This is a genomic window from Streptomyces sp. NBC_00154, assembly GCF_026342835.1.
In the GTDB taxonomy this organism is placed as follows: Bacteria; Actinomycetota; Actinomycetes; order Streptomycetales; family Streptomycetaceae; genus Streptomyces.
Window position 1 is genome coordinate 2096389 of the sequence record NZ_JAPEMI010000001.1, and the last position, 112933, is coordinate 2209321.

The window sequence follows — 112933 nt, forward strand, 5'->3', positions numbered from 1 at the left end:
ACACGGGCCACATCGCTCGGGTCGGAGGCGGCGTAGTACGAGTTCGGCCGCTTCGTCTCGTCGAGCTTGGTGAACGTGCCGTTGGCCACGAGCTCCCCGCACAGGCGCTCGTACTCGGCCTCGGAGCCGTCGCACCAGACCACACGGTCCGGCTGGGTGAGGGCTGCGATCTCGTTCACCCAGGTGACAAGCTCCTGGTGACGGGTGGGAACAGTGAGGGGAGCCGCGATGTCGCGCGCCACGATCGCTCCTTGTTGAGGGTGTCTTCTTGGTAGGTGCCCCGTGGGGGCCGCGACCCGGATGCTTCGTAGCCGCTCATCCGGTGCCGACCGCACTCATTTGATCATCCGACCGATTCGCCCATATGTCCAGGGGGCCGCCCACGTGAGCATCGCCACTCGAGTTCGCAACCTACGGTGGCGTAGGTAGCATGCCGACATGACTGCTGCCGCCGCGCCCGAACCAGCCGAGGCCGAACCCGAGGTCGCACCAGCCGGGCTCGACCCGGCCGAGGCGGCGCCGTTCCCGGTGAAGCCACACCTGCGCGGCTGGCTGCACGCCGGAATGTTCCCCGCGGTGCTGATCGCGGGAATCGTGCTGATCGCGCTCACGGACAGCACCCGCGGCCGGATCGCCTGCGGCATCTACATCGTGACCGCATGCCTGCTCTTCGGAGTGAGCGCGGTCTACCACCGCGGCACATGGGGTCCACGCGGCGAGGCGGTGCTGCGCCGGCTCGACCACGCCAACATCTTCCTGATCATCGCGGGCACCTACACACCACTGACCCTGCTGCTGCTCCCGGAGTCGACCGGGCGCCCGCTGCTGTGGGCGGTCTGGGCGGCGGCCGTGGCCGGCATCGCCTTCCGGGTGTTCTGGGTCGGCGCCCCCCGCTGGCTCTACACGCCCTGCTACATAGCGATGGGATGGGCGGCGGTCTTCTTCCTGCCCGACTTCATGCGCACCGGCGGGATCGCGGTGCTCGTCCTGGTGATCGTCGGCGGGCTGCTCTACAGCGCCGGCGGCGTCATCTACGGAATCAAACGGCCCAACCCGTCACCCCGATGGTTCGGCTTCCACGAGGTCTTCCACTCGCTGACCCTGGCGGCGTTCGTCGTGCACTACGTCGGCATCTCGCTCGTGGCGTACAACCACAGCTGAGCGCCCTTCCCCTCCTGCCCCTCAGTGGCCGCGGCCCGAAAGCCGCGGCCACTTTGCATGCCACCGCTCCGGCCCGGACCGGTGGACGCCCGCATGGCCCCGGAACCCGTCGATGCCCGACAATGGCGATCATGGCCGCCACCTCCCGTACCTCGCCTCCCACCTCCGTCGAGGCGCAGCCCCGGCCGGGGCTGCGCGAACGGAAGAAGCTCAAGACCAGGACGGCGATCCGACGCTCGACGTACCGGCTGATAGCCGAGCAGGGGTACGACGCGACCACGATCGAGCAGATCGCGGAGGCGGCCGAGGTGTCGCCGAGCACCGTCTTCCGGTACTTCGCGACCAAGGAGGACATCGTCCTCACCGACGAGTACGACCCCCTCATGGAAGCGGAGCTGCGCAACCGCCCCGCGGACGAACCGCCGCTGCAGTCACTGCGGTTCGTCGTGACGGAGGCACTGGCGGCGCTCCTCACCACCGAGGAGGAGGAACTTCGCCGGCGCACCCGGCTGATGGTGGAGGTGCCCGCGATCCGGGCGCGGATGTCGCAGACCATGTCGGACACCGCGAAGGCCCTGGCCCGGGTACTCGCCGACCGCAGCGGCCGCAGCGCCGACGACCTGCAGGTCCGGGTGTTCATCGCGGCGGTGCTGGGGGCGCTGCGCGAGGTGACGCTGTACTGGGGCGAGCACGGTCAGGAAGGTGACCTGATCGCGATGGTCGACCAGGCCCTGGACACGCTCGAGGGCGGCCTGAAACTCTGACGCCTCCGGCGCGGTCGACCCGGGTGACCGAGCCCGGTTCACTCCCCGAGCTTCCGCGCCAGCTCCTGCGCATCCGTCGTCGGCGCATCGCACACAAAGTGCCGGCAGACGTATGCGGTCGGCGCTCCGTCCACCATCGGCCGGTCCGCCAGCAGCGGAAACTCCGTACCGCCCGCCGCACCCGCCGCGACCACCGCCCCCGGTGCCCGCCCCAGCAGCGCCGTGCGGTGCAGTTCGCCGCCGACCGGACCGGCGACCGCCACCTCGCGCGGACCGTCGAGCAACGCCTCCGCGACCGCGAGTCCCCACCCGATGAACCGCGGCACCCGCGGCCCGAGCGCCTTCACCACCCCCAGCGCACCCTCCGCGGCGGTGCGATGGGCCTCCGAGCCGGTGTGTGCCGCGTAGGAGAGCAGCGCCCCGGCCGCCGCCGTCCAGCCCGCCGGGGTCGCACTGTCGGTGGGGTCCTGCGGGCGGCGGATCAGCTGTTCCGCGTCGTCCGCCGTGTCGTACAGCTGCCCGCCCTCGCCGGTGAAGTGCTGGAGCACGATGTCGAGCAGGAAGCCGGCGAACTCCAGCCAGACACCCTCGCCGGTGACGGCGGCCAGCGCGAGGAAACCCTCCGCGACATCGCCGTAGTCCTCCAGCACCCCGGCGTTGTCTCCCGTCCGGCCGTCCTTGGACGTCCGGGCCAGCCGGGCGACGTCACCCATATGGACCCGGACCAGCAGGTCGGCCGCCTCGGTGGCGCGCTCGATCAGATCGGGACGGTCGAAGTACGCCCCGGCCTCGGCGAGCGCGGCGATCGCCAGACCGTTCCAGGCCGCCACCACCTTGTCGTCCCGTCCGGGACGCGCCCGCCCCTCGCGGGCCGCGAGCAGCCGGGCCCGTACATCGGCGGCCCGGTCCGCATCCACCGCCAGGTCGGTACGCGGCAGTTGCAGCACGGAGGCGCCCTCCTCGAAAGTGCCCTCCTCCGTCACCCCGAAGTGTTCGGCGGCGAACGCGGCGTCCTCCTCACCCAGCACCTCGCGCAGCTGCGCGGGCGTCCACACGTAGTACGCGCCCTCGACGTGCCTGCCGCCGCTGTCCTCGCTGTCCGCGTCGAGCGCGGAGGCGAACCCCCCCTCCGCGGTCCGCAGCTCCCGCACCATGAAGTCGGCGGTCTCCAGCGCGACCCGACGGGCCAGCTCGGACCCCGTCGCCCGCCACAGATGGGCGTACACCCGGCAGAGCAGCGCGTTGTCATACAGCATCTTTTCGAAGTGCGGCACGACCCATTCCCGGTCCACCGAGTACCGGGCGAACCCGCCGGCGAGCTGGTCGTACATCCCGCCCCTGGCCATCGCCTCACAGGTGTCGGCGGCCATCTGGAGGGCGCCCTCGGCGCCGGTGCGCGCGTGGTGGCGCAGCAGGAACTCGATCGTCATGGACGGCGGGAACTTCGGGGCGCCACCGAAGCCGCCGTGCTTCTCGTCGTACTCACGGCTCAGCCCGAGCAACGCCTGCGCCGGCTCCGACTCGCCCGGCAGCCCCTCCCCGCCGTGCGCCAGCGAGCGGCCTCCCAGTTCGCGGACGATGCGCCCGGCGACCTCGTTGACCTCGTCGGGGCGGTCGGTCCAGGCGGAGACGACACCTTCGAGCACCTGGCGGAAGGACGGCATACCGTGGCGGGGCTCGGGCGGGAAGTACGTACCGAAGTAGAAGGGCTCGGCGTCGGCGGTCAGGAAGACGGTCATCGGCCAGCCGCCCTGACCGGTCGCGGCCTGCACGGCCTCCATGTACACGGCGTCGACGTCGGGCCGCTCCTCGCGGTCGACCTTCACCGGGACGAAGTGCGCGTTCAGATACGCGGCGACCTCCTCGTCCTCGAAAGACTCGTGCGCCATGACATGGCACCAATGACAGCTCGCATAGCCGACGCTCAGCAGCACCGGCACGTTCCGATTGCGCGCCTCCTGGAACGCCTCGGGCGACCACGGCCACCAGTCGACCGGATTGTCCGCGTGCTGAAGGAGATACGGCGAGGTGACCTGCGCGAGTCGATTGGACATACCCCCATCCTTGCGCACCGGGCGAAGCTGCTGCGGCACGCCACGGGCCAGGGCCGTGACTCGCACCCCGGGCCGTCACGGCCGGTCCCCTCGCTCTCTCGCGCTCAGCCGCCCCACACAGGACACTTGTCCCGAACCGAAGCTCTCGGAGGGGGACGAACATGCGGGACAGCCACCGGGCCGAAGCCGAACGGCTGTTGGTACGCGCCGTGGAGGAAGAGGTACGCCGATCGGGCGGCCGGACCGACGCCGCGACGCTGATGGCGCGCGGGCGGGCCGCCCTCGATTCCCTGGTGGCCGACGCGGGCGAGGAGTACGCCTCGTACGTCCAGGCACTCGACGCGATGGAGGCCGGGCAGCAGCCCCTGTCGCAGCGATTCAGTAAAACGACGATGGGAACTCCCCTGCTGGTGACGGGAGTTGCTGCAGCTGCCGCATTCTGCGCGGATGTCGCGCTCGGCACTGCGGCCGGGCCGGCGCTCGGCGCGGGCGCCGTCGTCGCCGTCGCGGGCGCCGCGACCACCGTCGCCAAGGTGACCGCCTCGCACTGGCCCGCCGCCCATCGGAAGGCGGGTGCGCTGGGTCAGCCCGGCGGCCCCGAGCAGCTGCGGCTGCAGTGGCTGGCGGCGCTGGAGGTGCGGGGCATACGCCCGTTCCTGGACCAGCAGCGGATCCTGACCGCGTCGTCCCGTGCGCCGAAGAAGAAGGCCGCCACCGTCGTGCCGCAGCTGCGCGGCGGGGACCGCAGTGCGGCGGCGCGCACCCGGTCGTTGCTCGGCCAGTCCTTCAGTCATCTGCCCGCCCCCGACGGGCCGTTCGCGGGTCGCCGGCCCGAGCTGGCGCAGATCGCCCGGTGGGTGCACGCGGCCCGGGCCTCGACGGAGACGAAGCCGACCGTCGTCGTGCTGCACGGCGAGCCCGGTTCCGGCCGCACCACCCTCGCCGTACGGGCGGCACACGAACTGAAGGACCAGTTCCGGGGCGCCTGCGTGGTGGATCTGCGCTCTGACGTCACCGGCGAGAACCCGCTGCCGACCCGTGACGCACTGCTGCATCTGCTGAACCGCCTGGGCGCGCCCCGCGAGCAGCTGCTGTTCCGGGACGGGGTCTCCCCCGGTCGAGAGGGGTCGAAAGCCTGGGGTAGGTCCTCCGGGGAGCAGCAGGTGCGACGGCTCGGCGAGCTGTACCACCAGCATCTGACCGGTACGCCGGTGACGGTCGTCCTCGACGACGCCGGCGACCCGGCGCAGGTCCGCACGCTCATCCCCGAGCGCTCCGACAGCCTGGTCCTGGTCACCGCCCGCGCGCCCCTGGACCTGCCCGCCGACATCCCGGCCTGGGTGCACCAGCTGCCGGTGGGGCCTCTGGACGCGGCGGGCGCGGAGGAGTTGCTGCGCGCGTCGGCCGAGGAGCAGGAGCTGGGGCCGTACGACTCCCAGTCGACCGACACCATCACCGAGCTGTGCGGCGGCCTGCCGCTGGCGCTGCGCGTCGCGGGGTCCTCGCTCGGGGCGCGTACCCGCAGCTCGCTGGCCACCGATCTCGCCGCGTACGGTCCGGTCGCCCCCGTCGAGCGGACCCTGTGGCTGCGCTACACCGACCAGTCCGAGCAGGCGCGGCGGCTGCTGCGCCGGCTCGCGCTGGCCGGGCGTGCCAGCCTGGGCGCGGCGGCGGCCGCGGCGCTGCTGTCCGCCGAGGAGCAGGAGGCGCAGCGGCTGCTGACGGTCCTGTGCCGGGCCGGGCTCCTCGATCATGTGCGGGGCTCGCGTTACCGGTTGCACGATCTGGTACGGGGCTTCGCCCTGGCCCGGCTGCTCGACGAGGAGGGGGCGGCGGACCGTACGGCCGCGCAGGAGCGGCTGATCCACAACTATGCGGAGCTCGCCGGTGCGGTGATCCGGATGGTGGACGGCAAGATGTCGACCCGGGCGGGGCAGTTCGGCTCGCACGGCTTCGCCTCGCTGGACGCGGCGCTGCGCTGGCTGGACGACGAGTCGAGCTTCATCACCTCCGCGCTGCGGCATGCGGAGGGCGTCGACCAGGGGGCCGTGCTGGATCTGCTGGGCGCGCTGTGCGACTACTGCCTGCTGCGCGGCGACCTCTACCGGCTGGGCGAGATCAGTGAGTTGACGCAGGCCGTCGACCAGGGGCTGCTCGAGCGGTCGGTCCAGTGGCGTACCGGTATCGCGGCCCGGCAGCTCGGTGAGCTGGACAAGGCCCGTACCACCCTGTCCTCGGTCGTCGGCCTCTACCGTGAGGCGCAGAACGAGGCGGGCACCGCGCTGGCGCTGTGCTCGCTCGGCATCACCCTGCACCACCAGGGCAATCTGACCGAGGCGGCGGTGCGGCTGCGCGAGGCGATCGGGCTGCAGTCCTCGGACGAGCAGGCCGCGGACCGGGCGTGGTCGCTGCATGCGCTGGCCGCCGTCGAGCGTGACCGCGGTCGTCTCGCCGAGGCTTTGGCCCTCCTCGACACGGCGCTGATCCTCCACCGCGAGGGCGAGTCGCTGCACGGCGAGGCGTGGGCGCGGTTCCAGCTGGGTCAGACCCTGCTGCGGATGGGCGATGTGGCGGGGGCCGACGAGGCGCTGCGCACGGCACTGGATCTGTACGGCCGCACCCGTGACGAGCGCGGCGAGGCCTGGGCGCTGACCCAGCTGGCGCGTGCCCGGCTGCTCGACGGGGACGCGGCCCCGGCGGTCGACGAGCTGCGCCGGGCGCTGTCCCTGCACCGGGACAGCGAGGACGCGCGGGGCGAGGCGTGGACGCTGTACTACCTGGGGCAGGCCCTGGAGGAGACCGGCGACACCGATCAGGCGGTTCGGGAGCTGGAGCGGGCGCGCACGATGTTCTCCCGGATGCGGGATGTGTACGGGCTGGCGTGTGCCCGGCACCACTCGGGCCGGGTCACCCGCGACCAGCGGGCCGCCCAGACCGGCAATCTGCGTAACTCCGGCTTCGCCCGGCAGCTGTTGGTCGACGCCCGGGCCGACTTCCGGCGGATCGGTGTCGCCCACGGCGAGGCGTGGACGTGTCTCGAGCTGGTTCTGATCGACGCGGGTAACAACCGCGCGCCGCAGGCGCTGGCCCTGTGCGACGAGGCGGCGCAGTTGTTCGACTCGTACGGCGACACGCGGGGCGCCGACTGGGCCCGTTTCCTGCGCTGCACACTGCTGCCGTACGCGTCGGCCGGTGGCACGGAGGTGGGCACGGTGGTGGCTCAGCAGGAACTCGCCGACCTGCTCGGGGCCGGCCGTCCGACCCGCGACAGCAAGCTGGAGGACTGCGCGGAGGCGTTCACGGTGGTCCTGAACCGCGGGGTCGACCTGGAGGACGGCTGGCAGGCCTGGCGCCTGGGCATGACGCCGACCCGCCACGCCCGCGAAATCATGGGCGTACCGGTGGGGGCGAGGTCGTAGGACGGGGCCGAGGCCTCTTGCCGGGCACTCGTATGTGCCGGACGGGCGGTGGATCAAGCCCGTCCGGCGGGTGGGGACAGAGCGCTACCGGGCGCGCCCGGCCCCGGTTCCCGGTGTCCCGGCGTCGGCGGACACCGCGTCGGGATCCGGTGCCTCCTCGAAGTTCACCTTGCCCATGTGCCGGTTCATGGACTTCATCAGCAGCCACACGCCCACCGCGAGCGCCGCGAAGACGATGAAGCCGAGGACGCCGGGTGTCACCTTGTTCTTGTCGAATTCCTCGGCGAGAGGAATGACGTGGGTCAGTGCCTGGGTCGCGTACATATCAGGCATTGTCGCGGATGCCCGCGAAGAGGTCGCTCTCGGGGAGGGACGTATCGACGAGAGACTTCGCCAGCTCGTACTCCTCGGTCGGCCAGACCTCCCGCTGGATGTCCATCGGAACCCGGAACCAGCCGCCGTCGGGGTCGATCTGGGTGGCGTGCGCGATCAGCGCCTTGTCCCGGATCTCGAAGAACTCGGCGCACGGAACGTGCGTGGTCAGCGTCCGCTCGACGCGCTCGAACTCCTTCCAGCGCTCCAGCCACTCGCCGTACGGCGACTCCAGGCCGCGGGCGAGCAGCGCCTCGTGCAGCGCCACCGTGCGCGGACGGTTGAAGCCCTGGTTGTAGTAGAGCTTCTGCGGCTGCCAGGCCGGGCCGAACTCCACCTCGGGGAACGTCTCGGTGTCCGCGGCGCCGTCGAACGCGATCACCGAGATCTTGTGGGTCATGATGTGGTCGGGGTGGGGGTACCCGCCGTTCTCGTCGTACGTGGTGACGACGTGCGGACGGAACGCGCGGATGCTCCGGACGAGACGCGCCGCCGCCTTCTCGTCGTCCTCCAGTGCGAAGCAGCCCTCGGGCAGCGGCGGCAGCGGGTCGCCCTCGGGCAGTCCGGAGTCGACGAAGCCGAGCCACTCCTGCTTGACGCCCAGGATCTCCCGGGCCTCGTCCATCTCCTTCTTGCGCACCTCGTGGATGTGCTCCTCGATGTACGCGTCGCCCTGGAGTTTCGGGTTGAGGATGGAGCCGCGCTCGCCGCCCGTGCAGGTCACGACCAGCACGTCCACCCCCTCGGACACATACTTGGCCATGGTGGCCGCGCCCTTGCTCGACTCGTCGTCGGGGTGGGCGTGTACGGCCATCAGTCGAAGCTGCTCAGTCAAGACTCGATCCTCAGTGATTGGTCGCCATTGAGTGGTGCCGTCCCGTAGGGACGTCGGTGCGGGGTGGCGGTCGGGCTGCGGGTGGCAGACTTCTATAGTGACCGAAGCCGGGGGTGGAAAATTCCGCGATCCCCCGGTACGGAAGGAACAATCATGACTGCGGTGCGTGAAGCACTTCCGGAGGGCCGCTACGGGCGCTCCGCGGACGAGCGCGCGGACCGCAAGCTCAGAATCATCGGCTCGGTGCTGGGCGTCGCGCTGCTCGGCGTGGTCGGCTGGATCGGTTACGGCTACGTGGCGGGTCAGGAGATCAGCGCCGAGGTGATCAAGTTCAAGATCGCCTCGGACGACCGGGTCGACGTCCACCTGGAGGTTCGCAAGGACCGGGACGCGAAGGGCTACTGCACGCTCCGCTCGCAGCGCGTGGACGGCGACGACGTGGCCCGCAAGGACATCCGGTTCGACGACCGCTCCGACCGGATCGACCGGATCGTCTCGTTGCGTACGACGTCGCGGGCGACCAGCGTGGAGCTGCTGGGCTGCACCGCCGACGGCGGGGCGTCGCGTTGACCGCCACGGACCGGCTCCGACCTGCGGTTATCGTCCCTGACCTGCGTTGACGCGGTCGTAGCGGTTTACCTTCTCCCCCTTTTCCTGCGGAATTGTTAGGCTCGTGGTTTCGCCCACCCGTGGAGGCACATGCTTCTGGGTAGGGCGATGCTTTGTATTCCCAGTACCGACGCTTTGTATTTCCAGTACCGACTAGGAGCACCTGTGACCCAGACCAGCGAAAACGTCACCTGGCTCACGCAGGAGGCGTACAACCAGCTCAAGGCCGAGCTGGAGTACCTGTCTGGTCCCGCGCGCACGGAGATCGCCGTAAAGATCGCGGCGGCCCGTGAGGAGGGTGACCTCCGGGAGAACGGCGGGTACCACGCGGCCAAGGAGGAGCAGGGCAAGATGGAGTTGCGGGTGCGCCAGCTCACCCAGCTCCTGGAGCATGCGAAGGTCGGCGAGGCCCCCGCCGACGACGGCGTGGTCGAGCCCGGCATGGTCGTCACCATCGCGTTCGACGGCGATCTCGACGACACCATGACGTTCCTGCTCGCCTCCCGCGAGTACGCGAGCGCGGACATCGAGACGTACTCCCCGCAGTCCCCGCTCGGTTCCGGCGTGAACGGCAAGAAGATGGGCGAGGACGCCGAGTACGAGCTGCCGAACGGCAAGAAGGCCTCGGTGAAGATCCTCGAGGCGAAGCCGTACACGGGCTGACCCGCCACACCTGTAGGCAGCAAGGAGCCCCGGCCGCGGGACGGCCGGGGCTCCTTGCTGCCCTCAGGCGGCCGCCGAGCGGTACTTGCGGACCGCCAGCGTCCGGAAGACCGCGATGATCAGCACGGACCAGATCAGCGAGGCCCAGACGGGATGTTCCATCGGCCAGGCGTCGGACGGTGAGACGCCCGGGTTCCCGAAGAGCTCGCGGCAGGCCTGCACGGTCGCGCTGAACGGGTTCCATTCGGCGATCGGCTGGAGCCAGCTCGCCATGTTCTCGGTGGGCACGAAGGCGTTCGAGATGAACGTGACCGGGAAGAGCCAGATGAGGCCGCCCGAGGTGGCCGCTTCGGGGGTGCGGACCGAGAGACCGATCAGTGCCCCGATCCAGGAGAAGGCGTAGCCCAGCAGGAGCAGCAGCGCGAAGCCGCCGAGCACCTTGCCGGCGTTCTCCTCGGTGCGCCAGCCGACCAGCAGGGCGACGACCGCGAGGACGACCAGGGTGAGCGTCGTCTGGACGAGGTCGGCGAGCGTACGGCCGGTGAGCACCGCACCGCGCGCCATGGGCAGCGAGCGGAACCGGTCGATGAGGCCCTTGTGCATGTCGTCCGCGATACCGGCGCCGGCGCCGGCGGTGGCGAAGGTCACGGTCTGGGCGAAGATGCCCGCCATCAGGAAGTTGCGGTAGTCGGCGGGGCTGGTGGAACCGCCGATCATCATCGAGCCGCCGAAGACGTAGCTGAACAGCACCACGAACATGATCGGCTGGATCAGCCCGAAGATGACCATCTCGGGGATCCGGGTCATCCTGATCAGGTTGCGCCGGGCGACGACGAGGGAGTCGCGCACCGACCGGCCCAGGGAGCCGCCCGGGCGGGGGGCAGCGATGTGCAGCGTTTCCGTCGTGGCAGTCATTTCGCGGCCTCCTGTCCGGCCTTCCGGCCGGTCTGCGCCCCGCGTCCGCGGGGGACGGTCCCGTTGTCGTCGGTCTCCGTCAGCTCGGCCACATGACCGGTGAGCGAGAGGAACACGTCGTCGAGGGTCGGGCGGCGCAGACCGATGTCGTCGATCTCGACCCCTCGGGAGTCGAGGTCCCGGATGATCTCGGCGAGCAGTTTGGCGCCGCCGGAGACCGGGACGGTCAGTTTGCGGGTGTGCTGGGTGAGGGTGACCTCGCCCTTGCCCAGGTGGGCGAGGACAGCCCGGGCCGGGTCGATCTGGTCGGGCTGGTGGACGACGACCTCGACGCGCTCACCGCCGGTCTGGGCCTTGAGCTGGTCGGAGGTGCCGCGGGCGATGACGAGGCCGTGGTCGATGACGCAGATGTCGTGCGCCAGGCGGTCGGCCTCCTCCAGGTACTGGGTGGTCAGCAGGAGCGTCGTGCCGCCTGCGACGAGTTCCTCGATGACCTCCCACAGCTGCTGCCGGTTGCGCGGGTCGAGGCCGGTCGTCGGCTCGTCCATGAACATCACCGGCGGGGAGACGACGAGCGCCGCCGCCAGGTCGAGGCGGCGGCGCATGCCTCCGGAGTACGTCTTCGTCGGCCGGTCGGCCGCGTCGGCGAGGTTGAACCGTTCCAGCAGCTGCCCCGCCCGGGCCTTCGCGTCGCGCCGGCTCATCTGGTAGAGCTGACCGACCATCTGCAGGTTCTCGCGGCCGGTCAGATACTCGTCGACCGCGGCGAACTGGCCGGAGAGCCCGATCGAGCGTCGGACGTCGTCGGGTCTCTTCAGTACGTCGATGCCCGCCACGACCGCCCTGCCGCTGTCCGGCCGGAGCAGAGTCGTCAGGACACGTACGGCGGTCGTCTTGCCGGCCCCGTTGGGGCCGAGGAGGCCCAGGACCGTGCCTTCCGGCACGTCGAGATCAACACCGCCGAGTGCTCGTACATCGCCGAAGGTCTTCACCAGGCCTTCGGCATGGATGGCGCCTGGCATACGGATTCCCCCAGAGCGTTCGGGTGACTTCCCTCACAGATCCTAGGATTGTGCGCCTTGCGCCGCCGGGTGAACGCGCACACCGAGGGGCCCGCGTGTCAGCCCGTCACCTCGTACCCCGCCTGCCGCAGCGCCGCGGTGACCTCCTCGCAGTGGGCCGGCCCCTTGGTCTCCAGGTGCAGCTCGACCTCCACCTCGGTGAGACCGAGCCGCGGATCGGTCCGTACATGGCCGATGTCGAGGACGTTGGCGTCCGCGACGGACAGCGAGGCGAGCAGGGCAGCCAGCGCGCCCGGGCGGTCCGTGAGCCGCACCCGCAGGCTCAGGTAGCGGCCGGCCGACGCCATGCCGTGGGTCAGGATGCGCTGCATCAGCAGCGGGTCCACATTGCCGCCCGACAGCAGCGCGACCACCGGCCCCCGGAACGACCGGGGGTCGCTCAGCAGCGCCGCGACGGGGCTCGCCCCGGCCGGTTCCACCACGAGTTTCGCCCGCTCCAGGCAGAGCAGCAGCGCGCTGGACAGCTCGGCCTCGGAGACCGTACGGACCTCGTCGACCAGCTCCTGGACGAGCCCGAACGGCACGTCGCCCGGGCGCCCCACCTTGATGCCGTCCGCCATCGTCTGCAGCCCGTCGATCGCCACCGGGTGGCCGGCCGCCAGGGAGGGCGGGTAGCAGGCCGCGCCCGCCGCCTGGACGCCGACGATCCGCACGTCGGGCCGGACGGCCTTCACCGCCACGGCGATGCCCGCGGCGAGACCGCCGCCGCCGATCCCGACGACGATCGTGCGGACCTCGGGGCACTGTTCGAGGATCTCCAGGCCGACGGTGCCCTGACCGGCAATGATGTCCGGGTGGTCGAAGGGGTGGATGAAGACCGCACCGGTCTCCTGGGCGTACTCCTGGGCGGCGGCGAGCGTCTCGTCGACGACCTGGCCGTGCAGCCTGACCTGCGCGCCGTACTCGCGGGTCGCGGCGACCTTCGGCAGCGGCGCCCCGATCGGCATGAAGACCGTTGCCCGTACGCCCAGCAGCGCAGAGGCGAGTGCGACACCCTGCGCATGGTTTCCGGCGCTCGCGGCGACGACCCCGGCAGCCCGCTCCACCGGGGACAGTCCGGCGATCCTTACGTACGCGCCGCGCAGCTTGAACGAACCGGTCCGCTGCAGGTTCTCGCATTTGAAGTGGACCGGCGCGCCGACCAGCTCCGACAGATGGCGGCTGCCCTCCATCGCGGTCACCCGGGCCACGCCGGAGAGCATCTTCTGCGCGCCCCGGACATCGTCGAGGATCACTGGGGGAAACGGATGGGGCGTACGGAAGTTCATGACTGCAAGTCTTGCAGCTGGGCGCCCTGCGGGACGCCGCCGCGGCGCCGTCCTGCGTCGTTGTCCACAGGTTTGTGCGGCACTGGTACGCGTTGCCCCGGGGCCGCGTACTCTGTCCCCCACCCATCCGACACCGCACGAAGAGAGCCCCCGGCCATGCCCCCTCAGGACATGACGACAGCTGCGTCTCCTTCCGGGGGCGCCACCCCCGATTCCCCGGGTCCCGACCACCTTCTCGATGCTCTGCAGCACCAGGTGGCCGTGTTCGCCCGCCGTGCCGAGCAGACCCGCCTCGGCGGTGTCGGCCAGGTCCGCAATTCCATGGACCGGGCCGCATATCTGCTGCTCAACCGGTTGGACCGGGAAGGCCCGATGGGCGTCAAGGCGCTGGCCGCGGGGATGGGGATCGACTCCTCGACCGTGACCCGCCAGGTCGCGCCGCTCGTCGACACCGGTCTGGTCAAGCGCACGTCGCACCCGGAGGACGGCCGCGCGGTCGTGCTCCAGCTGTCGCCGCGCGGACAGGCCCGGCTCGACGAGGTGCGGGCATCACGGCGGGAGCTGATGTCGCAGGTGACGCAGGACTGGACGGCGGAGGAACGGGACGCGTTCTGCACGCTGCTGACGCGGTTCAACGCGGCGCTGGCCGCGCGGCAGACGCATCAGCCGACGACCGACTGAGCCGGGCGGCGCGGCGGGCGGAGCCTCGGGGGTGGTATTCGCTCCGTCCGACCCCTTGACCAGGAGTGGTCGGCGGCGCTGCCATGTGGGGGTGCGAGAGCGGCAAGCGGGTCCTCAGCGGCGCCGCGCCCAGGAGTTCGAGGCCTTCGTGGCGGGCGCGGCCGGCCGCCTGCTGCACACTGCCACGCTGCTCACCGCCGAACCCTCGCAGCCGCCCGGGAGCAACGAACGGGCGCTGCGTCTGCTGACCGCCGCGCTGGCCCGTACATACGCGGACTGGGACCGGCTGCACGGCGAGGATCCGTACAACCGCACCCGGCAGGAGCTGGCCTCCCGGTTCGCCCGGGAGGCATGGCGGCACCACCGGCCGCGCGGCGGCCTGCTGGACCCGCTGACCCCGAAAGCACGGCTGGTCCTCGTACTGCGCCTGTACGAGGGTGTCGCGGAGGAGCAGACCGCCGCGCTGCTGGGGCTTCCGGTGGACCGGGTCCGGGCGATCTGCAACCGCTCGGTGGCCACCATGGGCGACCCGCGGGGGCCCACCCCTCGGCGCCGGACCGGGCGATGGACCCCGGGGCCGCTGGGGGCCGCGCCGTGAAGCGCCCCGGCCGCAGGGAGGACCACGTCCGGCAGATGCTGGACGGGCCGCATCCGCAGGTCCCCGCCGGTCTGGCGGACCGGGCGGCGGAGCGCGGCGGCCGCATGCTGCGCCGCCACCGGGCGGCCCGCGCGCTGGCGCTGACGGTGCTGTTCGTGGCGGTGGCCGCGTTCATGGTGTGGGCGGTGGTCACCCAGCCGTGGCAGGTGCCGCCCGCCGAGACGACACCACCCCTGGAAGGCTGGTGAGCCCGGAGCTGCGGCAACAGCTCCGTGAGTCGATGGAGGACGAGAAGGTCAACGCCTGACCAGGCGGATCACCTGGCGATGCGCCGGGCGGGCAGCGAGTCCGCCCGCCCGGCGCTTCGGGGTCCACACCGTCCCAGGACGGACACGTTCTAGCCGAGCGCCTGCTTCAGGTCGGCCAGCAGGTCGTCCGCGGACTCGATGCCGACGGACAGCCGGACCAGGTCGGCCGGCACCTCCAGCGCCGAGCCGGCCACCGAGGCGTGCGTCATCCGGCCCGGGTGCTCCACCAGGGACTCGACGCCGCCGAGGGACTCGCCGAGCGTGAACAGCTTCGTCCGGTTGCAGACCTCGACCGCCGCCTCCTCGCCGCCCTCGACGCGGAACGACACCATGCCGCCGAACGCCTTCATCTGCTTGGCGGCGATCTCGTGCCCCGGGTGCTCCGGCAGCCCCGGGTAGAGGACCTGGGTCACCTTGGGGTGCCGCGTCAGCAGCTCGGCGACCTTGGCGGCATTCTCGCTGTGCCGGTCCATCCGGACCGGCAGCGTCTTGATGCCGCGCAGCACCAGCCAGGAGTCGAACGGTCCGGCGACCGCGCCCATCGCGTTCTGGTGGTACGCCAGTTCCTCGCCGAGCCCCGCGTCCGCGGCGATCAGCGCGCCGCCGACGACGTCCGAGTGGCCGCCCATGTACTTGGTCAGCGAGTGCACGACGACGTCCGCGCCGAGCGCGATCGGCTGCTGCAGATAGGGGCTGGCGAAGGTGTTGTCGACGACCAGCCGGGCACCCGCGGTGCGGGCCACGTCCGCGACGGCCGCGATGTCGGTGATGCCGAGCAGCGGGTTGGACGGCGTCTCCACCCAGATGACCTTCGTACGGTCGTTGACCGCGGCCCGGACCGCCGCCGGGTCGGAGGTGTCCGCGACGGAGAAGTCGACGCCCCACCGCTTGACCACCTTGGCGAAGAGCCGGAAGGTGCCGCCGTACGCGTCGTTCGGGATGACGACATGGGCGCCGGGGTACAGCAGCGTACGCAGCAGGCAGTCCTCCGCCGCGAGCCCGGACGCGAAGGCGAGACCGCGGCGGCCGCCCTCGATGGCCGCAAGGTTCTCCTCCAGTGCGGTGCGCGTCGGGTTGGCGCTGCGGCTGTACTCGTAGCCGCCGCGGAGCCCGCCGACGCCGTCCTGCTTGTACGTGGACACCTGATAGATGGGCGGAACAACGGCGCCGGTGAGGGGATCGGCGGTGTTTCCCGCGTGGATCGCGAGGGTCTCGAAGCTGTGCTGGTCGCTCATGGGGCCCGAGCGTAGTTCGTCACAGGGGTGATCCACGTCCACTGCGCCGTCCGGTGACAATGGGCGTATGGAGATTCTCTGGTTCCTCATCGCGCTGTGCATGCTCGCCGCGGTGATCGGCCCCTTCGCGCTGCGCCGCAGGTCCGGCATCCACCAGGTCGCGCCCGGTTCCCCGGACGCCGCCGACCCTGACACGTACGGCTTCGTCCGCCAGGAGGAGCTGGACGTCCGGATGCCGGGCCCCGATCAGGATCTCCTCGATGTTCTCGATGTCGTGCAGCGCACCCAGGACTGGCGCGCGGCCTCTCAGTTGCTGGCCGGGACGCCGAAGGAGAGCGAGGTGCGGTGGCAGCGGGTGCAGGCGTTCGCCGGCGCCGCGTCGCTCGAACTGATGCAGGCCCCGGGTGTCGGTGGTGCGTGGCTGCGGTCGTGGCGGGCCGAGTCGCCGAAGGACGCGGGCGGTGCGGCCGTGCATGCCGAGTTCCTGGTCCAGCAGGCGTGGCGGTCCTCCACCGCGGGGACGGACGACTTCCGGATCATTCTGGAGGAGGCCCGTACGGTCTGCGGCGAGGCGACCCTGCTGGCGCCCGGTGACCCGGTCCCGTACATCGTCGAACTGGCCGTCGCCCGCGGACTCGGCTACTCCCACGAGGAGTTCGACCGGCTCTGGCTGAAGATCATCGACCGGGCCCCGACGCACATGGGCGCACACATCGCGGCGCTGCACTTCTGGTGCGAGAAGTGGCACGGCTCCCGCGAGGAGGCCGACCAATTCGCCGTTTCGGCGGCCGCCCGCGCCCCGCAGGGCTCGCTGCTGGCCGCGTTGCCGCTGTTCGCGGTGTACGAGCATCTGCCCGAGGTCAATCTCGTCAGCGGCTTCTACGAGAGCCTGGTGGTGACGAAGGCGGTCGAGGGCGCGCTGTTCGCGGTGCACGCCGCGCGTCCCGACGATCCGATGCTCGCCCACGTCCGGCATCTGCTGGTGCTGTTCCTGGTGCGGATGGAGCGCTGGTCGGAGGCGATGAACCAACTCGTCCACATCGACGGGCATGTGGGCGCGCTGCCGTGGACGCAGAACTCCGACCCGGCCGCCGAGTACACGGTGTACCGGGCGCTCGCGGTCGCCGGGTACGAGGCGAACGGCGGCAGTCCGGCGACGCTGCCGAGGTAGCGCGGGGCGGCTCCGTGCCTGTTCAGCCCCTGTGCGGTGATTGTTCCGCCGCTGGTTTCGGGCTGCTCACGGACCACGTTGCCGCGCCGACCTGCGGTAGGTCATACTCCGGTTCCCCCCACACCGCCCTTGCCGTACCGCTGTCACCAGCCCAGTTCCTGTGGGGGATCTGCCCGATGGGCCCAACTCTGCGCGCCGCCCGCGCTCTTGTCCTGCTTGCCGGCTTCTATCTGCTGAGTCTCGTCCTGCTCGCCGCCCTCGGCGCCCTGGACTGGGCCGCGTTCACGTGGACGACGGGCAGCGTCGCCGCGAAACTGTTCATCCTCAGCGTCGTGCTGGCGATCCCGATCGTGCGGGGCATGTTCATGCTGCGTACGCCGAAGGACGACGGCCCGGCCGGGCTGCCGGTCGACGACACCCAGGAGCCCCGGCTCTGGGCCGCCGTCCGCGACATCGCCCAGCAGGTCGGCACCCGCGCCCCCGACGAGATCGTGCTCAACGGCGATGTGAACGCCGCGGTCAGCGAGGACGCCAGGTTCCTCGGCCTGGTCGGCGGCAGGCGCCGGCTCTACCTCGGCCTGCCGCTGATGGCCGGACTGTCCGAAGCCCAGCTGCGCTCCGTGCTCGCCCATGAGATGGGCCATTACGGCAACTCCGACACCCGCCTTTCCGCGATCACCGCACGCGGTCGCATCCAGGTGGTCCGCACCATCGCCCACTTCCAGGAGCGGGCGGGCCGGACCGTCGCCAAGGAGCAGGCGCGCCAGGAGAAGAAGGCGGCGAAGGCCGTCGCCAAGGGCAAGAAGGCCAAGGAGATCGACACCGGCGGTGCGGGTCTCTCGTACCGCGCGATGGCGGCGGTCTACACGGCGTACGCGAAGTTCTACATCCGCGCCACGCTCTCCGGAGCCCGCCGCGAGGAGCTCGCCGCCGATGTCGCCGCGGCCGGGATCGCGGGCCGGGACGCGACCGCGTCCGCGCTGCGCGAGCTCCCGGCGCTCGACGCCGCCCACGGCTTCTACATGAACGCGTACGCCACGCTCGGCGTCGATGCCGGGATGCTGCCGCCGCCCGGCCAGGTCTTCGGCGGCGTACGGCACCTGCTGGCCGCCCGCAAGGACGAGCTGGACGAGATGCGCGGCTCCCTGCCGTCCGAGCCGTCCTCCCCTTACGACTCGCACCCGCCGACCGCGGAGCGCGTCGCCCGGATCGAGGCACTGCCGGACGACGGGCGCGCTTCGGAGCCCGTGGAGCCGTCGCTGGGCCTGCTCGCCGACGCCGAGCGGACGCTCGCAGCCGTCGAGGAGTCGGTGCTGACCCCGGAGGCACTGCGGCTGCGCCGGGTCGACTGGCCGGAGCTCGTGCACGAGTCGATGACGGTGTACGCCGAGCAGTCGGCGCAGGGGTTCAGCGCGGCGGTCGGCGAGGTGACCGACAGCGACGGCTCGCTGACTGCCACACTCGACGCGATCGACGCGGGTGCGCTGTGGCAGATCGCCGACCGTCTCCCCAAGTCCGACGAGGCCCGCGCCGCGACCGGCCGCGCGGCCCGCGAGTTCGCCAGGCCCCGGCTGCGCGCCGGGCTGCTGCAGCTGACCGGCGGCGACTTCGTACGGCAGGGGCGGGCCCGCTGGCAGCTGTCCTGGACCGACTCCGCGACACTGAAGCTGCCCGAAGGGTACGAGGAGACGCTCCCGGCGGCGCTGGACGCGGCGGTGGCGGACGTGCCGGACACCGAACCGCTGCGCAAACTGCTCGCCCCCTAGCCCGCCTCCGCCTCCACCTCCCACCCTCTATCCCTCCCCGAGCTCACCTTTCTGGATTGGACCGGAACCCCCGTGGCACGACTGATACCCCTGCTGGCGATCGCTCTCGGCGTGTACTTCTGGCTGAAGGCGCGGAAGAAGACGACGGAGTTCGTGGAAGGCGCATCCGGCGCCGCCCCCTCGGCGCCCCGCACGCGCCGCAACCGGAAGTCCGGCCCGGCGAAGGCCGCCGCGGAGCTCGGCCTCGTACCGGCCGACGAGCTCGACACCGCGCATGCTGCCGCCCCCGACCCGCGCGACGAGGAGATACGCGCCACCGTCCGGTCCGGGAACTGGCAGGCGGGCGCCGACTTCCTCGCCGACGCGGGCCGGGACTGGCAGGAGCGCTACCGGCGTGCCGGCGTCCTCCAGGACGAGGCCGCGGCCGACGACACCTGGCTGCTGGCCTGGCGCACCGCACAGCCCAAGGACGCGGGAGCGGCCTTCGTGCACGCCGGCGCGCTGATCAGCGTCGCCGCGGACATCCGTGGCGCGAAGCAGGCGAAGTACACCACGCAGGAGCAGTTCGCCGGCTTCCACCGGATGATGGCCCTGGCCCGGGAGGCCTGCCACGAGGCCCAGGAGCTGGCCGGCGACGACCCGGGCCCGTTCATCGCCGAGATCTCCTGCGCTCTCGGCCTCGGCTACGGGCATGACGACTTCCGCGCGCTGTGGGCCGAGGTCGAGAAGCGCGACGCCCACCACCTCGCGGCTCATACTTCGGCGCTCCAGTACTGGTGCCGCAAGTGGCGCGGCTCGCACGAGCTCGCCGAGCGTTTCGCGCGCGAGGCTGCGCAGAGGGGCAGCCCCGGCCGGCTGCTCTCCCTCCTCCCGCTCTACGCCGCCTTCGAGCAGGAGTCGGCGGAGCAGGATCTGGACCCGGACGTGTTCTACAAGAGCCCCGAGCTGATCGCCGCGGTCGACGCCTGCCTGATCGACGTGGCCGCCGCCGCGGCCGCCGACCCCGAGGACCGGCGGATCGTCCGGGTCCGCCATCTGCTCGCCTGGCTGCTGTACTGGCAGGACCGGTACGAAGCGGCGCTGGAGCAGTACCGCGCGATCGACGGCTACATCGACAGCGCCCCGTGGACGTACTCCGGGGACCCGAAGGCGCGCTACGTCCAGTCCCGCGACTTCTGCGCCGCGCAGGTCCTGGCCGCGGGCGGGAACTGACCGGTACGGACACTGTGGGGGCGCCGGAATCCCCGGCGCCCCCACAGTGTCCCGCCGCCGGCACCCTCTTCGTCCACGGCGGGGCACAAGCACGGCCCAGCCTCAGAACTTCCGCCCGGTCGGCCTGCCCGACGCCGGGCCGCCTCTCGCGGTCAGCCCTCCGCGCGGGCGGGCAGCCGCCATCCCGGACGCGGGAAATGGCAGGTGTAACCCTCCGGGTAACGCTCCAGGTAGTCCTGGTGCTCGAGCTCGGCCTCCCAGAAGGGGCCGACCGGCTCGACCTCGGTGACGACCTTGCCCGGCCACAGTCCGGAGGCGTCCACATCCGCGATCGTGTCCTCGGCGATCCGCTTCTGCTCGTCATCCACGTAGTAGATCGCCGAGCGGTAGCTGAGGCCGATGTCGTTGCCCTGACGGTTCTTGGTGCTCGGGTCGTGGATCTGGAAGAACAACTCCAGGATCGCGCGGAAGTCGGTCGTATCGGGGTCGAAAAGGATCTCAATGGCCTCCGCGTGCGTGCCATGGTTACGGTACGTCGCGTTCGGCACGTCACCGCCGGTGTATCCGACCCGAGTCGCCGTCACGCCCGGCTGCCGGCGGATCAGGTCCTGCATCCCCCAGAAGCATCCGCCCGCCAGCACGGCCCTCTGCGTCTGCGCCGCCATTGCAGTCCTCCAATTTGTGTCACTCACTCGGGCTGCTCGGTTCACACACCACCGGCATCCCATGTCCACTTGCTCCAACGCGCGAGGGTTCCAAGCGATTCCGTGCCCGTCCGACCCACCCGACGGGACGGGCAGAGCCCCTGCCACGGCGCTACGCGCCGACGGCCTGCTGACGTCTGCTGCCGCAGGTGGCCAGGCTGCACCACCTTCGCCGACCGCCCTGGTCGAGGAACAGCCAGCCGCAGTCCTCGCTGGAGCAGGTGCGGATCGTGAGGCGTCGCGGATCAGCGAGCAGTTCCGCGGCGCTGCGGGCCGTGGCGAGGACGGGCAGCCGCAAGCCGGCGGCCGGGGACAGGCGCCAATGTGCCAGGCCGTCCTCGCCCCGCGTGAACACGGATGTCCTGGCGGCGTCCTGCGCGAGGCCTGCCACCGCCTTGAAGGCGCGGACGTCCTCCGGATCGGTCAGGCAGGCGTACAGGTTCGTACGGAACCCACGGGCCTCGTCCAGGGCGGCGGTGGCCTCGTCGGGGTGCTGTTGCGCCTGCTTGAGCAGCCGGGCGACGAGATGGTCCTCCGCCAGGTCCATGTGACCGGCCCACACGGCGAGCGTGGAGTAACTGCGCAGCCAGTCCGAGCCGGGCAGACCGGGGCCGCCCCAGCCTGCGTAGGTGTTGCAGAATTCCAGCGCCGGATGCCCGCTCGTGCTCCACGGCAGCCACTCCTCGCCGACCCGCACCGCGTACAGGGGCGCGGCCGGCCGGTCTTAGCCGGGGGTCACCCTGCAGGATCCGGTCGTGCAGCGTCATCAGCTCGGTGCCCGGTTCGATGCCCAGCTCGGTCACCAGCACCTGACGCGTATGCCGGTAGAGCTGGAGGGCATCGGCCTGGCGGCCGCTGCGGTACAGGGCGGTCATCTGGGCGACGACGAGCCGTTCACGCCCCGGAAGTTCCTGGGCCAGTGGCGTCAGATCCGCCACGACCCGTTCGTGCAGACCCATGGTGAGCTGGGCCTCGGCCCGCTGCTCCAGAGCGGACAGGCGCAGCTCACCCAGCCGGCCGCCGAGCCGGTCGCGCAGCTCGTCGTCGACCACGTCGGCGAGCAGCGGGCCACGCCAGAGCCCCAGCGCCTGGTCGTAGCGGCGCACCCGCTCCCCGGGATCGCCGGTGACGGCGGCCTGCCGGACGAGGGTGAGGAACTCCTGCGCGTCGATCACCGACACCGGCGCCTTCTACGACGCGGACGTCAGCGGCCGGGCCATTGTCGAATACCGCACCGACGGTTCCCAGTTCTGGTCCGTGCGCGGCCCCGTGCTGGTGGGCTTCGGGGAGAACGGGGGCACCTTGCCGCGCGGCCTCTACGCCATCGACGGTGTGTACACCATGAACATCAGCGCCACCGGCTACAAGACCGTGACCATGGCGCACGGCACGAGTGACGACCTCTGCGCCCGCATCGGCTGAACTCGCCCCCTGTTGCCCGGCGGACCGGTGCGCGCTCGGTCCGCAGTTCCGGCCGCGACGGCCGGGCGACCTCGGCCAAGGCGGGCCGGTACGCTCGCGGACGTGGACGCCGAGGGGGCACCGATGCGCAAGTACCGCACGGACGACAGGGAGATCCCTGCTCTGACCGGGCGCCCCTGGTGGGCGGCCAACGAAGTCCTGGCGTTCGTAGTGGAGTTGGCGGCGCTGGCCTGTCTGTCCTGGTGGGGCTTCCACGCCGGTGGCGGCAACCTGGCCCGGCAACTGCTGCTGGCCTTCGCAATCCCCGCGCTCGCCATCGCCCTGTGGGGTCTGTTCGCCGCGCCACGCGCCCGGATCCGGCTGCCGCTGGCGGGCGTCCTCTCGGTCAAAGCCGTGGTGCTGGGCGGCGGCGCCTTCGGGCTGTATCGGGTCGGCCACCCGGCGGCCGCGGTGGCGCTCGCCGTCGTGATGGTCGCGAACACCGGCCTGGCGGAAACCTTTCGGCACAAGCCGGCGCCCGGGAAGCCGCACCACCCCCGGCCTCGGGCGGATGATGCGGCAGAACACGACGGATGAGCGGGTAGGTGTCACGCTTCGCGCGGGGGCCGAGCTGCGGACCGTACGGGCTCCGGGCCGGCCGTCGTCAGCCGATGACCGGCGGGGCCGCCGCCCGCATCGCGGCCGCGGTCGCCGACGCGTCGTACTCCGGTCCGACACCCTCGACGAGCACCACGTCGCCCGCCATGTTCCGCGTCCGCAGCGGCAGCAGCTCCTGGTAGGCGGCCGACTCGTACCAGCCGCGGGCGGCCGCCAGGTCGGGGAAGCCGATGATGACGAGCGCGCCCGGCCAGTCGCCCTCGACGACCTCGACCTGGGTGCCATGGACGAGGAACCGGCCGCCGAACGGGTCCATGGTCGACTGGATGCGTTCGATGTACGTGAGAACCTCCTCGCCGGGGTGGGCGGCGGGGTGCAGGTGGCCCATGGCGTATGCGGTCATGGTGTCGCCCTCCGGATCTGCGTGCTGCGGTGGTTCCGTCAGCCGGTGTGCCCCATGCTGCCCGCGGGCGTAGGGACCGTCGATTACCTGAGAGGTAGGGGGCTCAGTCGTTGATGCCCAGGTCCTCCCGCATCAGTCTCCGCATGGTGTCGAGGTGCGGGTCCGCCGCCTTGAGTTTCTCCAGGACCCTTTCGACGCTCTCGCCGTCGCGGGCCAGGCCGCGGTCGAGGCGTTTGATGGCCGCGTCACTGTTCGCGAGGACCCGGTTGAGGTCGCGGGACGCCTGCAGGATGCGCTCGGGGACGATCATCTGCGCCTCGGCGTAGCGGTCGCGGTGGTCGAGGCGGGCCTCTTCGAGCTGGGCGCGTTCCTGCTCGGTGTAGACGCGGTCCCTGATCCGGTGGAGGGCGTCCTTGAGGAGGGTGTGGAACTGCCGGGAGGCCCGGTTCATGGCCGTGTACTGGGCGCGGCGCTCCTCGAACCTCCGCCGCTTGTCGGCAAGTTCGGCCTCGTCGGCGCGCTGCCGCGCGGTCAGCCGCTGGGCGAGCATCGGGGCGAACAGGGTGCCCAGCACGCCGACGACTGCGGTGATCATGGCGGTGATGGCAGCGGTCATGGGTGTGAGATTAGTGCGATGAACGAACGGGGCGCGGGGCGGCGGCTACGGAGTCGACTCCGTAGCCGCCGCCCCGCGCAGGGGAGGCCGATGGGGCCTGCGTCAGGCCGCCGCGTTCTCCGTGACCGTGACGCGGCCCTTGCGGATGGTCGCCAGCCGCGGCGCCCTGCGGGCGATCGCGCTGTCGTGGGTGACCATGACGAAGGTCAGCCCGTGCTCCTTCCACATCGTCTCCAGCACCTCCATGACCTCGTCGCGCATGGACTCGTCGAGGTTGCCGGTCGGCTCGTCGGCGAGCAGCACCTTGGGCCGCTTGACCAGGGCCCGTGCGATCGCCACGCGCTGCTGCTGGCCACCGGACATCTCGCCGGGGAGGTGTCCGAGCCGCTCACCGAGTCCGACGGACTCCAGTGCCTCCGCAGCCCGCCTGCGACGCTCCGACGCCTTGCCGCCGAGCGGGACGAGCGCCGTTTCGACGTTCTCCTGCGCAGTCAGCGTCGGGATGAGGTTGAAGCTCTGGAAGACGAAGCCGATGTTCTGCGCGCGCACCTTGGTGAGCTTGGCCTCGCTGAGCTTCGCGAGGTCCACACCGTCGAGTTCGACGCTGCCGCTCGTGGGCCGGTCGAGGCCGCCGAGCATCTGCAGCAGTGTGGACTTGCCGCCGCCGGTGGGGCCCTGGATGACGAGCCGGCCGCCGTCCTCGATGGTCAGATCGACACCGGCGAGCGCATTGACGGTGGACTTGCCGCGGGTATAGCGCTTGGTGACGTCTCTGAGGGTGTACATGGGTCAACTCCTGCTGGAACAGAGGGGGTGGGACGCCCGGGCGGGCTATTCGACGCGGCGCAGCGCATCCGCGGGACGCAGCCGGGAGGCCCGCCAGCCGCCGAAGGCACCCGCGATCAGCCCGCCCGCCACGGCCAGCGCGACGGCGGTCAGGATGATGGAGAGGGAGACCGGTGCGGTCAGCGCGATGTCGATGGACTTGGCCGCGGCCTGCCGGCCGGGTCCTGCCATGCCGCCGCCGAGCATGCCGCCACCACCGCCGCCGCCCGAGCCTCCGAGCTGTGCGGTGAGCGTGGGGCTGATCGCGGTCACGACGTACGCACCGGCGAGACCGACCGCGATACCGAGGACACCGCCCATCAGACCGTTGACGAGGGCCTCGCCGACGACCTGGCGGGTGACCCGGCCGCTCTTCCAGCCGAGCGCCTTCAGCGTGCCGAACTCCCGCACCCGGCGGCTGACCGCGGAGGAGGTGAGCAGCCCGGCCACCAGGAAGGCGGCGATGAGGACGGCGATCGACAGCCACTTGCCGACGCTGGAGGCCAGGTCGGACGCGGTGGAAAGGGAGCCGGAGACCGTGTCGGCGAGGTCCGCGGAGGTGGTGACCGTCGTGCCCGAGATGTTCTTCTGGATGGCGGACTTGACGTGGTCGATCTGCTGCGAGTCCGCGGCCTTGACGTAGACCGTGGTGACCTTGTTCTTGGAGTCGGCGAGGGTCTGCGCCTGCTTCAGCGGGATGTAGAGGTTGGCGGCCGCGTCGCCGCTGTCCGCCGTCGAGACGCCGACGATCTTGTACTTGGTCCCCGAGACGGTCACGGTCTTGCCGACCGCGAGCTTCTTCTCCTTGGCGTACGCGGCGTCGACGACCGCGACCTTCGCGTCGGTCTCGGTGGCCTTGAACGCACGGCCCTTGGTGATCTTCGACGAGGTCAACGGGCCGAGGTCCTGCTTGGTGACGTCGGTGCCGTACACGGTGTACGAGTTGACGTCGAACGAGGCGCCACCGCCCCTGACTTCACCCTGCGGCTGCGTGCTGCCGCCCCGGCCGCCGGGGCCGGCCGTGCCACCGGTCCCGTTCTGCTTGAACTCGCCGCGCTTGAACTGGCCGTCCACCTTCAGGACGGTCAGGCTGAGTCCGCCGACGGCGTCCGCGACGCCGTCCTGCGTGCCGACCTTGTCGACGGTGGTGGCGGACAGCGTCTGGAAGCCCTGGACCATGACCCGGTCCGAACTCTGCTTCGCGTCGTCGTCGTTGTCCTTGGCGTCGAACTCGAACCGGGGCCGCTGGGTGCCGGAGCCCGATGCGGCGGCGGCCTTGGTGACCGTCATGTCCGTGCCGAGGCCGTACAGCGATTCCAGGACCTTGTCCTGGGCCTTGCTCATGCCGGAGGAGACCGAACTGACGATGATGACCAGCGCAATACCGAGGGCGAGCCCCGAGGCGACGACCAGCGCCGCCTTTCTGCGGCGGCGCAGCTCGCGCCGGAGATAGGTGAAGAACATGGCGCGAGGCTATGAACCGGTCGTGATGGCGAGTTAAGGCCCGCATGAGATCCCGATGAGAACGGCTACGAACGCCACAGGGCGGTGGCACCGGGGGATCCGGGTGCCGCCGCCCTGTGTACGTAAGGGACTTCGGGGTGATGAAGTTGCTGCGTGAACCTCCCGCGGGGTCAGACCGCGGAGTCCGCCTGCCATTCGGCCCAGCTCATGTTCCAGCCGTTGAGGCCGTTGTCGGGCGTGATGGTCTTGTCGGGGGAGTTCTTGACGATGACCACGTCGCCGACCATGGAGTTGTTGTAGAACCAGGCGGCGGGCTGCTTGTCGTCGCCCGCACCCTTCACATCGGCGAGGCCGACACAGCCGTGGCTGGTGTTGGCGCTGCCGAAGACCGACGGCGCACCCCAGTAGTTGCCGTGGATGAAGGTGCCCGACTGGGACAGCCGCATGGCGTGCGGCACGTCCTTGATGTCGTACTCACCCTTGCCGTCGTCGTCGGTGAAGCCGACCGTCGCACCGTTCATCCGGGTCTCCTTGAACTTCTCGGAGATGACCATCTGACCGTTGTACGTCGGGTTGTCGGGGGAACCGGCAGAGATCGGGATCGTCTTGATCGTCTTGCCGTCCTGGGTGACGGTCATGGTGTGCGTCGACGCGTCGACCGTCGAGACCTGGTTGCGGCCGACCTTGAAGGTGACCGTCTTCTGCTGCACGCCGTAGACGCCGTCCGCGCCCTCGACGCCGTCGAGCGCCAGCTTCAGCGTGACGGTGGAGCCGCCCGTCCAGTACTGCTCGGGTCGCAGGTCGAGACGCTGCGAGTTGAACCAGTGACCGACGACCTGCTGGCCGCTGCTGGACGTCACGGTGATTCCGGCCTGGACGGCCTTCCGGTCCGTGATCGGCTTGTTGAAGTTGATCGAGACCGGCATGCCGACACCGACCGTGGAGCCGTCCTCGGGGGTGAAGTTCCCGATGAAGCTGTTGGCGGGCGACACGGTGGTGAACGACGCGTTCTCGTGCGCCTCGCGGCCCTTGGTGTCCTCGGCCGTCGCGTTGATCTTGTACGTGGTCGAGCGCTCGAGCTGCGCGTTCGGCTGCCAGCTGGTGCCGTCGGCGGCCAGGGTGCCGGGGACGCTCGCGCCGGCCGACGTGGTCATGGTGACCTGGGTCAGCTTGCCCTTGGTGACGGTGACCTTCGCGGCGTTGTTGATGCTGGCGTTGGTCGCGCCGTTCTTCGGCGAGATCGCTATCTGAGCCTGAGACGCGTCCTCGGCCGCTGCCTTGTCGACTGCCGCCGCCTGAGACTTCTTCGAGCTCTCGTCGCTGCCCGAGCCCGTACCTTCGCTGCAGGCAGTGAGCACGAGCACGCCGCCGAGCAGGGCGGACGCGGCCATCAGGCCCTTGCGCCGCTTGCTGTCCGTCATCACACGCTTCTCCATCGTTGCCGAATCCCCCATAACCCCGAGCGGAACCGTCGTGAGACGGATCCCCATCAATGTTCCAAGAACACCTGACGAGGGCCCTCCGTTCCACATCCGCCTCAGATGTGGGGAACACCACTCATCGACGCAGCCGTGGCACCTGTGGTTCCTGGGACCGGCACACACCGGCCCCGGGCCGCCGGAAACGGGCCGGGGCCGGTGCCTTCCTCACCCGCTACGGCGCAACGTCGTCGTCCCCCTCGTCGCCCTCACCCTCGTCGTCGAGGTCCCAGTCGCCCGGGTCCTCGGGGTCGTAGTCGACGATCTCGCTGCTCCAGGATGCCTGGGCCAGCTCGACCCCCGGCACCTCGCCGACGAGATCGAACGGGTCCACGAGGGAGGCGAGGGCCTCCGCCCCGTCTTCCCGTACCGCGGACTCGGCCAGCATGCGTTCCTCGGCGGACTCGCCGTCCGGCTCGCCGTACTCGGCCGCGATGCTCTCCAGCGCGGTGCCGCTGAGGGCCCCCGCGTCGGTGATCTCCAGCACCATGTCGACGCGAAGGCGAACAAACCGTGATGTCTCAGAAGTGCTCATACGCCGGAGCGTAGAGCTACCTGCAGTCACGACTTTCCTGCGACCCGCTGCTTTCATTAGCATCGGCGCACACGGCTAACTCATGGCTGTCACAAGGGGGATCGAATCCGTGGCCATAGCTCGTCGCCCACTCCTGACCGCCACCGCCGCGGGCACACTGCTGTGCGCCCTCTGGTTCGTCCCCTCGGCGAACGCGACGGACGACGCGACCGGCGGCGCGCCGAGCAGACCTGCCGCCGCGAGTACCGAGGACGAGGCGGCCGGGCCGGCACTGGCCGAAACCGGCACCGGGGTCGACACCACTGCGTATCTGATCGGTGGCACCGCGTTCCTGGGAATCGGCGCGGGCTTCGTCGCGTACTCCACACGCCGCACCACCGCGTTGTCCTCGATCGCCGGACGGGTTTGAAATCCCGGCCCGTCCGGCGATGGGGGACGAAGCGCGCAGCAGGCCGCGCCACCCCTCCTGGGGCCTCTCGTTCGGATCATGCTGGGCTCGCGGGGTCCGGCCTGATCCAAACGAAAGACCCTAGGCCAGCGCTCCGGTCACCGGCTCCACGGCCGCGACCAGCTTCCCGCCCCGCACGAACGCCTCCGCCGCAGCCAGATCGGGCGACAGGAAGCGGTCCGGTCCCGGTCCCTCGACGCCCGCCGCCCGCAGCGCCTCGATGGCGGCCAGGGACGCGGGCGCCGGGGTGAGCCCCTCGGCGGCGCGCAGTTCGATGGCGCGGGTCGCCGCGTACAGCTCGACGGCGACGATCCGGCCGAGGTTCTCGACGGCGGTACGGAGCTTGCGCGCCGCCGACCAGCCCATGGAGACGTGGTCCTCCTGCATGGCGGAGGACGGGATCGAGTCCGCCGAGGCCGGGACCGCGAGCCGCTTCATCTCGCTGACCAGGGCGGCCTGCGTGTACTGGGCGATCATCAGACCCGAGTCGACACCGGCGTCGTCGGCGAGGAACGGCGGCAGACCGTGCGAACGGTTCTTGTCCAGCAGCCGGTCCGTGCGGCGCTCGGTGATCGAGCCGAGGTCGGCGGCGACGATCGCCAGGAAGTCGAGCACGTACGCCACCGGGGCGCCGTGGAAGTTGCCGTTGGACTCGACCCGGCCGTCCGGGAGGACGACGGGGTTGTCGACGGCTGAGGCCAGCTCACGGTCGGCGACGATCCCGGCGTACGCGAGGGTGTCACGCCCGGCACCGTTGACCTGGGGCGCGCAGCGCACGGAGTAGGCGTCCTGGACGCGCGGCGCGTCGTCCTGGTGGTGGCCGGTGAGGCCGGAACCGGCAAGCACCCGCAGCATGTTGTCGGCGCTTGCGCCCTGACCCGGGTGCGGCCGTATGGCGTGCAGCTCCGGGGCGAGGACCTTGTCCGTACCGAGCAGCGCCTCCAGGCTGAGCGCGGCGGTGATGTCGGCGGAGGTGTAGAGGCTGCGCAGGTCGGCGAGGGCCATCACGAGCATGCCGAGCATGCCGTCCGTGCCGTTGAGGAGGGCGAGGCCCTCCTTCTCGCGGAGTTCGACGGGGGTGATGCCGTGCGCGGCGAGCAGCTCGCCGGCCGGGCGCACGATGCCGTCGGGGCCTTCCGCGTCACCCTCGCCCATCAGCGTCAGGGCGCAGTGCGAGAGCGGCGCCAGGTCGCCCGAGCAGCCGAGCGAGCCGTACTCGTGCACGACGGGGGTGATGCCGGCGTTCAGTACGTCGGCCATGGTCTGCGCGACCTCGGGGCGTACGCCGGTGCGGCCCGAGCAGACCGTCTTCAGGCGCAGGAACATCAGCGCCCGTACGACCTCGCGCTCGACGTGCGGGCCCATGCCGGCCGCGTGCGAGCGGACGATGTTGCGCTGGAGCTGGGCCCGCAGCTCGGGGCTGATGTGGCGGGTGGCGAGTGCGCCGAAGCCGGTCGAGACGCCGTAGACCGGTTCGGGCTTGGCGGCCAGCGCGTCCACGATCTCGCGGGCGGCGGCAAGCGCGCTCACGGCGGCTGCGGAGAGCTCGACGCGGGCGCCCGCGCGGGCCACGGCGATGACGTCCTCTGCGGTGGTACCGGACGTCCCCACCACGACTGTGTGCATATCCATATTCAGAAGCGTACGGATTGAATCCCTTCATGTCACTAGTGGTCGTGCGGTTGACCCCTTACCGGCCCGTTCACGGATTCCGCCGGACGGCCCTCAGGGCCGGCTCCCGCGCAGCCGGCGGCGGTCGTGGGCGGACTTCGGCGGCGAGTCGGCCAGCCGGATGACCTCGCCGTCGCGCCCCGCCACCACCGGTTTCGCGGAGCGGGCCGCCTTCGCCCGGTACTGGGCCGCGTCCGCCAGACGGAACAGCCGCCGGGCCGAGGTCACCGGCCCGATCGGGTCACCGGTCGAGGCAATCCCGCAGGCGACCCCGTCGCCCTGCTCCAACTCGGCCGCCCGGTCACAGAGTTCGGTGGCCACCTCGATCACCTCGTCCGCGCCGGGACCCACCGCCAGCAGGCAGAACTCATCACCGCCCAGCCGGGCGGCGAGGGCGCCGGGGAGCATCGCACCGCACCGGGACAGCACCGAGCCGAAACGTTCCAGCAGCCGGTCGCCGACCGCGTGGCCCAGGGAGTCGTTGACCCCCTTCAGACCGTTCAGATCGCAGACGACCAGGCTGACCACCGTGCCGTCGGCGCGGTGCAGCTCCACCGCCTCGTCGAGCCGCGCGTCGACGGCCCGGCGGTTGGCCAGCCCGGTCAGCGGGTCGGTGAAGGCGAGCTTGCGGACCTCTTCGAGGCGCTCCGTCTGGGAGATGCCGGCGGCGACGACGGCGGCCAGCACGGTCGCGAAGTCCGCGTCCTCCCGCCCGAACACCGGCTCCCCCACCGGGCGCGCCACATAGAGCTCGCCCCAGGCCCGCCCGTGCAGGACGATCGGCGCGACCACACAGCAGCCGCGCCGTCGCCGTCGCAGGGCCGCCACGCGCTGATGGCGGTAGACGCGCCCGTACCCGTGCGCACCCGCCACCGCCGAATCGGCTTCGCCGTCCCCGGCGTCGTCGACCGGCCCGTCGGCGGTCTCCACCCAGGCGTCCGGCTCGCCGCCCCCCGCCCACCGTTCATGCAGGAACTCGGTGATCTCCGGGAACTGATGCACCGGATACGTCTCGTCGTCGGGGAACTCCTCCTCCCCCTCGGCCCGTTCACCCGCGTTCACCAGCACCCGCAGCCGCCCCGGCCCCCGCTCCCACACGGAGAGCGCGGCGAAGGTGCCGCCCAACGCCTGGCACGCCCCCAGCGCGGCCGCGCGCCAGGACTCCGGCGGGGTGTGCGCCGCCGCCATTGCCTGTGCAAGCGAAACCACGGCCCGCAGCCGCGCATCATCACCACCCATCGCTACATCTTATGTAGATTTGCGAATTCTTGATCAGTTTGAGGCAATGAAAGGTGCGTACTGCGCGTCGGAGCGGTAACGCACCGTTACTCTCCGGGCCAGTTCGGCTTCCGCTTCTCGTTGAACGCGGCCACGCCCTCCGCCCGGTCCCCGGAGAAGGCCACCGACCGCCAGGCCGCGTCCTCCACCTCCAGACCGGCCCGCAGATCGAGCCCGTGCCCGAGCCGCAGCGCACGCTTCGCGGCGCGCAGGCCCACCGGCGAGTTGGCGGCGATCCGCCCGGCGAGCGCCAGCGCCTGCACCCGGTCCTGCCCCGCCTCCACCAGTTCGTCGACCAGACCCAACTCCCGCGCCTCGGCCGCCTCCACCCGCCGGGCGGTGAAGACCAGCTCGGCAGCGCGTGCCGCACCGATCCGGCGCGGCAGCAACTGCGTACCGCCGCCGCCCGGGATGACACCGACCGAGACCTCGGGCAGGCCCACCACGGCCGTACGGTCGGCGACGATCAGATCGCAGGACAGCGCCAGCTCGAAGCCGCCGCCGAGTGCGAACCCGTGCACGGCGGCCACCGTCGGCATCGGCAGGTCGAGCACGCCGGTGTAGGCGGCGCGGGCGGTGGGCCGCTGGCGGACCAGCTCGGCGTCGGTGAACGAGTTCCGCTCCTTGAGGTCCGCGCCCACGCAGAAGGCGCGCTCGTGGCTGGAGGTGAGGACGGTGACCCGTACGCCCTGGTCGGCGGCGAGCGCGGCGCAGGCGGCGCCGATCGATCGGGCCATGTCCGTGGACACGGCGTTCATGGCCTTGGGCCGGTCCAGGACCAGTTCGGCAACGTGCTCCTGGCCCTCATGGACCCGTACGACGACGAACTCCCCGAACCGCTGCTCGGACGTGACGGTCATGGCTGCACCCCTCCGGTTAACGAGCGTTACCGGAGGATCCTAGGCCGCGCCCCGGACGGGAACAGGCGTCAGGAGGTGCCTCGTCGTGCCAGCAGCCACGGTTCCACCACGCCGAGTCCGCGCACCGGCCGCTGCCACATCGGCTGCAGCCCGTACCGGTACTTCGGCACGGCCAGCGGCTCCACACCCTCCGCGCGCTCCTTCTCGGCCGCCGCGGCCTCCTCCGCCGCCTGCGCCTCGGAGGCCGGGGCGTCGCCCGTACGCGTCAGCTCCTCGGCCAAAGCGCCGTCCACCAGTACGGCGTCCTTCGGCGCTATCGACGTGAGCCGGCTGGCGAGGTTCACCGTCGTACCGAAGACATCGCCCATCCGGGTCGTGACGGTGCCGAACGCGATACCGACCCGCAACGCCGGCATCGTCTCGTCCTGGGTCATCGCCTCTATCAGGCGAAGCGCGATCTCGGCCGCCGTGCCCGCGTCGTCGGCGGCGAAGAGAACCTCGTCGCCGAGGGTCTTGATGAGCCGGCCGCCGTGCGCGGCGACCAGGTCGGCGGAGGTCGTCTCGAACGCCTCGACGAGCTCGCCGAGCTCCTCCTCCTCCAGCCGGCGGGTGAGCCGGGTGAAACCGACCAGGTCCGCGAAGCCGACGGCGAGCCTGCGGTCGACCATCTCGTCGTCGTCCGCGGCCTGCACGACGCGGCCGGTCGCGGCGGCGAGCTGGCGCCGCCAGACGTAGATGAGGAACTCCTCCAGCTCGGGCAGGAGCAGCTCGACCAGCGGGTACGTGACCTCGGTGCGGGTCATGCCGGGCTCGGGCGGCTCGGTCAGACCCTCCAGGAAGGAATCGATCTGCCACTCCGCCAGCCGGGCGGTGGTCTGCCCGGTGGACCGGGCGACCTGCACCGCCATCGGCTCGCTGAGCAGCCCGGCCTCGACGAGGCCCGCGAGCCGCCGAAGCGCCAGCACGTCCGCCTCGGTGAGCGCCTTGGCCTGCCCGATGTCGGCGAACCCCATGGCGCGCCAGAACCGGGATGCCAGGTCCATCGAGACTCCGGCGGTACGGGCCGCCTGGAACGCGGTATAGCGACGCTCGGCGCCCAGGATCAGCTGTTCCAGCCGGATCGCGAGGGGATCGTCGGTCGGTTCGGCCGTGTGGTCGACTTCGTGATGCGGTGTCGCGTGGACCGAGGGTTCCGGTGGGGGCTCCGCGCCCGCGCCGGAGGTCGTGTCGTCGACGGTCACCAGCCGCCTCCTGCCCGTTCCCTGCGCACTGCCCTGCCGATCTGTCGGTGGATCGCCTCAACGATACGGCAGATGTGCGCTACCTCACGTCCTTAGGGCACCCCGGTACGGGGTCGGCCGGGGGCAGGGGCCGTGGGGGGTGCTCTTCGGTGGGTGGTTTCCACGGGGTGAAGGGCCGAGAGCACCCGGGGAACAGCCGGGTACGGGCCCGGTACGCGGGGCACAGGGCCTGTGGGGGGCATTCACGGGACGGGGACGAGCAACCCGGGGAAACGGCCGGGGCGCGGGCCCGGTACGCGGGGCACAGGGCCGTGGGGGCTTCCACGGGGCGGGCACCTGAGTGCCAGGGGAACAGCCGGGTACGGGCCCGGTACGCGGGGCGCAGGGCCTGTGGGGGGCTTCCGCGGGGCAGAGACCTGAGCACCCGGGGAAGCCGGGGCGCGGGCCCGGCACGCGGGCGCAGGGCCCGTGGGGGGCTTCCACGGGGCGGGGATCCGAGTGCCCGGGGAACAGCCGGGGCGCGGGCCGGGTACACGGGGCGTACGCCCCTGGGGGTTTCCGCGGGTGCTGGGCTGAGCGCACCCGGGAAACGTTCAGTGGCGAGGCGGGCGCCCGGGCGTGGTTCTTAGGTGAGGCCGCCTTCCGCGTCCCGTAGATGCACGATGTCGCCCGCCGACACCTCCTGCAGGCCGTCGGCGGTGGACAGGATCAGGCGGCCGTCACCGTCGATCGCCACCGCCTCGCCGACGAGTGAACGGTCGCCGGGCAACTGGGCCCGTACCGTCCTGCCCAGCGTCGCGCAACCCGCCGCGTACGCCGCCTGCAGACCGCTCTGCGCCGCGTCCCCGCCGGCCGCGCGCCACTCGACGTACCAGTGGTCCAGCGAGCGCAGTACGCCGCGCAGCAGCGTCTCCCGGTCGGTGGAGACCGCACCGGCCAGGGCGAGCGAGGCCGCCGTCGGGGCGGGCAGTTCGGTCGCGCGGAGGGTGACGTTGAGGCCGATGCCGATGACGACGCCGTCCCCGGCTCGCTCGGCGAGGATGCCGCCCGTCTTGCGTTCCTCGCCCTCCACGGTGACCAGCAGGTCGTTGGGCCACTTCAGTGCCGTGTCGACGCCCGCGGCCCGCGCCAGCCCGGTCGCGGTCGCGACCCCGGCGAGCAGCGGCAGCCAGCCCCACCGGTGGACCGGCACGTCGTCGCCGGGGGTCAGATAGACGGAGAAGAACAGGCCCGAGCGGGCGGGCGCAGTCCAGGTCCGGTCGAGGCGGCCGCGGCCCGCAGTCTGTTCCTCGGCGACCAGAACCGTGCCCTCGGTCAGCTCCGCCGCCCGCGCCGCGAGGTCCGTGTTGGTGGACCCGGTGACGTTCACGACGTCGAGCGAGGTCCACAGCCCGCCCGGCCGCAGCAGCCCGCGGCGCAGCGCGGGGACGTTCAGGGGCGGCCGGTCCAGGTCCGACCAGCGGTTCGGTGACGCATCCGAAGGTGTCATGCAAGCCACCCTAGGTGTGGCAAACGACGCACTGCCGAACGGTATCCGCGCCGATACGCTACGGATCAGTAGCCATTCAGAACCTGATCGGCAGCTGCCGGACCGGTCGTCGTCGCGCACGCGGCCTCGCACGCAGCCGTAGAACCCACCAGTCAGCCGTCCCCGTGACCAGGCAGGGAGCCGCCACCCGATGTCCGAGCCGGAAGAGATCGACATCCACACCACCGCGGGCAAGATCGCGGACCTGCAGCGCCGTATCGACGAGGCCACGCACGCCGGTTCCGCACGCGCAGTCGAAAAGCAGCACGCCAAGGGCAAGTTGACCGCCCGAGAGCGGGTCGATCTCCTGCTCGACGAGGGTTCCTTCGTGGAGCTCGACGAGTTCGCCCGGCACCGTTCCACCAACTTCGGCATCGAGAAGAACCGCCCGTACGGAGACGGTGTCGTCACCGGCTACGGGACGGTCGACGGCCGCCCCGTCTGCGTGTACTCGCAGGACTTCACCATCTTCGGCGGCTCGCTCGGCGAGGTCTACGGTGAGAAAATCGTCAAGGTGATGGACTTCGCGCTGAAGACCGGCTGCCCGGTCATCGGCATCAACGACGGCGGCGGCGCCCGCATCCAGGAGGGTGTGGCGGCGCTCGGACTGTTCGCCGAGATCTTCCGCCGCAATGTGCACGCCTCGGGTGTCGTCCCGCAGATCTCGCTGATCGTCGGACCGTGCGCAGGCGGCGCGGTCTACTCCCCCGCGATCACCGACTTCACGGTCATGGTCGACCAGACCTCGCACATGTTCATCACGGGCCCGGACGTCATCAAGACCGTCACCGGGGAGGACGTCGGCTTCGAGGAGCTGGGCGGAGCCCGCACGCACAACACCACTTCAGGTGTGGCGCATCACATGGCGGGCGACGAGAAGGACGCCATCGAGTACGTCAAGTCGCTGCTGTCGTACCTCCCGTCGAACAACCTCTCCGAGGCGCCCGCCTTCCCGGAGGAGGCGGATCTCGCGACGACCGACGAGGACCGTGAGCTCGACACCCTCATCCCGGACTCGGCGAACCAGCCGTACGACATGCACACCGCGATCGAGCATGTGCTCGACGACGGCGAGTTCCTGGAGACGCAGGCCCTGTTCGCGCCGAACATCATCACCGGCTTCGGGCGTGTCGAGGGCTACCCCGTCGGCATCGTCGCCAACCAGCCGATGCAGTTCGCGGGCTGTCTGGACATCAACGCCAGCGAGAAGGCCGCACGCTTCGTCCGCACCTGCGACGCCTTCAACGTGCCGGTGCTGACCTTCGTCGACGTACCCGGCTTCCTGCCCGGCGTCGACCAGGAGTACGGCGGCATCATCCGCCGCGGCGCCAAGCTGATCTACGCGTACGCGGAGGCGACCGTCCCGCTGATCACGGTGATCACCCGCAAGGCGTTCGGCGGCGCGTACGACGTCATGGGCTCCAAACACCTGGGCGCGGACATCAATGTCGCCTGGCCGACCGCCCAGATCGCCGTGATGGGCGCGCAGGGTGCGGTGAACATCCTGCACCGCCGCACCATCGCGGCCGTCACGGACCCCGACGAGGCAGAGGCGACCCGCGCCGAGCTGATCGCCGACTACGAGGACACGCTGCTCAACCCGTACGTGGCGGCCGAGCGCGGCTACGTCGACGCGGTCATCATGCCGTCCGACACCCGGGCGCACGTGGTGAAGGGCCTGCGTCAGCTGCGCACGAAGCGGGAATCACTGCCGCCGAAGAAGCACGGCAACATCCCCCTCTAGAAAGGGTCCTGGCCATGATCAAGGTCGTACGGGGCAACCCGACCCCGGAGGAGCTGGCTGCCGCGCTGGCGGTGGTCCAGGCGCGCGCCGCGGCGGCGGCCGCTGTGTCGTCCGGCGCGCCGGCGTTGCCCGAGCAGTGGTCCGACCCGGGCCGAATCGCCCGGCGGGACCGGCCTCGACCGGGCCCACGGGCCTGGGCACGGACGTACTGGCCCGTATAGCGCCCGGCGGCCCGGCCGTCCGTTCGCACGGCGTCCTCGGAGGCCCGGACCCCCTGGCGGGTCCGGGCCTCCGCCGTGCCGCCGCACAGCGGCCCGGTCCGTACGCATCAGAGCGGCTGAGTACCCGTACTCAGGCGCCGTGGCGGCGGCCGCAGCAGGATCGGGACCATGCTGTGGTCCGATCCCGAGAACAAGCCCCCCAAAGAGCTGCGCGACGCCCAGGACATGATGCGGCGCGTGTGGCTGGTGCTTGCGCTCGCCATGGTGGTCGCGATGCTCGTGCTGGGCACACGCTGAGGCGCTCCCCGGCACCCGCCCGTGCTGCGGACGCGTGGTCCCCCGGCGCGCCGGGCCCTTCTACGATGGCCGGTATGACTGATCAGCGCCGTCTCGTACTCGCCTCCGCCTCACCCGCCCGCCTCAGCCTGCTGCGCCAAGCCGGGTTCGCGCCGGAGGCGATCGTCAGCGGTGTGGACGAGGACGCGCTGTCCGCCCCCACACCGGCCGAGCTGGCGCTGGTGCTCGCCGAGGCCAAGGCCGCCGTCGTGGCCGTCCGCCCCGCGGTCGCGGGTGCCCTGGTCATCGGATGCGACTCGGTCCTGGAACTCGACGGCGAGGCGCTCGGCAAGCCGGCCGACAGCGAGGAGGCCACCGCCCGCTGGAAGTCCATGCGCGGCCGGGCCGGCATCCTGCAGACCGGCCACAGCCTGATCGACACCGTGACCGGGCGCACGGCCTCCGCGACCGCGTCCACCGTCGTCCGTTTCGGCGAACCGACGGACGCCGAGATCGCCGCCTACGTCGCCTCGGGCGAGCCCCTCCATGTCGCGGGCGCCTTCACCCTGGACGGCCGCTCGGCCCCGTTCGTCGACTCCATCGAGGGCGACCACGGAAACGTCATAGGGCTCTCGCTGCCGCTCCTGCGCCGGCTCCTCGGCGAACTGGGATTCTCCGTCACCGACTTGTGGGTCTGATTCCCACGAACGGGTTACGCGGGCGCCGGAGCACTCTCTTCGCCACCGCCACCCTTCTCGTTCGGGCTACTGGTTCCGCTCCCGTTGCCGTACGCGACCAGCGTGAGCACGATCAGTCCGAGCACGACCATCATGAACACGAACGCGGCCCAGCCGATCAGGCCCACCGTCAGCGCGCCCAGCACCCCGTGCACCACGGCGCAGCTGATCAGGGCGGCCCGGCCGACACGCCCGGGAGCCCGGTCGCGGATGCCGGTCAGCAGCAGGACCAGGCCGCACAGCACCAGGTACAGCCCGGCGACACCGCCCATCACCCACGCCCCGGCGGACATGGCGGCCGGATCCAGCCCGGCGAGTGACATCTCCTGGTTGTCCACGACCGTGGCCAGGATGCCGTTGACGAGCACCATGCCCGCGGCCTCCCCGAACAGCACGATCGCGGCCACGAACGCCACCGGTCTGCGCACCACGGCGCTCACCCCTTGTTACCTGTAGTAAGTGCGGTAGCGCGGACCCTACTAACGGGTAATCATTCGGACAAGGGTTCCGACCACGTTCACTCGTCCCACTCGCCCCCATGCCCTCCGCACGCAGTGTTTACGCACCGCGCTTGTCACGCCCCTCGTGCGTCGGGCAAAGAAACACGCGCTCGTTAGTAGGTACTCCACAAAGAAACGCCGGGAGCCACCCCTCGATCGAACAGAGACCTGGACCACACCTCGTGGCTACTGTGCGGTCATGAATCCCGGCGTACCGTGGTGCCACAAGGGATTTCGCGCCTCGAGCAAGCCTCGAATCACGCTCCGTGTGGGCAAGCTCACCAATGGGGACGGGTCGTAAGGCCGTGTCGGTAGTCCCTAAACTCAGCTTGTTTCAAGGAGGGAGCCATCGTGCGCAAGGTGCTCATCGCCAACCGTGGCGAAATTGCTGTCCGTGTTGCTCGGGCGTGCCGGGATGCCGGGATCGGGAGCGTGGCCGTCTACGCGGACCCGGACCGGGACGCTCTGCATGTGCGTGCGGCCGACGAGGCATTCGCTCTGGGCGGTGACACCCCGGCCGCCAGTTATCTGGACATGGCGAAGGTGCTGCAGGCGGCCAAGGACTCGGGGGCCGACGCGATCCACCCGGGTTACGGGTTCCTGTCGGAGAACGCCGAGTTCGCCCAGGCGGTGCTGGACGCGGGACTGACGTGGATCGGTCCGCCGCCGCAGGCGATCCGCGATCTGGGTGACAAGGTGGCCGCGCGGCACATCGCGCAGCGCGCCGGTGCCCCGCTGGTCGCCGGGACCCCGGACCCGGTGTCGGGTTCGGCGGAGGTCGTGGAGTTCGCGAAGGAGCACGGGCTGCCGATCGCGATCAAGGCCGCGTTCGGTGGTGGCGGTCGCGGGCTGAAGGTCGCGCGGACGCTGGAGGAGATCCCGGAGCTGTACGACTCCGCGGTCCGTGAGGCCGTCGCGGCGTTCGGCCGCGGGGAGTGCTTCGTGGAGCGCTACCTCGACAAGCCGCGGCATGTGGAGACACAGTGCCTGGCCGACTCCCACGGCAACGTGGTGGTCGTCTCCACCCGTGACTGCTCGCTGCAGCGCCGCCACCAGAAGCTGGTCGAGGAGGCCCCTGCGCCGTTCCTGTCGGAGGCGCAGAACGCGGAGCTGTACGCGGCGTCGAAGGCCATCCTGAAGGAGGCCGGATACGTCGGTGCGGGCACCGTGGAGTTCCTGGTCGGTGTGGACGGCACGATCTCGTTCCTGGAGGTCAACACCCGTCTGCAGGTCGAGCACCCGGTGACCGAGGAGGTCACGGGCCTCGACCTGGTCCGTGAGATGTTCCGGATCGCGGACGGCGAGAAGCTCGGTTACGACGACCCGGCGGTACGCGGGCACTCGTTCGAGTTCCGGATCAACGGTGAGGACCCGGGCCGCGGGTTCCTGCCCGCCCCGGGCACGGTGACCGTGTTCGCCCCGCCGACCGGCCCCGGTGTCCGCCTCGACGCGGGCGTCGAGTCAGGTTCGGTGATCGGCCCGGCGTGGGACTCGCTGCTGGCGAAGCTCATCGTGACCGGTGCGACCCGTGAGCAGGCGTTGCAGCGGGCGGCGCGTGCGCTGGCCGAGTTCAACGTCGAGGGCATGGCCACCGCGATCCCGTTCCACCGTGCGGTCGTCGCCGACCCGGCGTTCACCAGCGACCCGTTCCGCATCCACACCCGCTGGATCGAGACCGAGTTCGTCAACGAGATCAAGCCCTTCGCCGCCCCCGCCGACGTGGAGGCCGAGGAAGAGACCGGCCGTGAGACGGTCGTCGTCGAGGTCGGCGGAAAGCGTCTCGAGGTCTCCCTGCCGTCGTCGCTGGGCATGAGCCTGGCCCGTACCGGACTCGCGGCGGGCGCCAAGCCCAAGCGGCGCGCGGCGAAGAAGACCGGCTCCGCGGTCTCCGGCGACACCCTCGCGTCCCCGATGCAGGGCACGATCGTCAAGATCGCCGTCGAGGAGGGCCAGGAGGTCCAGGAAGGCGACCTGATCGTCGTCCTGGAGGCCATGAAGATGGAACAGCCTCTCAACGCACACCGCGCCGGCACGGTGAAGGGACTCGCCGCCGAGGTCGGCAGCTCGATCTCGTCGGGCGCCGTCATCTGCGAGATCAAGGACTGATCGCGCACGAAGTGTTCCGGCGAGGCCCCTGCGGAGTCGTACCACCGACTCCGCAGGGGCCTCGGCCGTTCGGCGGCCCGGCAGGAGGCGAGGTCCTCCGGTTGCGCGATGGCATCCTGGACCCGGGGGCGGAAAAAGGAGGACTGCGCAATGGCGATGAGCACGGCACAGACGCCGGGCCGGCCCATGCGCGCCGACGCGCGCCGCAACTACGACCGGCTGCTCGGCGAAGCCCGTACGGCGTTCGCGGAACACGGTACGGACGCGTCGCTGGAGGACATCGCGCGCCGGGCGGGCGTGGGGATCGGCACGCTGTACCGGCACTTCCCGAACCGGCACGCGCTGATGAGCGCGGTCTTCCAGGAGGCCCTGGGCTCACTCCTCACCCGCTCCCACGAGTTGGCGGAGGCGGAGAATCCGTGCGGCGGTCTGGTGGAGTGGCTGGGTGCGATCATCACTCATGCGGGTGAGTACCGGGGGCTGGCGCAGGCGCTCATGTCGACGTCGCGGGACGAGACTTCGGCGCTGTCCGACTGCAATGTGCCGCTGCGCGAGGCAGGGGCACGGCTGCTGGCCCGGGCGCAGGCGAGTGGCACGGTGCGGGCGGATGTGTCGATCGGTGACTTGATGCAGCTGACGAATGCGATTGCGTTGGCGGCGGAGCAGGCGCCGGAGGACCCGGCGTTGGCGGGCCGCCTGCTGACGCTGACGCTGCAGGGGCTGAAGGGACCGCGGGCGACCGGAGGCTGAGGCGGGCCGAAGCCGGGGGCTGCGCCCCCGGACCCTCGAAGACCCAAGGGCTGTCCCGTAATCCCTGGCGGGCGCACGACGACGGCCACCGCACCTACGGGACAACCCTCAGCGGCGGCGCAGGTCCGCCACGCGGGCGCGGTCGCCCGGGGGCTGGTCCGTCAAGGACGCGGCCGCACTGCGCAGTTGCGGACCGGGTCCGCCGTGCGTGCGACGCTGCCCGGGAAGCGGCATGTCCCGGCGCGCCGGACGACCCGGAGACAGGGAGTCCGCCCCGGCGGGGCCGGTCCCCCCACCGGCCACCGCGATCTGCACACCCTGATCCGCCAAGGCCTGTAGTTCGGTGGCGGCCCGATCGTCATGGCCCGCGGGTTCGTCCGTCACCAGGCGGGTGATCAGGTCCGTCGGCACCGTCTGGAACATGGTGTCGGAGCCGAGTTTGGTGTGGTCCGCGAGGACCACCACCTCCGCGGCGGCCTGCACCAACGCCCGGTCCACGCTCGCCGAGAGCATGTTGGACGTGGACAGCCCTCGCTCTGCGGTGAGCCCGCTCCCGGACAGGAACGCGCGCGACACCCGCAGGCCCTGGAGCGACTGTTCCGCACCACTGCCCACCAGGGCGTAGTTGGAGCCGCGCAGGGTGCCACCGGTCATCACCACTTCCACCCGGTTGGCATGGGCCAACGCCTGGGCGACCAGCAGTGAGTTGGTGACGACGGTCAGGCCGGGGATCCGCGCGAGCCGACGGGCCAGCTCCTGCGTGGTCGTGCCGGCACCGACGACGATGGCCTCGCCCTCTTCGACCAGGCCCGCGGCCAGGTCGGCGATGGCCGTCTTCTCGGCGGTGGCGAGATGGGATTTCTGCGGAAAGCCGGACTCCCGCGTAAAACCGCCCGGCAGTACCGCACCGCCATGCCGGCGGTCGAGGAGTCCTTCTGCCTCCAGTGCCCGCACGTCCCGCCGTACGGTCACTTCGGAGGTCTGGACGACGCGGGCGAGCTCGCGGAGCGATACTGCCCCGTTGGCGCGCACCATTTCGAGGATCAACTGACGACGTTCTGCAGCGAACACGAAACTGACAGTAACGCGACCGAGCGAGGGTTTTCAGCAGTTTGCGCCGAAAAACAGAAGTTGTACATACAAGGGGCCGCCAAGTGGTATAGGCGGCCCCGTTGTTGTTCCCTACTGACCGGACGCCGGCATCCCACCCGCCTGACTTGCCGGGAGTTGCCGGGGAATGCCGGGTTTTCTAGGCCTCGCCGGCGCGCTTCCGGGTGTGCAACTGACGTGCCACTTCCGCGATCGATCCCGACAGGGACGGATACACAGTGAAGGCGTTTGCGATCTGTTCCACCGTCAGATTGTTGTCGACCGCGATCGAGATGGGGTGGATCAGCTCACTGGCCCGCGGTGCGACGACACAGCCGCCGACCACGATGCCGGTGCCGGGCCGGCAGAGAATCTTGACGAAACCGTCCCGGATGCCCTGCATCTTGGCGCGCGGGTTGCGCAGCAGCGGCAGCTTCACCACGCGCGCGTCGATCGCGCCCGAGTCGACGTCCGCCTGGCTGTAGCCGACGGTGGCGATCTCCGGGTCGGTGAAGACGTTCGAGGAGACCGTCTTCAGGTTCAGCGGGGCGACCGCGTCACCGAGGAAGTGGTACATCGCGATCCGGCCCTGCATCGCGGCGACCGAGGCGAGCGCGAAGATGCCGGTGACGTCACCGGCCGCGTACACGCCGGGGGCGCTGGTGCGGGAGACCTTGTCGGTCCAGATGTGGCCGGACTCCTTGAGCCGGACCCCGGCCTCCTCCAGACCCATGCCCGCGCTGTTCGGGATCGCGCCGACCGCCATCAGACAGTGCGAACCGGTGATCACGCGGCCGTCGGAGAGCGTGACCTCGACCCGGTCGCCGACCCTCTTCGCCGCCTGGGCGCGCGAGCGGGCCATGACGTTCATGCCGCGGCGCCGGAAGACGTCCTCCAGCACGGCGGCCGCGTCCGGGTCCTCGCCGGGCAGCACCCGGTCGCGGGACGAGACGAGGGTGACGCGCGAGCCCAGCGCCTGGTAGGCGCCGGCGAACTCGGCACCGGTCACACCGGAGCCGACCACGATGAGCTCCTCGGGGAGCTCGTCGAGGTCGTAGACCTGGGTCCAGTTCAGAATGCGCTCGCCGTCGGGGAGCGCGTCCGGGATCTCCCGGGGGTGGCCGCCGGTCGCGATCAGTACGGCGTCGGCGGTGAGCGTCTCCTCCGTGCCGTCGGCCGCGGTCACCACGACCTTGCGGGAGCCGTCGGCGGCCTGGAGGCCTTCCAGCCTGCCCCGGCCGCGCATCACGCGTGCACCCGCACGGGTGACGGAGGCGGTGATGTCGTGGGACTGAGCGAGCGCCAGGCGCTTCACGCGTCGGTTGACCTTGCCGAGGTCCACGCCGACCACCCGCGCCGCCTGCTCGATGTGCGGCGTGTCGTCGGCGACGATAATGCCCAACTCCTCGTACGAAGAGTCGAAGGTGGTCATCACCTCTGCCGTCGCGATCAGGGTCTTCGAGGGCACGCAGTCGGTGAGTACCGACGCGCCGCCGAGGCCGTCGCAGTCGACGACGGTCACCTCCGCGCCGAGCTGGGCGCCCACCAATGCCGCCTCGTACCCGCCGGGTCCGCCGCCGATGATCACGATCCGGGTCACGAAAAGTCCGCCTCGCGTATGTCATCCCGCGGCCGTCTGCCGCCCCGGCCGGGGGTCCGGGGGATCACCCCGGGGGAATGCAGTACGTACTCCATTGTCCCGCACGCGCCAAGATGCTTCGCCCCGGGGCCCTCCATACGGGAGAGCGGCCCCCGGACGAGCCGTCGGCGGAGCCCTCGGCCCGGTCCCCGGCAGAACCCTCGCCGGGGACTTCGTCACAGGAATCGCCGCTCGCCGGGCCGCCTCCCGTACCCTCGATCCCATGTCGCTCTACGCCGCGTACGCCGGCAACCTCGACGCGCGGCTGATGACCCGCCGCGCACCGCATTCCCCGCTGCGCGGCACCGGCTGGCTCAACGGCTGGCGGCTGACCTTCGGCGGGGAGCAGATGGGCTGGGAAGGCGCGCTGGCCACGGTGGTGGAGGCGCCGCGTTCGCAGGTCTTCGTGGCGCTGTACGACCTGGCGCCGATGGACGAGGACTCCATGGACCGGTGGGAGGGTGTCGGCCTCGACATCTACCGGCGGATGCGGGTGCGGGTGCACACCCTGGACGGCGAGGAGCCGGCCTGGATGTACGTGCTGAACGCGTACGAGGGCGGGCTGCCGTCCGCCCGGTATCTGGGCGAGGTGGCGGACGCCGCCGAGTCGGCGGGCGCGCCGCACGACTATGTGATGGAGCTGCGCAAGCGCCCCTGCTGAGCCACACAACCCCCCACTTTTTGTGTGAAAGCACGAAGAGTCGTGTGCAGACTCTCTGCATGGGCATCTACGCGCGTAGGGATTCACCGGTTACGCTCATCCGCGTGAACGCATCTGTTATTCCGGACAACATCCAGGGCGACCCGCACGCCGCCGCTGCCGACGCCGCCGCCCGACTGCGCGAGCTGACCGGCGCCGAGACCCACGACGTCGCGCTCGTGATGGGTTCCGGCTGGGCACCTGCGGGCGACGCGCTCGGCACGCCGGAGGCCGAGTTCCCGGTGACCGAACTGCCCGGCTTCCCGGCGCCGGCCGTCGAGGGCCACGGCGGCACGATCCGCTCGTACCGGATCGGCGAGAAGCGGGCCCTGGTCTTCCTCGGCCGCACGCACTTCTACGAGGGCCGCGGCGTCGCAGCCGTCGCACACGGCGTCCGTACCGCCGTCGCCGCGGGCTGCAAGACCATCGTCCTGACGAACGGCTGCGGCGGTCTGCGCGAGGGCATGCGCCCGGGGCAGCCGGTCCTGATCAGCGACCACATCAACCTGACCGCGGCCTCGCCGATCATCGGCGCCAACTTCGTCGACCTGACCGACCTGTACTCGCCACGGCTGCGCGCGCTGTGCAAGGAAATCGACGAGACGCTCGAAGAGGGCGTGTACGTGCAGTTCCCCGGCCCGCACTACGAGACTCCGGCCGAGATCAACATGGTGCGGGTCATGGGCGGCGACCTGGTGGGCATGTCGACCGTGCTCGAAGCGATCGCCGCGCGGGAGGCGGGGGCCGAGGTGCTGGGTATTTCGCTCGTCACGAATCTGGCTGCCGGGTTGAGCGGCGAGCCGCTGAACCATGAAGAGGTACTGCAGGCGGGGCGGGACTCGGCGACCCGGATGGGGTCGTTGCTGGCGCGGGTGCTGGACCGCATCTGAGCGGGCGCCGCTCCTGCGGCGGGCGGTTTTCCCTACCCGCCCCTTCCCGAGGCCGGGGCTCCGCCCCGGACCCCGGCCCCTCGATCGCCGGACGGGCTGAGAGTTTTGCCCGGCAGCGGTGTTCCGAGGAGCGAGGGTCCGGGGGCGGCGCCCCCGGTTTCGGGAAGGGGCGGGTGAGGGAACAGGCCCCGCGCAGCGGCCCACCGACCCGCACCCCGAAGAAACCATCCCCTCCCCGAAAGGCGGACACCGTGCAGCAGGACCTCATCGCGCAGGCCAGGACCTGGCTCGCCGAGGACCCCGACCCCGAGACCCGCGACGAGCTCGCCAAGCTCATCGACGCCGAGGATTTCGACGCGCTCGCCGCACGGTTCGCCGGCACGCTGCAGTTCGGTACCGCCGGGCTCCGTGGTGAGCTGGGGGCCGGACCGATGCGGATGAACCGGTCCGTCGTCATCCGCGCCGCCGCCGGGCTCGCCGCCTATCTGAAGGCGCAGGGCCAGACCGGCGGCCTGGTTGTCATCGGGTACGACGCCCGCTACAAGTCCGCCGACTTCGCCCGCGACACCGCGGCCGTGATGACGGGCGCAGGCCTGCGGGCGGCGGTCCTCCCCCGCCCGCTGCCCACCCCCGTCCTGGCGTACGCCATAAGGCATCTGGGTGCCGTCGCCGGCGTCGAGGTGACCGCCAGTCACAACCCGCCGCGTGACAACGGCTACAAGGTCTATCTCGGCGACGGCTCGCAGATCGTGCCCCCGGCGGACGGCGAGATCGCCGACGCGATCGCCGCGGTCGGCCCGCTGGCCGGCGTCGACCGGCCGGAGAGCGGCTGGGAGATCCTCGGCGACGAGGTCCTGGACGCCTATCTGGCCCGTACGGACGCGGTGCTGGACACGGCCGGGTCACCGCGGACCGCCCAGGTCGTGTACACGGCGATGCACGGCGTCGGCACGTCCGTCCTGACCGCCGCCTTCGCGCGCGCCGGGTTCCCCACGCCCGTGCTGGTCGCCGAACAGGCCGAGCCCGACCCGGCGTTCCCCACCGTTGCCTTCCCCAACCCGGAAGAGCCCGGCGCGATGGATCTCGCCTTCGCCACCGCCCGGCGCGCGAACCCGGACATCGTCATCGCCAACGACCCGGACGCCGACCGCTGCGCCGTGGCCGTGCCGGACGCCACGGCGGACGGCGGCTGGCGCATGCTGCGCGGCGACGAGGTCGGCGCACTGCTCGCCGCGCATCTGGTCGCCCGGGGTGCCACCGGCGTCTTCGCCGAGTCCATCGTGTCGTCGTCGCTGCTCGGCCGGATCGCCGAGAAGGCGGGCAACGGCTACGAGGAGACGCTGACCGGCTTCAAGTGGATCGCCCGCGTCGACGGCCTGCGGTACGGGTACGAGGAGGCGCTCGGCTACTGCGTCGACCCCGACGGCGTTCGCGACAAGGACGGCATCACGGCCGCCCTGCTCGTCGCCGAGCTGGCCTCCGTGCTCAAGGAGCAGGGCCGTACGCTCCTCGATCTCCTCGACGACATCGCGGTCGAGCACGGGCTGCACGCCACCGACCAGCTGTCGGTCCGGGTGGAGGACCTGTCCGTCATCGCGGACGCCATGCGGCGGCTGCGCGACACCCCGCCGACCGCACTCGCGGGCCTCGCCGTCACCTCGGCCGAGGACCTGTCGGAGGGTACGGAGCAGCTGCCGCCCACCGACGGGCTGCGCTACCACCTCGACGGTGCCCGGGTGATCGTCCGCCCGAGCGGCACCGAGCCGAAGCTGAAGTGCTACCTGGAGGTCGTGGTGCCGGTCGGTTCGGCGAACGAACTGCCTGCCGCCCGTGCGAAGGGCGCCGAGCTGCTCGCCGGGATCAAGCGGGATCTGTCGGCGGCCGCGGGGATCTGAGCGGGACCGGCCGCCGTCGTTCACTCACCGGGTACGTGAAGCCGGTGTCCGGTCCGCACAGGACCCGACACCGGCCGCCCGACGGGAGGGCCGCAGACCGGCGCGGAACGGCGCGCACACCTGAGGGCTGTCCCGTAGTCGCGAAGGGCGGCGCGGGACGTCCCGAAGGTCTCACCACAAGCGGGGCAGGCCGGCGCCATCCGTGGAATGTCGGTCCGGCGACAAGGACGGAGCGCGGCCGCAGGCCGTGCCGGCCGCCTACGCCACCGCGAACAGCACGACCAGTGCCACCGCACCCACGACCGCCGGCGCAATCACCTCGTACGCCCACCGGACAACAACCGTCCCGGCGCCCTCGGCGCCGCCGTCCCCTGCCCGCTCGGCCATCTCCCGCAGATCCCGCACCGTCTGGTCGGCCGCGGCGATCCGTGCGTTCGTGTCCCGCACATCCGCGTGCACGGACGTCCGCCGGTACGGGTCGTCCTGCGCCTTCAGCGTCTGCTGCCGCGCCGCCTTCTTCCGCTGCCGCAGCGACACCGGCACCGCCCACAGCTGGAACTTCGTGCCGTCCTGCGTGAACAGTTCACTGGAGTACCCGGCCCGGACATCCGCGACCGCCGTCCACGGCGCCGTGATCGTACGGAACGGGTTGCGGATCCGGATGCGCCGGGCGTTCACGAGCACCACCGGCCGCAGCGTGAACGCCACGATCAGCGGCACGACCGTCAGCAGCCCGGCGAGCGCCAGCCACGGCACCCGGCCGGCACCCCGGAACACGGCGTCGCCACCGATCCACCCGACGAGCAGGAGCAGCAGCACACCGCCCACCAGCCCGGCGGGCGACCGGAACGTCCGGTCGGCGTAGGTCGGCTCGGCTGGGGGCGTGGGGCTCGTCATGGGCCCGATTCTGCCTGATGCCCGAGGGGCCCGCCGGAGCGGCCACCCACCCACCGGGCCGGCACGCTCGCAAACCCGGAATGCGGGTCCCCCTGTACAGGCCGCTACGCGCGTAGATATGCTCCTCTGGTGACCATGCCCACCACTGCACCCTCCACCACGGCCGAACGCGTGGGAGGTACCCCCCTCTCCGACGTGACCGCGTCCGACAGCGCGCTGCGGCGCTTCCTGCACGGGCTGCCCGGCGTCGACGCCGTCGGCCTCGAAGCGCGCGCCGCGTCCCTCGGCACCCGTTCGATCAAGACGACGGCCAAGGCGTACGCGATCGACCTCGCCATCTCGATGATCGACCTGACGACGCTGGAAGGCGCGGACACCCCGGGCAAGGTCCGGGCTCTCGCCGCCAAGGCCGTCAACCCCGACCCGACCGACCGCACGACCCCGCGCACCGCCGCGGTCTGCGTCTACCCCGACATGGCGGCGACGGCCGTCACCGCGCTGGCCGGTTCCGGCGTGAAGGTGGCGTCCGTCGCGACGGCCTTCCCCTCCGGGCGCGCCGCGCTCGACATCAAGCTCGCGGATGTCCGCGACGCCGTGGCCGCCGGGGCCGACGAGATCGACATGGTGATCGACCGGGGCGCGTTCCTCTCCGGCCGTTATCTCAAGGTGTACGAGGAGATCCTCGCCGTGAAGGCCGAGTGCGCCCGTGCCGACGGCACCGACGCCCGCCTCAAGGTCATCTTCGAGACCGGCGAGCTCTCCACGTACGACAACATCCGCCGCGCCTCCTGGCTCGGGATGCTGGCGGGCGCGGACTTCATCAAGACGTCGACCGGCAAGGTCGGGACGAACGCCACGCCCGCGAACACGCTGCTGATGCTGGAGGCCGTGCGCGACTTCCGGGAGCAGACCGGTGTGCAGATCGGCGTGAAGCCGGCCGGCGGCATCCGCACCTCGAAGGACGCGATCAAGTTCCTCGTCCTGGTCAACGAGACCGTCGGCGAGGACTGGCTGGACAACCACTGGTTCCGCTTCGGCGCCTCCAGCCTGCTGAACGATCTGCTGATGCAACGTCAGAAGCTCAGCACCGGCCGTTACTCCGGCCCCGATTACGTGACGGTGGACTGATCCCCATGGCATCTGCATTCGAGTACGCACCCGCCCCCGAGTCGCGGTCGGTCGTCGACATCGCTCCCTCGTACGGGCTGTTCATCGACGGCGAGTTCACCGACGCGGCCGACGGCAAGGTCTTCAAGACGATCTCCCCGTCGTCCGAGGAGGTCCTCTCCGAGGTCGCACAGGCCGGCGCCGCGGACGTCGACCGGGCCGTTAAGGCGGCCCGCAAGGCGTTCGAGAAGTGGTCGGCGCTGCCCGGCTCCGAGCGCGCCAAGTACCTCTTCCGGATCGCCCGGATCATCCAGGAGCGCAGCCGCGAGCTCGCCGTTCTCGAAACCCTCGACAACGGCAAGCCGATCAAGGAGACCCGCGACGCGGACCTCCCGCTGGTCGCGGCGCACTTCTTCTACTACGCCGGCTGGGCCGACAAGCTCGACCACGCCGGCTACGGCCCGAACCCCCGCCCGCTCGGCGTCGCGGGCCAGGTCATCCCGTGGAACTTCCCGCTGCTGATGCTGGCCTGGAAGATCGCTCCGGCGCTCGCCACCGGCAACACGGTGGTCCTGAAGCCCGCCGAGACGACCCCGCTCTCCGCGCTGTTCTTCGCGGACATCTGCCGCCAGGCGGGCCTGCCGAAGGGTGTCGTGAACATCCTCACCGGGTACGGGGACGCGGGCGCGGCCCTCGTCGAGCACCCCGACGTCAACAAGGTCGCCTTCACCGGCTCGACCGCGGTCGGCAAGGCCATCGCCCGCCAGGTCGCGGGCACGGACAAGAAGGTCACCCTGGAGCTGGGCGGCAAGGGCGCGAACATCGTCTTCGACGACGCCCCGATCGACCAGGCCGTCGAGGGCATCGTCACCGGCATCTTCTTCAACCAGGGCCAGGTCTGCTGCGCGGGCTCGCGCCTCCTCGTCCAGGAGTCGATCCAGGACGAGCTGCTGGACTCCCTGAAGCGACGGCTGTCCACGCTGCGCCTCGGCGACCCGCTGGACAAGAACACCGACATCGGCGCGATCAACTCCCAGGAGCAGCTCTCCCGGATCACGGCGCTGGTCGAGACGGGCGAGGCGGAGGGCGCCGAACGCTGGTCCGCCCCCTGCGAACTCCCTTCGTCCGGCTACTGGTTCGCCCCGACGTTGTTCACGAACGTCACCCAGGCGCACACCATCGCCCGCGACGAGATCTTCGGCCCGGTGCTGTCCGTCCTGTCGTTCCGTACGCCGGACGAGGCGGTCGCCAAGGCCAACAACAGCCAGTACGGCCTGTCGGCCGGCATCTGGACGGAGAAGGGCTCGCGCATCCTCGCGGTGGCGAACAAGCTCCGGGCGGGCGTCGTCTGGGCCAACACGTTCAACAAGTTCGACCCGACCTCGCCGTTCGGCGGCTACAAGGAGTCGGGCTTCGGCCGCGAAGGCGGCCGTCACGGCCTGGAGGCGTACCTCGCCCCGTCGAGCCCGGAGGGCGAGCGTTGATGAATGCAGTTGAGCACAGTGACCGACTGAGCGTCTTCAAGACCTACAAGCTGTACGTCGGGGGCAAGTTCCCCCGCTCCGAGAGCGGCCGGGTGTACGAGGTGACGGACTCCAAGGGCAAGTGGCTGGCGAACGCCCCGCAGTCGTCCCGCAAGGACGCGCGTGACGCGGTCGTGGCCGCCCGCAAGGCGTTCGGCGGATGGTCGGGCGCGACGGCGTACAACCGCGGCCAGATCCTCTACCGCATCGCGGAGATGCTGGAGGGCCGCAAGGGCCAGTTCGTACGCGAAGTGGCGGACGCGGAGGGGCTGTCGAAGTCCAAGGCCACGGCCGTCGTGGACGCGGCCATCGACCGCTGGGTCTGGTACGCGGGGTGGACCGACAAGATCGGTCAGATCGTGGGCGGGGCGAACCCGGTCGCGGGCCCGTTCTTCAACCTGTCCACGCCCGAGCCGACCGGTGTGGTCACGGTCGTCGCCCCGCAGCAGTCGTCGTTCCTGGGCCTGGTCTCGGTCGTCGCCCCGGTGATCGCGACCGGCAACACGGCCGTCGTCATCGCGTCCGCCGACGCCCCGCTGCCGGCGCTGTCCCTGGGCGAGGTGCTGGCCACCTCCGACCTGCCGGGCGGTGTGGTGAACATCCTGTCCGGGAAGACGGCGGAGCTCGCGGCCCCGCTCGCGGCCCACCAGGACGTCAACGCGATCGACCTCACGGGCGCCGACGCCGAACTGGCGAAGGAACTGGAGATCGCGGCGGCGGACAACCTGAAGCGAGTTCTCCGCCCACCCGTCTCCCGTCACCGCCCCGAGAAGGAGGCGCAGGGCGCCGCTCGTCCACAGGCTGTGGACAGAGAGGACTGGTCGGCCGACCCGGGCACCCATCGCCTGACGGCCTTCCTGGAGACCAAGACGGTCTGGCACCCCACGGGCGCGCTCGGCGTCTCGGGTTCCTCCTACTGACCGACACGGCTGCGGCCCGCTACTCCGGAACACTCCGGAGCGGCGGGCCGCAGCCCTGTCCGGGATCAGCCGTGCAGCAGTCCCGTGACCTGCCCCACCACCGGCAGGTCCTTCAGCGCGCCGCCCCTGGTCAGCGGATCGGTCGCGACGCCCGTGGAGAGCGGCTTGAAGTCGGCGACCTGCGTGCCCACCCCGTTCGCCAGCGGGTCCACACCCGTCCCGGCCAGCGGGTCGAGCTGCAGCTGCGTGACCGGCGAGACCGCGTGCCCGAGCGCCCCGGTCGCGCCGCCGGCCGCATCGCCGACCGCACCGAGGCCGCTGTCGGCGCCCGAGGCCGGCACGACGGGCAGCGGCGCCGCCTGTGCCGCCGCACCCCCCGCACCGAGCGCGGCGCCCACCGCGGTGACGGTCAGACCTGCGCGCAGCAGCACACGGCGCCGGGACCTGGAAAGTGCATGACGTGCCATGGAATTCCCACCTGATCGAACCGATCGAGTAATCATCTGGGTACGTAGCGTAGTTGAGTTGTGATGCTGGATACCAACAGGGGCACCGGGGGGTCCCCTGCGCGGGTCAATGCCTCACACTGGTGTCCCGTGAGTCCCCAACCGATCCCGACCCGCGTCGTGCTGCTCGCGGGCCCCTCCGGCTCCGGCAAGTCATCCCTCGCCGCACGCACCGACCTTCCGGTGCTGCGCCTGGACGACTTCTACAAGGAGGGCAACGACCCCACCCTGCCGCTGGTCCCGGGCAGTTCGGACATCGACTGGGACTCCGCGCAGTCCTGGGACGCCGACGCGGCGGTCGCCGCCATCACGGAGCTGTGCCGCACCGGACGTACGAACGTCCCGGTGTACGACATCTCCACCAGCTCCCGGGTCGACCGCGAGGCGCTCCACATCGAGCGCACGCCGCTGTTCGTGGCCGAGGGCATCTTCGCCGCGGAGATAGTGGAGCGGTGCCAGGACCTGGGTGTCCTGGCGGACGCCCTGTGCCTGCGCGGCCGCCCGACGACGACGTTCCGCCGCCGGCTGCTGCGGGATCTGCGCGAGGGCCGGAAGTCGGTGCCCTTCCTGCTGCGGCGGGGATGGCGCCTGATGCGGGCGGAACGACGGATCGTGGCGCACCAGACGGCACTCGGCGCGTATCCCTGCGGGAAGCAGGAGGCGCTGGGCCGACTGGCCGCGGCAGCGGCCGGCCGCTGCCGCCGGGCCCCGGCGGCACGCGAGCCGGCGTAGCGGGGGCACCCCGGACCGCTTTGTCCTCAATCGCCGGACGGGCTTGATTTGCCGGTCTCGTTCACGCGTCCCGCGATCTCAGCACCAGCCCGCCCCCCAGCAGCGTTGCCACCGCCCAGGCGGCGAGTACCCCCAGCCCCGCCCACGGGCCGATGGGGAGGCCGTCGAGATTGACCGTGGCCTGGATGGCGAGTCCCGCCGTCATCGGGGCGATCTGCTGCAGGTGGCTGGACACCGCCGCTCAGGGTCAATGTCCCGCCGGTAAGGAGGGTGTTCAGTCCGTAGTCGAAGGCGACTGCCCGCGTGTGCCCGTCCCGCGGGGTCTTGGGGGCAGCCGACGTGGGGGCGACGTCCAGGCGCAGGCGCCCGTTGCGCAGGCGCAGGGTCGGCATGTGGAGTGCGGCCGTGACATCGATGGTGGGCGGCAGCCGGAACCGGATCAGAACCGGGTGCCAGTCAGCACGGGTGCGCGGATCGGGCCGCACCGGCAGACGTACGGTCAGGACCGCGTAGCGGGCCGGGTCCTCTTCGCAGCGGGCCAAGGTGGTCAGCTGCTTGTCCGCAGCGGACAGCACCACCTGCCACCCGCCGCCCGGCGCCGCCTCCAGCTCACAGATGTCGGCGGGCAGACACCCATGCTGGGCGCGGAAGGCGGTGATCTGCCGGGTCCGTGCCCGCAGGACCGACGCCGCAATACCCTGGCCGTCCGGACACGCCACTCGCAGTACATCCCACTCGGCATCGGTGCGCCTCATCGGGTCCGGACCGGCCGGCCAGGTCGCCAGCACCGCGTCAGTCATCTGGGTGCGCCACCACGCCGAACGTAGCACCCGCCCGGCCTGCTCCTCGGCAATCCGCCGCACCCGATCCGGCACGTACAGGCCTTCCGGCGCCGTCGCGTGCCAGCCCAGCGCACGCAGCGCCATCCACGCATTCGACGGCAACCGCACCCCCGACAGATCCTGCCCACGGGCGAGTTGAGTCAGATCGGGGCGATTCCAATGCTCGCGGGTTACCTCGGTACACATGGTCTCGACCAGCGCAGTCAGCCAGCCCACCCGCCCTGCCAGCACACCAGCGTTCAACACCTCGCCGGTGAAGGTGTCCAGTCCACGGAACGCGGACGCCGAGGCGCACGCCACCCGCTCCGTTTCCCCCTCACCCAACGGGACCTTCCGCCGCACTCCTGCACCCCCGCCCGACCGTCCACGACTGTGTCCGATCATCGGACTCACATACGTAACGCGCCCCGCCCAGAAAGGTCACCCAGCAACCGGAACAGCCCAAAGAGGCCGAAAGGATTCAGAGCAACACCGAGGAAAACCAGGCCAGTCAATCTACTGCTGGCGACCCTTTCCAGCGATTGAGGACCGGGGTCCGGGGCAGAGCCCGCGAGGACGCCCCCGCCCACCCCGCACCCATCCCCTCCCCAGACGCACCGCAGGGCCGGACAGGACCCCCCGGCCCGTCCGACCCTGCTGTGTTCCCCCGTGAACCCACCGCTTCCCCCGAAGCGGCAGGCCCCGTTTCCCCCGGTTCCCCCCGCTGCCTTCAGGCCACCAACTCGCCGAAGGACTCCTCCTCGTCACGGCCGAAGCTCAGCACCTCGTCCTCGCGCAGTCGTCGCAACGACCGCCAGATGCTCGACTTCACCGTGCCGACACTGATGCCGAGTATCGACGCGATCTCCGGGTCCGTGCGCCCCTCGTAGTACCGCAGGACCAGCATCGTGCGCTGGAGTTCCGGCAGCCGCGCCAGCGCCTGCCAGAGCACGGCGCGCAGCTCCGTACCGCGCATCGCGTCCGTGTCGCCCGCCGTCTCCGGCAGCTCCTCGGTCGGGTATTCGTTCAGCTTGCGCCGGCGCCAGGCGCTGATGTGCAGATTGGTCATGGTGCGGCGCAGGTACCCGCCGACCGCCGCCTTGTCGCTGATCCGGTCCCATGCCCGGTACGTCGAGAAGAGGGCGCTCTGCAGCAGGTCCTCGGCCTCGAACCGGTCACCGGTCAGGTGGTAGGCGGTTGCGTACAGGGAGGCGCGGCGCTCCTGGACGTAGGCCGTGAACGCCGCTTCGGCGTCCGCGGTCTCCGTCAGTGGCTTCCGCTCCCCCGGGCCCTCCCCGTACACCGCTCCCCCGTCGGCCCCCGCAGATGCGTCGACCACCGTCATGTACGACGTGTGCTGACGTCCGACACCACGAACGCACCCCCGCCCTGCGGCACCGGACTTCTCGGTGCTCCTGCCGACGTCGTGGAGACGCGTGACAACTGCGCTTGAGGTGGTGCTGTGCAGTGCGTTCATCTCGCGCCCCCCGTCGGTGGAGTCCGTCCGTTCCATGTGCCACTGAGCTTGCCCGGGCAGTTTCATGGCGCTGTCCGCCGACTGTCACAGACCTGTCACAGCCCCTCCGACCGGCGTGCCGTCCGAATGAGAGGCCTCCAACGGTCGAACTGAGGCTCTCCCATGGGCCAGAATGACCCCCGTGCCTTTCCTGTTGCTGATCGAGGACGACGACGCCATCCGCACGGCCCTCGAACTCTCGTTGTCACGCCAGGGCCACCGTGTGGCCACCGCGGCGACGGGAGAGGACGGCCTGAAACTGCTGCGCGAGCAGCGGCCGGACCTGATCGTGCTGGATGTGATGCTGCCCGGCATCGACGGTTTCGAGGTGTGCCGGCGCATCCGGCGCACCGACCAGCTGCCGATCATTCTGCTGACGGCGCGCAGCGACGACATCGACGTCGTGGTCGGACTGGAGTCCGGCGCCGACGACTATGTGGTCAAGCCCGTGCAGGGCCGGGTGCTCGACGCCCGGATCCGTGCGGTGCTGCGCCGCGGCGAGCGCGAGTCCACCGACTCGGCGACGTTCGGCAATGTGGTCATCGACCGTTCCGCGATGACGGTGACCAAGAACGGGGAGGACCTGCAGCTCACGCCGACCGAGCTGCGGCTCCTGCTGGAGCTGAGCCGCAGACCCGGACAGGCCCTGTCGCGGCAGCAGTTGCTGCGGCTGGTGTGGGAGCACGACTATCTCGGTGACTCCCGGCTCGTCGACGCCTGTGTGCAGCGGCTGCGCGCCAAGGTGGAGGACGTACCGTCCTCGCCGACCCTGATCCGTACGGTGCGGGGCGTGGGCTACCGGCTGGACTCGCCGCAGTGACCGCTGCTGCCAAGCGCAGCCTGCTCGCCGGTCTTCGCTGGACCAGTCTGCGGCTGCGGCTCGTCGTCGTGTTCGCGCTGGTGGCGCTGACCGCCGCGGTGTCCGCGTCGGGGATCGCGTACTGGCTCAACCGCGAGGCCGTGCTGACGCGTACGCAGGACGCGGCGCTCGGGGACTTCCGGCAGGAGATGCAGAACCGGGCGGCGTCGCTGCCGTTGCGCCCCACCAAGGACGATCTGCAGAACGCCGCCGTGCAGATGGCGAGCAGCAGTCCTGGTTACAGCGTGCTCCTCGTCGACAAGCGCGACGGCGACAAGCCGATCGTGGGCAACTCCAATCTGGACACGTTCACGCTCGACAACGTGCCGCTCTCGTTGCAGCAGCAGGTCAACAGGAAGCAGCCGGCGGAGGCGGGCAACACGTACCCGTACCACCTGTTCTGGCAGCGCACCTCGATCCGCGGTACGCCCTACCTGGTGGCCGGCACGAGGATCATCGGTGGTGGTCCGACCGGTTACATGCTGAAGTCGCTCGACCAGGAGCGGCAGGACCTCAACTCCCTCGCGTGGTCGCTGGGGATCGCCACCGGACTCGCTCTGGTCGGCTCCGCGCTGCTCGCGCAGGCCGCCGCGACGACGGTGCTGCGGCCGGTGCAGCGGCTCGGTGACGCGGCGCGCAAGCTCGGTGAGGGCAAGCTCGACACCCGGCTCGTGGTGTCCGGCACCGATGAACTCGCCGATCTCTCCCGTACGTTCAACAGAGCCGCGAGTTCTCTGGAGAAGAAGGTCGCGGACATGAGCGCGCGGGAGGAGTCCAGCCGCCGGTTCGTCGCCGACATGTCGCACGAACTGCGCACCCCGCTCACCGCGATCACCGCGGTCGCCGAGGTGCTGGAGGACGAGGCCGACAGCCTTGACCCGATGATCGCGCCCGCCGTGCATCTGGTGGTCAGCGAGACCAGGCGGCTGAACGACCTGGTGGAGAACCTGATGGAGGTCACCCGCTTCGACGCGGGTACGGCCCGGCTCGTCCTCGACACGGTCGATGTCGCCGACCAGGTCACCGCCTGCATCGACGCCCGCGCCTGGCTGGACGCGGTGGATCTGGACGCCGAGCGCGGCATGATGGTCCGCCTCGATCCGCGCAGGCTCGATGTGATCCTGGCGAATCTGATCGGCAACGCGCTGAAGCACGGCGGATCGCCGGTACGCGTATCGGTACGGACCGACGGCGACGAACTCGTCATCGAGGTGCGCGACCACGGCCCGGGCATCCCGGAGGACGTCCTGCCGCACGTCTTCGACCGCTTCTACAAGGCCAGTGCCTCCCGGCCGCGTTCGGAGGGCAGCGGGCTCGGTCTGTCGATCGCCATGGAGAACGCGCACATCCACGGCGGTGACATCACGGCCGCGAATTCGCCGGACGGCGACGGCGCGGTGTTCGTGCTGCGTCTGCCGCGCGATGCCGAAGAGCTCACCGGCACCGGGCGGCACCACGGAGCCGAAGCCCGGGACGACGAGGGGGACGCGACGTGAGGCGCAGCAACCGTGGTAGGCGGCGGGCGCGCCGCACGGCCGGAGCACTGGCCGGCGCCGTCGTCTGCGCCGTGCTGGCCGCCGGGTGCGGCATCAGGACCACGTCGGTGCCGGTCGACGCCGGGGCCGCGCCGTCCCGGGTGCCGTGCTCGATGTCCGCGGAGGACGTCAGCACACAGGCGATGCAGGGGATCCCGGTGCAGATCTATCTGATCTGTGCCTCGCAGCTGGTCACGGTGGACCGCTCGGTGCAGATCCACGAAGCGAAGTCGGACCGGATCCGGGTCGCGCAGGCTCTCCTCGACGAGCTTCAGGAGGAACCGGCCGCCGATGAGCGGCAGGCCGGCTTCTCCACCGACGTACCGGCGGCCCTGCAGATCAGCGGGGCCCGCGGAGACGATCCGGCGGCCGCGCTACGGCTCAGTGAGCAGCCTGAGGACCTGCCGTCGGAGGCTCTGGCACAGATCGTGTGCACGTACGCGGAGAGCGAGTCGCTGGCCTCGGACGGCACGGTGGTGCTCGGTGGGCCGGGGAATTATGCGCCGCGCGCCTATCTGTGCACCTCGGAGACGAAGGCCCGGCCGGAGGCCGTGCCGACGCTCGGCGCGGCCAAGCTGTCCTGAGGTCCGGCCCCCGGGCTGCCGTGTGGTCTTCAGGTCATCCTGGGGCGGGGCGGAACCGATCCTGCCGGTAGCCGCGTCTTGGGGGGCGTGCGTCAAGGTTCGGGCGGCCAAGCCGTCATCCGCTTCCGCGCGGTCGGGGTGTTTCTCCTCCTCGCGCATCTGCTGCTTGTCGGGTGGCTGACTCTGCGCCCGCTGGATGTGCCGTGGATGACGGCCGCCAATCTTCGGCCCTTCGCCGGTATAAGGACGGACCTGTCCCTCGGCCCGGTCGAGGCGGCGCACCGGATCGGTGAGGGGTTGCTGCTGCTGGCGCCGCTGGGGGTGCTGCTGCCCATGGCCGGGGGACGGCTCCATGTGTCCCCGTGGGCCTCGCTGGCCCGTACCGTCGCCGCCGGGTCGCTGATCTCGCTGACGATCGAGCTGGCGCAGACCGGCGTGCCGGGTCAGGTCGTCGATGTCGACTCGCTGCTGCTGAACACCGTGGGTGTGGGGCTCGCCCATCTGCTGGTCGTGCCGGTGTGCCGGAAGCGGCTGCGCCGCCGCGGCCAGGACCGGGTACGACCGGTTCCCCGACCCAGGGACGAGTCGCCTCAGGGGTCGACCCCTACGATTTCCAGGGTCGGCATCGCACCGTAGAGCGACGCTTTGCCCCTGTTCGCCGGGCCACCATGGATACCCGGGGAGCACGACGGAGCTGCTCCTCAGCAACGGTTCGCGAAGGAGCCCACCATGGCCGCTCTTGCCCGCCCCCGTGACGGACGCATGATCGGCGGAGTGTGCGCAGCGCTGGCACGGCGCTTCGGCACATCCGCGGGGACCATGCGCGTGATCTTCCTCGTTTCGTGTCTGCTGCCGGGCCCGCAGTTCCTGCTCTATCTGGCGCTGTGGCTGCTGCTGCCGGTCGAGAAGGCGTCGGCGGCCACCACCGCCTGGTAGTCCCGGGACATACGTGAGTGGGGCGGGCACCCGGTCCGGGTGCCCGCCCCACTCACGTATGCGCGAGGTCAGCCGCCGAGCGGAAGACCATTGGTCGACAGGCCGCTGGTGGTCATGCCACCGGCGGGCAGCCCGCCGAGCAGGCCCTTGGCCGGGGCGGTGGCGCCGTTGAGGATCTCGGTCTGGCCACTGCCGAGGAGCTTCGTGGCCGTGTCCTGAACCGGCAGGGACTGGGTGGCGGTCCCCAGCGCGGAGCCGGCGATCGGCAGAGCGGCGGTCGGCAGGGCGGAGGTCGCGGTGTCGAGGGGAAGCGCGGCGGCGGAGGCCGTACCGGCGGCGGCAGCGGCGAAAGCGGCACCGAGAGCGGCGACACCGAGAGTCCTGGCAGCAGACTGCTTCATGTGAAATTCATCCTTGAGGAAGGGGATGCGAGCGGCTCTGCAAACTAGCCAGCGCACTACCCCTACCGCAAACATGACGGACGCAGCAAACGGCCGGGATCTGATCTTCCCGGCCGTTTGTCACAGAAGCGTAATTCAGCCCGCGGAAGCGGAAGATGCGCTGGTCGCAGCGGTCTGCTCGAAGAGCCACTCCGACTTCAGCTCGGCATATCCGGGCTTGATCACGTCATTGATCATCGCCAGACGTTCATCGAAAGGAATGAACGCTGATTTCATCGCATTGACTGTGAACCACTGAATGTCGTCGAGCGTGTATCCGAAGGTCTCGGTCAGCCGCTCGAATTCCTGACTCATGGTCGTACCGCTCATCAGCCGGTTGTCCGTATTCACGGTGGCCCTGAAGTGCAGCCTGCGCAGCAGCCCGATCGGGTGCTCGGCGTACGAGGCGGCGGCGCCGGTCTGGAGGTTGGAGGTCGGGCACATCTCCAGCGGGATGCGCTTGTCCCGTACGTACGAGGCGAGACGGCCGAGCGTCACACTGCCGTCCTCGGCGACCTCGATGTCGTCGATGATGCGGACGCCGTGGCCGAGCCGGTCTGCGCCGCACCACTGGAGCGCCTGCCAGATCGACGGCAGGCCGAAGGCCTCACCCGCGTGGATGGTGAAGTGGTTGTTCTCGCGCTTGAGGTACTCGAAGGCGTCGAGGTGACGGGTGGGTGGGTAGCCCGCCTCGGCACCCGCGATGTCGAAGCCGACGACGCCCAGATCCCGGTAGCGGTTGGCGAGTTCGGCGATCTCCAGGGCGCGGGCGGCGTGCCGCATCGCGGTGAGAAGGGCGCCCACCCGGATCCGGTTGCCGTCCAGCCGGGCCCGGCGCTCACCCTCGCGGAAGCCCTCGTTGACCGCTTCGACGACCTCTTCGAGGGTCAGCCCGGCTTCCAGGTGCTGCTCGGGGGCGTACCGCACCTCCGCGTAGACGACACCATCCGCCGCGAGGTCCTCGGCACACTCCGCGGCCACCCGGACCAGTGCCTCGCGGGTCTGCATGACGGCGCAGGTGTGGGCGAACGTCTCCAGGTAGCGCTCCAGCGAGCCGGAGTCGGCCGCCTCGTGGAACCAGATGCCGAGCTTGTCCGCTTCGGTCTCGGGAAGGGCTTCGTAGCCCGCGTCACGGGCCAGGTCGATGATCGTGCCGGGACGCAGACCGCCGTCGAGGTGGTCGTGGAGCAGCACCTTGGGGGCGCGCCGGATCTGGTCGGGGCCGGGCACATGGAGGGTCGGGCTCATCATCTGGGCACTCTAACGCCTACGCGCGTAGAGCGCCGCGCGCCGATACGTAACGGTGACCGCAAATACGGGTGGAGTACACCTGTCCTTCTGACACTGTTCTGTCATGGCACAGCGCGCACTCCCCCTGCCTGCTCCGAGGCTGGGACGGGCCGTGAAGACGGCCGGAGCACAACCTGCGGTCAGCGGCGTGGTCCTGCTGCTCCCGGACGGCGAGGCCGACTCGCACCGCCGCCCTTCCCCTCTGTCGTACGCGCTCCAGTTGCCGCTCGCCCGCACCCTGGCACGCGCCGGCCAGGACGACGGGCTCGCCGCGCATGTCGTGCGCTACCGCTGCCGCGGCTGGAACGCCACGGACGCGCAGCTCGCGGCGGACGCCGAGTGGGCGGTGGAGGAGGTCGTGCGACGGTACGGCGACGTCCCCGTCTGCCTGGCCGGTCACGGCATGGGCGGCCGTGCGGCGCTGCGTGCGGGCGGCCACCCTGCGGTCAACTCGGTGCTGGCGATGGCCCCTTGGCTGCCCGAGGACCCGTCGGTCGAGCCGGAACCGGTGAAACATCTGCTGGGCCGCCAGGTATTGCTCGTCCACGGCACGAACGACGCGCGCTCCGACCCTGAGTTGTCGTTCCGGCTGGCCCAGCGCGCCAAGAAGGCCAACCGGGACACCTGCCGCTTCGAGGTCCACTCGGACGGCCACTCCCTGCGCCAGCACCGGGCCGAAGTGGTGGCGCTGGCAGTGGACTTCGTACGGGGATCGCTGTTCGGACGGACATATGCCCGCCCGGTCGCCGACGCCCTGGCGGCGCCCCCGCCTCTGGGACTGCGGATGCCCCTGGCGTCGGGATTCGGGCGGTCGTTGAAGTCCTAGGGCACGCGGGACGCCCTGTGGCCGCCCGAGGTGTCAGGGGCGGCAGAGCGACGAGCCGGCTTGCACACCACTCGGAAGGGCTTCGCGCCGCAGCCCCGATCCTGGACACCCGGAATCCGCTGCCCGACTTCTCCCACACGCGCCACCGCCCGTCAGTCCGGCAGCAGGTGCCCCCGGCGCGACAGCAGGAACTGCTTGAACGCCGCCACCGGGGGTGTGTCCGGGTGGCCGTCCAGCCAGGCCACGCCGATCTCACGGGCCGCGCGCGGGGCCGTGACCGTCAGTTCGACGACGCCCGGGCGGGCCACCGCGGGCGGCGGCAGCAGGGCCACGCCCAGGCCGGCGGCCACCAGGCCGCGCAGGGTCTCCGCCTCCTCGCCCTCGAACGCCACACGGGGCGTGAAGCCCGCCTCCGCACACAGGTCGTCGGTGATCCGCCGCAGGCCGTACCCCGGCTCCAGGGTCACGAACGCCTCGTCGGCGGCCTCGGCCAGGCGGATGCGCCTGCGGGAGGCGAGGCGGTGGTCGTCGGGGACGACCAGGCGCAGCCGCTGCTCGTCGAGGCGGCGGGCCACCAGGTCGGGGGCGTCCGGGACGGGTGAGGTGAGGCAGAGGTCGAGGCCGCCGGCCCGGAGCCGCTCGATCATCGCCTCGCCGTAGTTCTGCACGAGTTGGAAGCGCACGCGGGGATGGTCGGCGCGGAAGGCCCGGATCAGCGCGGGAACGGTCTCCGAGCCCATCGTGTGCAGGAACCCGAAGGCCACCTTGCCCGCGGTCGGATCGGCGTCGGCCCGTACCGACTCCGCGGCCCGCTCCACCTCGGCGAGGGCACGCTCGGCGGAGCCCAGGAAGGTACGGCCCGCGGGGGTGAGGGAAACGGTACGGCCCCTGCGGGCGAACAGGGCTACCCCCAGGTCCTGTTCCAGCCTGACCATCGCCCGCGACAGGGTGGACTGCGGGACGCCGAGCTCGTGCGCGGCGCGGGTGACGTGCTCGTGGCGGGCCACCGCCTCGAAGTAGGCGAGCCGCGGCGCGAGGACGGCGCGAATGTCTTCTTCGTAACTACTCGGTGACAGCCGAGGCTGTGAGCTGCGTTCATGCACCATGGGATTGATTATCGCAAGTTCGTGCATTGGACGCATGAATCGGAGCGATCTACTTTCGAGGTATGCCTCCTGCCAGTACCAAGGCGTCCACCCTCACGCTGGACGCCTCAGCCCCGTCATCGCCCGTCGCCCCCGCTGCCGCCGCCGTTCCGGACCGGCTGGAGCCCGGCGGCCCCGGCTACCGCCGGATGAGCTTCGCGCTCTTCGCCGCCGGTGTCGCGACGTTCGCACTCCTCTACTCCACCCAGGCACTGCTGCCCGCCGTCTCCGCCGGTTTCGGCGCCACGGCCGGACAGGCCAGCTGGACGGTCTCCGCGGCGACGGGTGCGCTGGCGTTGTGTGTGCTGCCGATGAGTGCGCTCTCCGAGCGGTTCGGACGGCGGCAGCTGATGACCGCCTCGCTGACGGTCGCCGTACTGGTGGGCCTGCTCGTACCGTTCGCCCCCTCGCTCGGCTGGCTGATCGCCCTGCGCGCCGTCCAGGGCGCGGCACTGGCCGGGCTGCCCGCCTCCGCGATGGCGTACCTGGCCGAGGAGGTACGGCCGAAGGCGCTGGTCGCCGCGATCGGACTGTTCGTGGCGGGCAACAGCATCGGCGGCATGAGCGGCCGCATCCTCACCGGCTGGATCGCCCAGCTGTGGGGCTGGCGGGCAGCACTCGGCGCGGTCGGACTGCTGGCCGTGGCCTGCGCGGTCGTCTTCCACTTCATGATCCCGAAGGCCCGTAACTTCACGCCCGGCACACTGAACCCGAAGGCCCTGGCGAAGACGGTGGGCGGACACCTCGCCGATCCGCTGCTACGCAGGCTGTACGCGATCGGCGCCCTGTTCATGACGGTGTTCGGCGCGGTCTACACGGTGATCGGCTACCGGCTGATCGGCGAACCGTTCAACCTCCCGCAGGGCGTCATCGGCTCGATCTTCCTGGTCTACCTCGTCGGTACGGTGTCGTCCGCCGCGGCCGGCAGGCTCGTCGCCCGGCTCGGCCGCCGGGGCGCGCTCTACCTGGCCGTCTCCACCACGGCTGCCGGTCTGCTGCTCTCGCTCGCCGACCAGTTGGCCGCCGTACTGCTCGGCCTGGTCCTGATCACGGCGGGCTTCTTCGCAGGCCACGCGGTCGCCTCGTCGTCCGTGAGCCGGACCGCGACGAAGGGCCGGGCGCAGGCGTCGGCGCTCTACCAGTCCGCGTACTACCTGGGCTCCAGCGCGGGCGGCACGCTCGGCGCGATCGCCTTCCACGCCGGTGGCTGGGCGGGCACGGTGTCCATGGGACTGCTCGCGGTCCTCGGCGTCGTCTCGATCACGCTGTACGGGTCGCGGGTCGCCCGGGCCGAGCGACACCGGCTCGTACCGGTGGCGTCCGTACAGAACTGAGACATACGGCGCACAACCATCCACTCCCCGACGCGCGTCTAGCAGGCGGAACCACCGCACAGCGCGCGAAGGGGAGTTGGCGTACATGGGAGTCGTAGGGAACATACGGGGAGTCCGGATGCGGCGCGCGGTGGCGCTGTCCGTCGCCGGACTGATGGCAGCACCGGTGCTCGTGCTCGGATCGGGCGCCTCCGCGCAGGCCGCATCCTGCACCACGTCCACCGGGCCGTACCAGAAGCAGGTCGAGAACTACCTGCACCGGACGGTCGACGGCAAGCAGTCGGCAGCCGACTGCAAGGCGATCCAGTCGTTCCAGCGCACCTACGGGATCACCCCGGACATCGGGTACGCGGGACCGATCACCTGGCAGACGATGAAGACGCTCACGGCCCAGAAGGCGGCCGGCAAGAACCCCAACAAGGACAAGAAGTGCCCCACCAACAAGGGGCGCATCGCGTGCGTGGACCTGACCCGGCAGCTGAGCTGGATCCAGGACGGCGCCAAGCTGAAGTACGGCCCGGTGCCGATCCGCAGCGGGCGGAACGGGTACGAGACCCGCACCGGGTCGAAGAAGATCTATCTGCGGCACATCAAGCACTGGTCGTCGCTCTACCACGTGTGGATGCCGTACTCGCAGTTCTTCGACGGCGGGCAGGCGTTCCACTCGGTCGGTCTGAAGATGTGGAACCCGCCGGGGTCGCACGGCTGCGTCAACATGCGGGACGCGGACGCCAAGGCATATTGGAATCTGCTGAAGAACGGCGACGACGTGTACGTGTACGGGCGCAAGCCCGGAACGTGACCATAACGCGAGCGGCTTCGGTACTTCCCGCCCCCGTTGTCAGTGGCCTCCTGTAGCTTCCGAAGTGCCGAGTGAGCGGTGACACAACGCAACAGGGGTGGAGCGATGAGTGATCTGACGGCAGCGGCGGACATCGACAGCCGTCTGGAGGGACACCGGGTCGAGCTGACCGGTTACTGCTACCGGATGCTCGGCTCGGCCTTCGAGGCGGAGGACGCCGTACAGGACACGCTGGTGCGCGCCTGGCGCAACTTCGAGAAGTTCGAGGGCCGTTCCTCGCTGCGCTCCTGGCTGTACCGGATCGCCACCAACGTCTGCCTCGACATGCTGAACGCGGGGAAGAAGAGGGCCCGGCCGGTCGATCTGACGGGCCCGACACCGCTCGCCCGGGCCGCGCTCAACCCACTGCCGGAGAACACCTGGCTGGAGCCGATGCCGGACGGGCGGATCCTGCCGTCGGTGGCCGACCCCGCGGAGGCCGCGGTGGTACGGGAGTCGGTGCGCCTCGCGTTCGTCGCCGCGCTGCAGCATCTACCGCCCAAGCAGCGGGCCGTGCTGATCCTGCGCGAGGTGCTGGCCTGGAGGGCGAGCGAGGTCGCCGAGCTGCTCGACACCTCGGTCGCCTCGGTCAACAGCGCCCTGCAGCGGGCCAGGGCGACCCTCGCCGAGAACGAGGGACTGACCGCCGACACCGCGGACCCGCTCGACGAGGAGCAGCGCAAGCTCCTCGAGCGGTACGTGGCGGCGTTCGAGGGCTATGACATGGCGGCGCTGACCGCGCTGCTCCATGAGGACGCCGTGATGACGATGCCGCCGTTCGACCTCTGGCTCCAGGGGCACCACGACATCACGGGCTTCATGGTCTCCATCGGCGCGGGCTGCGAGGGCTCCCGCCTGGTGGCGACCGCGGCGAACGGCACCCCGGCTTTCGCCCACTACAAGCCGAATCCGGACGGCCCCGGCTTCGTGCCGTGGGCGGTGCAGGTCATCGACATCTCGGACGGTGCGATCACCGGACTGCACTGCTTCCTGGACACACCCCGCTGGTTCACGCTCTTCGGTCTGCCGGACCACCTCGAGGCCGACCGGGCGTGAGGCGGGGCACAGGGCGGAGGAACGCGTCGGAGGCGGGCTGAGCGGCGCGGGGCCGGAGGCTCAGTCCCGGCACCGCTCCTCCACGTTCACGACGTCGGCCAGCCCCACCAACTCCAGCAGGTTCCGCAGTTCGGGCGGCACATTGCGCAGCCGCAGCCGTCTGCCGCCCGCCCGTCGCGCGACAAGCCCCAGCCGCGCTATCGCCTCGACCAGGACCAGATCCGCCTGTACGACCCCGCCCAGGTCGCAGTCCACCCCGGCGTCCGGGTCGCGGACCCCGCCCTCGGAGTCGTACAGCAGGGACTCCAGCTCGGCGCAGAGCGCCGGCACGTCGGGCCCGGTGACGCGACCGGCGATGACCAGAGCCTTCGGGGTCATGGGATCCACACGAAGGAGACCGCCGCAACGCCCGGAACTCATCGCTGCGCGACGCGGCTTCTCAACTGACCGGAAAGACCCCGGTGTCCAGATCCAGCCGGAACGGCTCCGGCAAGGTCAGCTTCTCCCCGTACTCGACCGCGTCCAGGACCCGGTAGGTGCCATCGCCGGGTTCGCCGTACAGGGTGGCGGTCGGGCGGCCGGAGTGCCACGGGTCGAGAAGCAGGAACAGCTCGACACCCGCCTTCGCGTATCCGTGCGCCTTGCCGATGCGGTCGTGGTTGGCATTGTCCCGAGAGGTGATCTCGACGACGAGCCGGGCCTCTTCCGCCGGTACGCGGTTGCCCGGCCCGGTCGCCACGGCACGCGGCAGGACAACGAGATCAGGGATGTAGAGCCCGGCCCGTCCCGGCACCGAGACAGCGAGGGTCTGGAAGATCTCCCAGTCCTCCGGAATCACGGAGTAGAGCCTGCGCTGCAGCAGCGCCGCAGTGAGATTGTGGTCCTTGGACGGCGGTGGCGACACGGTGACGATCCCCTCGATGATCTCCACCTTGCAGCCCTCAGGCGCGTCCGTCTCCTCCCAGATCCGGACGAGGTCGTCCCAGCCGTGGCCGCTGCCCGGCACAGGGTCGACGGTGAGTGCGCCCATGGCGGTCTCCTCTATCGGTGCGTCACCGAGTCCAGCATGCCGAACGGGACCGGCAGCAGTCCACCGGTCCCGTTCACCCGTACGGGTAAGCCGCAGGTCAGGCGATACGTTCCCGCACCACCGGGGTGGCGGTGAACTCCGTGCCGGCCGGGGCGATGTCGAACGACCCGGGCAGGGCCTTCAGCGCGTACTCGAACTTCTCCGGGGTGTCCGTGTGCAGTGTCAGCAGCCGCTGGCCCTTGGTCACCGTGTCGCCCGGCTTGGCGTGCATTTCGATGCCCGCGCCCGCCTGTACCGGGTCCTCCTTGCGGGCCCGGCCCGCGCCGAGGCGCCAGGCGGCGACGCCGATGTCGTACGCGTCGAGACGGGTCAGTACGCCGGAGGTGTGGGCCGCCACCACATGCTGCTCGCGGGCGACCGGGAGCGTGGCGTCCGGGTCACCGCCCTGGGCGGAGATCATCCGGCGCCAGACGTCCATCGCGGAGCCGTCGGCCAGGGCCTTCTCCGGGTCGGCGTCCTTGAGTCCGGCCGCGTCGAGCATCTCGCGGGCCAGGGCGAGGGTGAGGTCGATGACATCCTTGGGGCCGCCGCCGGCCAGGACCTCGACCGACTCACGGACCTCAAGCGCGTTGCCCGCGGTCAGGCCGAGCGGGGTGGCCATGTCGGTGAGGAGCGCGACCGTCCGCACGCCGCTGTCGGTGCCCAGCGCGACCATGGTCGAGGCCAGTTCACGGGCGTCCTCGATGGTCTTCATGAAGGCGCCGGAGCCGACCTTGACGTCCAGGACCAGCGCGCCGGTGCCCTCGGCGATCTTCTTGGACATGATCGAGCTGGCGATCAGCGGGATGGCCTCGACGGTGCCGGTGACATCGCGGAGCGCGTACAGCTTCTTGTCGGCGGGGGCCAGACCGTCACCGGCGGCGCAGATCACGGCGCCGGTGGTGTCCAGGACGTCGAGCATCTCGGCGTTCGAGAGGTGGGCGCGCCAGCCGGAGATGGACTCCAGCTTGTCGAGAGTGCCGCCGGTGTGGCCGAGACCGCGGCCGCTGAGCTGCGGCACCGCGGCTCCACAGGCCGCGACCAGCGGGGCGAGCGGCAGGGTGATCTTGTCGCCGACGCCGCCGGTGGAGTGCTTGTCGGTGGTGGGGCGGGAGAGCGAGTCGAAGTTCATCCGCTCGCCGGAGGCGATCATTGCGGCGGTCCACCGGGCGATCTCCGTACGGTTCATACCGTTCAGCAGGATCGCCATGGCCAGTGCGGACATCTGCTCGTCGGCGACCTCGCCGCGGGTGTAGGCGTCGATGACCCAGTCGATCTGCTCGGGGGTCAGCTCGCCCCGGTCGCGCTTGGTGCGGATGACGGAGATGGCGTCCATGTCCTGGGAGTCCTTCCGGCCGGTACGTACGCAGGAGTCCCGAATGACTCTACGCGCATAGAGGGTGGATAAGGGTGTGGCCCTCCCAACGGGCGGGAGGGCCACAGCAGTTCTACTTCAGATGGTCCGGGCCGAAGGCCTGCGGCAGCATGTCGTCGAGCGTGCGGAGGCCGTCCGGGGTCTCCAGGACGAGCTCGGGCCCGCCGAACTCGTACAGCAGCTGCCGGCACCTGCCGCACGGGACCAGGATCTCGCCCGCCCCGTCCACACAGGTGAAGTGGGTCAGCCGGCCGCCGCCGGTGGCGTTGAGCTGCGAGACCAGGCCGCACTCGGCGCACAGGCTCAGTCCGTACGAGGCGTTCTCGACGTTGCAGCCGACCACCGTGCGGCCGTCGTCGACGCGCGCCGCGACGCCTACCGGGTAGCCCGAGTAGGGGGCGTACGCCCGGGACATGGCGTCCCGGGCGGCGACGCGCAGGGCGTCCCAGTCGACGTCGGCGGCCGCGGTCACTTGCCCTGGCCCTTCCGGTACCGCATGCCGTCCGCCTTCGGCATCCGCAGTCGCTGCGCGGAGAGAGAGAGGACGAGCAGCGTGACGATGTAGGGGGTGGCGCTCACGAACTCGGTGGGCACCGTGTCCGTGGCGAGGTACCACACCAGCACGGCGACGGCGACGACGGCGCTGGCCACGCCCTGGACGAAGCTCTTGCGGTAGAGCTTCAAGGCGGCGAGCGCGGCCAGCACGACGAACAGCAGGAGCAGCAGCGCGTGGACGGACTCGCCGCCGTTGCGCAGCTGGAGCGCGTCGGCGAAGCCGAACAGGCCCGCACCCATGGCGAGTCCGCCGGGCCGCCAGTTACCGAAGATCATCGCGGCGAGACCGATGTATCCGCGTCCGCCGGTCTGGCCCTCGTTGTAGATGTGCGAGGTCACCAGGGAGAGGAAGGCACCGCCGAGTCCGGCCATGCCGCCCGAGATGATCACCGCGATGTACTTGTAGCGGTAGACGTTCACGCCGAGCGATTCGGCGGCGACCGGGTTCTCGCCGCAGGAGCGCAGCCGCAGCCCGAACGAGGTCTTCCACAGGACGAAGAAGGTCACGACGAAGAGGACCGCGGCCAGGATCGTCAGCAGCGACACATTGGTGATCAGACCGCCGATGACACCGGCCACGTCGGAGACGAAGAACCAGTGATGCTTCTCGATCGAGTGCAGCCAGCCCGACAGGCCGGGAATCGTCACGGAGGTGATGTCGTCGGCCGGCGGTGACTGCTTGGGGCTGCCACCCTTGGCCGCCGCCTCACCCGTGTTGAACCAGAGCTTGGCGAAGTAGGTGGTGAACCCGAGCGCCAGGATGTTGATGGCGATACCGGAGATGATGTGGTCGACACCGAAGGTGACGGTCGCGACGGCGTGCAGCAGCCCGCCGAGCATGCCGCCGATGACCCCGGCCAGCACACCGAGCCAGGGGCTGGTCTGCCAGCCGGCCCAGGCACCGAAGAACGTGCCGAGGATCATCATGCCTTCGAGGCCGATGTTGACCACACCGGCCCGCTCGGCCCACAGGCCGCCGAGACCGGCGAGCCCGATCGGCACGGCCATCGCGAGCGCCGCGCTGATCTGCCCGGCAGAGGTGACGTCCTGCGCGCCGGTGATGGCGCGCACCGCTGACAGCGCGAGCAGCGCGCCCGCGACGATCAGCAGGACGACGGGGAAGGAGAGGCGGGTGCGGCCGCTGCCACCGGAGACCTTGGGGGCCGCGGGCGGCGGGGTGGAAGTCGCCGTGGCGGTCACGCCGACACCTCCTGCTGGTCGGAGTTACGGGCGGCCTGTGCGGCGAGTTCCGCGCCGACCTTGCTCTGCTGGCGCTTGAGTCCGTAGCGGCGGACGACTTCGTACGCGATGACGACGCACAGGACGATGACGCCCTGGATGACGCCGACGATCTCCTTGTCGTACCCCTCGAACTCGAGCTTTCCGGTGCCGCGCTCCAGGAAGCCCCAGAGCAGCGCGCCGAGCGCGATGCCGACGGGGTGGTTGCGGCCGAGGAGGGCGATGGCGATGCCGGTGAAGCCGATACCGATGGGGAAGTCGCCGCTGTACTCGTAGCTGTCGTTGAGCAGCGTCGGCATGCCGATGAGGCCGGCCACCGCGCCGGAGATCAGCATCGAGGTGACGACCATCTTCTTGACGTCGACACCGCTGGCCTCGGCCGCGGAGCCGGACTGGCCGACGGTACGCAGATCGAAGCCGAACCGGGTGCGCGAGAGCGTGAACCAGTAGGCGATGCCCGCGACGATCGCGACCACGATGAAGCCCCAGACGGGCGTCGGGGTGGTCGGGAACTCGAAGAAGTGCGAGGACTCCGGGAGCGGGTTGGTGGAGATCTTCGTGCCGGCCTCGTCGAGGTGACCGAGGCGGCCCTGCTGGAGCAGGTAGCCGATGACGGCGGTCGCGATGGCGTTCAGCATGATCGTCGAGACGACCTCGCTGACGCCCCGGGTGACCTTGAGGACACCGGCGATCCCGGCCCACATCGCGCCGACGATCATCGCGGTGAGGATGATCAGCGGGATCTGGAGGGCGCCCGGCAGGGTCAGCGCGCCACCGACGGCGGCGGCGAAGAAGGCGGCGAGGCGGTACTGGCCGTCGACGCCGATGTTGAAGAGGTTCATCCGGAAGCCGACGGCAACCGCGAGACCTGCGAGGTAGTACGTCGTCGCCTTGTTGAGGATGTAGACCTGGCTGTCCGACTTCACCCCGTAGTCGAACATGATGCCGAACGCGCTGAACGGTTCCTTGCCGGTGGCGGCCAGCACGAGGGCGGTCACCAGGAACGCGACCACGATCGCGAGTACGGGGGCCGCGATCCCCAGGAGCAGCCGCTCCTTGTCGAACTTCTTCATCGGTCCTCTCCCCCGTTCCGGGGGTCGGTGTCGGCGGAGTCCGGACGGGACTCCGCATCCGTACCGGACTCGGTCGGCGCCTCGAGATGGCCGCTGGCCGCTCCCGTCATCGCCGAGCCGAGCTCTTCCGGGGTGATGGTCGCCGGGTCGGCGTCCGCGACCAGCCGGCCGCGGTACATGACGCGCAGGGTGTCGGAGAGCCCGATCAGCTCGTCCAGGTCGGCGGAGATCAGCAGCACCGCCAGACCCTCGCGACGCGCCTCGCGGATCTGGTCCCAGATCTGCGCCTGCGCGCCGACGTCCACGCCCCGGGTGGGGTGCGCGGCGATCAGCAGCTTCGGGGAGTGGCTCATCTCGCGGCCGACGATCAGCTTCTGCTGGTTGCCGCCGGAGAGCGAGGCCGCTGTGACCTCGATGCCGGGGGTGCGGACGTCGTACTCGCGCACGATCCGCTCGGTGTCCGCGCGGGCCGCCTTGAGGTCGAGGAACGCGCCCTTGCTGTTGGGCCGCTCGGTGACATGACCGAGGATGCGGTTCTCCCAGAGCGGGGCTTCCAGCAGCAGTCCGTGCCGGTGGCGGTCCTCCGGGATGACGGCCATGCCGTCCTCCCGGCGCTTGCGCGTCGGGGTTCGGGAGATGTCGGCGCCGTCCAGGGTGAGCACGCCGTGGTCGAGGGCGCGCATGCCCATGATGGCGTCGACCAGTTCGGACTGGCCGTTGCCCTCGACGCCCGCGATGCCGAGGACCTCGCCCTTGTGGATGGTGAAGGTGATGCCGTCGAGCACGGCACGCACCACTCCGTCCGGGTCGGTCGCGGTCAGTCGCAGGTCGTCGACGGTGAGCATCGGCGTGTCGGTGACGGTCGACTCGCGGGTCTCCGGCGACGGCAGCTCGCTGCCGACCATCAGCTCGGCGAGCTGCTTGGTCGTGGTGTTCGCCGGGTCGGCGGTGCCCACCGTCGTACCGCGCCGGATCACCGTGATCTCGTCGGCGACGGAGAGCACCTCGCCGAGCTTGTGCGAGATGAAGATGACGGTCAGGCCTTCGGCCTTGAGCTCGCGCAGGTTGTCGAAGAGTCCGTCGACCTCCTGCGGCACGAGGACGGCGGTCGGCTCGTCGAGGATCAGCGTGCGGGCACCGCGGTAGAGGACCTTGAGGATTTCCACGCGCTGGCGGTCGGCGACGCCGAGGTCCTCGACCATGGCGTCCGGACGGACGCCGAGGCCGTACGCGTCGGAGATCTCCTTGATCCTGGCGCGGGCCCGGTCGCCGATCCCGAACAGCTTCTCGGAGCCGAGGACGACGTTCTCCAGGACGGTCAGGTAGTCGGCGAGCATGAAGTGCTGGTGCACCATGCCGATGCCGCGTGCGATGGCGTCGCCGGGGTTGTGGAACGAGACCTGCTCGCCGTCCACCGCGATGGTGCCCTCGTCCGGCTTCTGCATGCCGTACAGGATCTTCATCAGAGTGGACTTGCCGGCGCCGTTCTCGCCGACGAGAGCGTGGACGGTGCCGCGGCGCACGGTGATGTCGATGTCGTGGTTGGCCACGACCCCGGGGAATCGCTTGGTGATGCCGCGGAGCTCCACGGCATGAGGACTGCTGGACGCGTTGATGACGCACTCTCCTTGACAGGAGCGGAGGCGGAGGCGGTGAGGACGCAGGCGAGGGGGCGAAAAAAGGTACCGCGTCCGGCGGACGCTACGCGCGTAGCGCCACCGAATCGTTGGCCACCCGGTAGCGGGTGGCAGACCGTGTGCGTACGGCTACGGAAATGCAGGGTCCGGGCATGTACGCGAAATCGGGGCCCGGGCGAGCAACCGAAGCAGCTCCCCGCGGGCCCCGATCGACGGGAGGATCAGAGCGTGGTCTTGACCGTGATCGTGCCGTCGACGATCTTCTTCTTCGCCTCGTCGAGCTTGGCCTGGATGTCCGTGATGTGGTCACCCGTGGTGGTCAGCGAAACGCCGCCCTTGGCCAGGGAGTACGTCTGGACGCCGGTGAGCGGCTTGCCGTCCTTGACGGACTTGATCAGGTCGTAGACACCGGCGTCGACGTTCTTGACGACCGAGGTCAGGATCGAGTCCTTGTACTTCGACAGCGCCGGGTCCAGAGCCTGGTCGGAGTCGACACCGATGGCCCAGGCGCCCTTCTGACCTGCGACGGCCTCGATCGTGCCGGCACCCGAACCGCCCGCGGCGGCGAAGATGACGTCCGCACCCTTGTCGAGCATGCCCTTGGCGGCGGCCTTGCCCTTGTCGGGGCTGCCGAAGCCGGACAGGTCCGAACCGGTGGACAGGTACTGGATCTGCACCTTGGCCTTCGGGTTCGTGTCCAGGACACCCTGCTGGTAGCCGGCGGCGAACTTCTTGATCAGCGGAAGGTCCACACCGCCGATGAAGCCGACCTGGCCGTCCTTCGACTTCAGCGCGGCCGCGACACCGGCGAGGTACGAGCCCTGCTCCTCGGTGAACACGATGGAGGCGACGTTCTTGGCGTCGGAAACGGAGTCGACCAGGCCGAAGTCGACCTTCGGGTACTTCGGGGCGATCTTGTCGACCGCGTCCTTGTACGCGAAGCCGATCGCGATGACCGGGTTGTAGCCACCCTCGGCGAGCGACTCCAGACGCTGCTCGCGGTCGGCGGGGGTCTCACCGTTCTTGGCGGTGAGCTCCTTCGTCTGGGCCTTGAACTCGGCCTTGGCCTTGTCCAGGCCGCGAGCGGCGGAGTCGTTGAACGAGTTGTCGCCACGGCCGCCCACGTCGAAGGCCATGCCGATCTTCATCTGGCCCTTGTCGGAGCTGGTGCTCTCGTCGGACGACTTGCCACACGCGGTGGCGGTGAGCGCGAGAGCCGCAGTGACGGCACACGCAGCGGTGATCTTGGATACCCGGCGCAAGGGAAGGCTCCTTCAAACCTGACCGAAGCGCCTCTTCCGGCGCTGGTTTCGCCGCGATCGTAACGCGCGTAGATGTCAGATAAAGCCCTGTACGGAAGCCGTTATCGGATCGTCGCGAACCGGCGGTGACCTGTCCGGTTACGAGCGGTTACCGTCGAGCAAAGCCGCGGCGGTGAACAGCTCCACGCCAACAGTGATCGCCTCCTCGTCCGCATCGAAGTCTCCGCGGTGCAGGTCAAGACGCCGGGTGTCTCCGGGCGTACGCACGCCGAGCCGTGCCATGGCCCCCGGAACGTGCTCCAGATACCAGGAGAAGTCCTCCCCGCCGAGGCTCTGCTCGGTGTCCTCGATCGCATACGATCCGCGGCGCCCGGCCATGGCGGCGGCCAGCAGCTCGGTCGTCCCCAGGTCGTTCACGACCGGCGGGACCCCACGGACGTAGTTGATCACGGACTTGGCCCGGTACATTCCGGCCACCTCGTCGATGGCGGCATGGACCAGATCCGGCGCCTCCCGCCACGCCGCCAGATCCAGGCAGCGGACCGTCCCGGACAGTTCGGCGTGCTGCGGGATCACATTGCACGCGTGCCCGGCCACCAGCCGCCCCCAGGTGACCGCGAGCCCCCAGCGGGCGTCGACCCGGCGGGCGAGCAGCGCGGGCACCTCGGTGGCCACCTTCGCGGCGGCGGTGACCAGGTCGGTGGTCAGATGCGGACGGGCGGTGTGACCGCCGGGTCCGTCCAGGGTGACCTCCAGCCGGTCGCAGGCCGAGGTGATCGGCCCGGCCCGCAGCCCGATCCTCCCCACATCGACCCTCGGGTCGCAGTGCACCCCGATGATCCGCCCGACGCCCTCCAGCACCCCGGCCTCGATCGCATCGGCCGCCCCACCGGGCAGCACCTCCTCGGCGGGCTGGAAGATCAGCCGCACGGGGTGCGGCAGCAGCCCCTGCCGGTCGAGCTCGGCGAGGACGAGCCCGGCGCCGAGGACGGTCGTGGTGTGAATGTCGTGCCCACAGGCATGTGCCCGGTCCGGGACGGTGGAGCGGTAGGGAACGCCGGTCTTGGTGTCCGGAATGGGCAGGGCGTCGATGTCCGCGCGCAGGGCGAGCATGGGCCGCGTGTCGCCCGCCCGCCGGTCACCGCCCTCGTCCGAGCTCCGTGCCCCTCCCGATGTGCCCACGTCGCAGATCAGCCCGGTCCCGGTGGAGAGCACCCGGGGTTCGAGCCCGGCCTTCTCCAGCCGGGCCTTGATGGCCGCGGTGGTACGGAACTCCTGGTTGCCGAGCTCGGGGTGCATGTGCAGATCGCGCCGGAAGGCGATCAGCTCTGCCCGCAGGGGTTCGGGCAGTGTGCCGGGCAGGGAGGCGTCCTCGGGCAGCTCGGGATCGGACTCGCGGGACATCAAGTGGTTCACCTGGTGAAGGGTAGGCCCCTTGCCCCCTCAACTGACCACAGATCAACAAAAGTTCAGCCGCATAGAGGAACAAAATACGGCGTCGGAGCGTGTGCCGTGAGATGGAGGTGGGTAAACTCACCCGTTTTCCCCCGAAGGCGTGCGCCGCGACCCGCCGGTCGGTCCGGACTCCACACGGCTTACGCTCCGTCGCCGGCCCGCTCGGTTCGAGTGCGTCGTACAAAGGACCGCCGGCGGCTACGCCTCCGTGACCGCCGTCGCCCGCCACGGGGCCAGCCGCTGTACGTCGCGTGCCGTCTCCGTGACTCCGCTCAGGAATCCCTGCGCGCGCGGCGACGCTGTGTCCCGCAGCCACTCCGGGGCGATGTCGCAGACCGCGACCTTGACCTCGGTGCCGACCAGTGCGAGTGGCAGTGTGTGGACGACCGTGGACGGGAAGCTCAGGACCGTGCGGCCGATCGGGCCGCGGCGGGCGATGAGTTCCAGAGGGAGGTCCGGGCGGACGATCTCCAGGCCGGTGGCGGCTTCCAGGGCGTGGAGTTTGTCGGCGGACTCCCGGCGGTGGGCGAAGTAGCGGGTCGCTCCGTGGGTCCGGGCCAGGGCGGAGACCGCCTCCAGATACTGCTCCTGGTCGATGACGCCCGTCTCGACCAGGGATGTGCCGACCAGGTCCGCGCCCCGGGTGAGCAGCGGCGGACCGAAGCGGGCGCGGGTCCAGGCAAAGGTGTTGGGGGTGACCGTGATGCCGGCCGGAGCCTCGACCGGCATCGCTGTGAACACCTCGACCGTACGGGTCCTCGACGGGGTGAAGCGGCGGCGGGCGGTGGCCGTGACCGGGGCCAGGACCAGTTCGCGCGCGCCCGATCTGCCACGCCGGTGCCAGCGCACCAGCCGTTCGCCGCGCGCCAGTTGGGCGACGAACTCCATCGTGGCCGTGCCGTCGTCGACCACCGTGAGGCGTCGGGCGCGGACCATCGTGAGGAGCAGCTGCACATAGCGGGAGAACGGGTCGCCGATCACGATCCGGTCCGCCCTGCGCAGCAGTCCCGTCAGTTCGCGCAGGGCCTTCAGCGGCGCACCCGCGCCGCCGCGCGCCTCCTGCCAGCGCACGGTGGCGCCCTCGTCGCGGGCCAGCTCCGCCATCCGGCGCAGCTGACCGCGCGACATCGGGTCGACCGGGGGGAGGACGACGACCGTCATGTCCGAGCGGACCAGGTCGTCGCCTCCCTCTGTGTAGGCCCACTCCAGGACGTTCAGGAGCTGGACCGGGCTCTCGACGAAGGCGAGGTTCACCGGTCGGCCCGTCAGACCGCGGCCAGCTCGGCGGCCGGGGCCGCCTCGGTGTTCTCGGCGACGACGCCCGCGACCCGGCGGAGCTTCTTCATCGGGCCGAGCTCGGACTCGTACACCTTCTTGACGCCGTCACCGAGGGAGGCCTCGATGGTGCGGATGTCGCGGACGAGGCGGGTGAGGCCCTGCGGCTCGACCGAGGCGGCCTGGTCGGAGCCCCACATGGCGCGGTCGAGAGTGATGTGACGCTCGACGAACGCGGCGCCGAGGGCGACGGCGGCGAGGGTCGTCTGGAGGCCGGTCTCGTGGCCGCTGTAGCCGATCGGGACGTTCGGGTACTCCTGCTGGAGGGTGTTGATGACGCGCAGGTTCAGCTCCTCCGCCTTCGCGGGGTACGTCGAAGTGGCGTGGCAGAGCAGGATGTTGTCGCTGCCGAGGACCTCGACCGCGTGCCGGATCTGGCGCGGCGTCGACATGCCGGTGGAGAGGATGATCGTGCGGCCGGTGGCACGCAGCGAGCGGAGCAGCTCGTCGTCGGTCAGCGAGGCCGAGGCGACCTTGTGGGCGGGGACGTCGAACTTCTCCAGGAAGGCGACGGCCTCGGTGTCCCACGGGGAGGCGAACCAGTCGATGCCGCGCTTGGCGCAGTGGTCGGAGATGGCCTGGTACTCGGCCTCGCCGAACTCGACGCGGTGGCGGTAGTCGATGTACGTCATCCGGCCCCAGGGGGTGTCGCGCTCGATGTCCCACTGGTCGCGCGGGGTGCAGATCTCCGGGGTGCGCTTCTGGAACTTGACGGCGTCACAGCCGGCTTCGGCGGCCACGTCGATCAGCGCGAGGGCGTTGTCGAGGTCACCGTTGTGGTTGATGCCGATCTCGCCGGTGATGTAGACGGACTGACCGGGGCCGGCGGTGCGGGTGCCGAGGGTGCGCAGGCGGGAGGTGCTCATGAGGGTGTTTCCTTACTTGGTGGTGTTGTTGGTGGGGGTGGACCGGTGGTTTGTGAGGCTGGGGCCGAGCAGCCAGGCCGCGATTTCGCGGATGGCGCCGAAGCCGCCGGGGGTGGTCGTGACGGCGCGCGCGGCGGCGCGTACCGAGTCGTGGGCGCTGGCGACGGCGACGGGCCAGCCGGCGAGGGCGAAGCAGGGCAGGTCATTGACGTCGTTGCCGACGTAGAGCACCCGCTCGGGCGCGATGCCCTGCTCGTCGCACCACTGCTTGAGCGCGAGGTCCTTGCGGTCGATGCCGTGCAGGACGGGGATCCTGAGCTTGTTGGCGCGGGCGGCGACGACCGGGTTCTGCTCGGTGGACAGGATGAGGAGGTCGAGCCCGGACTTGCGCAGGGCCGCGATGCCCAGGCCGTCGCCGCGGTGAACGGCGACGATCTCGCGTCCGTCGGCGTCGATGAGGACGCGGTCGTCGGTCTGGGTGCCGTCGAAGTCGAGGACGACGGCGTCGATGTCGTCGCGGGTCGGCAGCGGCGACGGGTCGAGGAGCGGCGCGAGGGCGCGGGCGCGGGCCAGGTCGTGCGGGTCGTCGATCTCCAGGACCCGGGCGGGGTCGGTGCGGACCAGCGTGGTGTCGCCGAAGAAGCGGTGGCGGTGGGTACGGAAGCCGGCGACGTTCATCGCGTACGCCGCGCCGGTCTCCAGCAGGTCCTCGGGGCGGTCCTGCCGCATCTGCCGGACGCCCTTGTCGTGGTTGACGCCGTAGGCGTGGTCCTCGACGGCGGTGCCGTCGCGCCATATGAAGCCGTGGAAGGGGGCCACGGTGACAGCCGTGTCGGCGCCTTCGCGGGCGACCGCTGCGGCCACCCCGTCGATGTCCTCGCGAGTGATGAACGGGCTGGTGCACTGGACCAGCAGCACCACGTCGACGGTGCGGCCGTGCATCGCCTCGTACGCGTCGAGGGCGTGCAGCACCGCGTCCTCGCTGCTCGACCTGTCGCCCGCGATGGCGGCGGGACGCTGCACGCAGTGCAGCCGCCCGGAGGCCCCCAGCGCGTCGCCCGCGGCCCGTGCGGCGGCGGCGATGGCCGTGTCGTCGGTCGTCACGACGACGTCGGTGACCTCGCTCGATCCGAGACAGGCCTGCACCGCGCGGGCGACCAGCGGTATGCCGCCGACCTGGGCGATGTTCTTGGCCGGGACGCCCTTGGATCCGCCGCGGGCGGGGATCACGGCGAGCACGGTCGGGGTCGGGGTCATCTCTGCTCCTGAAGTGGTGTTCACAGTTCGCCCATCCGCCGGATCACGGGGGCGACCCGCTGGACTCCCTGCCGGTACGCCCCCCGCGCCGCCTCCCGAACGGCGTCGCGGACCGCACCCCGCACCCCACCGGTCTCGCGCGGCGCCGCGGCGCCCGGCAGCGGGTGGCCGTCCGGGGCCAGGTGGTGGCGGGCGAGGATGCCGGGGAGGTATCCGGGGGCGGTGGCGGGTGTGTAGTACGGCGTGAGGTCGGGCAGGCGGCCCTCGGCCAGCAGCGCGTCGACGCGGGCGCGAGCGGTGTCGTAGGCCGTGTCGTACGTGCCGTCTGCGGCGACGCCCTGGCCGGCCAGCCACTTCTCGTCGGGCTCCGGGTGGGATCCGCCGTCGAGCCGGTCCCACGAGGTGAGCAGGCCCGAGCCGATGAAGTGGTGGTTGCCGAGGGTCTCGCGGACGCCGAGGTCGGTGAGGATCGCCGTCGGGATGCGCCGGTGCAGGGACTCCAGCGCGGCGGTCGAGGAGACCGTGACCAGCAGGTCGGTGCGGTCGAGGACCTCGCCCATGTGCCCGTACACCAGGCTGAAGTTGGGCGGCAGCCCGCCGGGAAGCTTCTCCGCGAGCCGCTGGTACGGAAGTTCTTCGATGTGCGTGGTGTGCTCACCCGGCTTGGAGCGCAGCTTCAGCAGCACCTCGCGGTCGGGGTGCAGCCTGGCGTGCTCGACAAGCCGGCGCAGCAGGTACGTCCGGTCGGCGCGGGAGGCCGGTACGGAGGGCTGGGCTGCGAACACGACCGTGTCGCGGCCCTTCTGCGGCCGGTGCGGCGCGCCGCCGAGGAACGGCAGTGCGGCCTCCGTGACGGCCGAGGCGTCGGCGCCCACTCCTTCGTACACCGCGCGGAAACGCTCCGCGTCGTGCCGGGAGTTGGCGAGGACGACGTCCGCGCCGTGTCGCAGCAGCAGCCCGTCGGCAAGCTTCTCGTAGACGACACCGACATAGCCGGTGACGACGACGGGCCTGGCGTCCTGCCGCAGGGCGGCGAGGCCGTGCAGCATCGCCTGGACGGCGCCGCCGACCAGGGCGAGGACCACCAGGTCGTACCCCTCGTTCCGCACGGTGTCCAGGAACTCGACGGCCGTCACCTCGCGCACCCTGCCGGTCTCGATCCCGACGTCGCCGACCTCGGCGAGCTGGCGCGGGGTCGGGGTGGCGCGGCCGCGCAGCAGCAGTCCGCTGATCTCGACCGGCCGGTCCGCTGCGCGGGACGCGTCCGGGGCCCCGGTGGTCAGGCGGCGCGCGGTGAGCGCGCCCCATTTCCACCGGGTGTCCGAGTCGGCGAGTACGGCTACCCGGAGCGCCGTCGTTTTGCTGGTACGTGGGGGCACGTCCTAGAAGTTAGGAAGGCATTTCGATTGGCGGCCCAACGTGACGGCAACAGATGGTTAACAGCCCGCCGACTGTTGGCGAATCAGCTCCCCAAATGCCCCGTAACCCTCTCGGATTTGGACCGGTTCATCATTCCGACATTCGTCGTTCACCTGCCGTCCCTCCTGGGGCCAGGGCAAATGACGAGCGCCCCCCTAGCGTGTGAAGGGTGGTTAAGCTCTCCGTAATCGTGCCGTTCTACAACGTGCAGACATACGCCCCCGACACCCTGAGAAGCCTGCGGGCCAACGCCCGCGAGGACTTCGAATTCATCCTCGTCGACGACTGTTCGACCGACGGGACCGCGGACATACTCCGCCGCGCCGAGGACGAGATTCCGGGGGTGGTCGTACGCAGACACAAGCAGAACGGCGGACTGGCCACCGCCCGGAACACCGGTCTGGACGCGGCCCGCGGCGAGTACCTCGCCTTCCTGGACGGCGACGACTGGCTCGCCCCCGGGTTCTACGCCGACCTGCTCGCCCGCACCGAGGCGCTGGGCTGCGACTTCGTCCGTACCGACCATGTCCAGGCCGACGGCAGGACCCGTACGGTCCACCGCGTCCCGCACGGCCGCAGGGGCGAGGTCATGGACCCGCGGGACGCGATCCTGCCCGCCGGGCGCACCACCTCGGTCGACTATCCGTACGCCTGGGCGGGCCTCTACCACCGCCGGCTCCTGGACCGCGGGCTGCTGCACTTCACGGACGGTCTGCGCACCGCCGAGGACCGGCCGTGGATCTGGCGGCTGCACCGCGAGGCGGATTCCTTTGCGGTGCTGGGGCTTCTCGGCATTTTCTACCGGCGTGGCGTCGCCTCGTCACTGACCCAGATCGGCGACGTGCGCCAGCTCGATTTCATCCGCTCATTTGACCAGGTCGTAAGGGAAACAGCGGCGGACCGCGATGCACAGGCACTCCTGCCGAAAGCGGTCCGTACCTATTGCGCGATCATTTCGCATCACATGAGTTCGATGGAAAGGTACGAACCTTCTGTGGCCCGTGCCCTGAAATCGATGAGCGCCGGGGCGCTCAAGCGGATGCCGCAGGACGTGCTGGACGACGCCCTGGACTCGATGGACCTGCAGCGCGCGACCCTGCTGCGCCGGCTGCGCCGCCGGCCCGTCACTGCGAAGGAGGTGGCGGCCGCATGAGCAGCAGCCGGACCCGTACGACACAGATCTTTTTCGCCTCCACCCTCTACGGCGCGGCCACGCTCGCCGCCGCCCTGGACGCGGGCGTCTTCGCGGACGCCGACCGCCGCATCCTCCTCGTCTCGAACAACGCGGCGATCCCGGAGACGACACCCGCCGTCGACGCGATGCCCGGGTTCGACGCGTTGCGCGGCCGGTTCGACGACGTCGTGTCGTGGAACGCGACCATCGCCCCCCATCACCCGAGCGGCTGGGCCCCGCGCCCCGACGACGTACCGCTGTGGGAGCGGCATCTGCGCCTCGCCTGGGGACTCGGCGACGACGACATCGAGCTCGCCATCGAGTCGATCCAGGTCAACCCGGCGATGGCGATCGCCGATATCTTCACCGGCGTACCGATCGACGTGTACGCGGACGGGCTGATGAGCTACGGCCCGACCAGGAACAAGATCGACCCGCTGATCGGCACCCGGGTGCGGCGGCTGCTCCACCTCGACCTCGTGCCGGGGCTGAAGCCGTTGCTGCTCACGGAGTTCGGCGTGGCGTCGCAGATCGTTCCGACCGAGGCGTTCCTCAAGGTGCTCGGTGAACTTGGCGACGCGCACGATGTCGCGGCGAGCGTGCCGTCCGTGGACGCGCCCGCGCTGCTGCTCGGCCAGTACCTCTCCGCGCTCGGCCTGATCAGCGCGGCGGAGGAGGAGCAGCTGCACCTGCGGATGATGCGCGGCGCGGTCGGACTCGGCCACACCCGCCTGGTGTTCAAGCCGCATCCGACGGCCCCGGCCCAGTGGTCGCAGGCGATGGAGACGGAGGCGGCGAAACTCGGCGCGGAGCTGACCGTGCTGGACTCGGGGGTGCTGACCGCGCCGGTCCTCGCCGAGGTGCTGTACCAGCGGATGCGGCCGGCGCTGGTCGTCGGCTGCTTCTCGACCGCGCTGCTCACCGCGTCCGCGTTCTACGGGCTGCCGGTGGCACGGGTCGGTACGGAGACGCTGCTGGAGCGGCTGTCCCCGTTCGAGAACAGCAACCGGGTTCCGGTCACGCTGGTGGACGCGCTGGTGCCGGACCTCGGCGGCCGGGGCCCGGTCCCGGAAGCGGTCGCGGTGACCCCGGCCGAGTTGAACGAACTGATCACCGCGGTCGGCTTCACGATGCAGCCGAAGATCTATCCGCAGCTGCGGTCGGCCGCGGAGCGGTATCTCTCCGCCCATCTCACGGCCGCGACCTGGCGCTACTTCAAGCGCAAGCGGCTGACGTCGCTGGGGCTGCCCGGCGGGGTGCCCGCACAGTTCGCGTTCCTGCCGCGGAATGCCGCGGTGCGCAGGGTCGCCCGGCGGGCGAAGTCGTTGCGGCGGGTTGTGCGACGGTAGCCGGCGCGGCCACGGTGACCGGGCCGGTCGACCGGGGCCGTTGCCTCCTCGATCGCCGGGCGGGCTCGGTTTTCGCGCCCGCCCGGCGAGCTTCGTACCGGTCCGGCGAGCTTCGATCCCCCGTCGATCGAGGGCAAAAGAAGGGGGCGGGGTGCCCGGTCGGCACCCCGCCCCCTTCGTCGCGTCGTCAGACGCGCACGCCTCCCTGGATCACTCGGAGGTCGGCCGCGTTCGCCTCGGTGACCTTCCACAGTTCCTGCTGCCGTCCGTGCACATCGGCCACCGCCGCCGCATGGTCGTCCAGCAGCCCGGCCGCCCGCTCCACGAGCCGCGCCCCGAGGTACCGGTCGTGGACGGAGATACCCCACTCGGGCCGTTCGATGTCGGACAGGAAGTACGCCATCTTCGGGTGCGAGATCAGGCTGATGATCGGCGTACCGCAGCCGAACGGGATCATGCCCGCGTGCCCGCGCATCCCGATGACCAGCTTGGTCCGGGCGTACGTGGACCGGATCTCGTCGTTCTCGAAGTCGTACATCGGGATCACCGGCAGCGCGATGCCGTGCTCACGCCGCAGGTCGAAGGCGATGCGCTCGTCGTCCAGCGAGTGGGCCACGCACTGCACCTCGGCACGCTTGCCCAGCTCCTTCACCGCGGTGGCCATCTCGGCGAGGAAGTGCGCGTAGTCGTGGCCGAAGCGGAGCCCGGACCGGTCGTACGCGGCGTTGATCAGCACGGTGTTCTCGCGCTGTACGGGGTCGGTCCAGCCGTCCACCAGCTGCCGGGTGACCGTGGTCGGGCAGGGCTGGAAGCGGACCTTGTCGTGCAGCGACGCCGGCAGCAGCTCGCGGACCTTCTCGATCGAGCCGTGGTTGCGCAGCCCGAAGAACGAGGCGCGCTCCACCAGCTTCCGCAGGGAGGAGAGGAACCGGTCCCGGCCGTGGCCGTACGCCTGGCCGTCGAAGGCGTTGAACCCGACCGCGTACACCATGACGGGTACGTCGATCCGGTCCAGCAGTTCGTCGGGGACGTTCCACTGCCAGCCGCTGTTGCCGTTCGGCGCGGTGTCCGGGATGAAGAGGCCACCGCCGCCGATGACCAGTCCGCGGCGGGCGTTGACCCGTTCCAGTGCGGCCTCGTCGAAGAGCCGGTGTGCGTGGACGGAGTGCCAGCGGGCCGGGCCGGTGTCGCGGCCGAAGGCCAACCGGACGCTCTCCGGAAGCAGCTTGTCCCCGGCGTTGCCCTGCCGGTCCATGTAGAAGGCGACGTGCGCGAGCTGCTCGGCGGCCGGTCCCTCGACGGGGGCGGCAACGTCCTTGGTCCGCTGGTACATCAGCCGGTTCGCCCGGTGGGTCGGGTCGACACCGAGCCCTCCGAGGGCGTACTGCGCGGCGGTGGCGTCGTCGCCGTGGATCCAGGCGATCTGGGCGAGGCGTGAGAAGGCGGTCGCGGCCCGGTTGGGGGCGGCGGTGGCCAGCAGGAGCTGGGCGCGGGCCTCCTCGTAGCGGGAGACGCTCATCAGCGCGTGGCCGAGCACCTCGTGCGACCAGGCCTCGTCGACGGGGATCCGGACCCCGCCGAGCAGGTCGGCCGCCTCCTGGTACTCACCGGCGCCGATGTGTGCGGCGGCGACCCGGCGGGCGCTCTCGGGGTCGGCGGTGCGCCGGACGTGCGCGGTGCCGTAGTGCACCAGCAGGTCGTGGTGCTTGGCGCCCGGCAGCGCCAGGTACGCGGCGTGGAACTCGGCGTCGGACAGTTCGAACTCGCGCCACCGGTCCTCGGCCTGGCCGTAGCCGGCCTCGCCGCCCTGCCAGGGCTTGTGCCGACCGGTGAAGTGCAGGATCGCGGTGGTGTCGGGCACCGGGAGGTCGCCGGAGAGCCGCCGCTTGACGAAGTTGTAGCGGGCGTCGAGCTGCACGAAGTCACCGTCGAGCACGGCGTTCAGGATGCCCTGGTCGTGCTTGTCGAGTTCGTACGTGCCCTTGCGGCCGACGTCGTCGATCTTCGCGCAGAACTCGTCGCTGAGATACTCGCGCTGGATGACCAGCAGCCCGCTGTTGAGTTTGTGCTGCCCGTAGAAGAACTGCGGAACCGCGGCAAGACCGTCGCGCAGCGTCAGCAGGCCGCCCAGATCGTCGAGGACCACCATGTCGGTGTCCAGGGTGATCACGGTGTCGTAGTCGCGCACCCGGAAGACATCGAGGATGAAGTACGCCTTGCGGACCAGGTAGTTGTCCTGGTCGCCCTTGGCGTACGTGTCGTAGTGCGCGGCGTCGACCTGGCGGAAGTCGATGCGCGGGTGCAGCGCCCGGATCTGTGCGACGGAGGCGGGGCGCAGCCCGTCGTGCAGGACGATGAAGTCCTCGCAGACCGCCGGGTTGGACAGGGCGAGGCTGCGCAGCAGGGCGAGGAAGCCGGGCAGATAGTTCTCGTCCACGAAGCTCGCGAAGGCGACGCGGCGCTTGCCGGTGAGTGCGTTCGCGGGGGCGGGGGCCTGTGGTACGGGCGCGTCGGTCGTAGTGGGCGTCGTCGTCATCGCAGTCGGATCCTCATATCGGTGACGCTCTGGGCGCGTTCCATAACCCACGCCTTTTCGCTGGTGTACTCGTGCACGGAGGTGATGGGCATCTTCATCGCGGCGGGCAGCCGGTAGGCGCCGCTCTCGTAGAAGTCGAAGCCGATCAGGTCGAGCTGCGGGCTGACGTCCAGGTAGTCCAGCAGCCACAGCATGTTGAAGCCGCTGGTGGGGATGGCCGGCCAGACATCCGCGCCGACCTTGCCGATGTCGCGCAGCGGCCAGCGCAGCGATTCGTCGCCGAGGTACTGCTGGGCGCCCGGCACCAGCCGGTTGCGCAGCGAGTACTTCCAGTCGCCGGAGACGCCACCGAAGACCAGCCGGGTGTGGACCTTCTGGTCCCAGTTGAAGCCGTGCTTGTGGATGGTGGCGTGGATGTCGGTGCGCTTGCCGGTCGCCGACGGGTCGATCTTGTACGAGTTGAAGCGGACGACCAGGTCGTACGCATCGATCTCGGCACCTATCGAGCCGGTTCCGACACGCTGCGAGTTGGCGATCAGGCAGATCGACTTGCCCGCGATGCGGTTACGGAACTCACCGAGCGTGGTCCATTCGACGCCGCCGAAGGTGGGGTCGACGATCGGACCGCGCATCCGGGTCCGGCGCTGCTCGGCGTAGAGCGCGATGAGGTCCGTGAGGAGGGCGAGATCGTCGGTGCCCGCGTTGCCGCGGGGGCTGCCGCCGCTGCCCGCCGCGCCGCTGACCTCCAGCGCGAGGCCCAGGTACTGGGCCAGTGCCTCCTGGATCTCCGGTACCGGCGCACCGACCCGGTCCTGGGTCAGAAGTGCGCCGATCAGCCGGGGTCGTGCCGCGTTCCAGTCCCCCCGCCCGTGCAGCGCCAGGCCCTCGGCCCAGGACTCGGTGACGGACCGGCCGGCGAAGGCCGCGGCCTCGGGGCAGTCGCGCTCCAGCTTCCGCAGCAGCTCGCTCTGGCGCTCCGCGCCCACCCGCAGCCCGGCCGTCTTCGCCGCGACCCCGAAGCCGTCCTCGTCGGTGAGGTCGAGGTAGTGCCCGTACGCCTCGACTGCGGCGATCTCCGCGCCCATCGCCTCCAGCGTCCGGGCCCGCAGCCGCCAGCCCGCCCGGGAGCGCTTGCGCTGGGTGAGCACGGTGTCCGTGATGAGGATCGCGAGCTTCAGCTCGTCCTCGTAACCGCAGTCCAGCGCCTTGTTGCCGACCGCGAGCAGCGGGTCGAGCAGCTCGTCGCCGAGCACCAGAGCGGAACCCGAACCGCCCTTGGCGGTGCGCCGCAGCAGCGGGATCGGGGAGGCCCCGGAGGACGTCTGCTGCTCCATCGTGGCGTGGGTGGCCAGCAGATTCCGCAGGGCCTCCGCGAGCGCCGTACGCCGCCGGTCGAGCCCGGCGACCAGCTTCCCGCTGTGCGCGGCGCAGGCGCGCAGGCAGGTCTCCAGTTCCGTCGGCCGGACCGTGGCGAGGTGGGACGTACCGCCTTCGGGCGGGAGCGAGTCCTCCGCGTCACGTTGCCGTGGCCAACGGGTGCGGGCTTTCGTCATGGCGCTCCAAGCGTCTGGTGCCCGTGGGGGGAAGGGGGCATATGGAGGGGTACAGATGTTCGGCAACCGTTTGAGGTTCCGTAGCACGCTAAGAAACCTGAACGGCCGCAAGATGAACTCGCCCTGTCAGCACGGGAAACTGATCCCCTCTCGTCCGTTTCGGGGCCTCGGAGCGCCCTAACCTGACCCTTCGCCACTGTGGGAAGGGAAGGCCGTGACCATCACTCCGGAGAATCCGGGCAGGACCCTCGAGCGGGTTCTCGCCGCCCCGGCGCCGGTGCCGGCGCCACCACGCCCGTCGTCGTCTCCCCTGGACCGCCGTCCGGCGCGCGCCAGGCCCCGGCTGCGCGCTCTGGACGGGCTGCGGCTGGTCGCCGCACTGATGGTCGCCGCGTACCACTACGGTGGCCGGGGCGGCGACATCACCAAGGCATGGGGAACCTCCGCCGCTTCCCTGTTCCCCACCGCCCACACCTGGTTCGCCTACGGCTGCCTCGGGGTGCAGATCTTCTTCGTCATCAGCGGCTTCGTGATCTGCATGAGCGGCTGGGGCCGCTCACTGGCCTCGTTCTTCGCCTCCCGGGCGGCCAGGCTGCTGCCCGCGTACTGGGCGGCGGTCCTGCTGGTGACACTGGTCTTCGCGCTGCCCGCGGTGGCGTACAAGGCGGTCTCCCCCAGCGATGCGCTGGTGAACCTGACACTGCTGCAGCAGCCACTGGGCGTGGACCGGGTACTCGGTGTGTGCTGGACGCTGTGGGCGGAGATCCGCTTCTACGCCCTGTTCGCCGTGTGCGTGGTGCTGCCGGGGGCCAGCAGGCGACGGGTCGTGCTGTTCTGCGCCGCGTGGACGCTGGCCGCGGCGCTCGGCGAGGCATCGGGCGAGCCGCTGGCCGAGGTGGTCCTGATGCCCGAGTACGCCCCCTTCTTCATCGGCGGCATCGGGCTCTACCTGGTCCACCGCAACCGGCGGGACGTCACGGCCTGGGGCATCGTCGGCGTCAGCTGGCTGCTCGGCCAGCACTACGCGGTGGCCGCGCTGTGGCACCCGGCGGGCCCGCACGACTTCTCGTACCGCTCGTCGCTGGTCATCATCGCGATCGTGACCGCCGGCTTCGCCGCGGTCGCCGCTATCGCACTCGGCGCCCTCGCCCGCTTCGACCGCCCTTGGCTGACAGTCGCGGGAGCGCTGACCTACCCGTTCTATCTCGTCCATGAACATCTGGGGTGGGTGGCGGTGAGCGCGTTGCACCGGCGGCTCGGCATCCCGGCGGGGGTGACGGCGGTGCTCACGGTGGCGCTGATGCTGGCGCTGGCGTGGCTGCTGCACCGGTACGTGGAGCGGTGGTGCACCCCGCTGCTGCGCAGATCCCTGACGGGCGGGTCGGGCCGCCCGGCCTGACCACCGCTCAGCGCACCCCGTACCGTGCCTCGATCCCTGCGACGATCAGCCGCAGGCCGTCCTCGAACCGTTCCTCGTAGTGGGCGAAGATCTCGGCGCCCGCCGCGGCGGCGAGCGGGTACTGCGCCATCCGCTCGGCGCGCTCGCCGATGCCGAAACCGTCCCGCCGCTCGTCCGGCATCGGGCGGACGCCCTGCTCCTCACTGACGAAGCCCATCGTGTACGCGTACGCGGTGGTGCCCGCCCGGACGGCCTGCCAGAGTTCGAAGCCGGCGTCGACCATGGTCCGCAGATGGGCCTCCAGGCCGTCGGCGTGATCGGTGCCCGTGAACCTCGCACCGCCGTACACCTTCGCCCCGTCCCGATAGCCCGGCCGCGTGCTGCGCTGGCCGACAGGTTCCGCGAGGGCCGCGACGCCACCCATGTCCACTCCCCGGCGGGCGGGCAGGGACTCAACACCAGCGTCCAGGACGCGTACAACCTGGGCTGGAAGCTCGGCCAGGTGCTGCGGCACGGCGCACCGGTCGCACTGCTCGACAGTTACGAGGCGGAGCGGCGGCCGGTCGCAGCCGACATGCTGGGGCTCTCCACCCGCATCCACCGCGGTGAACAGGAGCGCGGCGCGGCAGCCCAGCAGCTGGGGCTCGGCTACCGCGAGGGCCCGCTGTCGGCCGGCCGTGCGGGCGCGCTGGTGGCGGGCGACCGGGCCCCGGACGGACCGGCCGGCGACGGCCGACGGCTCTTCGACGTGTTCCGGGGACCGCACTTCACGCTGCTGGTCGTCGGCACGGACGCGGAACCCCCTGCGTTCGACGGCTCGGCGAGCGCCGCGGTCCGCGTCCACCGCACCGACGCCTACGAGGCATACGGGAAGGGCCTGTTCCTGATCCGCCCCGACGGCTACATCGGCTGGGCGGGCGAGGACGCCTCGGGGCTCGGCGCATATCTGGCACCGCTCAGCCTCGGCCTCCAGCGCGGTTGATTTCCTGCGCTCGCGGTCACGGACGGGCGGGTGCGGAGATCCACCGGGACATCCCCGCCGAGGAGTACGTACGCGCGCTCACAGTCCTGCAGCGCATGATCCGCGATGTCGGAAGCGACGCGTGGCACCGGTGAGCCGGGCCGCCCACCTCACACGCTGCTGAGCGAGAGCTTCGCCGCGAAACCGAGGAACAGCACACCGGCAGCCGAAGTCGCGCCCGCCGACAGCCGCTTGCGGCGGCGGAACGCGGCGGACAGCCGGGTGCCGCCGAATATCAGCGTCGACAGGTAGAGGAAGCTGGCGATCTGCAGCAGCGTGCCAAGCAGCAGGAAGGACAGCGCCGGATAGGCGTACCCGGGATCGACGAACTGCACGAAGAAGGAGATCAGGAACAGGATCGCCTTCGGGTTGAAGAGGCTCACCACCAGCGCCCGCCGGTACGGCCGCTCCGCCGCGCCGGCCGCCGTCCCCGCCCCGCCCGGCCCGGCCGCGTCGTCGGTCAGCTCGGCGATCTGCCGGTGCCGCTCGCGCCACATGGACGCCGCGGCCCGCAGCATGCCGATAGCCAGCCAGGTCAGATAGCCCGCGCCCGCGTACTTGACGATGGCGAAGAGCACCGGCGTGGTCTGCAGCAGGGAGGCGGCGCCGAGCGCGGACAGCGTCATCAGCACCGTGTCACCGGTCCACACACCGGCCGCCGCCACATACCCGGTCCGCACACCGCGGCGGGCTGCGACGGAGAGCACGTACAGCGAATTCGGCCCCGGCAGCAGAACGATCAGCACGAGGCCGACGAGGTAGGTCGGAAGATCAGTGACACCCAGCATGAAAAGGAGTGTCGCACGCGGGTACGACACTCCTCCCGGGTGGTATTCCCGCCCGGTGACCGTCGGGGCGGATCAGAACGCGTCCGTCGGCACGTACGTCCCCCACACCTCCCGCAGCGCGTTGCACACCTCGCCGACCGTCGCCCGCGCCGCCAGTGCGTCCTTCATCGGGTAGAGGACGTTGTCCGTCCCCTCGGCCGCCTTCTTCAGCCGGCTCAACGCCTCGTCGACCGCCCCCTGGTCGCGCTCGGCCCGCAGCTTCGCCAGCCGGGCCGCCTGCTGGGCCTCGATCACCGGGTCGACGCGGAGCGGCTCGTACGGCTCCTCCTCGTCGAGCTGGAAGCGGTTGACGCCGACGACGACGCGCTCCCCGCTGTCCGTCTCCTGGGCGATCCGGTAGGCGCTGCGCTCGATCTCGCTCTTCTGGAAGCCGCGCTCGATCGCATTGACCGCCCCACCCATGTCCTCGACCTTGAGCATGAGGTCCCTGGCCTCGGCTTCGACGGCATCCGTCATCGATTCGACGACGTACGAACCGGCGAACGGGTCGACGGTGGCCGTGATGTCCGTCTCGTACGCCAGGACCTGCTGGGTGCGCAGGGCCAGCCGCGCGGACTTGTCGGTCGGCAGCGCGATCGCTTCGTCGAACGAGTTGGTGTGCAGTGACTGCGTACCGCCGAGAACCGCGCCGAGCCCCTGGACGGCCACGCGCACCAGGTTGACCTCGGGCTGCTGGGCGGTCAGCTGGACGCCCGCGGTCTGGGTGTGGAAGCGCAGCATCAGCGACTTGGGGTTCTTCGCACCGAACTCCTCCTTCATCACCCGGGCCCAGATCCGGCGGGCGGCGCGGAACTTGGCGACCTCTTCGAGGATCGTCGTACGGGCGACGAAGAAGAAGGAGAGGCGGGGGGCGAAGTCGTCGACGTCCATGCCGGCCGCGACGGCGGTACGGACGTACTCGATGCCGTCCGCGAGGGTGAACGCGATCTCCTGCGCGGGCGAGGCACCAGCCTCCGCCATGTGGTAGCCGGAGATCGAGATGGTGTTCCACTTCGGGATCTCGGCCTTGCAGTACTTGAAGATGTCGGCGATCAGCCGCAGCGAGGGCTTGGGCGGGAAGATGTACGTGCCGCGGGCGATGTACTCCTTCAGGACATCGTTCTGGATGGTGCCGGTCAGCCGGTCAGCCGGAACCCCCTGCTCCTCGCCGACCAGCTGGTACATGAGGAGGAGCAGCGCGGCGGGCGCGTTGATCGTCATCGAGGTGGAGACCTTGTCGAGCGGGATCCCGCCGAACAGGACCCGCATGTCCTCGACCGAGTCGATCGCCACCCCGACCTTGCCGACCTCTCCGGACGCGATCGGCGCGTCGGAGTCATGGCCCATCTGGGTGGGCAGGTCGAAGGCGACGGACAGGCCCATCGTGCCGTTGGCGATCAGCTGCTTGTAGCGGGCGTTCGATTCGGAGGCCGTGCCGAACCCGGCGTACTGACGCATCGTCCACGGCCGGCCCGTGTACATCGACGGGTAGACACCACGGGTGAAGGGGTAGGCGCCCGGCTCGCCCAGTTTGTCGTCGGCGTTCCACCCGTCGAGTGCGTCCGGCCCGTACACCGGCTCGATGGGCAGTCCCGACTCCGACTCGCGCGTCATCTGCTGTGCCTCCCGCTGGAGCTACTTGCTGGTAACCAACGACCCTCGCGACGGACTGTAGCGGTGGGCGTGCGACCGGTGGAGAGGCACAGGCTGGGACCTTGCTCACAAGGTGCGTCCTACGGGCTTCCCCACCGCATTCACCATCATGCGCGGGCTTTGGCAACCGGGCAGAACGGGAATTCGTCCTAAGGGATACCGAAGGAAGCAGGTGGCCGAGGATGGCACACGGAACCGGGCACAGTGCAGGAACGACAGGCCGGAGAGCGAGGCACCCGGGCGGTGCGGCGGTGGCCGCCGTCGCCGTCCTCGCGCTGGCCGTCACCACCGCGGGCTGCCGGGCGCAGCCCGCCAACGGGTCCCCGGCAGCCGCGTCGTCACCGCCGAAGACCTCCGCCCCGGCGACCGACGACGCCAAGCCCGCCACGACTGCCTCGAAACCGGCAGCCTCACCGACGACGTCCGCCACGCCGAAGCCCGCCCCGCAGGCGAAGACACTGATGGCGACCGGATCCCAGGGCAAGCAGGTACGGGACCTGCAGGCCCGGCTCCGTCAGATCGGCCACTTCGGCCGGACCCCCACCGGCTACTACGGCACCCTCACCGTCGCCGCCGTGCAGTCCTTCCAGGGCAAGCGCGGACTGCCCCGGACGGGCCGGACGGACACGCTCACCTGGCAGAAGCTGCTCGCCATGACCCGGACGCCGACGGCCGTCGAGCTGAACCCGCCGACCTCCCGCCCCGTCGCCAAGCCCGACAAGCGCTGCCTGACCGGCCGGGTGCTCTGCATCAGCAAGAACAGCCAGACCCTGGCCTGGATGATCGACGGCCAGGTCGTCTCGGCGATGGACGTACGGTTCGGCTCGCAGTACACGCCGACCCGCGACGGCACCTTCTCGATCTACTGGAAGTCCCGGCACCATGTGTCGACGATCTACCACACGGCCATGCCGTACGCGATGTTCTTCAGCGGCGGCCAAGCCGTGCACTACTCGGCGGACTTCGCGGCCCGAGGCTACAGCGGCGCCTCGCACGGGTGTGTGAACGTCCGGGACGAGGGGAAGATCGCCGCGCTCTTCGACCAGGTCCGCACCGGCGACAAGGTCGTCATCTACTGGTGAGTGCGAAGAAGGAAAGGGGGCGCGGGCGGGACCGGGGGAACGTGTCCCGCCCGCGCCAGGTGCGCTGAGCCGAAGGTACGGGGGGAACCCCGGCTCTGTGCGCTGCCGATGACCAGTCGGCTCACTCAGTACTGCGCCGACGGCCCGGAAAATGTCACACCCGGTGGCAGCGGAGCGGCCGGCGCGGCTCAGCGAGTGGACGCAGTGGTGCCCGGGGCGGCCGAGAGCGCGGGGCCCGACGGCGGCGTAGCGGCGGGTTTGAACCAGAGTGACCGGACCGCGTCCGGACCGTCGTTGCCCGTGCCCTCGTCGGATCCGCTGCCGCTGCCCTGTTGCGCGTCACCGCCGTCGCCGTCGGCTTGCTCCAGGACGCGCTTGCAGAACCGGTCCAGGTTGCCGGCGCCCCTGGCCATCACTACGAGGCGGCGCCTGCGGTCGGCGTCGAGATCGCCTTCGCGGTAGTCGCGGCAGGCCCTGACGGTCCGGCCCAGCCATTTGCCGGACGTGCCGCCCTGGCCGCCGCCGGAGGTGCTGTCGCGGGCGGTCCCGTCAGCGGAACGGGGGGCGGCGTCGACGTCGTCCCCGTAACCGCCGTCCTGGCCGTCCGTGCCGCCCCGACCGTCCCGGTCGTTCGCACCGCCGTCGCCCTTGCGGGTTCCGTCGCCGGGAGCGGACGGGCCGGCGGGGTCCGGGGAGGTGTCCGGGCCCGGGGAAGCCGACGGCGGGACGGGCGTCCTGTCGGACGTGGGCCCGGATCCCAGCTCCCCCGGGGAGGCGGGCGCAGACACGGAGGAGGCGGGCAGCGGGTCGGCGTGCCCGCCGAACGGGCCCGGAAGCACGCCCGTACCCGCGGCGACGGCGACCCCGCCGAGCGCGCAGCCCGCGAGGGAAGCGGCAAGGCCGAAGCGGAGGGGCCGTCTCCAGCGCCGCGAACGCATGCCACCACCGGAGGAGGACGAGGAGAATTGGGCGGAGGAGGCGGGGCCGATACGGATCGCTCCGAGCATCTCGGGCAGCCCCGGATGCACACCTCGTCCTGGCTGCCCCGGCTCGTTGCTCTGCGTGGCGTGCCCCGTCGGCTGCGCCGCCCGCGTTTCGGACCGTTCCCGCGTACGGGCGGCGCGCGGGACCGCACGGAAGGCGGCCAGGGCGGCGGCCTCACCCGCCAGTTCGCCGGTGGCCGGCCGGGCTTCGCGGGCGGCGCCGGCCAGCGCGGCCATGAGCCGTACGGCCTCGGTACGCGCGTGGCCGTCGACGGGATCGACCGGTTCGCCGCGGAGCAATCTCTCCGCCGCGTCCTTGTCAAGCCATTCGTGCTGTTCGTCGGCCATCACATGTTCCTCTGCGTCCACGGACGCGAATGCGTCACACCGGCGGACGCCGTCAGTCCGGTGCGCGAGACGCGCTGCGCGGGTACGGCATCGAGCTCCGCCACCTGACCTGCCGCGCTCCCGTGCGGGTGGGAAACGCCGCGCCCGTCGCCGTTCGTGCCGGTCTCGCTGTCCGCATGGAGCAGTTCCGCCAGCCGCTTCAGCCCGCGGTGCGCAGCCGTACGTACCGCCCCCGGCCGCTTGCCGAGCGTCTGCGCCGCACTCTTCGCATCCAGGCCGACCACCACACGAAGCACGACGGCCTCGGCCTGGTCCTGCGGCAGCTGGGCGATGAGGGACATGGTGCGACCGGTGGCCAGGGCCTCGATCGCCTCGTCGGCGGTGTCGGACTCGGCCGGCTTCTCGGACAGCTCCGTCTCGTCGCCGCCGACCGCGGGGCGCCTGCCGCGCATCCGCAGATGATCGAGGGCGCGGTTACGGGCTATGCGCGCCGCCCACCCCCGGAACCGGTCGGCGTCGCCGCTGAACCGGTCGAGGTCCCGCGCTATCTGCAGCCAGGACTCGGACGCCACGTCCTCGGCGTCCGGCTCCCCCACCAACGTCCGTATATAACCCAGCAGCCGCGGCTGCACAGCGCGGTACACAGTACGGAAGGCGTCTTCGTCCCCGTCCTGTGCCGCGAGCACCGCGGCGGTCAGCTCCGCGTCGTCCCCCAGCACTCCCTCAACCTGCCCTGCTGTCCTGAATCGCAGCTGGTCACCACTGCCGCGCCACCCTGCGCGACTCAGCACGCTACGTCCTTCGCGGGGGCCACGTCCATGACTTGTACAACCCGCAACATTTCACGGACACCGTGCGGTGTGACAGAAAACGCAGTCGCGGCGCTGAGATGAGTACGGGGTCGCCATGTGGCCCCGCGGAAGACGACCGGGGCCTCTCCTGTGGGGGGTGGCGGCCCCGGTCGTCGTTCCATCCCCCCGCTTTGACCAGGCAATACCCAGGGCGAGGGCTTCTGCATGACCAACCGTGCTCAACGCATCCTGGCGTTCACCCGATCCTGGTACCACGGGCAGGTTCGATGGAAACACCCGCCACCTTGTCGTTCTCGATCCTGACGGCGAGAACGTCCGCACCATCCAGCCCCCCTCCGCGGACCGATACGGCGGCCCGCTCGAAGGTGGCGTCAACCTCGCGGATGTAGCCGTAGGCGATGTGGTAGATGGCGAACGAGCCGGTGCCCGCTCTCGCAGTAGCGGCCGGTCACGCTGAACTGCGGCTTGGGGTAATCCGGTTGGGCGTTGGGTCAATTCGAACGCAACCGAGCTGCCGTCCGCCGCGGTCAGCACCGGGTTCTCCCGGCACATGCGCACCACCCGCCGCCGGACCATGAGCGCCTGCCGGCATGTCCTCCGGGACAGCGAGAAACACGCCGGCCGGGTCAGTCGTGGATCGCCCCGATGACGCCTCCGCCGACGCGATCGCGTCCCCGTTGATCGCCAAGCTCAGCGGGGACGCCAGGTCGGCCCCTCGGCGACTTCCTCGCAACAGGGGATAAAGTGGACAGTCCGGGTTGAGTAGTGCTAGCTACCCCGCGGACATAGAGGTGATTGGGAGACGTTCCGTGAGCCGCGATCGCCATGCGAACGACAGCGGACCGGGGAAACTGGTCGGGCGTCGACAGGACCTCGAGCGGCTCGACGAGCTTCTTGACCCCACGGCAGACGTCCCGGGGGCGTTGCTGCTGTCGGGTGAGCCCGGGGTGGGTAAGACCGCCTTGCTGAACGCGGTCGCCCAGCGCGCCTCGGCGGCCGGTGCCCGGGTCCTCCGGGCGGCGGGCGCGGAATTCGAGGCCGATATGACGTACTCCGGTCTGAATCAGATTCTTTTTCTCCTTCACGAGGAGATCGAGGCGCTCGACGACGTGTACCGCGAGGCGCTGCGGGTGGCCCTGGGGTTTACCACCGGCCGGGCACCTGAAGGGCTTGTCGTCGCCAACGCCACTCTGGCCCTGTTGCGTCGCGCGGCCTCGTCGCAGCCGTTGTTGCTGATCGTGGACGACCTACCCTGGATCGACCGGGCCAGCGCGGTGGTCCTCGGCTTTGTGGCCCGCCGCCTCACCGGTAGCCGCATCACTGTGCTGGCCGCGGCCCGCAGAGGACACCACAGCTTCTTCGACGGCGGCAGCCTGCCCGAGCACGAGGTCCTGCCGCTGGACGACGAATCAGCACGCCAGCTGGTCGGCACCCGTCATCCGGGCCTGGTCGGGGGCGTGATGGACAGGATCATCACCGCCGCCCACGGCAATCCGCTCGCCCTGCTCGAACTGCCCACCGCCTTGACCGGACCCCAGCGTGCCGCACTGGAACGCCTCCCCGATGTGCTGCCGTTGAGCCGACGTCTCGAAGCCCTCTACGTCTCACGCGTGGCCGATCTGCCCGCAGCCTCGCGCCGCCTCCTGTTGGTGGCGGCGCTCGACGGAACCGGGGATCTGGCCGTCCTGCAGCTCGCGGGACATCACCCCCTGGTCGCAGCCACACTGGTGGATTTCGGCCCCGCCGAACACGATGACCTGGTCCGCATCGACGAGAGCGACCATCGGCTGCACTTCCGGCATCCGTTGATCCGCTCTGCGATCGTCGAGGCCTCCACCACCGCGGAGCGCCGAGCGTCGCACCGCGTCCTCGCCGAGGTGCTGAAGGACCAACTTGAGCGCCGTGCCTGGCACTTGGGCGAGGCATCGGTGGAACCCGACGAGGAGGTCGCGGCCCTCCTCGAACGCAGCGCCCACCGGGTCATCGCTCGCGGAGACTCGGTCGCCGCGATCCGGGCTCTCACCCGCGCAGGACACCTGAGCCCCGAAGCGCCCGACCGCGCCCGCCGGCTCGCCCGGGCGGCCTTCATCGGCGCCGACGCCACCGGTGAACTGGTCAGCGCCTCCCATCTCCTCGAAGGCGCCCGCCAGGCAGGTTCCGAGGATCACGCTTCGCTGTACTCGGCGGCTACCGCGGTTCATCTGATACTCAACAGCACAGGTGACATCGACTTGGCGCACCATGTGATCGTGAGCGCCCTCGAAGAAGCGATGCGCCGAGAGGGTGCCTACGATCCCGCGATGGACGAAGCCCTTTATGTGCTGTTGCTGGTGTGCCACTTCAGCGGCCGGGGGGAACTGTGGGAAGCGTTTAACGCGCTCATGAAAGAGTTGCCCGAGGTGCCTCCAGTGATGACGGTGACCGCGGCAACACTCGGCGATCCCGCACGGGCCGATGCCGCCGCGCTGCGCGGCCTGGACGACATGCTCACCGGGCTGGCCCTTGAGACCGATCCGACGAAGATCGTCCGGGTCAGTACCGCGTGCGTCTACGTCGACAGACTGCCCTCCGCGCGCGACGCGTCCTGGGGGATCCTGCGCCACGGACGGGCCGCAGGTCTGCCGATCAAACAGCTCGGTGTTCTTCCGGTTCTCTGTCAGGACGCGTTCAATACCGGCCGGTGGGACGAGGTGATCACCCTGGCCGATGAAGGACTCGACCTGAGGGAACAGGTCAACTACCCCATGTACACCTGGTACTTCCGGTACGAGAAAGCCCTGGTGGCGGCGGTACGCGGGGACATCGGTTCCGCAACCGAGACAGCCGACGCGATGACCTCGTGGGCCGTCTCCCGCGGCGCAGGTCTGGCGCTGAACGGTGCCGAACACCTCCGGGTGTTGTCCGGAATCACGGAGGGGGACTTCGAAAGCGCCTATCGGCATGCGGCGGCCATCAGCCCGGCCGGCACGCTCGCGCGCTATGTCCCCCATGCGATGTGGGTGGTGATGGACCTGGTGGAAGCCGCTGTGCGCACCGATCGGCTTGCAGCGGCGACAGCCCACGTGCGGGCCGCTCAGGAAGCGGGGATCGCGGACATCTCGCCACGCCTCGCCCTGCTCGTCGGCGGTGCCGCAGCCCTGGCGGCCCCGGCGGACGACAAGGCGATAGCGCTCTACCATCAGGCTCTGTCCCTCCCGGGCATCGAGCTGTGGCCCTTCGAGCGGGCGCGGGTGACGCTCGCCCACGGCGAACGGCTACGGAAAGCGAAAATGACCAGCGCCGCCAGAAAGGCGCTGGTGACGGCACTGGAAACCTTCGAAGAACTCGAGGCGCGTCCGTGGGCCGACCGGGCCAGACGCGAGCTCAAGGCGGCCGGATGGACGTTTGGGCGTGGACCGGGCACCACCAGGCTCACACCACAGGAATGGGAGATCGCTCACCTCGCCGCCTCCGGACTCACCAACAAACAAATTGCCTACAAGCTCCAACTCTCCCACCGCACCGTGAGCGGCCACCTCTACCAAGCGTTTCCCAAACTCGGCATCACCTCCCGCGCAGCCCTACGCGACGCCCTGGCAAACCTGGACCAGCGATAAGCCACGTCATGCCGCTTCCAGGGCGAGGTGCTCGACGCGGCGAGCGGCGGCTGACTCCTCGGTTGTGTCGCCTCCCACCCACCGATCAGGACAGACACCCGTCGGCCCGCCCGTGCGGGCAGCGGTTGTGGTGGACGGCCACCCCCCGCGCGGCGCGATGTGCGCCGACGGCCGCTGCGTCCACCTGATCTCCGCTCTGCGCGACCGCGGCCTGCGCCATCACGAGCGGGACGTGACAACCCGGCCGTTGCCCGCCCTCGGACTCACGTGATCATTCCGCACCGATCGCGAGGACGACGGAGCCTGGGGGGAAGGGGCCTCAACCCGGTCTGCCCGGACCGATCCGTTATCTCTACCTGGGTTGCCTCGTCAGGTCATCTGACTGAGGCCATGGGATGGGCCCCGCTGGCATGCTCGCCTGGCGGCCGTGGTCCGTTCCTCATTTCCGGTCGGCCGTAACTTCTGGAGCGGAGGCGCCAGGGCTCCGCCGCACCCCGACCTGTCTGCCACAAAACCTCAAAGAGTAATGATCCACCCAGCAGTCATTTGTTCGAATTTGTTCCAGGAGCACGCCTGATGAAAATCGGAATCGGCCTTCCCAACCAGGTACGCAACGTGCGGCCCGCGGTCATTCCCGAGTGGGCCAGGCGCTCCGAGGAGGCCGGGTTCTCTTCGCTCGGCACCGTCGGCCGCATCGCCTACCCGGGTGTCATGGACACCGTGGCACTGGCGGCCTCCGCCGGTGCCACGGCCACCATCGGCCTCATCAGCAACGTCCTGCTCGGCCCGGTGTGGCCCGCGGTGATGCTGGCGAAGGAGGCCGCCAGCATCGACGGAGTCTCCGGCAGTCGGCTGACCCTCGGTCTCGGGCTGGGTGGTCGCCCGGACGACTTCGTCGTCGACGGCCTTGGCCCCCGTGGCACTGGGGCACGCCTCGACAGGGATCTCCGGACTTACCGGAGCATCTGGCGTGGCAAGGCCGTCCCCGGCAGCGACAACCCCGCGGTGAGCGCGGGAAGCCGGGAGGTGCCGATCCTGTTCGGCGGCGCGACCCAGGCGTCATTCGAGCGCGTGGCCCGTTCGGGCGAGGGCTACATCGGCCCTTCGGCCCCCGCCTCCATGATCGCCCCCGCGTTCGACGCCGTCAGGGCGGCCTGGGCGGCGGCGGGACGCCCCGGATCACCCCGTCTGGTCGCCATCGCTTACTTCACCCTCGCCGACGCCGACGCGGGCCGCGCCAACGTCCATGACTACTACAGCGCGATCGGCCCGGAGACCGCCGACTTCATCTCCAGCGGAGTCAGCGCAGGGGCGGAGGCGGTCAAGGCGACGGTGGAGTCCTTCACGGAGATCGGCGCCGATGAACTGATCTTCAATCCGGCACTCGACGACATCGGCGAAGTCGAACGACTGGCCGAGATCGTTCTGTAACACCTGGCCTGCTGGCCGTCTCGCGTCACTCCTCACCGCCGAGGGGCCACAACCGCCCCACCTGTGCCGGCCCGTGGGCCGGGCACCGGACAAATGGCGGCGCACTACCGAGGAGCGGCACAGCGGCCCCCGACTTCGCCGGGCACCCGGCGAATCCCGTCGACGATGACGGTTCCGCACCCCACGGGCTTTCCGCCCGTACACAACGTCATGCCCGGTCGCCGACACCAGCCGCATTCCGTGACTGGATCTGCGGCTGCGATACAAGGAAGAGACAATGGCTGCACTCGTCAACGAACCCATGGCCGATACGCGCGACATGTACATGGCGCACAGAGCGCTACGCCGAGAATTCCGGCTGCTTCCCGGCCTCATCCGGTCCGTCGCGCCGGGTGACACCCGGCGCGTGGAGGTCGTCGGTGCCCACGCGGCGCTGGTGTGCGCCGTCCTGCACCAACACCACGAGGGCGAGGACCTGTTGCTGTGGCCCAAGCTCATGGCGCGCGGGGGTGCCGAGGCGGCAGCCATCGTGCCGACAATGGAGCAGCAGCATCACGCCATCGAGGACGGGTACACAGAGGTCACCGGGCTGCTGGACGGCTGGCGCTCCACCGGGCAGGGCGGCGAAGAACTCGCCGATGCGTTCGAGAGGCTGACGACTGCCCTCGTGGAGCACACGGCGCTGGAGGAGAAGGAGATCCTGCCGCTGACCGAGAAGCACCTGACCGCGAAGGAGTGGCACCAACTCGGCGAGCACGGAAAGGCGGTCACCCCGAGGAACGTCATGGCGCTCGTCTTCGGAATGGCCATGTACGAGGGCGACCCCGAGGTCATCAAAGCCGTCCTCGCGACAACCCCACTGCCCGTTCGGCTGCTCGTCCCGGCCATCGGACGCCGCCAGTACGCGGCCCACGCCAAGCGGGTCCACGGCACGGCCACGCCCCCGCGCCTCGGCGCCTGAGACGGTCGCCGGTTGCGCGGGCTCCAACTCACCGAACGGGCGGAACGCAAGCCGACCGCGGTCGCGACTTCTAACCGACTCACCGTGTCGTGTCCTTCGGCCACCAGGGAAAGCACACCTCGGCCACTCCCCCAGAAATTGGACCATGAAGACCATCGCCGGCTCTACAGCACCCACGGATCGGTCCGGCGCCGGCTGCTCACGGTGACCCGCAAACTCGTCATGGACCGTCTGCGCAGCGTCCCTTCCCTCTACGAGACGGTAGGCGTGGAGAACCAGGACGTCGTTCAGCTCGACCACGCGGACGTGGTGCTCGCGTGGGTCGACGCCACCGCTCTGTCACGGCTGCTCTCCCTTGAACACCGCGAGGTCCTGGTGCACACCTGTCTGTGCGCCCGAACGGGTTCGATCACGCCGGCCCGCGCCCGCGCGCCCGCCGCGACGTCGCCGCACGGAGCACGCGCTGTCCCTCGGTCGAGACGTCAAGCACCTGGCGCAGCCCCGCCCCCGCAGACTCCGCCAGCATCTCCAGGATCCGGATCTGCCGGCGCACCTCCCCGGTGACCAGCGGCCCGGCCTCCGTCGGACCGTCCTCGCGGCAGCGCCGCAGCAGATCGTCCCCGGCAGCGGGTGTCGCGTCCTGCCCGAGGTGGACCTCCAGGGCCAGGAGGGAGCAGGCGTCCGCCCACGCCCGCAGCCCCGGATCCGTCCGCTCCGCAGGCGCTTCACCGAGCAGCTTCCGTATCGCCGGTATCGCCCCGTCCACCCCGGAGGGCACGTCGTTCAGCGCCGCGCGGGCCTCAGCCAGGCGGTCCGGCCATTCGTCGCCGTTGGCGCAGGCCGCCCAGAGCGGACGCAGGGGGTCGGGGTCGGCGCCCTCCGCGGGCTGCGGCAGGCATCGGTCGAGGCAGGCGGTTCCGCTCGCGACCAGTGCCCGCTCGTCCGCGGTGGCGATCAGTTCCAGCAGGCTCATCGGCTTCTCCCCCGTCGGCCTGTCCCCGTACGGGTCCGCACGGGGACGCGGCGCTTCCCGTTGCCGCATACCGCTTTCAGCGTCGAATGGCTCAAAATCGTCACTGCTGGAGTCTGAAATCGCACCCCAACGGGGGTTCGTCCCCCCGCTGAGCCTCAGCGGGTCCGTCCTCAGCTGAGCGGATACATGCCCAGCGCCGCCCGCTCCCCCTGCATCCGGGTCAGTTTGCGCACGAAGAGGATCGCGAACACCGCGGCCACGATGCCGAACGCATCGGCTGCCAACATCCGGCCGGCCGCGTCCATGACCTCCTGCGCCTCCTCTGCCTTCATGTACTGCTGGGAGGCGTACCGGGAGAAGAGCGACGAGCAGACCCATGCCCCCCACCACAGATTGACCGGGGCCACGGAAACCGTGCGCCAGCTGCCGTCGGTGTGGGTCTGGGCGCTCGCGGTCCAGATGCCGCCCGCGATCCGACGCGGCAGCCACAGATTGGCGACCGGGACGAACCAGGCGCCGACCGCCCATCCGGGCTTCATCTGCTGCATGCTCGCGTCGAACACCTCGGCGTTCAGCCGCACCCGCCGGAACCAGAGGATGAAGACGACGAAGGTGGCCAGCATCACCAGGAGTTGAAGGACCCCTGAGGCCGCATACAGGTTGTCGGCGCGATCCGCCTCGGCGTCGTCGAGCGTCGCCAGGCCGTTGTCCAGCGCATCGCCGAGCAGGCTGCGGATGTTCAGCCCAGCGAGCACGGCGAGCAGGTCGGCCGCGGCGGCGACCACGAGCAGGATGACGACGGCCTTCGCGAGCCCGTCGGGTGAGCGCAGCTGCTGTTGCGGCGACGCGAAGAACGGAGCCGCAGGCATCGGCGCCGACGCCCCGACAGGGCCGGCGCACAGGATGCAGAGCCCCTCCGCGGTGACCGGCGGTCTGATGCGGCAGGTTGAGCACAGCATGAAGTGGCCCCCCAGGGTTCTGAATCTTTCACAAGAACGCGCGTCTCCACCCCCGGAGCGCGCGGCAAGCGGAATGTAGCCCCGGCCCACCGTGATGTCCATCGAGATCCGGTACGGCCCACTCAGCCCGACTTGTCGATCGTCCCGGCGAGCGCCTGGAACTGACTCCAGCTCAGCGCCGGCTTCCTCGGATCCCAGAGTTTCTGGGCCGTGGCCCGTAGCGGCATCCGGATCCCCGCCGCCACCTGCGCCGGCGTCTGTGCCTGTGGCAGGTCGCCCCAGACCGCGAACCGGCCGCCCAGGATCTGGCCCGAATAACGGGCCGGGACCGGCTGGGTGCCGCGCAGGACGAGCGGCGTCCACAGCTCGTAGATCCGCTTACCCGTCGGGTAGACGAACTGATTGGGCTGGCCGAGCACGTAGTAGAGGAACTCGTCGTTGAGGTTCACCACCCGGCGACCCTCGCTCAGGTACTCCTCCGGCGGCCGTGCGCCGTACTCCTTGCCCGTCCAGTACTCGACCTCGATGCCCTTGTCGGCCCGGACGATGCCGCCGCGGAAGAAGCCGTCGTTCCAGGCCTTCGGCTGCAGGCCGTGCGGGCGCACCACCGCCGCCCGGTCGTTGAGCCATCCGGTGGCGAGGTCCTTGATGCCGGCCGCCGCGCCGTACTTCAGCTGGGCGGCACGCTGCAGCTGCGGGTACGAGGCGGCGGGGTTCTGGACCGTCAGCGCGCGGTATTCGTCACCGCCGAGATGCCAGTACCTGCCGCCGAAGAGATCCGCGAACTCGCCGATCAGCTGGTCGATGAGTTTCGCCGCGTCGGGACGGGAGATGTCGATCGACCCGGTCGAGGCCACGCCCGCCGTGTTGCGCAGCTGGAGTTCGGGGTGGGCGCGCAGGACGGCGCCGAGATGGCCCGGGGAGTCGATCTCGGGGACCACATCGATGTGCAGCCGGCCTGCGAGGGCGAGGATCTGACGGACCTCCGCCTTGGTGAGATGTTCGGGCGACACCACCTCGGGGTGGGTGTCCGACTGGATCCGGAATGCCTGGTCGTCGGAGAAGTGCAGGCCCAACTGGTTGAGCTTGAGGTCGGCCATCTCGCGCAGCCGGTCCTCGATCCAGCCCACGCTGTAGTACTTGCGCGCGATGTCGAGGTTGAGCCCGCGCTGCGACCGGTCGGGGCGGTCGCGCACCTCCCCCTCGGGCATGGTGCCGTCGGCGCGCAGCGCCTGTTTGAGGGTGCGGGTTCCGTAGAAGACGCCCGCCTGGTCGGGGCCGGTGATGGTGACCCGCCCGTCGTGGGTCCTCAGGGTGTACGACTCGGGGGCGCCCTTGCCGGGGGTTCCGAGGGCCAGCTCGACATCGCCCGCGCGGGCGGGGACGGCACCCCGGTAACTGATCTTCAGCTCCTTGGCGAGCAGCTGCGCCTCGTCCGCGAGTGCCCCGCTGCCGTCGCCGATCACGACGGCGCTGGTCGGCCCCGGCCGCCAGCCGGGGCCCCGGGCTGGGATGTGCTCACGTACGGCGGGGATGGTGCGGGGTGCGACGGAGAGCGGGTAGCTACGGGTCGGCGAAGGGGACGCGTGCGAGGGCGTGCTGGCCCCGGCCGTCCCCTCTTGGCGTCCGGTGTCGGACACTTCCGGCCAGACGACGACGGTGATCGTCACCGCGGCCGCCGCAGTGAGGGCAGCTCCGGCCACGAGCGCACCCCGTGAGAGCGACATCGTTCAGAAACCTCCGGTATAGGGGCAATAGGGCAAAAGCATGGAGATAGCCGGGCATTCTCCTCAGAGGTTCGTCCATCGGACGTTCCGAAACTCTCGCTTCCGGGTGATATTCGCGCATCCGTCGGACGGCCGTTACCCCGGCTCGCTAGCGTTGGATCACATTCATCTCTCCCTCACCCTGCATCCCCCTGGTCTCTCTCGTCCCACCACGCCAGGGTCACAGATGCCGATGATCCGAGGAGCCCACGCTGTCCAGGCCCAGCGAGTCCCACGCCGGCCTCCCCGAACCACCACCACAACACGACGTCCGGCCCGCCGTGCCCGTCCAGAACTGCCGTCCGGCCCCGGCCCGGGTCAGCGCCCCCTCCCGCGGCCTCGACCGGTTCAACACCGCATCGCCCGCCGCCGCCGAAGCCGCCCTGCTCGGCTGCTGCGGCAGCCACCGCTGGGCACAGCGGCTGGCCGCCCACCGTCCATTTCCCGATCTGGGCGCATTGCTCGCCGCCGCCGACGAGGCGGGATACGACCTGGACCCGGCCGATCTCGCCGAGGCACTCGCCGCCGAGGACTCCCCCGGATTGCACCACGCCGCACCCCCGTCCGCGCATCTCGCGCTGAGCGCCGCGCACGCCGCGTACGAGTGCCGCTTCGGCCATGTCTTCGTGATCTGCCTGGACGGCTTCCTGCCCTCCGAGCACCCGGACCAGGTGCTGGCCGGCATCCGGGCCAGGCTGGGCCACGACCTGGACGAGGAGCGGGTGGTCACGGCGGACGAGATGCGCAGACTGGCACGAGGCCGCATCATCGAGCTGATGACGGACAAGGACCCGGCGGACACGCCCTGAAAGCCGGACACCCCTAGCCCGTCCGTGCCTGTTTGATTGCCACTTTGATCACACCAGAGGCCCCCGCGCGAACGAACCGACAAACCGTCGCTACGATGGCCGGGGCCGGTGGACCGTACCCGGCCGGGTCAGACCGACAGTCAAGCCGGCCGACCCCAATCCCCGCTCCCGGAGGGTTCTTCCGTGCCGGCTGGAACGCTGTACCGCGGCCGGGAAGGCATGTGGTCCTGGGTGGCTCATCGAGTCACCGGTGTCCTCATTTTCTTCTTCCTGTTCGTACACGTCCTGGACACCGCTCTCGTCCGCGTCTCCCCCGAGGCCTACGACGACGTCGTGGCCACGTACAAGACGCCGATCGTCGCGCTCCTCGAATACGGCCTGGTGGCCGCCATTCTCTTCCACGCGCTGAACGGTCTCCGCATCGTCGCCGTGGACTTCTGGGCCAAGGGCCCGCGCTACCAGAAGCAGATGCTCTGGTCTGCCGTGGGTATCTGGGTCGTGCTGATGGTCGGGGCCCTGTACCCCGTCCTCGGCCACGCCGTACGCGAAGTCTTCGGGAGCTGAGGCCAATGTCCACCGAGTCCTCCGCCGCGATCGGCTCCGTCGAAGGCGTCAGCCTCTACGACGTCGACCACCCGGCCCCGGTCATCGAGCCCCCGCGCAAGCGGACGGGCAGGAGCCCCAAGGCTTCGCGCACCAACTTCGAGATGTACGCCTGGCTCTTCATGCGCCTGTCGGGCATCGTTCTTGTCGTCCTGGTCATCGGCCACCTGCTGATCCAGCTCGTGCTGGACGGCGGCGTCTCCAAGATCGGCTTCGCCTTCGTGGCGGGCCGCTGGGCCTCGCCGTTCTGGCAGGTCTGGGACCTGGCGATGCTGTGGCTGGCCATGCTCCACGGCGCCAACGGCCTCCGTACGGTCATCAACGACTACGCCGAACGGGACAACACCCGCTTCTGGCTGAAGATGCTCCTGTACACCGCCACGGTGTTCACCGTCCTGCTGGGCACGCTGGTGATCTTCACCTTCGACCCGAACATCCGCTAGGCGCCGGGCCAGAGGGACCAGAGGAAATCATGCAGATCCACAAGTACGACACCGTCATCGTCGGCGCCGGCGGCGCCGGCATGCGCGCGGCCATCGAGTCGACGAAGCGCAGCCGTACCGCCGTGCTCACGAAGCTGTACCCGACCCGCTCCCACACGGGCGCCGCGCAGGGCGGCATGGCCGCCGCGCTCGCCAACGTGGAAGAGGACAACTGGGAGTGGCACACCTTCGACACGATCAAGGGTGGCGACTACCTGGTCGACCAGGACGCCGCCGAGATCCTGGCGAAGGAGGCCATCGACTCCGTTCTCGACCTGGAGAAGATGGGCCTGCCGTTCAACCGCACGCCCGAGGGCAAGATCGACCAGCGTCGCTTCGGCGGCCACAGCCGTAACCACGGCGAGGCCCCGGTCCGCCGGTCCTGCTACGCCTCGGACCGCACCGGCCACATGATCCTCCAGACGCTGTACCAGAACTGCGTCAAGGAGGGCGTGGAGTTCTTCAACGAGTTCTACGTCCTGGACCTGCTGCTGCAGGAGGACCCCGAGACCGGGCTGAAGAAGTCCGCGGGCGTCGTCGCGTACGAGCTGGCGACCGGCGAGATCCACGTCTTCCAGGCGAAGGCGATCATCTTCGCCTCCGGCGGCACCGGCAAGTTCTTCAAGGTGACGTCGAACGCCCACACCCTGACCGGTGACGGCCAGGCCGCCGCGTACCGCCGCGGTCTGCCGCTGGAGGACATGGAGTTCTTCCAGTTCCACCCGACGGGCATCTGGCGCATGGGCATCCTGCTGACGGAGGGCGCCCGTGGTGAGGGCGGCATCCTCCGCAACAAGGACGGCGAGCGCTTCATGGAGAAGTACGCGCCCGTCATGAAGGACCTCGCGTCCCGTGACGTCGTGTCCCGCTCCATCTACACGGAGATCCGTGAGGGCCGCGGCTGCGGTCCCGAGGGCGACCACGTCTACCTCGACCTCACGCACCTGCCGCCGGAGCAGCTGGACGCGAAGCTCCCGGACATCACCGAGTTCGCGCGTACGTACCTCGGCATCGAGCCCTACACGGACCCGATCCCGATCCAGCCGACCGCGCACTACGCCATGGGCGGCATCCCGACCAACGTCCAGGGCGAGGTGCTGGCCGACAACACCACCGTCGTCCCGGGCCTGTACGCCGCCGGCGAGGTCGCGTGTGTCTCCGTGCACGGCGCCAACCGTCTCGGCACCAACTCGCTGCTCGACATCAACGTCTTCGGACGCCGGTCGGGCATCGCCGCCGCCGAGTACTCCGCGAAGAACGACTTCGTCGAGCTTCCCGAGAACCCGGCGCAGCTGGTCATCGACCAGGTCGAGCGGCTGCGCAATTCGACGGGCACCGAGCGGGTCGCGACGCTCCGTCTGGAGCTGCAGGAGTGCATGGACGCCAATGTGATGGTGTTCCGTACCGAGCAGACCATCAAGACGGCCGTCGACAAGATCGCCGAGCTGCGCAAGCGCTACCTGAACGTGTCCATCCAGGACAAGGGCAAGCGGTTCAACACGGACCTCCTGGAGGCCATCGAGCTGGGCAACCTGCTCGACCTGGCCGAGGTCATGGCGACCTCCGCGCTGGCCCGCAAGGAGTCCCGCGGCGGTCACTACCGCGAGGACTACCCGAACCGCGACGACGTCAACTTCATGCGCCACACCATGGCGTACCGCGAGGTCGCCGACGACGGCACCGAGTCGATCCGGCTCGACTACAAGCCGGTCGTCCAGACCCGCTACCAGCCGATGGAGCGTAAGTACTGATGGCAACCCCGACTTTGGACAAGGTGGAGGCGGAGTCCGCCGCCTCCCCGTACATCACGGTCACCTTCCGGATCCGCCGCTTCAACCCCGAGGTCTCCGACGAGGCCCAGTGGCAGGACTTCCAGATCGAGATCGACCCGAAGGAGCGTGTTCTCGACGCCCTTCACAAGATCAAGTGGGATGTCGACGGCACGCTGACGTTCCGTCGCTCCTGCGCGCACGGCATCTGCGGCTCCGACGCGATGCGGATCAACGGCAAGAACAGGCTCGCCTGCAAGACGCTGATCAAGGACATCAACCCGGAGAAGCCGATCACGGTCGAGGCCATAAAGGGCCTCACGGTCCTCAAGGACCTCGTGGTCGACATGGACCCGTTCTTCCAGGCCTACCGCGATGTCATGCCGTTCCTCATCACCAAGGGGAACGAGCCGACGCGCGAGCGTCTGCAGTCCGCCGAGGACCGCGAGCGGTTCGACGACACCACCAAGTGCATCCTGTGCGCCGCGTGCACCTCGTCGTGCCCGGTCTTCTGGAACGACGGCCAGTACTTCGGCCCGGCGGCGATCGTCAACGCGCACCGCTTCATCTTCGACTCGCGTGACGAGGGCGGCGAGCAGCGCCTGGAGATCCTCAACGACCGTGACGGTGTGTGGCGTTGCCGCACCACCTTCAACTGCACGGACGCGTGCCCGCGTGGCATCGAGGTCACCAAGGCGATCCAGGAAGTGAAGCGCGCCCTGATCACGCGCCGCTTCTGACCCTTCCGCTACGCCGGTTGCACTGGAGGCCCCGTTTTCCCGCGCCAACGCCGCGGGAAGCGGGGCCTCTTGCTGCGCTCTTCGGGGCTTGACGGTACGGTCGTGCGGAACCGTACACCGGTTCGCCGCCCCCGGCGCAGCAAGGCGCGGGGCGCACAAGCTTGATCGAGAGCGGGGAACGTTGAGCGATCCGAATCCGTACGCGGACGACTCAGGCAAGTGGGGACCTCCTCAGCAGCCGGGCAATCCGCCCACCGTCCCGGACGCCCAGGGGTACGGCTACCCGGGTGCGGGCACGCCGGGCCCGGGCACGCCGACGTACGGCTACCCGCAGCAGCTGCCCGACCCCGCGGCCCAGCAGGGCCCCGGTTACGGCTACCCGAACGCGAACCAGCCGCCCCTGCCCGGTTACGGCTTCCCGCCGCAGCAGGGCCCGGGGGCCGGCGGCGGTGCGCCGATGCTGTCGTTCGGCGACATCACCGTCATGAACGACTCGATCGTGACGCCGTCCGGCACGATGCCCCTCAAGGGCGCGGTGTGGACGGCCACCGACATGTCGCGCACCGAGGAGAAGATCCCGACGGTCGCGATCGTGCTCGCGATCATCTTCGCCCTGCTCTGTCTGATCGGGCTGCTCTTCCTCCTGATGAAGGAGAAGAGGACGACCGGCTTCATCCAGGTCTCGGTGACCAGCGGCGGCCGGCACCATTCGACGATGATCGCGGCGACGGGCCCGGAGACCTTTCAGATGGTGATGGCCCAGATCAACACGGCTCGTTCGCTGAGCATCTGACGACCAGTGGCCGGACGGCGGAACGGGGGGCGGGGCCGGGCGCCGGCAACGCCCCTCCCGGCGTTGCGGAGCAGGGCCGTTCAGGCAGTGCGGGCCCCGGCGGCACTCAGTCCCACGGGGCGCCGTCCCGGTCCTCCGCGACGACCATGATGCGCCGCAACATGTCGTTGAGCAGGGCGCGTTCGTCCCGGTCGAGGACGCCGAGCAGCCGGTACTCCTCGTGGCCGAGGAAGTCCATCGCGCCGAGCCAGGTCGAGCGGCCCTCCTCGGTGAGCTCCACGTTGACCCGCCGCCTGTCCGTGGTCGACGGCGTACGGCGGACGAAGCCGCGCCGTTCGAGCGCGTCCAGCCGGCCGGTGACGGATGCGGGGGCCAGGTCGAGGTCGGCGGCGAGCTCGGAGGGGGCCGCCCTTCCGCCGCGTCCGGCGAGCTTGTGGAGCGTGTCGAACTCCTGGCGGTCCAGATCGAAGTCGACCAGGGACTGTTCGCGTACCCGGCGCAGATGGACGGAGAGCTTCTTCATACGGGTCACCGCACCCTCGACATCGGGATCGAGGTCGGGAAGCACCGGCTTCCACCGCTCCACATGTCCGTCAGTCCAGTCGCTTCGCTCCATGAGAAAAGGGTACGCCCGGAGCCTCGACATACTTCGGTACCAGATATTTCGTTGACGAATAGTTCGACACCGAAATAGATTCCTGCACATGTCGCATCCCTTGCGCACGCGCGCTTTCCGCCTGCTCTTCATCGGACGCACTCTCTCCCTCCTCGGCGACGCCGCCATCCCCACCGCACTCTCGCTCGCCGTCTATCTGGCCACCGGCTCGACCGCCGCCCTCGCCCTGGTCCTGGCGTGCGCGATGGTGCCCAAGCTGATCCTGCTGCCGCTCGGCGGCGTCGTCGGCGACCGCTTCAACGCCCGTACGGTCGCGCTCACCACCGATCTCGTACGGTGCGCGACCTAGCTCTTCGTCGGGCTGGAGCTGCTCGGCGGAGCACCCCAGCTGTGGCAGATCGCCGTTGCCGAGGCGATCGGCGGGGCGGCGAGCGCGTTCGCCATGCCGACCGCGTCGCCGCTGATCATCGGCACCGTGGAAGGGCCGGGACTCCTGCGCGCCAACTCCCTGATGGCCGTCGTGAACAGTGCGACCCGGGTGGCCGGCCCCGCCCTCGGGGGAACCCTGATCCTCACCGCCGGTCCGGGCTGGGCCTTCGTGCTGGACGGCGCGAGCTTCGCGGTGAGCGCCGCACTGCTGTCCGCCACCAAGGTCCGGCACGTGCCGATCCCGCGCCGATCGGTGCTCAGCGACCTCAAGGAGGGCTGGAGCGAGGTCCGCAGCCGCGACTGGTACTGGACGAGCCTGATCGCCCACGCCGCCTGGAACGGCGCGGCGGCCGTGCTGATGACCCTGGGCCCGGCCCTCGCCGTACGGGAGATGGGCGGCAAGACCGTCTGGATCGCCCTGCTCCAGACCGGTGCGATCGGTCTGCTGCTCGGCTCACTGCTGGCCGGCCGCGCCCGCCCGCGCCGCCCGGTCCTGGTCGCCAACCTGGGACTCGCCACCTACGCGCTCCCGCTCGGCCTTCTCGCGGCGGGCGCGCCGGCTGCACTGACCATCGCCGCGTACGGCATCGCACAGGCGGGCCTCGGCTTCCTCGGCCCGGTCTGGGAGACCTCGGTCCAGTCCGCGGTGCCCGCGCACGCACTGGCCCGCGTGACGTCGTACGACTGGCTGCTCTCCCTCGCCGCGATGCCGCTCGGCTACGCCCTGGCCCCGCTCGCCGCCTCGGCCTGGGGGGCCGAAGTCCCGCTCGCCGTAGCCGCGGTGGCGGTCGGCGCAGCCTGTCTGGCGACCGCGGCGATACCGGGCGTACGGCACTTCAGGGCGCCGGCCACGAAGTCCGGGACCACGCGGAAGGACCACCCCGGAGTACCGGCTTGAACATGTTCAAATACAGGTCTACAGTCCATGACAACAGCTTTTGAACGCGTTCAAGGGAGGGTGGGGCATGGACCTCACTGTTGTCGCGTACGTCATCTACCTGCTGATCAGCGTGGCGCTCACCGTCTGGGTCGCCCGCACACTGAGCCGCAACGGCAAGGTCTTCCTCGCCGACGTCCTGCACGGAAACGAAAAGCTCGCCGACGCCGTCAACCACCTGCTGGTGGTCGG

The 112933-nt window shown here is 70.4% G+C and carries 104 protein-coding genes and 4 pseudogenes (2 of these 108 running past the window's edge); 52 read left to right on the top strand and 56 right to left on the bottom strand.

The window, feature by feature from the left end; genetic code table 11:
- Positions 1-242, bottom strand: the beginning of a protein-coding gene (locus OHA03_RS09140) for a phosphoenolpyruvate carboxykinase (GTP) (RefSeq protein ID WP_267002582.1). 1585 nt of this gene lie to the left of the window's left edge; the window shows 242 of its 1827 coding nt (coding positions 1-242); the start codon lies at positions 240-242; the stop codon falls past the left edge of the window.
- 196 nt (positions 243-438) lie between these two features.
- On the opposite strand from OHA03_RS09140, the gene OHA03_RS09145 reads away from it, so the two are divergent.
- Together OHA03_RS09145 and OHA03_RS09150 are read left to right on the top strand one after the other, a co-directional pair.
- A complete protein-coding gene (locus tag OHA03_RS09145; RefSeq protein WP_267002584.1) occupies positions 439-1161 on the top strand; it encodes a hemolysin III family protein in 723 nt (240 codons plus the stop codon).
- A gap of 131 nt (positions 1162-1292) precedes the next feature.
- Positions 1293-1925, top strand: coding sequence for a TetR/AcrR family transcriptional regulator (locus OHA03_RS09150; RefSeq protein ID WP_267002586.1), 633 nt, complete (start codon positions 1293-1295; stop codon positions 1923-1925).
- Positions 1926-1963: 38 nt separating this feature from the next.
- On the opposite strand, the gene OHA03_RS09155 is transcribed toward OHA03_RS09150, so the two are convergent.
- Positions 1964-3979, bottom strand: a complete 2016-nt coding sequence (locus OHA03_RS09155; protein WP_267002588.1) for a thioredoxin domain-containing protein — start codon at positions 3977-3979, stop codon at positions 1964-1966.
- Between the two features lie 161 nt (positions 3980-4140).
- Here OHA03_RS09155 and OHA03_RS09160 point away from each other — a divergent pair, with 161 nt between their 5' ends.
- Positions 4141-7398 (top strand): tetratricopeptide repeat protein, encoded by a 3258-nt coding sequence (locus tag OHA03_RS09160; protein WP_267002590.1) that lies wholly within the window; start codon positions 4141-4143, stop codon positions 7396-7398.
- An 84-nt stretch (positions 7399-7482) separates the two neighbouring features.
- Here the strand turns inward: OHA03_RS09160 and OHA03_RS09165 are convergent, their stop codons facing one another.
- A complete protein-coding gene (locus tag OHA03_RS09165) occupies positions 7483-7722 on the bottom strand; it encodes a hypothetical protein (protein WP_267002592.1) in 240 nt (79 codons plus the stop codon).
- A 1-nt stretch (position 7723) separates the two neighbouring features.
- Positions 7724-8605 carry a mycothiol conjugate amidase Mca gene (gene mca / locus OHA03_RS09170; RefSeq protein ID WP_267002594.1) on the bottom strand — a complete coding sequence of 294 codons (882 nt, stop codon included), beginning with the start codon at positions 8603-8605 and terminating at the stop codon, positions 7724-7726.
- 153 nt (positions 8606-8758) lie between these two features.
- Here mca and OHA03_RS09175 point away from each other — a divergent pair, with 153 nt between their 5' ends.
- Both OHA03_RS09175 and greA read left to right on the top strand, forming a co-directional pair.
- Entirely contained in the window at positions 8759-9175 is a 417-nt protein-coding gene (locus OHA03_RS09175; RefSeq protein WP_267002596.1) for a DUF4307 domain-containing protein, read from the top strand.
- A 204-nt stretch (positions 9176-9379) separates the two neighbouring features.
- Positions 9380-9877, top strand: a complete 498-nt coding sequence (greA, locus tag OHA03_RS09180; RefSeq protein ID WP_267002598.1) for a transcription elongation factor GreA — start codon at positions 9380-9382, stop codon at positions 9875-9877.
- A 63-nt stretch (positions 9878-9940) separates the two neighbouring features.
- On the opposite strand, the gene OHA03_RS09185 is transcribed toward greA, so the two are convergent.
- The 3 genes from OHA03_RS09185 to ilvA form a co-directional block, all read right to left on the bottom strand.
- A complete protein-coding gene (locus OHA03_RS09185) occupies positions 9941-10792 on the bottom strand; it encodes an ABC transporter permease (protein WP_267002600.1) in 852 nt (283 codons plus the stop codon).
- Positions 10789-11814: an ATP-binding cassette domain-containing protein gene (locus tag OHA03_RS09190; RefSeq protein WP_267002602.1), complete on the bottom strand. Its 1026-nt coding sequence runs from the start codon at positions 11812-11814 to the stop codon at positions 10789-10791. The genes OHA03_RS09185 and OHA03_RS09190 overlap by 4 nt, the downstream gene beginning before the upstream one ends.
- Positions 11815-11912: 98 nt before the next feature.
- Positions 11913-13142, bottom strand: a complete 1230-nt coding sequence (gene ilvA, locus OHA03_RS09195) for a threonine ammonia-lyase (RefSeq protein WP_267002604.1) — start codon at positions 13140-13142, stop codon at positions 11913-11915.
- 156 nt (positions 13143-13298) lie between these two features.
- Here ilvA and OHA03_RS09200 point away from each other — a divergent pair, with 156 nt between their 5' ends.
- The 3 genes from OHA03_RS09200 to OHA03_RS09210 all read left to right on the top strand — a co-directional run bounded on the left by OHA03_RS09200 (position 13299) and on the right by OHA03_RS09210 (position 14669).
- Positions 13299-13823, top strand: a complete 525-nt coding sequence (locus OHA03_RS09200) for a MarR family winged helix-turn-helix transcriptional regulator (RefSeq protein ID WP_267002606.1) — start codon at positions 13299-13301, stop codon at positions 13821-13823.
- A gap of 91 nt (positions 13824-13914) precedes the next feature.
- Positions 13915-14421: a sigma factor-like helix-turn-helix DNA-binding protein gene (locus OHA03_RS09205; RefSeq protein ID WP_267002608.1), complete on the top strand. Its 507-nt coding sequence runs from the start codon at positions 13915-13917 to the stop codon at positions 14419-14421.
- On the top strand, positions 14418-14669 hold the full coding sequence (locus tag OHA03_RS09210) for a hypothetical protein (protein WP_267002610.1): 252 nt from the start codon (positions 14418-14420) through the stop codon (positions 14667-14669). Before OHA03_RS09205 ends, OHA03_RS09210 begins: the two co-directional genes overlap by 4 nt.
- A gap of 149 nt (positions 14670-14818) precedes the next feature.
- On the opposite strand, the gene OHA03_RS09215 is transcribed toward OHA03_RS09210, so the two are convergent.
- Positions 14819-15964, bottom strand: a complete 1146-nt coding sequence (locus tag OHA03_RS09215) for a cystathionine gamma-synthase (protein ID WP_267002612.1) — start codon at positions 15962-15964, stop codon at positions 14819-14821.
- A gap of 67 nt (positions 15965-16031) precedes the next feature.
- On the opposite strand from OHA03_RS09215, the gene OHA03_RS09220 reads away from it, so the two are divergent.
- From OHA03_RS09220 to OHA03_RS09230, 3 genes are all read left to right on the top strand, one after another.
- Positions 16032-17135 (top strand): hypothetical protein, encoded by a 1104-nt coding sequence (locus tag OHA03_RS09220; protein ID WP_267002614.1) that lies wholly within the window; start codon positions 16032-16034, stop codon positions 17133-17135.
- Between the two features lie 176 nt (positions 17136-17311).
- Positions 17312-18901 carry a M48 family metallopeptidase gene (locus OHA03_RS09225; protein WP_267002616.1) on the top strand — a complete coding sequence of 530 codons (1590 nt, stop codon included), beginning with the start codon at positions 17312-17314 and terminating at the stop codon, positions 18899-18901.
- Positions 18902-18973: 72 nt separating this feature from the next.
- Positions 18974-20113, top strand: coding sequence for a hypothetical protein (locus OHA03_RS09230; protein WP_267002618.1), 1140 nt, complete (start codon positions 18974-18976; stop codon positions 20111-20113).
- A gap of 152 nt (positions 20114-20265) precedes the next feature.
- Here the strand turns inward: OHA03_RS09230 and msrA are convergent, their stop codons facing one another.
- From msrA to OHA03_RS09245, 3 genes and pseudogenes are all read right to left on the bottom strand, one after another.
- Positions 20266-20778 carry a peptide-methionine (S)-S-oxide reductase MsrA gene (gene msrA / locus OHA03_RS09235; protein WP_267002620.1) on the bottom strand — a complete coding sequence of 171 codons (513 nt, stop codon included), beginning with the start codon at positions 20776-20778 and terminating at the stop codon, positions 20266-20268.
- Positions 20779-20929: 151 nt separating this feature from the next.
- A complete protein-coding gene (locus OHA03_RS09240; RefSeq protein ID WP_267002622.1) occupies positions 20930-21514 on the bottom strand; it encodes an ABATE domain-containing protein in 585 nt (194 codons plus the stop codon).
- Between the two features lie 106 nt (positions 21515-21620).
- Positions 21621-21998, bottom strand: a pseudogene (locus OHA03_RS09245) (BTAD domain-containing putative transcriptional regulator); the annotation flags it as partial.
- Here OHA03_RS09245 and OHA03_RS09250 point away from each other — a divergent pair.
- Both OHA03_RS09250 and OHA03_RS09255 read left to right on the top strand, forming a co-directional pair.
- Positions 21967-22239 carry a hypothetical protein gene (locus tag OHA03_RS09250; protein ID WP_323181184.1) on the top strand — a complete coding sequence of 91 codons (273 nt, stop codon included), beginning with the start codon at positions 21967-21969 and terminating at the stop codon, positions 22237-22239. The pseudogene OHA03_RS09245 and the gene OHA03_RS09250 sit on opposite strands and share 32 nt — an antisense overlap.
- Before the next feature lie 162 nt (positions 22240-22401).
- Entirely contained in the window at positions 22402-22815 is a 414-nt protein-coding gene (locus tag OHA03_RS09255; protein ID WP_267007984.1) for a YrdB family protein, read from the top strand.
- 67 nt (positions 22816-22882) lie between these two features.
- Here OHA03_RS09255 and OHA03_RS09260 read toward each other — a convergent pair whose 3' ends face one another.
- The 6 genes from OHA03_RS09260 to OHA03_RS09285 all read right to left on the bottom strand — a co-directional run bounded on the left by OHA03_RS09260 (position 22883) and on the right by OHA03_RS09285 (position 28157).
- Positions 22883-23239: a DUF1330 domain-containing protein gene (locus OHA03_RS09260; protein WP_267002624.1), complete on the bottom strand. Its 357-nt coding sequence runs from the start codon at positions 23237-23239 to the stop codon at positions 22883-22885.
- 103 nt (positions 23240-23342) lie between these two features.
- A complete protein-coding gene (locus tag OHA03_RS09265) occupies positions 23343-23855 on the bottom strand; it encodes a hypothetical protein (RefSeq protein ID WP_267002626.1) in 513 nt (170 codons plus the stop codon).
- A 102-nt stretch (positions 23856-23957) separates the two neighbouring features.
- Complete coding sequence (locus tag OHA03_RS09270) at positions 23958-24641, bottom strand: ABC transporter ATP-binding protein (protein ID WP_267002628.1); 684 nt, start codon at positions 24639-24641, stop codon at positions 23958-23960.
- A gap of 45 nt (positions 24642-24686) precedes the next feature.
- Positions 24687-26144, bottom strand: a complete 1458-nt coding sequence (locus tag OHA03_RS09275) for an ABC transporter permease (protein WP_267002630.1) — start codon at positions 26142-26144, stop codon at positions 24687-24689.
- 170 nt (positions 26145-26314) lie between these two features.
- Entirely contained in the window at positions 26315-27580 is a 1266-nt protein-coding gene (locus tag OHA03_RS09280) for an Ig-like domain-containing protein (protein ID WP_267002632.1), read from the bottom strand.
- Between the two features lie 217 nt (positions 27581-27797).
- Complete coding sequence (locus tag OHA03_RS09285) at positions 27798-28157, bottom strand: hypothetical protein (RefSeq protein ID WP_267002634.1); 360 nt, start codon at positions 28155-28157, stop codon at positions 27798-27800.
- 109 nt (positions 28158-28266) lie between these two features.
- Between OHA03_RS09285 and OHA03_RS09290 the strand changes: the two genes are divergently transcribed.
- Positions 28267-28566: a hypothetical protein gene (locus OHA03_RS09290; protein WP_267007985.1), complete on the top strand. Its 300-nt coding sequence runs from the start codon at positions 28267-28269 to the stop codon at positions 28564-28566.
- A 120-nt stretch (positions 28567-28686) separates the two neighbouring features.
- Here the strand turns inward: OHA03_RS09290 and hutH are convergent, their stop codons facing one another.
- The 5 genes from hutH to OHA03_RS09315 form a co-directional block, all read right to left on the bottom strand.
- The gene (gene hutH, locus OHA03_RS09295) at positions 28687-30237 is read right to left on the bottom strand and encodes a histidine ammonia-lyase (protein ID WP_267002636.1); all 1551 of its coding nucleotides are present in this window, start codon (positions 30235-30237) and stop codon (positions 28687-28689) included.
- A 93-nt stretch (positions 30238-30330) separates the two neighbouring features.
- Positions 30331-31515 carry a GGDEF domain-containing protein gene (locus OHA03_RS09300; protein ID WP_267002638.1) on the bottom strand — a complete coding sequence of 395 codons (1185 nt, stop codon included), beginning with the start codon at positions 31513-31515 and terminating at the stop codon, positions 30331-30333.
- Positions 31516-31601: 86 nt separating this feature from the next.
- Positions 31602-32414 carry an enoyl-CoA hydratase/isomerase family protein gene (locus OHA03_RS09305; RefSeq protein WP_267002640.1) on the bottom strand — a complete coding sequence of 271 codons (813 nt, stop codon included), beginning with the start codon at positions 32412-32414 and terminating at the stop codon, positions 31602-31604.
- Positions 32415-32482: 68 nt separating this feature from the next.
- Positions 32483-33655, bottom strand: coding sequence for an adenylate/guanylate cyclase domain-containing protein (locus OHA03_RS09310; protein ID WP_267002642.1), 1173 nt, complete (start codon positions 33653-33655; stop codon positions 32483-32485).
- A 625-nt stretch (positions 33656-34280) separates the two neighbouring features.
- The gene (locus OHA03_RS09315) at positions 34281-35144 is read right to left on the bottom strand and encodes a biotin--[acetyl-CoA-carboxylase] ligase (RefSeq protein WP_267002644.1); all 864 of its coding nucleotides are present in this window, start codon (positions 35142-35144) and stop codon (positions 34281-34283) included.
- A 190-nt stretch (positions 35145-35334) separates the two neighbouring features.
- On the opposite strand from OHA03_RS09315, the gene OHA03_RS09320 reads away from it, so the two are divergent.
- From OHA03_RS09320 to OHA03_RS09335, 4 genes are all read left to right on the top strand, one after another.
- Positions 35335-36927, top strand: coding sequence for an acyl-CoA carboxylase subunit beta (locus OHA03_RS09320; RefSeq protein ID WP_267002646.1), 1593 nt, complete (start codon positions 35335-35337; stop codon positions 36925-36927).
- A 14-nt stretch (positions 36928-36941) separates the two neighbouring features.
- Positions 36942-37148: an acyl-CoA carboxylase epsilon subunit gene (locus tag OHA03_RS09325; RefSeq protein ID WP_267002648.1), complete on the top strand. Its 207-nt coding sequence runs from the start codon at positions 36942-36944 to the stop codon at positions 37146-37148.
- A gap of 168 nt (positions 37149-37316) precedes the next feature.
- A complete protein-coding gene (mmpB, locus tag OHA03_RS09330; RefSeq protein WP_267002650.1) occupies positions 37317-37445 on the top strand; it encodes a morphogenic membrane protein MmpB in 129 nt (42 codons plus the stop codon).
- A 65-nt stretch (positions 37446-37510) separates the two neighbouring features.
- On the top strand, positions 37511-38122 hold the full coding sequence (locus OHA03_RS09335; protein WP_267002652.1) for a nucleoside triphosphate pyrophosphatase: 612 nt from the start codon (positions 37511-37513) through the stop codon (positions 38120-38122).
- A 14-nt stretch (positions 38123-38136) separates the two neighbouring features.
- Here OHA03_RS09335 and OHA03_RS09340 read toward each other — a convergent pair whose 3' ends face one another.
- Positions 38137-38601 (bottom strand): hypothetical protein, encoded by a 465-nt coding sequence (locus tag OHA03_RS09340; RefSeq protein ID WP_267002654.1) that lies wholly within the window; start codon positions 38599-38601, stop codon positions 38137-38139.
- 411 nt (positions 38602-39012) lie between these two features.
- Here OHA03_RS09340 and OHA03_RS09345 point away from each other — a divergent pair, with 411 nt between their 5' ends.
- Positions 39013-40767: a biotin carboxylase N-terminal domain-containing protein gene (locus OHA03_RS09345; RefSeq protein WP_267002656.1), complete on the top strand. Its 1755-nt coding sequence runs from the start codon at positions 39013-39015 to the stop codon at positions 40765-40767.
- Between the two features lie 150 nt (positions 40768-40917).
- Positions 40918-41517: a TetR/AcrR family transcriptional regulator gene (locus OHA03_RS09350; protein WP_267002658.1), complete on the top strand. Its 600-nt coding sequence runs from the start codon at positions 40918-40920 to the stop codon at positions 41515-41517.
- A 108-nt stretch (positions 41518-41625) separates the two neighbouring features.
- On the opposite strand, the gene OHA03_RS09355 is transcribed toward OHA03_RS09350, so the two are convergent.
- Both OHA03_RS09355 and OHA03_RS09360 read right to left on the bottom strand, forming a co-directional pair.
- Positions 41626-42588, bottom strand: coding sequence for a DeoR/GlpR family DNA-binding transcription regulator (locus OHA03_RS09355; RefSeq protein ID WP_267002660.1), 963 nt, complete (start codon positions 42586-42588; stop codon positions 41626-41628).
- 178 nt (positions 42589-42766) lie between these two features.
- Positions 42767-44206, bottom strand: coding sequence for an NAD(P)H-quinone dehydrogenase (locus OHA03_RS09360; RefSeq protein WP_267002662.1), 1440 nt, complete (start codon positions 44204-44206; stop codon positions 42767-42769).
- 262 nt (positions 44207-44468) lie between these two features.
- On the opposite strand from OHA03_RS09360, the gene OHA03_RS09365 reads away from it, so the two are divergent.
- From OHA03_RS09365 to OHA03_RS09375, 3 genes are all read left to right on the top strand, one after another.
- Complete coding sequence (locus tag OHA03_RS09365; RefSeq protein ID WP_267002664.1) at positions 44469-44906, top strand: gamma-glutamylcyclotransferase; 438 nt, start codon at positions 44469-44471, stop codon at positions 44904-44906.
- Between the two features lie 104 nt (positions 44907-45010).
- Positions 45011-45835 (top strand): purine-nucleoside phosphorylase, encoded by an 825-nt coding sequence (locus OHA03_RS09370; protein WP_267002666.1) that lies wholly within the window; start codon positions 45011-45013, stop codon positions 45833-45835.
- 251 nt (positions 45836-46086) lie between these two features.
- On the top strand, positions 46087-47730 hold the full coding sequence (locus OHA03_RS09375; protein ID WP_267002668.1) for a phospho-sugar mutase: 1644 nt from the start codon (positions 46087-46089) through the stop codon (positions 47728-47730).
- A gap of 258 nt (positions 47731-47988) precedes the next feature.
- Here OHA03_RS09375 and OHA03_RS09380 read toward each other — a convergent pair whose 3' ends face one another.
- Positions 47989-48627, bottom strand: a complete 639-nt coding sequence (locus OHA03_RS09380) for a PH domain-containing protein (protein WP_267002671.1) — start codon at positions 48625-48627, stop codon at positions 47989-47991.
- 135 nt (positions 48628-48762) lie between these two features.
- Between OHA03_RS09380 and deoC the strand changes: the two genes are divergently transcribed.
- From deoC to OHA03_RS09395, 3 genes are read left to right on the top strand one after another with little or no spacing between them, the layout of a single operon-like run.
- Positions 48763-49755 carry a deoxyribose-phosphate aldolase gene (deoC, locus tag OHA03_RS09385; RefSeq protein ID WP_267007986.1) on the top strand — a complete coding sequence of 331 codons (993 nt, stop codon included), beginning with the start codon at positions 48763-48765 and terminating at the stop codon, positions 49753-49755.
- Between the two features lie 5 nt (positions 49756-49760).
- Positions 49761-51218, top strand: a complete 1458-nt coding sequence (locus OHA03_RS09390) for an aldehyde dehydrogenase family protein (RefSeq protein WP_267002673.1) — start codon at positions 49761-49763, stop codon at positions 51216-51218.
- On the top strand, positions 51218-52177 hold the full coding sequence (locus OHA03_RS09395; RefSeq protein WP_267002675.1) for an aldehyde dehydrogenase family protein: 960 nt from the start codon (positions 51218-51220) through the stop codon (positions 52175-52177). Before OHA03_RS09390 ends, OHA03_RS09395 begins: the two co-directional genes overlap by 1 nt.
- Positions 52178-52242: 65 nt before the next feature.
- Here OHA03_RS09395 and OHA03_RS09400 read toward each other — a convergent pair whose 3' ends face one another.
- The gene (locus tag OHA03_RS09400) at positions 52243-52644 is read right to left on the bottom strand and encodes a hypothetical protein (protein WP_267002677.1); all 402 of its coding nucleotides are present in this window, start codon (positions 52642-52644) and stop codon (positions 52243-52245) included.
- A 63-nt stretch (positions 52645-52707) separates the two neighbouring features.
- On the opposite strand from OHA03_RS09400, the gene OHA03_RS09405 reads away from it, so the two are divergent.
- Positions 52708-53415: a uridine kinase gene (locus tag OHA03_RS09405; RefSeq protein ID WP_267002679.1), complete on the top strand. Its 708-nt coding sequence runs from the start codon at positions 52708-52710 to the stop codon at positions 53413-53415.
- A gap of 26 nt (positions 53416-53441) precedes the next feature.
- Here the strand turns inward: OHA03_RS09405 and OHA03_RS47800 are convergent, their stop codons facing one another.
- On the bottom strand, positions 53442-54557 hold the full coding sequence (locus OHA03_RS47800; RefSeq protein WP_323181185.1) for a hypothetical protein: 1116 nt from the start codon (positions 54555-54557) through the stop codon (positions 53442-53444).
- A gap of 409 nt (positions 54558-54966) precedes the next feature.
- Positions 54967-55713 carry a SigE family RNA polymerase sigma factor gene (locus OHA03_RS09415; RefSeq protein WP_267007987.1) on the bottom strand — a complete coding sequence of 249 codons (747 nt, stop codon included), beginning with the start codon at positions 55711-55713 and terminating at the stop codon, positions 54967-54969.
- A 181-nt stretch (positions 55714-55894) separates the two neighbouring features.
- Between OHA03_RS09415 and afsQ1 the strand changes: the two genes are divergently transcribed.
- The 5 genes from afsQ1 to OHA03_RS09440 all read left to right on the top strand — a co-directional run bounded on the left by afsQ1 (position 55895) and on the right by OHA03_RS09440 (position 59666).
- Complete coding sequence (afsQ1, locus tag OHA03_RS09420) at positions 55895-56572, top strand: two-component system response regulator AfsQ1 (protein ID WP_189275392.1); 678 nt, start codon at positions 55895-55897, stop codon at positions 56570-56572.
- Positions 56569-58107: a HAMP domain-containing sensor histidine kinase gene (locus OHA03_RS09425; RefSeq protein ID WP_267002684.1), complete on the top strand. Its 1539-nt coding sequence runs from the start codon at positions 56569-56571 to the stop codon at positions 58105-58107. The genes afsQ1 and OHA03_RS09425 overlap by 4 nt, the downstream gene beginning before the upstream one ends.
- A complete protein-coding gene (locus OHA03_RS09430) occupies positions 58104-58730 on the top strand; it encodes a hypothetical protein (protein ID WP_267002685.1) in 627 nt (208 codons plus the stop codon). The genes OHA03_RS09425 and OHA03_RS09430 overlap by 4 nt, the downstream gene beginning before the upstream one ends.
- Positions 58731-58817: 87 nt before the next feature.
- Positions 58818-59366 carry a VanZ family protein gene (locus OHA03_RS09435; RefSeq protein WP_267002686.1) on the top strand — a complete coding sequence of 183 codons (549 nt, stop codon included), beginning with the start codon at positions 58818-58820 and terminating at the stop codon, positions 59364-59366.
- 93 nt (positions 59367-59459) lie between these two features.
- Complete coding sequence (locus OHA03_RS09440) at positions 59460-59666, top strand: PspC domain-containing protein (RefSeq protein ID WP_267002687.1); 207 nt, start codon at positions 59460-59462, stop codon at positions 59664-59666.
- 68 nt (positions 59667-59734) lie between these two features.
- On the opposite strand, the gene OHA03_RS09445 is transcribed toward OHA03_RS09440, so the two are convergent.
- Positions 59735-60067, bottom strand: a complete 333-nt coding sequence (locus OHA03_RS09445; RefSeq protein ID WP_267002689.1) for a hypothetical protein — start codon at positions 60065-60067, stop codon at positions 59735-59737.
- Positions 60068-60202: 135 nt separating this feature from the next.
- Entirely contained in the window at positions 60203-61357 is a 1155-nt protein-coding gene (locus OHA03_RS09450) for an adenosine deaminase (RefSeq protein ID WP_267002691.1), read from the bottom strand.
- Between the two features lie 103 nt (positions 61358-61460).
- On the opposite strand from OHA03_RS09450, the gene OHA03_RS09455 reads away from it, so the two are divergent.
- Positions 61461-62222 (top strand): alpha/beta hydrolase, encoded by a 762-nt coding sequence (locus tag OHA03_RS09455; protein WP_267002693.1) that lies wholly within the window; start codon positions 61461-61463, stop codon positions 62220-62222.
- A gap of 152 nt (positions 62223-62374) precedes the next feature.
- On the opposite strand, the gene OHA03_RS09460 is transcribed toward OHA03_RS09455, so the two are convergent.
- Positions 62375-63328: a LysR family transcriptional regulator gene (locus tag OHA03_RS09460; RefSeq protein ID WP_267002695.1), complete on the bottom strand. Its 954-nt coding sequence runs from the start codon at positions 63326-63328 to the stop codon at positions 62375-62377.
- 62 nt (positions 63329-63390) lie between these two features.
- Here OHA03_RS09460 and OHA03_RS09465 point away from each other — a divergent pair, with 62 nt between their 5' ends.
- The 3 genes from OHA03_RS09465 (at position 63391) to OHA03_RS09475 (ending at position 66598) form a co-directional block, all read left to right on the top strand.
- Positions 63391-64701, top strand: coding sequence for an MFS transporter (locus tag OHA03_RS09465; RefSeq protein WP_267002697.1), 1311 nt, complete (start codon positions 63391-63393; stop codon positions 64699-64701).
- An 85-nt stretch (positions 64702-64786) separates the two neighbouring features.
- Positions 64787-65503, top strand: coding sequence for a L,D-transpeptidase family protein (locus tag OHA03_RS09470; RefSeq protein ID WP_267002699.1), 717 nt, complete (start codon positions 64787-64789; stop codon positions 65501-65503).
- 78 nt (positions 65504-65581) lie between these two features.
- Positions 65582-66598 carry a sigma-70 family RNA polymerase sigma factor gene (locus OHA03_RS09475; protein ID WP_323181187.1) on the top strand — a complete coding sequence of 339 codons (1017 nt, stop codon included), beginning with the start codon at positions 65582-65584 and terminating at the stop codon, positions 66596-66598.
- Positions 66599-66658: 60 nt separating this feature from the next.
- On the opposite strand, the gene OHA03_RS09480 is transcribed toward OHA03_RS09475, so the two are convergent.
- The 13 genes from OHA03_RS09480 to OHA03_RS09540 form a co-directional block, all read right to left on the bottom strand.
- On the bottom strand, positions 66659-66976 hold the full coding sequence (locus OHA03_RS09480; RefSeq protein ID WP_267002703.1) for an STAS domain-containing protein: 318 nt from the start codon (positions 66974-66976) through the stop codon (positions 66659-66661).
- Between the two features lie 61 nt (positions 66977-67037).
- Entirely contained in the window at positions 67038-67628 is a 591-nt protein-coding gene (locus OHA03_RS09485; RefSeq protein ID WP_267002705.1) for a Uma2 family endonuclease, read from the bottom strand.
- 97 nt (positions 67629-67725) lie between these two features.
- Complete coding sequence (locus OHA03_RS09490) at positions 67726-69003, bottom strand: thymidine phosphorylase (RefSeq protein WP_267002707.1); 1278 nt, start codon at positions 69001-69003, stop codon at positions 67726-67728.
- 112 nt (positions 69004-69115) lie between these two features.
- Positions 69116-69514: a cytidine deaminase gene (locus tag OHA03_RS09495; RefSeq protein ID WP_267002709.1), complete on the bottom strand. Its 399-nt coding sequence runs from the start codon at positions 69512-69514 to the stop codon at positions 69116-69118.
- Positions 69511-70797 (bottom strand): ABC transporter permease, encoded by a 1287-nt coding sequence (locus OHA03_RS09500; RefSeq protein ID WP_267002711.1) that lies wholly within the window; start codon positions 70795-70797, stop codon positions 69511-69513. The genes OHA03_RS09495 and OHA03_RS09500 overlap by 4 nt, the downstream gene beginning before the upstream one ends.
- Positions 70794-71909, bottom strand: coding sequence for an ABC transporter permease (locus OHA03_RS09505; protein ID WP_267002713.1), 1116 nt, complete (start codon positions 71907-71909; stop codon positions 70794-70796). The genes OHA03_RS09500 and OHA03_RS09505 overlap by 4 nt, the downstream gene beginning before the upstream one ends.
- Positions 71906-73498, bottom strand: coding sequence for an ABC transporter ATP-binding protein (locus OHA03_RS09510; RefSeq protein ID WP_267002715.1), 1593 nt, complete (start codon positions 73496-73498; stop codon positions 71906-71908). The genes OHA03_RS09505 and OHA03_RS09510 overlap by 4 nt, the downstream gene beginning before the upstream one ends.
- 269 nt (positions 73499-73767) lie before the next feature.
- Positions 73768-74808: a BMP family protein gene (locus OHA03_RS09515; protein ID WP_267002717.1), complete on the bottom strand. Its 1041-nt coding sequence runs from the start codon at positions 74806-74808 to the stop codon at positions 73768-73770.
- Between the two features lie 138 nt (positions 74809-74946).
- Positions 74947-76212 (bottom strand): amidohydrolase, encoded by a 1266-nt coding sequence (locus tag OHA03_RS09520; protein ID WP_267007988.1) that lies wholly within the window; start codon positions 76210-76212, stop codon positions 74947-74949.
- Positions 76213-76461: 249 nt separating this feature from the next.
- Complete coding sequence (locus OHA03_RS09525; RefSeq protein ID WP_267002719.1) at positions 76462-77517, bottom strand: hypothetical protein; 1056 nt, start codon at positions 77515-77517, stop codon at positions 76462-76464.
- An 11-nt stretch (positions 77518-77528) separates the two neighbouring features.
- Complete coding sequence (locus tag OHA03_RS09530) at positions 77529-78464, bottom strand: N-acetylneuraminate synthase family protein (protein ID WP_267002721.1); 936 nt, start codon at positions 78462-78464, stop codon at positions 77529-77531.
- A 12-nt stretch (positions 78465-78476) separates the two neighbouring features.
- Positions 78477-79721, bottom strand: coding sequence for an acylneuraminate cytidylyltransferase (locus tag OHA03_RS09535; RefSeq protein WP_267002723.1), 1245 nt, complete (start codon positions 79719-79721; stop codon positions 78477-78479).
- Positions 79722-79741: 20 nt separating this feature from the next.
- Complete coding sequence (locus OHA03_RS09540; RefSeq protein ID WP_267002725.1) at positions 79742-81100, bottom strand: DUF6716 putative glycosyltransferase; 1359 nt, start codon at positions 81098-81100, stop codon at positions 79742-79744.
- Between the two features lie 209 nt (positions 81101-81309).
- Between OHA03_RS09540 and OHA03_RS09545 the strand changes: the two genes are divergently transcribed.
- A complete protein-coding gene (locus OHA03_RS09545; protein ID WP_267002727.1) occupies positions 81310-82293 on the top strand; it encodes a glycosyltransferase family 2 protein in 984 nt (327 codons plus the stop codon).
- Positions 82290-83663: a polysialyltransferase family glycosyltransferase gene (locus OHA03_RS09550; RefSeq protein WP_267002729.1), complete on the top strand. Its 1374-nt coding sequence runs from the start codon at positions 82290-82292 to the stop codon at positions 83661-83663. Before OHA03_RS09545 ends, OHA03_RS09550 begins: the two co-directional genes overlap by 4 nt.
- Before the next feature lie 187 nt (positions 83664-83850).
- Here the strand turns inward: OHA03_RS09550 and OHA03_RS09555 are convergent, their stop codons facing one another.
- Together OHA03_RS09555 and OHA03_RS09560 are read right to left on the bottom strand one after the other, a co-directional pair.
- Positions 83851-86199 carry a glycosyltransferase gene (locus OHA03_RS09555; RefSeq protein ID WP_267002731.1) on the bottom strand — a complete coding sequence of 783 codons (2349 nt, stop codon included), beginning with the start codon at positions 86197-86199 and terminating at the stop codon, positions 83851-83853.
- Positions 86196-87752 carry a hypothetical protein gene (locus OHA03_RS09560; RefSeq protein ID WP_267002733.1) on the bottom strand — a complete coding sequence of 519 codons (1557 nt, stop codon included), beginning with the start codon at positions 87750-87752 and terminating at the stop codon, positions 86196-86198. Before OHA03_RS09560 ends, OHA03_RS09555 begins: the two co-directional genes overlap by 4 nt.
- Before the next feature lie 310 nt (positions 87753-88062).
- Between OHA03_RS09560 and OHA03_RS09565 the strand changes: the two genes are divergently transcribed.
- Entirely contained in the window at positions 88063-89151 is a 1089-nt protein-coding gene (locus OHA03_RS09565) for an acyltransferase (RefSeq protein ID WP_267007989.1), read from the top strand.
- Between the two features lie 7 nt (positions 89152-89158).
- Here OHA03_RS09565 and OHA03_RS09570 read toward each other — a convergent pair.
- Positions 89159-89518 (bottom strand): annotated as a pseudogene (locus OHA03_RS09570) (TetR/AcrR family transcriptional regulator C-terminal domain-containing protein); the annotation flags it as partial.
- Between the two features lie 3 nt (positions 89519-89521).
- On the opposite strand from OHA03_RS09570, the pseudogene OHA03_RS09575 reads away from it, so the two are divergent.
- Positions 89522-90133, top strand: a pseudogene (locus OHA03_RS09575) (FAD-dependent monooxygenase); the annotation flags it as partial.
- Between the two features lie 149 nt (positions 90134-90282).
- Here the strand turns inward: OHA03_RS09575 and leuE are convergent.
- Together leuE and OHA03_RS09585 are read right to left on the bottom strand one after the other, a co-directional pair.
- Complete coding sequence (leuE, locus tag OHA03_RS09580) at positions 90283-90960, bottom strand: leucine efflux protein LeuE (RefSeq protein ID WP_267002735.1); 678 nt, start codon at positions 90958-90960, stop codon at positions 90283-90285.
- Positions 90961-91032: 72 nt separating this feature from the next.
- Positions 91033-92613 carry a methylmalonyl-CoA mutase gene (locus OHA03_RS09585; protein WP_267002736.1) on the bottom strand — a complete coding sequence of 527 codons (1581 nt, stop codon included), beginning with the start codon at positions 92611-92613 and terminating at the stop codon, positions 91033-91035.
- Positions 92614-92834: 221 nt separating this feature from the next.
- Here OHA03_RS09585 and OHA03_RS09590 point away from each other — a divergent pair, with 221 nt between their 5' ends.
- The gene (locus OHA03_RS09590) at positions 92835-93734 is read left to right on the top strand and encodes a L,D-transpeptidase family protein (RefSeq protein ID WP_267002737.1); all 900 of its coding nucleotides are present in this window, start codon (positions 92835-92837) and stop codon (positions 93732-93734) included.
- 188 nt (positions 93735-93922) lie between these two features.
- Here OHA03_RS09590 and OHA03_RS09595 read toward each other — a convergent pair whose 3' ends face one another.
- Positions 93923-95086: a hypothetical protein gene (locus OHA03_RS09595; protein WP_267002738.1), complete on the bottom strand. Its 1164-nt coding sequence runs from the start codon at positions 95084-95086 to the stop codon at positions 93923-93925.
- Positions 95065-95784 carry an RNA polymerase sigma factor gene (locus OHA03_RS09600; RefSeq protein ID WP_267002739.1) on the bottom strand — a complete coding sequence of 240 codons (720 nt, stop codon included), beginning with the start codon at positions 95782-95784 and terminating at the stop codon, positions 95065-95067. The genes OHA03_RS09595 and OHA03_RS09600 overlap by 22 nt, the downstream gene beginning before the upstream one ends.
- Positions 95785-96686: 902 nt before the next feature.
- Between OHA03_RS09600 and OHA03_RS09605 the strand changes: the two genes are divergently transcribed.
- The 3 genes from OHA03_RS09605 to OHA03_RS09615 all read left to right on the top strand — a co-directional run bounded on the left by OHA03_RS09605 (position 96687) and on the right by OHA03_RS09615 (position 101865).
- Positions 96687-99473 (top strand): LuxR family transcriptional regulator, encoded by a 2787-nt coding sequence (locus tag OHA03_RS09605; protein WP_267002741.1) that lies wholly within the window; start codon positions 96687-96689, stop codon positions 99471-99473.
- Positions 99474-100049: 576 nt separating this feature from the next.
- Entirely contained in the window at positions 100050-100904 is an 855-nt protein-coding gene (locus tag OHA03_RS09610; RefSeq protein ID WP_267002743.1) for an LLM class flavin-dependent oxidoreductase, read from the top strand.
- A 277-nt stretch (positions 100905-101181) separates the two neighbouring features.
- Positions 101182-101865 carry a hemerythrin domain-containing protein gene (locus tag OHA03_RS09615; RefSeq protein ID WP_267002745.1) on the top strand — a complete coding sequence of 228 codons (684 nt, stop codon included), beginning with the start codon at positions 101182-101184 and terminating at the stop codon, positions 101863-101865.
- Between the two features lie 409 nt (positions 101866-102274).
- On the opposite strand, the gene OHA03_RS09620 is transcribed toward OHA03_RS09615, so the two are convergent.
- The 3 genes from OHA03_RS09620 to OHA03_RS09630 form a co-directional block, all read right to left on the bottom strand.
- On the bottom strand, positions 102275-102838 hold the full coding sequence (locus OHA03_RS09620; RefSeq protein ID WP_267002747.1) for a hypothetical protein: 564 nt from the start codon (positions 102836-102838) through the stop codon (positions 102275-102277).
- A gap of 170 nt (positions 102839-103008) precedes the next feature.
- Positions 103009-103899 (bottom strand): DUF4328 domain-containing protein, encoded by an 891-nt coding sequence (locus OHA03_RS09625; RefSeq protein WP_323181189.1) that lies wholly within the window; start codon positions 103897-103899, stop codon positions 103009-103011.
- A 20-nt stretch (positions 103900-103919) separates the two neighbouring features.
- The gene (locus OHA03_RS09630; protein ID WP_267002749.1) at positions 103920-105524 is read right to left on the bottom strand and encodes a family 20 glycosylhydrolase; all 1605 of its coding nucleotides are present in this window, start codon (positions 105522-105524) and stop codon (positions 103920-103922) included.
- Positions 105525-105844: 320 nt separating this feature from the next.
- On the opposite strand from OHA03_RS09630, the gene OHA03_RS09635 reads away from it, so the two are divergent.
- The 6 genes from OHA03_RS09635 (at position 105845) to OHA03_RS09660 (ending at position 110759) form a co-directional block, all read left to right on the top strand.
- Positions 105845-106372 (top strand): 2-oxo-4-hydroxy-4-carboxy-5-ureidoimidazoline decarboxylase, encoded by a 528-nt coding sequence (locus tag OHA03_RS09635; RefSeq protein ID WP_267002751.1) that lies wholly within the window; start codon positions 105845-105847, stop codon positions 106370-106372.
- A 183-nt stretch (positions 106373-106555) separates the two neighbouring features.
- Positions 106556-106936, top strand: a complete 381-nt coding sequence (gene sdhC, locus OHA03_RS09640) for a succinate dehydrogenase, cytochrome b556 subunit (protein ID WP_078852596.1) — start codon at positions 106556-106558, stop codon at positions 106934-106936.
- A 5-nt stretch (positions 106937-106941) separates the two neighbouring features.
- Positions 106942-107418, top strand: coding sequence for a succinate dehydrogenase hydrophobic membrane anchor subunit (locus tag OHA03_RS09645; RefSeq protein ID WP_267002755.1), 477 nt, complete (start codon positions 106942-106944; stop codon positions 107416-107418).
- Positions 107419-107447: 29 nt separating this feature from the next.
- A complete protein-coding gene (gene sdhA, locus OHA03_RS09650; protein ID WP_267002757.1) occupies positions 107448-109208 on the top strand; it encodes a succinate dehydrogenase flavoprotein subunit in 1761 nt (586 codons plus the stop codon).
- The gene (locus tag OHA03_RS09655) at positions 109208-109966 is read left to right on the top strand and encodes a succinate dehydrogenase iron-sulfur subunit (protein ID WP_030914518.1); all 759 of its coding nucleotides are present in this window, start codon (positions 109208-109210) and stop codon (positions 109964-109966) included. The genes sdhA and OHA03_RS09655 overlap by 1 nt, the downstream gene beginning before the upstream one ends.
- Before the next feature lie 181 nt (positions 109967-110147).
- Entirely contained in the window at positions 110148-110759 is a 612-nt protein-coding gene (locus OHA03_RS09660; protein ID WP_267002760.1) for a hypothetical protein, read from the top strand.
- A gap of 106 nt (positions 110760-110865) precedes the next feature.
- Here the strand turns inward: OHA03_RS09660 and OHA03_RS09665 are convergent, their stop codons facing one another.
- Positions 110866-111375, bottom strand: a complete 510-nt coding sequence (locus OHA03_RS09665; protein WP_267002762.1) for a MarR family winged helix-turn-helix transcriptional regulator — start codon at positions 111373-111375, stop codon at positions 110866-110868.
- An 88-nt stretch (positions 111376-111463) separates the two neighbouring features.
- On the opposite strand from OHA03_RS09665, the pseudogene OHA03_RS09670 reads away from it, so the two are divergent.
- Together OHA03_RS09670 and OHA03_RS09675 are read left to right on the top strand one after the other, a co-directional pair.
- Positions 111464-112702: pseudogene (locus tag OHA03_RS09670) on the top strand (MFS transporter).
- A gap of 67 nt (positions 112703-112769) precedes the next feature.
- Positions 112770-112933, top strand: partial view of a hypothetical protein gene (locus OHA03_RS09675; RefSeq protein WP_267002764.1) — the beginning only. It continues 271 nt past the right edge of the window; the window shows 164 of its 435 coding nt (coding positions 1-164); its start codon is at positions 112770-112772; its stop codon lies beyond the right edge, outside the window.

Coding starts and splice junctions, on each gene's coding strand:
- OHA03_RS09145 (WP_267002584.1), top strand. CDS start 439: ATGACTGCTGCCGCCGCGCCCGAACCAGCCGAGGCCGAACCCGAGGTC.
- OHA03_RS09150 (WP_267002586.1), top strand. CDS start 1,293: ATGGCCGCCACCTCCCGTACCTCGCCTCCCACCTCCGTCGAGGCGCAG.
- OHA03_RS09155 (WP_267002588.1), bottom strand. CDS start 3,979: ATGTCCAATCGACTCGCGCAGGTCACCTCGCCGTATCTCCTTCAGCAC.
- OHA03_RS09160 (WP_267002590.1), top strand. CDS start 4,141: ATGCGGGACAGCCACCGGGCCGAAGCCGAACGGCTGTTGGTACGCGCC.
- OHA03_RS09165 (WP_267002592.1), bottom strand. CDS start 7,722: ATGTACGCGACCCAGGCACTGACCCACGTCATTCCTCTCGCCGAGGAA.
- OHA03_RS09175 (WP_267002596.1), top strand. CDS start 8,759: ATGACTGCGGTGCGTGAAGCACTTCCGGAGGGCCGCTACGGGCGCTCC.
- OHA03_RS09185 (WP_267002600.1), bottom strand. CDS start 10,792: ATGACTGCCACGACGGAAACGCTGCACATCGCTGCCCCCCGCCCGGGC.
- OHA03_RS09190 (WP_267002602.1), bottom strand. CDS start 11,814: ATGCCAGGCGCCATCCATGCCGAAGGCCTGGTGAAGACCTTCGGCGAT.
- ilvA (WP_267002604.1), bottom strand. CDS start 13,142: ATGAACTTCCGTACGCCCCATCCGTTTCCCCCAGTGATCCTCGACGAT.
- OHA03_RS09200 (WP_267002606.1), top strand. CDS start 13,299: ATGCCCCCTCAGGACATGACGACAGCTGCGTCTCCTTCCGGGGGCGCC.
- OHA03_RS09215 (WP_267002612.1), bottom strand. CDS start 15,964: ATGAGCGACCAGCACAGCTTCGAGACCCTCGCGATCCACGCGGGAAAC.
- OHA03_RS09220 (WP_267002614.1), top strand. CDS start 16,032: ATGGAGATTCTCTGGTTCCTCATCGCGCTGTGCATGCTCGCCGCGGTG.
- OHA03_RS09225 (WP_267002616.1), top strand. CDS start 17,312: ATGGGCCCAACTCTGCGCGCCGCCCGCGCTCTTGTCCTGCTTGCCGGC.
- msrA (WP_267002620.1), bottom strand. CDS start 20,778: ATGGCGGCGCAGACGCAGAGGGCCGTGCTGGCGGGCGGATGCTTCTGG.
- OHA03_RS09260 (WP_267002624.1), bottom strand. CDS start 23,239: ATGACCGCATACGCCATGGGCCACCTGCACCCCGCCGCCCACCCCGGC.
- OHA03_RS09265 (WP_267002626.1), bottom strand. CDS start 23,855: ATGACCGCTGCCATCACCGCCATGATCACCGCAGTCGTCGGCGTGCTG.
- OHA03_RS09270 (WP_267002628.1), bottom strand. CDS start 24,641: ATGTACACCCTCAGAGACGTCACCAAGCGCTATACCCGCGGCAAGTCC.
- OHA03_RS09275 (WP_267002630.1), bottom strand. CDS start 26,144: ATGTTCTTCACCTATCTCCGGCGCGAGCTGCGCCGCCGCAGAAAGGCG.
- OHA03_RS09280 (WP_267002632.1), bottom strand. CDS start 27,580: ATGGAGAAGCGTGTGATGACGGACAGCAAGCGGCGCAAGGGCCTGATG.
- OHA03_RS09285 (WP_267002634.1), bottom strand. CDS start 28,157: ATGAGCACTTCTGAGACATCACGGTTTGTTCGCCTTCGCGTCGACATG.
- hutH (WP_267002636.1), bottom strand. CDS start 30,237: ATGGATATGCACACAGTCGTGGTGGGGACGTCCGGTACCACCGCAGAG.
- OHA03_RS09300 (WP_267002638.1), bottom strand. CDS start 31,515: ATGGGTGGTGATGATGCGCGGCTGCGGGCCGTGGTTTCGCTTGCACAG.
- OHA03_RS09305 (WP_267002640.1), bottom strand. CDS start 32,414: ATGACCGTCACGTCCGAGCAGCGGTTCGGGGAGTTCGTCGTCGTACGG.
- OHA03_RS09315 (WP_267002644.1), bottom strand. CDS start 35,144: ATGACACCTTCGGATGCGTCACCGAACCGCTGGTCGGACCTGGACCGG.
- OHA03_RS09320 (WP_267002646.1), top strand. CDS start 35,335: ATGTCCGAGCCGGAAGAGATCGACATCCACACCACCGCGGGCAAGATC.
- OHA03_RS09325 (WP_267002648.1), top strand. CDS start 36,942: ATGATCAAGGTCGTACGGGGCAACCCGACCCCGGAGGAGCTGGCTGCC.
- mmpB (WP_267002650.1), top strand. CDS start 37,317: ATGCTGTGGTCCGATCCCGAGAACAAGCCCCCCAAAGAGCTGCGCGAC.
- OHA03_RS09335 (WP_267002652.1), top strand. CDS start 37,511: ATGGCCGGTATGACTGATCAGCGCCGTCTCGTACTCGCCTCCGCCTCA.
- OHA03_RS09350 (WP_267002658.1), top strand. CDS start 40,918: ATGGCGATGAGCACGGCACAGACGCCGGGCCGGCCCATGCGCGCCGAC.
- OHA03_RS09365 (WP_267002664.1), top strand. CDS start 44,469: ATGTCGCTCTACGCCGCGTACGCCGGCAACCTCGACGCGCGGCTGATG.
- OHA03_RS09380 (WP_267002671.1), bottom strand. CDS start 48,627: ATGACGAGCCCCACGCCCCCAGCCGAGCCGACCTACGCCGACCGGACG.
- deoC (WP_267007986.1), top strand. CDS start 48,763: ATGCCCACCACTGCACCCTCCACCACGGCCGAACGCGTGGGAGGTACC.
- OHA03_RS09390 (WP_267002673.1), top strand. CDS start 49,761: ATGGCATCTGCATTCGAGTACGCACCCGCCCCCGAGTCGCGGTCGGTC.
- OHA03_RS09395 (WP_267002675.1), top strand. CDS start 51,218: ATGAATGCAGTTGAGCACAGTGACCGACTGAGCGTCTTCAAGACCTAC.
- OHA03_RS09400 (WP_267002677.1), bottom strand. CDS start 52,644: ATGGCACGTCATGCACTTTCCAGGTCCCGGCGCCGTGTGCTGCTGCGC.
- OHA03_RS09405 (WP_267002679.1), top strand. CDS start 52,708: ATGCTGGATACCAACAGGGGCACCGGGGGGTCCCCTGCGCGGGTCAAT.
- OHA03_RS09415 (WP_267007987.1), bottom strand. CDS start 55,713: ATGAACGCACTGCACAGCACCACCTCAAGCGCAGTTGTCACGCGTCTC.
- OHA03_RS09440 (WP_267002687.1), top strand. CDS start 59,460: ATGGCCGCTCTTGCCCGCCCCCGTGACGGACGCATGATCGGCGGAGTG.
- OHA03_RS09445 (WP_267002689.1), bottom strand. CDS start 60,067: ATGAAGCAGTCTGCTGCCAGGACTCTCGGTGTCGCCGCTCTCGGTGCC.
- OHA03_RS09450 (WP_267002691.1), bottom strand. CDS start 61,357: ATGATGAGCCCGACCCTCCATGTGCCCGGCCCCGACCAGATCCGGCGC.
- OHA03_RS09455 (WP_267002693.1), top strand. CDS start 61,461: ATGGCACAGCGCGCACTCCCCCTGCCTGCTCCGAGGCTGGGACGGGCC.
- OHA03_RS09460 (WP_267002695.1), bottom strand. CDS start 63,328: ATGGTGCATGAACGCAGCTCACAGCCTCGGCTGTCACCGAGTAGTTAC.
- OHA03_RS09465 (WP_267002697.1), top strand. CDS start 63,391: ATGCCTCCTGCCAGTACCAAGGCGTCCACCCTCACGCTGGACGCCTCA.
- OHA03_RS09470 (WP_267002699.1), top strand. CDS start 64,787: ATGGGAGTCGTAGGGAACATACGGGGAGTCCGGATGCGGCGCGCGGTG.
- OHA03_RS09480 (WP_267002703.1), bottom strand. CDS start 66,976: ATGACCCCGAAGGCTCTGGTCATCGCCGGTCGCGTCACCGGGCCCGAC.
- OHA03_RS09485 (WP_267002705.1), bottom strand. CDS start 67,628: ATGGGCGCACTCACCGTCGACCCTGTGCCGGGCAGCGGCCACGGCTGG.
- OHA03_RS09490 (WP_267002707.1), bottom strand. CDS start 69,003: ATGGACGCCATCTCCGTCATCCGCACCAAGCGCGACCGGGGCGAGCTG.
- OHA03_RS09505 (WP_267002713.1), bottom strand. CDS start 71,909: ATGAAGAAGTTCGACAAGGAGCGGCTGCTCCTGGGGATCGCGGCCCCC.
- OHA03_RS09520 (WP_267007988.1), bottom strand. CDS start 76,212: ATGTCCCGCGAGTCCGATCCCGAGCTGCCCGAGGACGCCTCCCTGCCC.
- OHA03_RS09530 (WP_267002721.1), bottom strand. CDS start 78,464: ATGAGCACCTCCCGCCTGCGCACCCTCGGCACCCGCACCGCCGGCCCC.
- OHA03_RS09535 (WP_267002723.1), bottom strand. CDS start 79,721: ATGACCCCGACCCCGACCGTGCTCGCCGTGATCCCCGCCCGCGGCGGA.
- OHA03_RS09550 (WP_267002729.1), top strand. CDS start 82,290: ATGAGCAGCAGCCGGACCCGTACGACACAGATCTTTTTCGCCTCCACC.
- OHA03_RS09555 (WP_267002731.1), bottom strand. CDS start 86,199: ATGACGACGACGCCCACTACGACCGACGCGCCCGTACCACAGGCCCCC.
- OHA03_RS09560 (WP_267002733.1), bottom strand. CDS start 87,752: ATGACGAAAGCCCGCACCCGTTGGCCACGGCAACGTGACGCGGAGGAC.
- leuE (WP_267002735.1), bottom strand. CDS start 90,960: ATGCTGGGTGTCACTGATCTTCCGACCTACCTCGTCGGCCTCGTGCTG.
- OHA03_RS09585 (WP_267002736.1), bottom strand. CDS start 92,613: ATGACGCGCGAGTCGGAGTCGGGACTGCCCATCGAGCCGGTGTACGGG.
- OHA03_RS09590 (WP_267002737.1), top strand. CDS start 92,835: ATGGCACACGGAACCGGGCACAGTGCAGGAACGACAGGCCGGAGAGCG.
- OHA03_RS09610 (WP_267002743.1), top strand. CDS start 100,050: ATGAAAATCGGAATCGGCCTTCCCAACCAGGTACGCAACGTGCGGCCC.
- OHA03_RS09615 (WP_267002745.1), top strand. CDS start 101,182: ATGGCTGCACTCGTCAACGAACCCATGGCCGATACGCGCGACATGTAC.
- OHA03_RS09620 (WP_267002747.1), bottom strand. CDS start 102,838: ATGAGCCTGCTGGAACTGATCGCCACCGCGGACGAGCGGGCACTGGTC.
- OHA03_RS09625 (WP_323181189.1), bottom strand. CDS start 103,899: ATGGACATCACGGTGGGCCGGGGCTACATTCCGCTTGCCGCGCGCTCC.
- OHA03_RS09630 (WP_267002749.1), bottom strand. CDS start 105,524: ATGTCGCTCTCACGGGGTGCGCTCGTGGCCGGAGCTGCCCTCACTGCG.
- OHA03_RS09645 (WP_267002755.1), top strand. CDS start 106,942: ATGTCCACCGAGTCCTCCGCCGCGATCGGCTCCGTCGAAGGCGTCAGC.
- sdhA (WP_267002757.1), top strand. CDS start 107,448: ATGCAGATCCACAAGTACGACACCGTCATCGTCGGCGCCGGCGGCGCC.
- OHA03_RS09655 (WP_030914518.1), top strand. CDS start 109,208: ATGGCAACCCCGACTTTGGACAAGGTGGAGGCGGAGTCCGCCGCCTCC.
- OHA03_RS09665 (WP_267002762.1), bottom strand. CDS start 111,375: ATGGAGCGAAGCGACTGGACTGACGGACATGTGGAGCGGTGGAAGCCG.